The following is a 115,343-nucleotide window of genomic DNA, read 5'->3' as shown; positions in this document are numbered from 1 at the left end:
GAGCAGCTGTCCGGCTTCACCGACAAGGACGTGCTGCTGGACGGGGTGCTCACCCTGCACGGCTCGCTGGGCAAGGGCGACCACGGCGAGACGGAGGGCATACGCACGATCGAGATCAAGGGCGACGACGGGGCGGGCGGCATCCTCGACGTCTCCCTGGAGGACACCCCGGTCCCGATCCGCCTCCAGCGCGCCGGCGGCGCCGGCACGCTTACGTTCACGGAGTGGAACAAGTCGTTCTCCCTCGAGGAGCCGGCCAAGGGCGACATGGTCGACTACGGGCAGCAGCTGCCGACGTCCTGAGCCCGACCGAGGGCGTGTGCGTCGCCCCGGACCGCTGCCGCACGGAGCGTGGACCGCGCAGGGCGCGCGTGCGCCGGCCCGTCAGGGGGTGCGGCGCCTGCGCCGGCCCCGCAGCAGCAGCCGCGGTACCCCGGCGGGCAGCGGCACCCGTGTGGTGGCCGAGGTGGCGGGCGGAGGCGCCGCCAGGGACTCGGCCGGGAAATCCGTCCGCACCGGCTCCGGCAGGGGCTCCAGGCGCACCACACGGCACTCCCGGGCCCATCGCTCCACCATCGCCTCGCCGTCCGGCGCGTTCAGCCGCTTCCCTTTGAGCTCGGCGACCGCGGCCTGCCACGCCGCGGAGCCGGGGGCCAGCTCCACGACCTTCGCGTCCCATTCGACGAGCCGGCCGCCCTTGTCCTTGCTGCGCACGGTGACCGTGGCGCGGCCCTGGTCGGGGAGTCCGGGCAGCGGCTGCTCACCGGGGCCGTCGCCCACCAGGCAGGCGGCGCCCTCGTGCCAGACGTGCCACAGGGCCCGGCAGGGGCCGGTGCCGGTCACCCAGATCAGCGCCGACTTCTTCGTGGCCTCCTCGACGAGGGCGCGGCCGAGCAGCTCAGCGTTCATGTGACCAGGGTAGTGAGGCTGCCCGCACGGGCACTCAGAGCCATCCGTTCCGCTTGAGCGTGCGATGGATCGTGTAGCAGATGGCCACCGTGATCCCCATGACCAGCGGGTAGCCGAACCGCCAGTGCGTCTCGGGCATGTGGTCGAAGTTCATCCCGTACACGCCGCAGACCATCGTCGGCACGGCGATGATCGCCGCCCAGGACGTGATCTTGCGCATGTCCTCGTTCTGTGCGACGGACGCCTGCGCGAGGTTGGCCTGGAGGATGGAGTTCAGCAGGTCGTCGAAGCCCACGACCTGCTCCTGTACGCGGGTGAGGTGGTCGGCCACGTCACGGAAGTACTTCTGGATGTCCGGGTCGACCAGCCGCATCGGCCGCTCGCTGAGCAACTGCATGGGTCGCGCCAGCGGTGCCACCGCCCGCTTGAACTCCAGCACTTCGCGCTTGAGCTGGTAGATCCGGCCGGCGTCCACGCCGCGCGAGGTGCCCCGGCCGTTCTTGCCGGGCGCCGAGAACACCTCGGTCTCGACCTCGTCGATGTCGTCCTGCATGGCGTCGGCGACCGCCAGGTAGCCGTCGACGACATGGTCGGCGATGGCGTGCAGCACCGCGGACGGCCCCTTGGCCAGCAGCTCAGGCTCGTCCTGTAGCCGGTGCCGCAGCGCGCGCAGCGAGCCCTGGCCGCCGTGCCGGACGGTGATGAAGAAGTCCTGGCCCGTGAAGCACATCACTTCGCCGGTCGTGACGATCTCGCTGGTCGCGGTCAGCTCGGCGTGCTCGACGTAGTGGATCGTCTTGAAGACGGTGAACAGGGTGTCGTCGTAACGTTCCAGCTTGGGCCGCTGGTGGGCGTGTACGGCGTCCTCGACGGCCAGCGGGTGCAGGCCGAACTCGGCGGCGATCCCGGCGAACTCGTCCTCGCTGGGCTCGTGCAGCCCGATCCAGGCGAAGCCGCCGTTGCTGCGGACGTCCAGCATCGCCTGGCGGGGCGTGACGGCGCCCAGGGCGGCGACGCGGTGCCCGTCCCGGTAGACGGCGCAGTCCACGATGGCGGACGGCATGGCGGCGGAGGCGTGACTGGTGGCCCCGTACGGGGCGAGGGCGCCGTCCCTGCGGAGCGTGGGACGGACGGCGGAACGCAGGTCGCGAATCATCGACATGGGCAGGCTCCTTCGCGGGCGGGGCCGCCGGCGGCCGGCTGGAACTACCCGGAATGAGGACGTCCGGCGTACTGGGGCCCCACCCGGTCGTTCGGCACCGGGGGGCCTTCCAGGGCGCTTTCGGCACTGGGGGACTGGCACGTCCACAAAGCGGGGAGCACCGCACCGTCACGGTGGGCGGCTGCGCTACTGATGCAGATCAAACCGATCGCTTAAGGACCGGGTGGGCACGAAGCGCTCTTCCGTGGTGCGCCGCATGTTTGTGACGCATGTGCAGGGGGCAGCCGCCGTGTACGGACGGTACGTGACGTACGGGCGTACGTGAGGGTGCGGAGCTGCGCGACTCAGCGGTCGGAAGAGCGGGTGGTACTGCACGGTCGACTTCGATCCATGACAGCCCCACCTCCTCCGGCCGGTCCCCCGTGGGGGAGTCTTGGTGCGCCGGGCCTGCCGGACGCGTTGTCGGGGTTCGCAAGGGAGGGCGTGCACTGCGCCTCTGTCGCGTACTGCCCCGACCAGCGCTCAAGCTTATCAGCCGTCAGAGGTGCCACATCCCGGCTTTGCTGATTTGTATACCGCTCCGGGCCGAGGGCGAGTCCTCGCCGGCGGGCGTGGCGGACCCTGGCGGGAGGCTTTGGCGGCGCCCTCCCCCGGCGGCGTTTCCGTGGTGCTGCATATGCTCGCGTCATGGCGATGGCTGAAGTTCTGGCGCTGGTGGAGGACCGGCTACGGGCCGCTCTGGGCGAGCCGGACGCGCGTGCGTCGGTGACGTTCCTCGGTACGGACCGCATCGAGGTGCTGCGCTTCCACTCCGCCGGGACGGCCTCGGGCGGGGGAGACGCGGGCCCGGGTGACGGCGCGGGCGACGCTTCCGCGTCGGGCATCGTGCGCTACGCCACACTGGGCATGTCCGCGCAGCCGATGACCGATCCCGCGGCGGGGTTCGCCGATCCGGTGCAGGGCCCGCGTGCGGAGCTGCTGCTGTCGGTGCGTGCGGGCGTCGCCGACACCGACGAGGTGCTACGCCCGCTCGCGGTGCTGGCCGCATCGCCCCAGGTCGAGGGTGTTGTGGTGGCCCCGGGCGGCTCGCTCGACCTGGGCGGACCGCTGTGGTCCGGCGCACCGTTCCAGTCGGTCCTGGTCGCGGAGCCCGGCGGGCTCGTTGCCGACCTGGAGCTGCCGGCACCCATGGAGCCGGTCCGGTTCCTGCCGCTGCTGCCCATGACGCCGAACGAGGCCGCCTGGAAACGGGTGCACGGTGCGCAGGCGCTGCACGCCCGGTGGCTCGACCACGAGGTGGACCTGCGCGATCCGCTGCGCCGCTCCGTGCGGCTGGACTGAGCCCCGTCCGACCGGGCGGGGCTCAGCCATCGACATGCGTGGCGGGCCGGGTGCGCCGGCGCCCCGGTCAGGAGCGCACGGCGGGCGCGGGGTGCTGGGCCAGCTCCTCCGCCTCGTGCACGAGGGCCTTGCGGCGCACCACCACGATCACCGCCGCCACCAGCGACGTCGCCGCCGCGACCACGAACGGGATGTGGATGTCGAACCACTCCTCGAACTTCGGCGCCAGGAACGGCGCGGCCGCCGCGGCGAACCACCGCACGAAGTTGTACCCGGCGCTGGCCACCGGCCGCGGCGCGTCGGAGACGCCCAACGCCAGCTCGGTGTACACCGTGTTGTTCACGCCGATGAGCGCACCGGAGACGATGGTGCACACCACCGCCGTGGTGTGGTCCCCGTATCCGAGCACCGCCATGTCGACGGCGAGCAGCACCAGCGACCCGCCGAGCACCGTCAGCGACCCGAACCGGGCCTGCATGCGCGGCGCGACCACTACCGAGAAGACCGCCAGCAGCAGCCCCCACGCGAAGAAGACGGCTCCGGACCGGTACGGGGTCATGTTCAGCACGAACGGCGTGAAGGCCAGTGCGGTGAAGAACGTGTAGTTGTAGAAGAACGCCGAGAACGCGGTCGCGGCGAGGCCACCGTGGCCGAGCGCCTTGATCGGGGCGAGCAACGAGGTCTTGCGCGCAGGTCGTGGCTGGTCCTTCAGGAACGCCGTGATGCAGAGGAAGCCGATCGCCATCAGCACGGCCGTGCCGAAGAACGGGTACCGCCAGCTCATGTTGCCCAGCAGCGCACCCACCAGCGGCCCGCAGGCGATGCCGAGGCCGAGCGCCGACTCGTAGAGCAGGATCGCCGCCGCGCTGCCTCCCGCCCGTCGCCCACCACCACCCTCAACCGACGCGCTGCGCGCGGCACCCATAGGAACTGCCGCACCCACGATGACCGCGAGGGCGGTGGAGACGAAGAGCGCGTTGCCCAGTCCCCAGCCGGCGCGGAAGCCGACGAGCTGTCCCACCGAGTGGGAGGTGCCGGCGAGCGCCGCGAAGACCACCACCAGCGCGAGTCCGACCAGCAGCGTCTTGCGGCCGCCGATCCGGCTGGAGACGAATCCGGTCACCAGCATCGCGACGGCGGTGATCAGGAAGTACGAGGTGAACAGCAGGGAGACCTGGCTGGGGTTGGCCTGGAGCCCCTTGGCGATGGACGGCAGGATCGGGTCGACGAGCCCGATGCCCATGAAGGCGACGACGGAGGCGCCCGCGGTGACCCACACCGCCTTCGGCTGGCGCAGGATGCTGGTCGCTCCCGCGTCGAACGGGTCCTCGTCCTCGGCCGCTGCGACCGCTCCTCCCGGATGCGGGGCCCTCGCGGTGCCTTCGACCCCGGCTGCGGCTTCCGCGTGCGTGGTCCCTCCCGGCCTGTAGCTCATCTTGGGCCCTCCAGAGTCCACCGGACGGGTGACCGGCCGGTCGGGCCGGACGGCGTCCGATGGTCGATCCAAAAATGGTTGGTGTATACACACATTAAGTTAGGTGGGCTAATAGATGCAAATTGCACGTAACGATGTCCGCTGATCCGGCGTACGGACGGGTGTGCATTCGGTTGATCGTCCTTGACGGGAGGACGGCCGGGGAGGACCGTTGGGCCTTATGAGGGGCGAACCCAGTTGCCCGAAGTGCGGTGGCCGGGTCAGGGCTCCCGGACTCTTCGACGACTCCTGGCAGTGCGACGTGCACGGGACGGTGCATCCGCTGCAACCGGTCATCCCACCGAGCGTCGAGGGCCTGAGCGTCGTGGTGCACCGAGCGCGGGTCCCGGTCTGGATGCCCTGGCCCCTGCCCGTCGGCTGGTTGTTCACCGGGGTGGCCTGCGCCGGCGACGACAGAAGCGGCGGGAGGGCCACCGCTGTCGCCTGCTCGGGCCCGGGGCCGCTGGGCGGCGTCGGTGAGCTGGTGCTCGTCGCCGAGGAACTGGGCGTGGGCCTGGGTGCGCGGTACGCCGGCATCCGCGGGCCCGACCCCGGCACGTATCTGAACGTGGAGAAGCCGCCCCAGGCCAAGGTGCTCGCGGCCGGCCGCCCCACCCCGCTGTGGCTGCTCAACGGCACTCCCGAGGACCGCGCCGTCTTCGCGGGCGAGGCGTGCGGCCTGTGGCTGTGGGCGATCGTCTGGCCCGAGCAGTCGGGCCTGCTGATGTACGACGAACTGGTGCTGACCGATCTGCGGGACGCGGGCGCCGAGGTGGACCTGCTGCCGTGCGGCGCGCTGAGCCCGCGGATCCTGTCGCCCGACAGCGACTGACCGGCCGCCTGCGGTCGGCACCGGTGGACCCCGGCGCGCCCGGGGCCCTCCTGGTCGAGCGCAGTCCCGGACCGTGCCGACCGGTCACGGACCCCGGCCCGACCCGTCACTCCGGGCAGCTATTCTTCAGGTACCCATGTCCCCGTCAGAGCCTGGAGCGCCTGTCGTGCTCATCGATCTGCACACTCACTCCGCCGCCTCCGACGGTACGGACAGCCCGGCCGACATCGTGCGCAACGCCGCCGCCGCCGGCCTCGACGTCATGGCGCTCACCGACCACGACACCACCCGCGGCCATGCCGAGGCGATAGCCGCCCTGCCCGGACTCGACCGGGAGCTGACGCTGGTCACCGGGGCCGAGCTGTCCTGCCGGCTGGACGGGGTGAGCATGCACATGCTCGCCTACCTCTTCGACGCCGAGGAGCCCGCGCTGCTGGCCGAACGTGAGCTGGTGCGCGATGACCGCACCCCCCGCGCGCACGCCATCATCGGCAAGATCCAGGCGCTCGGTGTGCCAGTGACCTGGGAGCAGGTGAAGCGGATCGCGGGTGACGGCTCGGTGGGCCGGCCGCACATCGCCGAGGCGCTGGTCGAGCACGGGGTCGTCGCCACCGTCTCGGACGCGTTCACGCAGGACTGGCTGGCGGACGGCGGCCGCGCCCATGTGGAGAAGCACGAAACCGACCCGTTCGAGGCGATCCGCCTGATCAAGGCCGCTGGAGGGGTCGCCGTCTTCGCCCATCCGGGTGCCGCCAAGCGCGGTCAGGTGGTGCCGGAGGAGTCGATCGCCAAGCTCGCGGAGGCGGGTCTGGACGGCCTGGAGGCCGACCACATGGACCATGACGAGGCCACCCGTGACCGTCTGCGCGGCCTGGCCGGGGACCTCGGACTGCTGGTGACCGGGTCCAGCGACTACCACGGCAGCCGGAAGACCTGCGTGCTGGGCGAGCACACCACGGCACCGGAGGCGTACGAGGAGATCGTGCGCCGTGCCACCGGCGCGCGTCCGTTGTCCTCGCGCGCCTAGGCGCGCGGCCCGAGAGTGCCGCAGCCCCGCACCCTTGGTGGGTGCGGGGCTGCGGCAGGTAAGGGCACCGTGTTCCGGGCCGGCGTACCGGGCCCGCCCGTGGGTGCTCGACGTGGGTACTACGAGGCGGTGGCGGGAGATTCGGCGGGGCGGATGTAGAGCCGCTGCCCTGAGGCGGCAGCCTGCTGAACGATCCGGCTGACGGTGTCGGCGTCCACCACCGTGCTGTCCACGGCGGTCCCGTCCACATCGTCCAGGCGCATGATCTCGAAGCGCACAGGCTTCTCCCTTCGTCTGGTCATCCTCCTGAAGGAGAACTGCTGATACGGGATCGAAGTTTTGTCCTGGTATGAAGCCAGGACGTATCCCGTCCGTTACATCCGGATTGCGTGACTTTGTGTACAAGAGTTGTACAGGTCAGTGTGGATCGCGTTTCGTACCTGTACAACGGATTGTCCCACGCAATCATTCCCTGTCCTAAGGAAATTTTTCGAGTATCTAATTACTGATACCGAAACGTGGCCGTGCCCCCACTGCTCTGGCTCCGGGTTGTGCCCGCCGTGCGGCGGCCCGGACAATGACCCCATATGAACGATGAACCGATCGGACCCGAGCCGGCGTACGCGGCGCTCGCGGAGCGCCTCGAGCGTACGAACGCGCTGCTCGAGCGCATGCTTGCCGAGGTGGCGAAGACCCCGTCGACCCATGCGATCTTCGTGGACGCGGGGTACCTCTACGCCGCGGCCGGTCGGCTGGTCGCCGGCACCGAGGACCGCCGCTCCTTCGAGCTCGACACCGAAGGGCTGATCGACGCACTGATCGACAAGGCCCGCACGATCTTCGCGGACTCGAGGCTGTTGCGGGTCTACTGGTACGACGGTGCGCGGCGCCGCATCCACACCGCCGAGCAGCAGTCGATCGCGGAACTGCCGGACGTGAAGGTCCGACTCGGCAACCTCAACGCCAACAACCAGCAGAAGGGCGTCGACTCGCTCATCAGGTCCGATCTGGAGTCGCTGGCCAGGCACCGCGCCATCAGCGACGCAGCCCTGCTCGGCGGCGACGAGGACCTGGTGTCCGCGGTCGAGGCGGCCCAGGGGTACGGCGCCCGCGTCCACCTGTGGGGCGTCGAGGCCCCGGAGGGCCGCAACCAGGCGGAGCCGCTGCTCTGGGAGGTCGACAGCCAGCGCACCTTCGAGCTGGACTTCTTCAAACCGTACGTCACCCGGCGCACCGTGGTGACGCAGGACGGCACGGGCGTCGCACGGCCCAACCGTGAGGACGTGTGGTTCACCGGCGCCCGGATAGCCGCCACCTGGCTCGGATCCCGTGGCCGCGACGCCCTCGCGGAGCTGCTGCCCGGGTACCCGTACCTGCCCGGCTCCGTCGATCAGGACCTGCTGGTGGAAGCGGAAGGCATGCTCCAGTACTCCCTACGCGGCCACGCGGACCTGCGACGGGCCTTGCGCGACGGCTTCTGGGAGCACCTGCGGGCGCAGTACTGATACGGGCCCGGCACTGATACGGGTCCGGCGCGGGCGTCGGGGCCCCGTGCCGTGGGGGTGTCGCCGGACGGACCGGGTGACGCCGTCTCAGTGACGGTCCCAGAACGCGGTCAGCGCCGCGGCGGTCTCCTTGGGGCGGTCGGTGTTGGGGGAGTGCTCGGCTCCCTGGACGACGGTGCGGTGGGCGCCGATGCGCCGGGCCACGGTGTCCATGTCCGGTACCGGCCAGGTGTCGTCGCGCTCGCCGGACAGTACGTGGGTGGGCAGGCGCAGAGCGGCCAGTTCATCCGTGCGGTCCGGTTCGTTGCACAGGTGCCGCCCGGTCGCGATGAGCTGGGCGGGCTGGGTGCCGAGCCAGCGGCGGCGCAGCACGTCCGCCTGGTCGGCCGAGCCGTCGGTGTCCGTTTCCTCCGGCGGTTCGAGACTCCGCATGATCTCCCACACCTCGGCCATGCTGTGCACGGCGAGGGTGTCCCGCAGCAGCTGGACGCGCTGCTGCTGTGCCACGGAGATCCGACCCGGGCCGCACGAGACGAGGGTCAGCGAACGGAACGGCGCCGGATCACGGAGTACGGCGGCCCGGGCGACGAGACCGCCGAGCGAGTGGCCCACCAGATGCACGGGTGCACCGACGGCGGCCACCTGCGCCAGCACGTCCCGCGCCAGTTCGTCCATCGCGTAGGGGGCCTCGTCCGTTGCGGGCCCGTCGGATTCGTACTGGCCGCGTCCGTCCACGGCCACACTGCGGTAGCCGGCCGCGGCGAGGGGCGCGTGCAGCGCGATGAAGTCCTCTTTGCTGCCGGTGTACCCGGGCAGCAGCAGAACGGTCCCCTTGGGCGGGTCCATGCCCGCGGACGCGTCGATGACCGCGAAGTCGCCGCGGTCGGTACGTAGCCGCCGCGGCATGGCACCGGGCGGCGGCACGAAGGTCGGGGGCCTGCTCATGCACCGAGCGTATCGGCACCCGGACCCTCGGGTGAGTCCCGCGGGGACCGCGGGAACGGGTTGCCGGGGCGGTCCGCAGGGCCCCGGTTGAGGGTGGCGGTGGGCTTGGGGGCACCTCCCACGCCTTTAAGGCAGTGTGGGGGCACCTCCCACGCCTTTGAGGCAGTGGGGGAGGGTCACCCGCGATGTGACGGTCGACCGGGGACGACGGGCGTGCCGCCCCCGGTGTGCGGTCAGCTCTCCGCGGAGTCCGGCACGGTCTCCACGACCGCGGGCTTACGGGTCCGCCGCCGACGCGGCCGGCTCTCCTCGGCGACGGGGGCAACGGTTTCCGTGCCTGCGTCGCCGGCGGGCGCACCGGCACGGGTACGACGCCGACGGCGCGGCGTCCGGGGACGGTCGGCGGCGGGCGCCACGGCACCGTCGGAAGCGGCGGCCGCATCGGTCACGGTGGCGGCCTGCTCCGCGCCCTTCTGCGCCCCGTCGCCGGTGCCGGCCTGCTCCGCTGCGCCGGTGGTCTCGGACGCATCCAGCGGTGCGCCGGCGCGCGTGCGGCGACGACGACGCGGAGTGCGCGCTGGGCGTTCACGCTTCTCTGGCTCGCTCGGGGCGGAACGGCCACCGCGGCCACGCGGCCCGCGCCCGGTCTCGCCGAGGTCCTCGACCTCCTCCGCAGCGAGCCCGGCCCGGGTGCGCTCCGAACGCGGCAGCACACCCTTGGTGCCCTCGGGGATGCCCAGGTCCTCGTAGAGGTGCGGAGAGGTGGAGTAGGTCTCGAGCGGGTCGTGGAATCCCAGGTCGAGGGCCTTGTTGATCAGCTGCCAGCGCGGGATGTCATCCCAGTCGACGAGCGTGATCGCGGTACCGGAGGCACCTGCACGACCGGTGCGTCCGATGCGGTGCAGGTAGGTCTTCTCCTCCTCGGGCGACTGGTAGTTGATCACGTGGGTGACGCCCTCGACGTCGATGCCGCGCGCGGCGACGTCGGTGCAGACGAGCACGTCCACCTTGCCGTTGCGGAACGCGCGCAGCGCCTGTTCGCGGGCGCCCTGCCCGAGGTCGCCGTGGACCGCGCCGGCCGCGAAGCCGCGCCGCTGGAGCTGCTCCGCGATGTCCGCAGCCGTCCGCTTGGTGCGGCAGAAGATCATGGCGAGCCCGCGGGTCTCGGCCTGGAGGATGCGCGCGACCATCTCCGGCTTGTCCATGGAGTGGGCGCGGTAGATGAACTGTGCGGTGTTCGCGACGGTCGCACCCGAGTCGTCGGGCGCGGCGGCACGGATGTGGGTGGGCTGGGACATGTAGCGACGGGCCAGCGAGATGACCGCGCCCGGCATGGTGGCCGAGAACAGCATGGTCTGGCGCCGCGTCGGCAGCATGTCGATGATCTTCTCGACGTCGGGCAGGAAGCCCAGGTCGAGCATCTCGTCGGCCTCGTCCAGCACCAGGCACCTGATGTGCCGCAGGCTGAGCTTCTTCTGGCCGGCCAGGTCGAGCAGCCGCCCGGGGGTGCCCACGACCACGTCGACGCCCTTCTTCAGGGCCTCCACCTGGGGTTCGTAGGCGCGTCCGCCGTAGATCGCGGTGACTCGGACGTTCCGTACCTTGCCGGCCGTGAGCAGGTCGTTGGTGACCTGGGTGCACAGCTCGCGGGTGGGGACGACGACGAGGGCCTGCGGGGTGTCGGTGAGCTGCTCGGGCTGGGCGCGACCCGCCTCCACGTCGGCGGGGACGGTGACGCTCTCCAGGACCGGAAGGCCGAAGCCGAGGGTCTTGCCGGTGCCCGTCTTGGCCTGGCCGATGACGTCGGTACCGGACAGGGCGACCGGAAGCGTCATCTCCTGGATCGGAAAGGGATGCGTGATGCCGACGGCCTCCAGGGCCTCGGCGGTCTCGGGCAGGATGCCGAGATCACGGAACGTGACGGTCTGCGTGGGCTCTGTAGACTGTGTACTCAGGGTGATGCCTCTTCTGTGAACGCGGCGCGAGGCGAACGCTGGGGGTCGTGACCGTGCCGGTTTGAATGTCACCGGCCGCATATGAGCCGGTCCGGGTGGCACGGGACCACTGCCGAGGCTCTAGCGCTCGTACCGCTGAGGGCCCCTCCTCTGCCGCACACCGGCATGGCGCGCCGCCCGGAGGGCTGTCTGGTCGGAGCCGATCGGGCCACCGACCGGGCATCCTGTGCATCCTCGTACGCGAACGCGGCAGGACGCTGCGCAGGACGACATGTCCGCGCGCATCCGCGCATCCTCTGACGAGGCGAGCTCCGCCTGATATGTAGCGGGGCTCAATACACCATACCGCGTAATCATGCATTCGCCATGGCCGAATGGCTCACTCTCGTCGTCGGCGGCATGGACACCGGCCCCGGTCAAGCCTCTTCCGGTCCTCCTTGACCAGGGGCCTTCCGCCGTGCAGCGGTCGGGTTATTGTGCGGTCCATGACGACGCCGGAGCACCCTGAGCAGCCTGACAGCAGCGCCGAAGCGGCCGACGCCGCGGACGCCCCTGAAGAATCCACCGCGGTCGCCGCCCAGGGCTGGGACCGTGCCTCGGCCGATCCGCAGTACCGCGCCGCGGTCGTGGATCTGCTCGGTGCGCTCGCCTACGGTGAGCTCGCGGCGTTCGAGCGGCTGGCGGAGGACGCCAAGCTGGCGCCGACGCTCGCCGACAAGGCGGCACTGGCGAAGATGGCGTCCGCCGAGTTCCACCACTTCGAGCAGTTGCGTGACCGACTGGCCGCGATCGGTGAGGAGCCGACCCAGGCCATGGAGCCGTTCGTCGCCGCGCTTGACGGCTTCCACCGCCAGACCGCTCCGTCGGACTGGCTGGAGGGCCTGGTCAAGGCGTATGTCGGTGACTCCATTGCGAGCGACTTCTACCGTGAAGTGGCCGCTCGGCTCGACTCCGACACCCGGTCGCTGGTGCTGGCCGTGCTCGACGACACCGGACACGCCAGCTTCGCCGTGGAGAAGGTACGGGCGGCGATCGAGGCGGAGCCGCGGGTGGGCGGGCGTCTTGCGCTGTGGGCGCGGCGACTGATGGGGGAGGCGCTGTCCCAGTCGCAGCGGGTGGTCGCCGAGCGCGACGCCCTGTCGACCATGCTGGTCGGTGGGGTGGCGGACGGCTTCGACCTGGCCGAGGTCGGCAAGATGTTCTCCCGCATCACGGAGGCGCACACCAAGCGGATGGCCGCGCTGGGGCTGGCGGCATAGTGGCGAATCCGGCGGTGTAGCAGCCGCTGCGGGCCCCGGCCGGATCAGGCCGGGGCCGACGGGCCCAGTCGGTTGCCGGTACGCAGGAGCAACGACAGCAGCGCCGCGGCGATGGCGAGCGCGCCTATGACGGTGACCATCGCATGGCCGGGACCGAGCACGGAGTGCGTCAGGAACGCGCCGAAGAGCCCGCCCGCCGCACCGGTCGACAGCACCAGGGCGCGGGACGGGAGACGGTGTGGCAGGCGCAGGGCCGCAGCCCAGGCAAGTGCCAGACCCAGGACTCCGGAACCGAGCGCTTCCAAGATCATCGACTGTCCTTTCCGTACGGCCAACGGCAGGTGCAAATCGGTCGTAGCCGGTCTACCCAGGCGCCCCGGAAGCCAACCCTGCTCTGTGCGGAAGATGTGGTGCCACTGTGAACGCGGGGCGGTGTGGCGCACGTTGGGGCGCGGGCCGCGCGCAGCGCGCCCGAGGGCACGCCGTCGGAGATGCGGCGCGGTTCGACCCGATCGGGCGCGCAGAAATGGGGAGCGGTCCGGCTGACCAGCCGGACCGCTCCCCATTTCCATGCGTCTGTCCCTGTCTCCCCGCCCGGCCCGCGGCCGGTGCCCGTCACAGGGTGGAGAAGCCCACCTTGCGCACGGTCTGCTCGCCGATCTCGACGTAGGCGAGCCGGGCGGCGGGGACCAGGACCTTGCGACCGTGTTCGTCCACGAGGCTGAGCAGCTGGGCCTTGCCGGACAGCGCCTCGGCCACCGCACTCTCCACGTCCTCGGCGCTCTGGTCGCTCTCCAGAACGATCTCGCGCGGCGCGTGCTGCACGCCGATCTTGACCTCCACGGCTTATGTCCCTCCGACGGTCAGTGTGTGCGCGGCCGTCCGCGCGGTACCAGCACACACTAGCCCGGAGCGGGACCACCGAACCGCGCGCCGGGCACGCCGGTAGCGAACAGCGCGCCCGACGGTGAACGGAGCGGGACCGCTCCCAGTGCGGAGGGGCTCAGCGGTGCTGTTCGTTCCCGTGCAGCGGGAAGCCGGCGATGCCGCGCCAGGCCAGCGACGTCAGCAGCTGGACCGCCGTGTCGCGGGGCACCACGCTCTCGCTGGAGAGCCAGTACCGCGCGACGACCTGCGAGACTCCGCCGAGGCCGACGGCGAGCAGCATGGACTCGTCCTTCGGTAGACCGGTGTCCTCGGCGATCACCTCGGAGATGGCTTCGGCGCACTGCATGCTGACCCGCTCCACGCGCTCGCGCACCGCGGGCTCGTTCGTCAGGTCGGACTCGAAGACCAGCCGGAAGGCGCCGCCCTCGTCCTCCACGTACGCGAAGTAGGCGTCCATGGTGGCGGCCACGCGCTGCTTGTTGTCGGTCGTCGAGCCGAGGGCCGTGCGCACGGAGTCCAGCAGGGCGTCGCAGTGCTGGTCGAGCAGGGCCAGGTACAGGTCGAGCTTGCCGGGGAAGTGCTGGTAGAGCACCGGCTTGCTGACGCCCGCGCGCTCGGCGATGTCATCCATGGCGGCCGCGTGGTAGCCCTGTGCGACGAAGACTTCCTGTGCGGCGCCCAGCAGCTGGTTGCGCCGAGCGCGGCGCGGCAGGCGTGTCCCGCGCGGACGAGCCGCCTCTGTCTGCTCGATGGCTGTCACGCCGCCTCCCAAGTTCATTCCAGCGCTCTATGCGCCGCCCCGTCATCGTACTTTTCGGTAACCGTGATGTGCGTGGTGAGAGTCGAGAATTTCACGTACCGGACAGCACGGAAAGCAGGATAGAGAGGATGAAATGTGGGCAGGTCAGGCCGCTTGTGAACATCGAGTGCTGTTCGGCTGTGCGAACACTGTGACCTGCCTGTGTCCCGATTCCGGCCCTGGTCCCGCTTCGCGTCGCGGTCCCGGTTCCCGTCCCCGTCCACACCGCCTTCGACCTGCGCAGGACCCGCGGGCGCCGGGCCGTCTCCGGCCGGTGCCTCGGGCCGTCGTGCGTCCGTGCGGTCGTGCCCGAACGATCGCCGTCGGTGACCGATCTTCGTGCACTGGCCTGGATCTGGATGGAGGGCATCGGTGATCCGACCCTTCGCGGGCTCCGTACCGCCGGGTCCGGTGCGTCGGGGCCTCAGCGGTAGTCGTCCTCGTCGAGTTCGACGATGCGCGCCTGCTCCGCCAGGTCGGCCTCGTTGGCGTTGTCCGGGTCCGCGGCCTGGAGGTCGTCATGGCGGGGTGCGAGATCCGCGCGCTGCTCGGCGGTGTCCGCCTCGGGGGCCTCCACGGAGACCTCGCCGAGCTGCTCGTTCGCCTCGTTCTCAGGGATGTCGGTCCGGTTCTCGATGTCGATGGTGTCGGGGTCGGTGGGGTCGACCGTCATCAGTCCTCATTCCCTTGCCGAGTGCGTGTGCGTGGCTCCTCGCGTGGCTTTCCGGTGCGCCTGCCGGCTGGTGGGGCTCCCTTGTTCCGTCTTCTTCCTTCTTCCGTCGGCTTCCTTGTGCTCTCGTTCTCCGTGCGCTCGACCGTCCCGATCCGGGGGCGGTCCGTCCGTGGTTCCCGTCCTTCTCGTGCGTGGGTGCCCCGGAACCTCCCGTCTGATGCGTGAACGGCCCGTACTGCTGCGTTCGCCGCGGGCGGCACGCCGTCCAGCTCCGGGAGCCGGACCGTCGCCGTCGCATCGTCACCCTCGCCCTCCGTGCACGGGCCAGGACGGGCCGGGCGGGGCGGGTGGGGGAGGGGCTCCTGCGGGCGACGCCCCGGGGCTTCCGGACCCGCGGGCCTGGGCCTGAAGCCTGCGTACGGAGCTGCCGGCCCGCCGTCGCCGGCCCGTCCGCTCCTCCGAGCCTAGGAGACGCGTCGTCCACATGCCATGTGGTCCTGTGACGCCGAACACATCAGCCGTGGTGTGATCGTCTCGTAACATTGCGGCATGTCTTCGACCGAGCTGCCCGCCGTCGCCTCCGTCACTCCTCTCGTGGGGACCACGAGGGCCGCGGCCGGTGAGCGGATCCGCTCGCTGGAGCTGGCAGGGCTCACCCTCGCGGTGCGCTCCAGGCCGCCCGCGGCGAGCGGACTGCCGCCCGCGCTCTACGTGCACGGCCTCGGCGGCTCCTCGCAGAACTGGTCGGCCCTGATGGCGCTGCTCGACGGGACCGTCGACAGCGAGGCCCTGGACCTGCCCGGATTCGGCGACTCCCCGCCGCCGGACGACGGCAACTATTCGATGACCGGTCACGCACGGGCCGTGATCCGCTATCTCGACGCACAGGGACGCGGCCCCGTCCATCTCTTCGGCAACTCCATGGGCGGCGCGATCACCACCCGGGTCGCCGCACTCCGGCCCGATCTGGTCCGCACGCTCACGTTGGTCTCGCCCGCGCTGCCCGAGTGGCGGGTGCAGCGCGGCGCCGTGCCCACCGCGCTGCTCGCGGTGCCCGGCGTCGCGCGGCTGTTCACCCGGCTCAGCCGGGACTGGACGCCCGAGCAGCGGGTCCGCGGCGTCATGGAACTGTGTTACGGGGACCCCTCGCGGGTCTCACCGGAGGGCTTCAGGGACGCGGTGCGGGAGATGGAGCACCGGCTCACCCTCCCGTACTTCTGGGACGCCATGGCCCGCTCGGCACGCGGCATCGTCGACGCCTACACGCTGGGCGGCCAGCACGGGCTGTGGCGGCAGGCCGAGCGGGTGCTCGCACCGACCCTGCTGGTGTACGGGCGTCGCGACCAGCTCGTGGCGTACCGTATGGCCCACAAGGCAGCGCGGGCGTTCCGTGATTCACGGCTCTTGACCCTGCCGGACGCCGGGCACGTGGCGATGATGGAGTACCCGCACACGGTCGCAAGGGCGGTACGGGAGTTCCTGGCGGATCGCGCGCACACCGACGAAACCGAAGAGCCGGGGCGCACCGGCGTAGGGAGCTGACCGGACGCGTGGGACGCCACAGCCGCCGAGGACCGGCCGACGACGGCGACACGGGGAGAACACCCGTCGACACCGGGAGCACACCAGTCGTCCCCGGCACCCCAGGCACTCCCGCCCCGTCGGAACCCGTGCGGCGCCGGCGGTTCTTCGGCGGGCAGGCGTCCGACGGCGGACCGACCGGGCGCACGACCGCGGGCCTGCCCGGCGCAGGCCCGCGCAGCGGCCCTTCGGACGACCTCACTCCCCAGCACGGCACCCCCCGCGTGCCACGGGACGGCACCCCCGGCCGCGGAACAGCGCGCCTCGCCGGTCCCGTCACCCCGCCCCAGGGCACACCGCAGGCCCGGGGCGGCCATCCGGAGCACCATGAACCGGGCGGCGGCTGGGGCACGGCACCGGGGGCGCCGCCGAGGTCGGGCGGCCGACCCGGGGGTCCGTTCGGCGGTCCCGGCACCATCAGCAGTCCGACGTACGGCATGCGCTCCAGGCCCGGCCCGCACGAGGGCACGCCCGGCGGCCCGCAGGCAGGGCCGGGCTCGCGCTGGACGGACACCGGAGCGCACCCGCTGCCGGGCCCGCGCATCACGGGACCGCAGGTCCCGGGTTCGCGCATACCGGGCCCCCGTCAGGAGTACATCGACGCTTTTGACGATGATGACGCCTACGGCCATGGCATGGATGACGACGTGGATGTCTTCACGCCCCGTCGCACCCCACGGGCCGGAACCACGGTTGGCACCGGCTCGAGCAGGCTCTTCCCCGGCGCCGACGGCCCGGACGGCACCGGTGGCCCGGACGCGTACGGTGCGCCGGGCGCACCCGGCGGTGAGACGCGCGCCGGATCGGCGCGGCTCGCCAGCGCCGGCGTGTCGGGGCGTGGACCCGGCGGTCGTGGGTTCGACGACGACGTGACGGACGACCCGTCGACCGACGGGGACGAGGGCAGGGACGACGCGGCGCGTCGTACCACGGGAGGCAAGGGCCGTACCTTCACCGGGATCGCCGCCGCCGCGGTGACCACGGTGCTCGCCGTCGTCGTCGCGGGACAGGTCACGCACGGGCGATCCGACGACGCCCCGCCGCTGGGCGAGGGCCCCAGTCGGAGCGCGACATCCCCCGACTCCGACGGGCGCCCCGAGGGCCCGGCCCGACACGCCCCGGCGCAGGCCCCGCTGACGTACGCCCAGAAGATGGCGAAGATCTACCCGCTCGATCCGCATCTGAAGGCGTCCGGGAAGTTCACGACCGTCCCCGGGCACGACAAGGCGCCCGGGCACGGCCGGGTCTACCGCTACCGCGTCGACGTGGAGAAGGGCCTCGGCCTGGACGGCGAGCTCTTCGCACAGGCCGTCCAGAAGACCCTGAACGACGACCGGAGCTGGGCGCACGGCGGCGGTCGCACCTTCGAGCGGGTCTCCTCCGGGCAGCCGGACTTCGTCATCACCCTGGCCAGCCCCGGCACCACCGCGGCCTGGTGCGCCAAGTCCGGCCTCGACACCTCCGAAGAGAACGTCTCCTGCGACTCGGCGGCCACCGACCGTGTCGTGATCAACGCCTACCGGTGGGCCAAGGGCGCCAAGACCTACGGTGACGAACGCATCCACGCCTACCGGCAGATGCTGATCAACCACGAGGTCGGCCACCGGCTCGGCTACAACCACGTCGTCTGCACGCAGAACGGCGCACTCGCCCCGATCATGCAGCAGCAGACGAAGTTCCTCACCTACAACGGGATCACCTGCAAGCCCAACGCGTGGCCTTACCCGGAGAAGTGACCGGCGTCGAGCGCACCGTCCGGCCTGCGCCACGGGGCTGCCGCTCGGTGGGCCATGGGGCTCTGCGCCGCCGAGCGTGACCACACGCGCGTGAACCAACGCTGAACGGGCGGGAAGGTTACGCCCGTTCACCCCTTCCGGTGGTGCGATGGACAACCGTCCGTCGCACCACCACCGCGTCCGCATACCGTCGTCGCGCTGCGAGCCGCCGATCCGACGGTGGCTCACCGGACGCGAGGTCGGGGGCGGACGCATGCGCGTGGGATTGATCACCGAGAGTGGGTACCCGCACCTGCTCGGTGACGATCTGCTCTGGTGTGACCGGCTCGTGCGCGGGCTCGGGCAGCACGAGTTCGACATCTACGCCCTGAGCGCCGACGCCCGGCAGGAGCGGGCCGGCTGGGTTCAACTGCCCGGCACCGTCCGCAGGGTGTACACCGCTCCGCTGTGGCCGGCGACCGACGCGTTCCCCGCCGTGCGGCACGGCCGCCGGGCCCGGCGACGCTTCCTCGAGTGCTACGCGGAGCTGGTGGCGGCGGTGTGCGCCGGCGGCTCCATGGGAGGAAGCGGTGCGCGGGACGCGGGGGAAGGCCACCTGCGGGGCGGGGGAGCGTGGTGGGGCGCTCACGAACGCGGTGGCGGCGGTGGGCGCGCGACGGGGCGGAAGGGCGCCGGGGGCGCGGGAGCGAGCGCGGGCACGGGCGCGGGAGACGGTGCGACCGGCGTGGTCGAGGCGGACCGTTTCGCCGCCGCCTTGTACGCGCTGGCCCGCTTCGCGCGCGAGGAGGGCGCACCGTCGGCCCTGCTGCGATCCGAGGCCGCACTGCGCGTCCTGGAGCACGCCTGCCGCGCCCCCGGCGCGCTACGCCCCGCGCACTTCGCCCGGGTCGGCGACCTGCTCGCCGTCGCGGCAGCGATGGAGCGTGCCCTCCGGCCCCTGTCGTTCGACTGGTACGACGCCCCCGCGCTCGCTTCGGCCGACGTCTGCCACGTCACCTCGGGCGGCGCGGCCGCCGTGCCCGGCCTGCTCGCCCGGCACTTCTCGGGCGTTCCCCTGCTGCTCAGCGAATACGGCGGCGCACTCTGCGCCCGGTACTTGGCGCGCCCCGCCGCGAGTGCCCCGGTCCGGGGACTGCTGACCGCCTTCTACGGCCGGCTTGCCGCCGAGACCTACCGCCAGGCCGCCTGCATCGCCTCCCCGGGCGCCCGGGTGCGGCACTGGCAGGAGCGGTGCGGGGCGGCACGCGGGAAGCTGCGCACCGTACACCCCGGCCTGGACGCGACGTGCTTCGCCGAGGTCGGTGAGGGCGGTGCGTTCGGAGGGCGCGGTGGGCCTGGCGAGAGCGGTGCGCGCGGTGAGGGTGGTGCGCCCGGGGTGAAGGGCGGGTCCGAGGAGAGCGGCACGCTCGTCTGGGTCGGCAGCGTCGAGCCCGGCAAGGACCTTGTCCTGCTGTTGCACGCCTTTGCCGAGGTCCACCGGGCGGAGCCGGGCACCCGGCTCCGTATCGTCGGCGTCCCCGCGCCCGGCCCTGAGGCGGCCGACTACGCCGCACGCTGCAAGGCACTCGCTGCCCAGCTCTTCCCGGACGAGGCCGCGGACGCGTACAGCACCGGCGAGAACCCGGTCTCGTTCGAGGTCCCGGACGCGGCGGACGGCGCCGGCGCGCGGATGGGCGCGCGAGCGGCGGGTGAGGTGGAGGGCGCACTGGGCGTCGGGCGGTTCGCCGACGCCTGTGCGGCGGGCAGCGTGGTGGTGCTGTCGAGCACCGTGGAGGGCTTTCCGGTCAGCCTCGTGGCGGCCATGTTCAGCGGTCGGGCCACGGTGTCCACGGATGTCGGTGCGGTCGTCGAGGTCATCGGCGGCACCGGGCTCGTCGTACCGCCACGCAATCCGCGGGCGCTCGCCGACGCATGCCTGACCCTGCTGCGCGACCCCGTCCGACGTGCCCGCCTGGGCGCCGCAGCGCGTGCGCGGGCGCTCGAACTGTTCAGTGTCGAGCAGAACATCAGGGCCTACGAAAGCATGTACGCGGACCTTGCGGCGCACTGCCGCACGCGACGCGGCGAGCCCGAGCGCGCGGGGTCGGCCGGGCGGGGGCAGGCTCAGGCCTTGACGCGGCGTGCGGCGTGGGCGGCGCCCGCGGGGCCGCCCAAGAGGCCGGCGCCGTCCGCGGGGCAGAGGGCTCCCGTGATGCAGGCGGCTTCCGCGCAACACGAGGCTTCCGCGGGGCTGGCGGCTTCCGCGGGGCGCGCGGTCCACGAGGAGCGGGTGGTGCTGGGAGCTGCGCCGGCCGGCGTGGCGGCGCGGGAGGATGCCCGATGAGCGCGGAGCCCTGCCCGCCGGTTCCGAACCTGAACCTGAACCAGACCCCGACCCCGACCCCGGCTTCGGCGCATGGGGCGGTGGCCCGTCCGCCGGGTACTCCCACGGCGGCAGTGCCGGCGGCGGTGGCCGTCGCACGGGAAGGATCCGGAGCCGGCGCGGTGGGCGGCTCCGCATCCACCGTGGTCGCACCACCCTCGCCCCGCGCCCGGGTTGCCGCTGCCCCCCGCCCCGTTCCGCCGGCCCGTCCGCCGGCCTGGCGAGCGGCCTCCGCGCCGGCGCGGAGGGGACCCGCCGACCCGGTGCGGGCGCTGCTGCACCAGCACCGTGAGCTGTGCGAGCGTGCCGTCGATCCGCTGGAGGTCGCCGTGGGGCTCGAAGCGGCCGGGATCACCGATCGCACCGTGGGGCGCTTCCGGCACCGGGACGTGTTCTCGCTTGCGGAGGAGATGTACGCGCGCGTGGCGCACGCCGATGACACGGGGACGGCGTCCATGGCCGGGCGCACGCCGGCGGTGTGGAGCGAGGCGGGTCCGGGGGCGCGCCTGTGCGCCAGGTGGGAGCGCGCATGGTCGGGTATCGCGCGCATCGCGGCCGCCTACAGCGCGCGGCTGCGCACCCTGTGGGCGTACGCCGGCTGGTTCGTCGTGGCGCTGCTGCCCGGTGCCGCCGGCGTCCTGCTCCTGGCCGGGCTACGGCTCAGCACGGGAGGAGTACGGCTCGCCGTCGGATCGGGCGGGATCCTCGCCGCGACGGCCGCGTCCTGCCTCGTCCTGCGGTACGGGCCCCTGCGCGCCCGGCGCCGTACCGGCATCGCCACCCGCGCGTGGACCTGCGTACTTCTCGGTTACGCGCTCGTGGGCGACGGCCTGCTGCGCGCCGCTCTCGCGGACGGCGGCCCCGGAGTGGTCCGTACCCTCCGGCGCATGCTCTCCGCGCTTCGGGCGCCCTCCGACGGTGGCACCGGCACGCCATGGGCGCCGTCCGCGGCGCACGGCGCCGGCGCATCAAGCCCCTGGCCCGCGGGCGCCGCACCCGACACGGACCCGATCCAGCCCTTCATGCATGCGCCGGCCCAGGTCACGGTGCTGGTGCTGGCGTTCGCCGCCGTCCCGGCGGCCTGCTGCGCGCGGCTGTTCGTCGCCGGTGCCCGGCGCCGGTTGGCCCGCAGCCGCTGTCTGACCGAATTCACCGCCACCATGCGGCCGCTGCTGTTCGCCGCGCTGGCCCTGTTCCTCTGGAGCCTCACCGCGCTGCTCACGCTGGCCGCGAGCGTCGTCCACCAGGACACCGGATACGTGGGCGTGGGCGCGCTCGGTGTGCTGCTGATGCTGGCCAGGCTGCTCGCGGTGCACGGCTGCACCCGTGCGCCGGCGCTGCTGCTGGGCGCGGCGGGCGCCACGGAGGCGCTGACCTTCGGCGTCGTCTGCGCCGCCCACCTGCCGGGTTGCGGTCGACCCGCCGCAGCCCTCGAGGCCGCGGTCGGCGCGGTCGGGCCCGGCGCGGTGCCCGGCGTGGTCTGCGGAGCAGCCGCCCTGGCTCTCCTGACGTACGCCACCCACGCACTGACCCGTGCCTCCGCCCATCCCCCGTCGAGCCACCTGGTCCCGGCCCGTCCTCCGTCGGGCCACCCGGCCTCGTGATCCGGCAGGGCGCACTCCCAAGAACCAATGCGAAACAGCAAGAACAAGACGTACCTTCCCGAAGGAGAAACGCCAGATGACCACCACCCTTGTCCGAGCCCGCGCACGGGGGGTCGCCCTGTGAGGGTGTTGCTGATCGGAGCGGGCGGATACCTGGGCCGGTTCGTGGCCGACCGGCTGCTGGCCGACCCCGCCGTCCAGCTCACCGCGCTCGGCCGCGGTGATGACGCGGACGTACGGTTCGACCTCGCCACCGGCAGCCCCGGAGCGCTCACCCGCTTCCTGGACGCCGTCCACCCCGGTGTCGTCATCAACTGCGCGGGGGCGATCCGTGGCGGTGCGCGCGAGCTGATCCGGCACAACACGGTCTCCGTCGCCACCGTGTGCGAGGCGCTGCGCCGGAGCGGCTGCGGGGCGCGGCTGGTGCACCTCGGCTGCGGTGCCGAGTACGGGCCCAGCCAGCCGGGCTCCTCCACGGCGGAGGACGCCGTGCCGCGGCCCGGTGGGCCGTACGGTGTGAGCAAGCTCGCAGCGACGGAGCTGGTGCTCGGCTCCGGCCTGGACGCGGTGGTACTGCGGGTGTTCTCGCCGGCCGGCCCCGGCACCCCGGCCGGCGCGCCACTCGGCCGCCTCGCGGAGGCCATGCGGCGCGCCATCCAGGCCGGCGACGCCGAGCTGAAACTCGGCGGCCTCGGGGTGCAGCGCGACTTCGTCGACGTACGCGACATCGCCCGTGCCGTCCACGCGGCCTCGCTCTCCGCCGCCCAGGGCATCGTGAACATCGGCTCGGGCCGCGCCGTCCGACTGCGCGACGCTGCCGCCGTGCTCGCCCGGGTCGCTGGGTACGGCGGGTCGCTACACGAGCTGGACATGCATCCGGGCGCCGGCTCAGGACCGATGCGTCCCGGCATCGGCCACCCGCGCACCGAGCACGACCACGCCCTGCCCGCCGCCTTCCCGTATCCGGACGGCTGCGGGAGCTGGCAGCAGGCGGACGTGCGCACCGCACGCGACCGGCTCGGCTGGCGGCCGCGCATCACCCTGGAGGAGTCGCTCGCGGACATCTGGATGGAGGCCGCCTGCCGCATCTGACCCGGCGGCCGGTCGAAGCCCGGGCGGTCCCGGGGCGGCGGGGGCGGACCGGTGGCGACGGACAGGCGTCGTCACCGGTGCGCAGGCCCTCCTTCCAGGCGGAAGGGCGCCCGTGATGCTGCCCGCCTGGTGGATCCGGGCGTCTCGGTCAGCGGACAACGTGTCTCGGAATGAAACGGGCCATGGCAGTGTTGAACGACTGACAGCTTCCCCGGCTCCCGCATGCGTAGGGGCGGGGGAGATTCGTACTGAACGCCCGACCAGCCCCCAATCGAGGTCTCCGTGTCGCTGCCACCCTTGGTAGAGCCAGCAGATGAGCTCACCGTAGACGAGGTCCGCAGGTACTCCCGCCACCTGATCATCCCCGATGTCGGGATGGAAGGACAGAAGCGGCTGAAGAACGCGAAGGTGCTCTGTGTCGGCGCCGGCGGCCTCGGCTCGCCGGCCCTGATGTACCTGGCAGCCGCAGGTGTGGGCACGCTCGGCATCGTGGAATTCGACGAGGTCGACGAGTCCAACCTGCAACGCCAGATCATCCACAGCCAGGCCGACATCGGCCGTTCCAAGGCCGAGTCCGCCCGGGACAGCATCAAGGGCATCAACCCGTACACGGAGGTCATCCTTCACGAGGAGCGGCTCGAGGCCGAGAACGTGATGGAGATCTTCAGCCAGTACGACCTGATCGTGGACGGCACGGACAACTTCGCCACCCGCTATCTGGTCAACGACGCCTGCGTGCTGCTGAACAAGCCGTACGTGTGGGGCTCCATCTACCGATTCGACGGCCAGGCCTCGGTCTTCTGGTCCGAGCACGGCCCGTGCTACCGCTGCCTCTACCCGGAGCCCCCGCCCCCCGGCATGGTTCCCTCCTGCGCCGAGGGCGGCGTGCTCGGTGTGCTCTGCGCCTCGATCGGCTCCATCCAGGTCAACGAGGCCATCAAGGTGCTCGCCGGCATCGGCGAGCCGCTGGTCGGCCGGCTGATGATCTACGACGCGCTGGAGATGCAGTACCGCCAGGTCAAGGTCCGCAAGGACCCGAACTGCGCCGTCTGCGGTGAGAACCCCACCGTCACCGAGCTCATCGACTACGAGGCCTTCTGCGGCGTCGTGTCCGAGGAGGCCCAAGAGGCGGCCTCCGGGTCGACGATCACTCCCAAGCAGCTCAAGGAGTGGATCGACGACGGCGAGAACATCGACATCATCGACGTCCGCGAGCCGAACGAGTACGAGATCGTCTCCATCCCCGGCGCCCGGCTCATCCCGAAGAACGAGTTCCTGATGGGCAGCGCCCTGGAGTCGCTGCCGCAGGACAAGAAGATCGTCCTGCACTGCAAGACGGGTGTCCGCAGCGCGGAGGTCCTCGCCGTCCTGAAGTCCGCCGGGTTCCAGGACGCGGTGCACGTCGGCGGTGGCGTCATCGGCTGGGTCAACCAGATCGAGCCGCAGAAGCCGGTGTACTGATCGGCCGGATCTGCCGGCGAGACGCGGTGCACCGAATCGATCGGGCAGGGCCCGGTTCCGCAAGGGACCGGGCCCTTCGCCGTCCGGGCACCTGCCCCGTCTCAGGGACGACAACCCAGGTCGGCCTTCGATGGTGCCCCTTACGAGGCGCACACCTTCCCGTCCTCGGGCACCTTGCCGTCGATCAGGTATGCGTTCACCGTGCCGTCCACGCAGCTGCTTCCGCTGCCGTAGGCGCCGTGGCCCTGGCCCTTCCAGGTCAGCTCGATGCCGACGCCCTTGCCCAGCTCGTCGGCCATCTTCCGGGCGCCCTCGTACGGGGTGGCCGGATCGCCCGTGTTGCCCACGACCAGCACGGGCGGGGCGCCGGGGGCGCTCACGGCGGGAGTGTCCTCGAGGCCGGGCACCGGCCAGTCGTGGCACCAGCCCGCCGAGTCCCATGCCATCAGGTCCCCGAAGACCGGCGATATCGCGCGGAACGCTGAGAGCTCCTGCTTGGCCCGCGCCGGCGTGTCACGCTCCTTGCTGTCGAGGCAGGAGATGGCGCGCTGGGCGTGGCTCTGGGTGCTGTAGTGGCCGGCAGCCGTGCGCTCGTTGTAGGCGTCGGCGAGCCGCAGAAGGGTGGTTCCGTCGCCTTCCTCCGCCAGTCGCAGGGCTTCGGTGAGCTGCTGCCAGGACTGCTTGCTGTAGAGCGACCCGGAGATGCCGAGCACGGCCAGCGACTGGGTCAGCTTCCGGCCGCCGGACGTGGGCAGCGGCTTGGCGTCCAGCCGCTTCAGCAGGTCGGCGATCTTTTCGGTGCCCTTGTCGGCGTTTTGGCCGGTGGACGTGAGGTAGTTGTCGAGCGCGCGCTGGAAACCGCGGGTCTGGTTCTTCTCCTGCGTCATGGAGTCCGCTGTGGGATCGACGACGGCGTCCAGGAGGAGGCGGCCCACGTGCTGCGGGAAGAGGTGGGCGTAGACGCCGCCGAGCTCGGTGCCGTAGGAGATGCCGAAGTAGTGCAGCTTGTCGTCGCCCAGGAGGTGGCGGAGCAGGTCCATGTCGCGGGCCGTCTCGGCGGTGGACAGGTGCGACAGCAGGGGGCCGGCGGCGCGTGCGCAGCCGGCGCCGAAGTCCGCCGCGTCATGGAAGAAGGCCTTCTCCTCCGCTGAGGTGTCCGGGGAGAGGTCCACCGACTCGGCGGCCTGGATCTGCCGGTCGCTGCGGCAGCGCAGGCCCTCGCTGGCGCCGACCCCGCGTGGATCGAAGCTGACCAGGTCGTACCGCTCCTGCAATGCGCCGTACATTCCCGCGAAGGGCGGCAGCAGGGAGACACCGGAGCCGCCGGGGCCACCGAAATTGAAGACCAGGGAGCCGATACGGGAGCCGTGACCGGTGCTCCGGGCGCGGATCAGGGCGATGCCGATCGTCTTGCCGTCCGGCTTGGCGTAGTCCATCGGGGCCTTCATGGTGCTGCACTGCCATCCGCCGCCTGGCGCAGCGCCGCCGTCGCTCGCCTTGCACGGTCCCCAGTGCAACTGCTGCCCGGTCAACGAGGCCGGCAACGCGACCGTCGCCCTGGCCCGGTCGGACGGGCCTTCCGCGGAGTGGCTCGAGGACGCGGAGGGGTGCTCCCGCCGGGTGGGCGAACCGTCATCGTCGGCCGAGCCGCCGCCCGAGCCGCACGCGGCGACCAGCAGCGCCCCGGCGACCGTGATCGCAGCCGCCCGCCCGAATCGCACCATCGGTATGCCCCCCTCGCACTGGATCCCCCACGGATGGCCAGTCACGACATAGTAGGCGGCGGCACTGACAGCGCGTGTCACGCAGAGTGATCCGCTGCCGGGCGAGCGAGGGGACGGGGCGGGGGAGCCGGCCTACGAGCAGACGGTGCCGTCCCGCGGCACCTTCCCGTCGAGCAGGTAGCCGTCCACGGCGTTGCGCACGCACTTGTCGCCGCTGTCGTACGCGCCGTGGCCCTGGCCCTTCCACGTCAACTCGACACCGACGCCCGGGCCCAGTTGGTCGGCCATCCTCCGGGCTCCCCGGTAGGGGGTGGCCGGGTCGCCCGTGTTGCCGACGACGAGGATCGGCGGGGCGCCCGGGGCGCTCACGTCGGGGTGCTGCACGGCGCCGCGCACGGGCCAGCCGGTGCAGCTGAGCATCGACCACGCCAGGTAGTCGCCGAACAGCGGCGCGCCCTTGCGGAAGGCGGGCAGCCGCCGTTCGACGTCCGCTGTCGTGTAACGCGCCTTGTCGTCGGCGCAGTTGATGGCGATGTTGGCGGCTTGGATGTTGCTGTAGTGGCCGTCCTCGTTGCGGCCGTTCATCGCGTCGGACAGCATCATGAGGATGCGGCCGTCACCGCGGTAGGCGTCGTCGAGGCCCTCCGTGAGGTAGGGCCAGAAGTCCTTGGAGTACAGGGACTGGGCGACGCCGTTGATGGCGGCGCTCTGGGTGAGCTTGCGCGCGCCCAGGCCGTTGATCGGCTTGCTGTCCAACTTCTTGAGCAGGCGTGCGATGCGGTTCTCCACGTCCTGCTGGCTGTCGCCGATGGGGCAGCCGCCGGACTGCGCCACGCAGGCCTTGGCGAAGTTGTCGAGCGCCAGCTGAAAGCCCTGGGCCTGGGCGAGCGCGCTCTGCTCCGGCGTCTCGGTGGGGTCGACCACGGCGTCGAACACGGCCCGGCCGACCTTGCGGGGGAACAGGTGGGCGTAGACGCCGCCGAGCTCGGTGCCGTAGGAGATGCCGAAGTAGTACAGCTTGTCGTCGCCGAGCACCTGGCGCATGAGGTTCATGTCGCGGGCTGCGTCCTCGGTGCCGACATGCGGGAGCAGCTTTCCGGAGTTGCGTTCGCAGGCCGCGTTGAAGGACTTGGTGGAGCGTACGAACGCGGTGCGTTCGGCGCTGGTGTCGGGAGTCGAGTCCTGCTGGAAGTAGGCGTCGAGCTGCTTGTCGTTCTTGCACCGCACCCCCGCGCTCCTGCCCACCCCGCGAGGGTCGAAGCTGACCAGGTCATAGCGGGTGCGGAGCTTGTTGTACTCGGTGCCGAAGGCGGGCAGCGTGGTGACCCCGGAGCCGCCGGGGCCGCCGAAGTTGAAGATCAGCGAGCCGATGCGCCGGTTCTTCGGGCCGCTTGCCGTCGCGCGGATGAGCGCGATGCCGATCGTGCTCCCCTTGGGGTGTTGCCAGTCGAGCGGCGCCTTCAGGGTGGCGCACTGCCACTTGGTGCCGCCGGGCAGCGGCGAGGGTGCGCCTCCGCCGCCCTCCGACTCCGATGGCGCGGGGCACTCCTTCCAGCTGAGCTTCTGCGACGTGAGGGAGTCCTCCTGGACGTCCCGGTCGCCCGGACCGTTGCCCCTGGCCTCGCCGCAGCCTGCCACGGAGGCGGACAGCAGGACGGTGGTGGCGGCCAGGGCGGCGCCGCGCAGCTGGATCGGCGTGTGCATGTGCCCATCGTGCGGCGGGCCGGCGCACGGCGCTCGGGACCGGAGGCCGTGCGGGTGACGTCCGCACGCTCGGTCACCCCCGGGTGGCGTGCCGGGCCGCAGGGCCACACGGGTGCCTTATGGGCCGCTTTCCCTGGTCGTCGGTGACCGCTCGGGTGGTCCTGGAAGGGGGCGCGTCGACCCGGGCGAGGAGCCCCGGTCGTTCAGAGCGCGCCCCTGCGCGTCAGGTTGTTGAAGAACAGCCAACCGGGCAGCACCGGCAGCCAGAGCGTCAGCAGCCGGTACAAGAGCACGGCCGGCGCAGCGACCTCCTTGGGCAGGCCGATCGCGATCAAACCCACCGTGAGGGTGGCTTCGACCGCGCCGACGCCACCGGGTGTGGGTGCCGCGGACCCCAGCGCGTTGCCCGCCAGGAACACGACCGCCACGCTGGCCAGGCTCAGGTGGGTGCTGTCGTTGCCGAACGCGCGGATCGAGGCGTCCAGGCACATCACGAAAGCGGCCGTCAGCAGCACGGAGCCGCCGATGCCGGCCAGCAGCTTCTGCGGCCGCTGGAGCACGTCCAGCATGCGCGGTACGACACCCGCGAACAGCGAGCGCACCCGGGTCACCACGAACTTCCGCAGGAACGGGATCGAGGCCACCACCAGAGCCAGTACCGCGACCGTGAGCAGACCGCCGATCACGGTCCTGGACGGCGTCAGGGACGGTGTCTTCTCCGTGCCGGTCAGATAGCCGAAGACCAGCAGCATCACGAAGTGGCTGCCGAGCGCGAACAGCTGGGACGCCCCGACGCTCGCCACCGCAAGCCCCGGGCGTACCCCGGCGCGTTGCAGAAAGCGCGCATTGAGGGCCACGCCGCCCACCGCCGCGGGCGCCACGATCTTCACGAACGACCCTGCGACCTGCGCGGCGACCGTCCGCATGAAGGGCACCCGCTCGGGCACGTAGCCCAGCAGGCTCATCGCCGCCGCCGGGTAGCTCAGCGCGGAGAACAGCACGGCCATGGCGACCCAGCCCCAGTGGGCCTCGCTGAAGAGGCTGCCGAACTCGATGTGCGTCAGCTGCGACAGCAGGAAGTAGGCGCCGAAGGCCCCGGCCATGAAGCTGACCAGGGTGCGCGGCCGGATGCGCTCCAGGCGGGCCGGCTCGACCGGTGCCTGCGGCCGGATGCGCAGCATCTCGTGGCGGATCTGGGTGAGCAGATCCTCCTCGTGCGCCTCCTCGCGTGCCTCCTCCAGCGCTTCGTCGACGGCCCGCTGCTCGGCCGCCCGCTCGGCGCGCTGGGCGCGGTTGCCGAACAGCGGCAGCCGGTCCGTGCGCTGGGTGCTCACGGAGCGCTTGGCGCCCTCCTCGGCGGGGACGGCCCGGCCGGTCTCGCCGGTCTCCTGGCGCTCCCCGGAGGTCTCCTCAGATGTCTCGGCAGGCGCTTGGGAGGCCTCTTCCAGGCGGAGCGCCTTCGCACGCCGGGCGGCGTCCAGTACCGCCTCGCGTTCGCGCTGGGACCGCTCGCGGGCCAGCCTGCGCAGCGTCGCGCGCGTGCTGCGGGTCAGCGCGATCGGCTGGAGCAGCGGTAGGCAGTCGGCGACGGCGTCCGGACCCAGCACGCGCACCGCACAGCCGACGGCGCGCTCGGCGCCCACCCGCAGCCCCACGGTGGTCAGCAACTGGGCGATGTCCATGCGCAGCACCAGGTCGCCGGCCGCGATCTCGCCGCCGCGCACATCGGTCAGCACGACCCGGCCGGAGTGGTCCACCAGGATGGCGTCGCCGGCGAGTCTCCGGTGCGCGATGCGGCGTCCCTGAAGGGCCTTCACCTGGTGCCAGACGTCGTGCAGCAGCGCGTCGGTGATCTCGTCGTCGGGCAGGGTGTCCAGGGTGCGGCCGCCGGTGTGCTCGTAGACCAGCATCACCGCGTCCGGGCCCAGCTCGGAGGTGGCGATCAGCTGCGGCACGTTGGCCCCTGCGGAGGTGGCCGCGTAGGCGAGCAGGGCCTCCTGCTCCAGTGCCTGGCGGAGCGACTGGAGGCTGCTGCGGGTGGTGATGCCACGCAGCGTCAGCCGGCGCCAGGCCCGGTAGAAGAAGCCCTGTGCCTGCTGCTCGCGGTCGACCACCGTCACGTCCAGGGGGGCGCCGTCCTCCAAGGTGACGAAGTACCGCCTGGGGCGGTCGGCGTTCTCGGTGGCCTCCGCGCCGAAGACGGCGCGCAGGCCGCGCAGGCCGCCCGGTCCGCCCGTCTGGGCGCCGTGCGCCGGCTCCTGGCGTGCCGCGCTCACCGGGTGGAACCCCACGCGCCGCAGCCCCGCCAGCAGCGTCCGCCCGGTGGGCCGCACGTTGGGTGCACCGACCGCGTACAGCGTCCCGTACGCCACCGTCAGGCCGATCAGCACCGTCAGGATGATCGAGAACGGTGTCGTGTAGCCCGTGACGAGCATGGCGAACGCGTCGAGCAGCAGCACCACCCACAGGACGACACGCCAGCGGGGGCGGCGGGCCATGCCGACCGCCGTCATATAGGCGATGACGGGTGCGAGATAGCCGTGCACGGGGTCGGTCAGGGCGTGGATGTCGCCGGGCGACGGTTGGGTGAGCGCCTCCTTGATGGAGGCGGGCGCGGCCCTGGCCACCCACAGGTCGGTCGCGAGGGTCACGCCGTGCGCCAGCACCGCGGCGAGCACGCCGTCGGCGATCCGGAGCCCGTCACGCTTGATCAACCGCTCGACGGCGAACGCGACCGGCACCAGGAGCACGGCGATGCTCGATGCCAGACCGGCGAACCTGATGAGCAGGTCAGGAGCCTGTCCGGTGCCCTTGTGAATGTCCTGTTCGAATCCGGAGGTGGTGCCGTGTGCGAACGCGGCGATCGCGAGCAGGACGGCGATCGCGAGGAGACCGAGCAGCAGCCGCATCAGGTCCAGGGGGCGGTGCACGCGCGCGGGCAGCAGGGGTTCGTCACCCTCCACCCGGTCGATGTGGGAGCCGCTCACCGTAGGACCGGTGGGCCTGTCCGCGGGGCGCTCGCTCCCCCCGCGCCCCGCCTCGTGCGCCCCGCCCGCGCCGGCGTCACGGGCCCCGTGGGGACCGTCCGTCCGGCCTTCAGGAAGACGCTTCCGGGTGTCGCCCTCATAGGGGTGTCCCTTGGAGTGCTGTTGACCGTTGCCGTGCCGGGGACCCTCCCCCCGGGACGCGTCCGCGCGTGGACTGTCGGCGTGCGAGCCGGCGGACGCGACGGGAGCCTCCGGGCGCGACGCATCGGCAGAGGTGCCCGCCGCCTTACCGGGGTGCACGCCCTGCTCTTCCGATGTGTCTTCTTGATCTCGTATCACCTGTCACCGCCCGCATGATGGTGGCATGTCCCGCTGACAGCCCGGGGCATCAGGGGGGCGTGCGGGGTCCCACAGTGTGCCCCATGCCCCCCAGGACACGACCCATCCCAGGTCACGGTCCGGTCTCGGTGCCGGATCCCGTTCCGTTGTCGTAGGGGTACGGCAGGATGAGGTGGATGAGCAAGGAGAGCCGTCCAGAGGGCGAAGCGTCCGCCGCTGCTGCGTATCCCGAGTACCCCGAGTACGCGGACCAGGTGCTGGAAGTCACAGAACTGATTCCCCCGGGCCGCGTCATGACCTACGGAGACGTCGCCGAGTGGCTTGAGGAGGGTGGCCCGCGCCAGGTGGGCCGGGTGATGGCGCTCTACGGAGCCGCAGTGCCCTGGTGGCGCGTGGTGCGCGCGGACGGCGTGCTGCTGCCCGGCCATGAACTGGAGGCGCTGGACCACTACCGGGCCGAGGGCACCCCGCTGCGCGACGTGGCGACGCACCCTCGGACCGGGACGGCCGGGAGCGGCGGGAGGACCCGGCAGGGCTCCCAGGGGCACCTGCCGCGTATCGACGTACGCCGGGCGCGCTGGGACGGCGAGCGTCGCGCAGAGAGTCACACCTGAAAGCTTCCGCGATCGAGCGCCCCGCAGCCGCCGATCGCCCGTACGGGGGAAGCCGCTCTGTGCCGGCCGGGTCCGGCGTAGCGTCAAGGGCGCGGTCCCCACTCGCCCCGCGGCGCCCGCGCGGCATCCTGGGCCGCACGACCACCAGCACACCCACCAGAACCGGCGATACACGTGAGCTCCCCTTCCTCCACCCGTCCCCCGTCGCACCCGGGGGTTCGACAGGGGATGCCCGGTGCGTACCGACTCGTGCGCACACCGCCGGCGCAGACCCGCCCGCCCCGTCTGGACGCGGCGCAGCGTGCCGTGGTCGATCACGCCGGTGGCCCCCTGCTCGTCCTGGCCGGGCCCGGCACGGGCAAGACGACGACCCTGGTGGAGGCCGTCGCCGCGCGCATCGCCCAGGGCACGGCCCCGGAGCGCATCCTGGTGCTGACGTTCAGCCGCCGGGCCGCGGTGGACCTGCGTGACCGCATGGCGCTGCGCACCGGGGCCGCTCGGGCGCCCAGGGCGACCACCTTCCACTCGTTCTGCTACGCGCTGGTACGCGCCCACCAGGACGCGGATCTGTTCGCCGACCCGCTGCGGCTGCTGTCCGGGCCCGAGCAGGACGTCACCGTCCGCGAGCTGCTCGCCGGCCAGATCGACCTGGAGCGCGCGGGCCTGGGGCAGGTGCGCTGGCCCGACGAGCTGCGCGCCTGCCTGACGACCCGCGGATTCGCCGACGAGGTCCGCGCCGTCCTCGCCCGCAGCCGCGAGCTGGGCCTCGCCCCCGACACCCTGGGTGCCTTCGCACGCCGCCTCGGCCGGCCCGACTGGGGCGCCGCCGCGGCCTTCCTCGCCGAGTACCTGGACGTGCTCGACATGCAGGGCGTGCTCGACTACGCGGAGCTGGTGCACCGCGCCGTGCTGCTGGCGCACCGCCCGGAGGTCGCCGCACCGCTCGCCGCGCAGTACGACGCGGTGTTCGTCGACGAGTACCAGGACACCGATCCGGCCCAGGTGCGGCTGCTGGACGCGCTCGCCGGAGGCGGACGCACCCTGTATGCGTTCGGCGACCCCGACCAGTCCATCTACGCGTTCCGGGGCGCCGATGTGAACGGCATCCTGGACTTCCCGGACGCCTTTCCCAGAGCGGACGGCAGCCCCGCGCCGGTGCACGTGCTGCGCACGTCCCGGCGCCTTGGGGCGCGCCTGCTCGCCACCACGCGCGAGCTCACCCGACGGATGCCCCTGACGCGGCTGCCGGCCCGGCAGGTGCGTGCACACCGCGAGCCCGACCCGGCACGTGACGGGGGACGGGTCGAGGTCTGCACGTTCCCCACGCCCGGCGCGGAACTGGAGCACATCGCCGATCTGCTGCGCCGTGCACACCTTGAGGACGGTGTCCCCTGGAGCGAGATGGCGGTCCTGGTGCGCGCCGGATCCCGCACCATTCCCGGGGTGCGCCGCGCCCTCACCGCCGCCGGCGTCCCGCTGGACATCGACGGTGACGACCTCCCCCTGCGTCACGAGCCCGCGGTGGCGCCGCTGCTGACCGCCCTCAAGGCGGTGGCCACGGCGGCGGCACGCGACGCGGAGCGGCACGGTGGGCAGCGGGGGCGGCTCCAGGAGGCGGCGGACGATCCGGAGCCTGCCCAGGGGGACACCGAGGAGCACGCTCCCGAAGGGCGGGCTGCGGCGCAGGCCGAGCCCCAGGAGAACGTTCCCCGCCAGCAGGAGGACGTTCTCCATGAGGACGATGCGGAGCCGGAGGCCGCGGCTGGGGAGAGGTCCGGCTCGGGCGGGACGATGGGTGCGTCCTCACCGAAGGGCGATGCGGAAGACGTTCCCGGGGGGCGGGCTGCGGCGCAGGACGGTCTCCAGGAGAGCGCTCGGGAGGCGGTTCCCCAGGACGGGTCCGGATCACCGGGACGGACCGGCGGGGCCTGGCTCGACGCCGAGAGCGCGCTGACCCTGCTGGCCTCGCCGCTGGCCGGCATGGACGCCACCGATCTGCGGCGGCTCGGCCGTGCCCTGCGCGACGAGGAGCGCGCGGCGGGCAATCCGGTGCCCCCGCCCTCCGACGAGCTGCTGGCGCGCGCCCTGACCGAGCCCGAACGCCTCGTCGCGCACGACCCGGCGTACGCGCGCGGCGCCCAGCGCCTGGGCGCGCTGCTGCGGACCGCCCGAGTCCTGCTCGCGGGCGGCGGCAGCGCGGAGGAAGCGCTGTGGGCCCTGTGGGACGGCACCCCCTGGCCGCAGCGCCTGGAGCGTGCGGCCCGCCGCGGCGGGCCCGCCGGGCGCAACGCCGACCGTGACCTCGACGCCGTGTGCGCCCTCTTCGCGACCGCGGCCCGCGCCGAGGAGCGCACCGGGGGACGCGGCGCACTGAACTTCCTGGCCGAGGTGGAGGCACAGGACATCGCCGCCGACACCCTCACCCGGCGCGCCGTGCGCCCCGACGCCGTACGCCTGATGACCGCGCACCGCGCCAAGGGGCTGCAATGGCGCCTGGTCGTGGTGGCGGGGGTCCAGGAGGGCCTGTGGCCCGATCTGCGCCGCCGTGGCTCGCTCCTGGAGGCCGACCGCATCGGCCGCGACGGTCTCGCCGCACCGCTGACGCCCGGCGCGTTGCTCGCCGAGGAGCGGCGGCTGTTCTACGTGGCGGCCACGCGTGCGTCGGACCGGCTCGTCGTCACCGCGGTCAAGGCGGCCGCCGACGACGGTGACCAGCCCTCCCGCTTCCTCACCGAACTCGGCATCACCCCGAAGGACATCACCGGCCGGCCGCGTCGGCCGCTGTCCGTCGCCGCGCTGGTCGCCGAGTTGCGCGCCACCACCGTCGACCCGCAGGCCTCCAGCACGCTCAGGGAGGCCGCTGCGCGCCGCCTCGCCCGGCTCGCAGCGCTCGACGACACCGAGGGGCGCCCCATGGTGCCCGCCGCGCACCCGTACCGCTGGTGGGGCATGGCGGAGCCGACGGAGAGCAAGGTGCCACTGCGGGATCGCGACCGGCCCGTCGTGCTCTCCGGGAGCGCGCTGGACCAACTCGCCAACACCTGCGCCTTGCAGTGGTTCCTGTCCCGTGAGGTCAAGGCCGACAGCCCGGCCACGGCCGCCCAGGGCTTCGGCAACGTGGTGCACGTCCTCGCCGACGAGGTGGCCTCCGGGCGCACCCCGGCCGATCTCGGCGTCCTCATGGAACGGCTCGACTCGGTCTGGGACGCGCTCGCCTTCGACGCGCCCTGGAAGTCCGCTCAGGAGAAGGAGCACGCCCGCGCCGCGCTCGAACGTTTCCTCAAGTGGCATGTCACCGACCGCGGCGGTCGGACCCCGGTGGTGGGCGAGCACGGCTTCGACGTCACCTTGGAGGCGGGCTCCTTCGAGGTGCGCATCAGGGGCGCCATGGACCGCGTGGAGCGGGACACCGAAGGACGCGCCTACGTCGTCGACTTCAAGACCGGCAAGCAGGCACCCACCGCGGCCGAGGTGGCGCGCCATCCACAACTCGCCGTCTACCAGCTCGCCGTGCGCGAGGGCGCCGTGAACGACGTCTTCGACGGGGCGTCCCCCGAACCGGGTGGCGCAGAGCTCGTACAGCTGCGGCAGGGCGCTCCCAAGAAGGGCGGTGGCGACACCTTCCCCAAGGTGCAGTCCCAGGAGCCGCTGTCGGGCGAGTGGGTCGGTGATCTGCTGGCCACGGCCGCCGGCAAGGTCCTCGACGAACGTTTCGTGCCCAGTACGGGTCAGCACTGCACCCATTGCGCCTTCCAGGCGGCGTGCAGCGCCCGACCCGAGGGGCATCACGTGGTGGAATAGGCGCATCGCCACGGTCCTGGGCCGACCCCGGCGACGGTCCTGCGCGCGGGGCGCACGGTGCCGGCGCGTGACCGCCGTCGTCCAGCCGGCGCGTAGCCCTTTCGTGGTGCCGGCGTACGACCGGTTCCGCCGGCGTGTGAGCTTGCCCTGGTGGGCGCCCGGTTCGGCTGTCAGTGGGCCCCGCTAGCCTCTTTCGACGTGAATGCCCGTATCACCGACCCCGAGCAGCTCAAGGAGCTCTTGGGGATCCCCTTCACCCCGGAGCAGACGGCCTGCATCACCGCGCCGCCTGCGCCGCAGGTGATCGTCGCCGGAGCCGGATCCGGCAAGACGACGGTGATGGCGGCCCGGGTCGTCTGGCTGGTGGGCACCGGCCAGGTGGCGCCCGAGCAGGTGCTCGGCCTGACGTTCACGAACAAGGCGGCCGGTGAGCTGGCCGAGCGGGTGCGCGCCGCCCTGGTGAAGGCCGGCGTCACCGACCCCGACGCTCCCGGGCTGCCTCAGCAGCGTGCGGGGGACCCCCCGGCCGCCGGCCTCCCCCCGCCACCTGAAGACGGCCTCCACCCGGGCGAGCCCGTCATCTCCACGTACCACGCCTTCGCCGGGCGGTTGCTGACCGACCACGGCCTGCGCATCGGCCTGGAACCCACCACGCGCCTGCTCGCCGACGCGACCCGGTTCCAGCTGGCCGCCCGCGTCCTGAGGGAGGCCCCGGGCCCGTACCCGGCGCTGACCCGCTCCTTCCCCGACCTCGTCAGCGACCTGCTGACCCTCGACGCGGAGCTGTCCGAACACCTCGTGGACCCCGAGGACCTGCGGGCCCACGACGCCGAGCTGCTGCACACCCTGGAGAACGTCAAGCTCAGCAACGCCGACCTGCGCAAGGTTCCCGAAGCCGCGGCCGCCCGCCGCGACCTCGCCGCACTCGTGGCCCGCTACCGCGCCGTCAAGCGCGAGCGGGACCTGATGGACTTCGGTGACCAGATCGCCCTGTCGGCGACGCTCGCCCGTACCCGCCCCGAGGTCGGCCGCATCCTCAGGGAGGAGTTCCGCGTCGTCCTCCTGGACGAGTACCAGGACACCTCCGTGGCCCAGCGCATCCTCCTGGCGGGCCTCTTCGGGGGCGGCACCGGACATCCCGTCACCGCCGTGGGCGACCCCTGCCAGGCCATCTACGGCTGGCGCGGCGCCTCCGTCGCCAACCTCGACGACTTCCCCCGCCACTTCCCGTACGCCGACGGCGGCCTCGCCACCCGCCACGCGCTCAGCGAGAACCGCCGCAGCGGTGGCCGCCTCCTCGACCTCGCCAACGGCCTCGCCGCGCCCCTGCGCGCCCGGCACGCGGGCGTGCAGGCCCTGCGGCCCGCCCCCGGCGCCGAGCGCGACGGCACGGTCCGTTGCGCGCTGCTGCGTACCCACGCCGAGGAGATCGGCTGGCTCGCCGACTCCCTCGCCCACCTCGTGCGCACCGGCACCCCACCCGGCGAGATCGCCGTCCTGTGCCGCACCGCGACCGACTTCGCCGAGATCCAGAAGGCGCTCGTCGCCCGTGAAGTCCCGGTCGAGGTGGTCGGCCTGTCCGGCCTGCTGCACCTGCCGGAGGTCGCGGACCTCGTCGCGGTCTGCGAAGTGCTTCAGGACCCCGGTGCCAACGCGTCTCTGGTGCGCCTGCTGACCGGCCCGCGCTGGCGTATCGGCCCGCGCGACCTGGCCCTGCTGGGCCGCCGGGCCCGGCTGCTCGTCCGGTACGAGCACACGGCGCCCGGCGACCCCGATGACGCCGACCGGAGGCTCGCCGAGGCCGTCGAGGGGGTCGACCCCGCGGAGGTGGTCTCGCTCGCCGACGCCCTGGACACCTTCCTGGAGACGCCGTTCGGGCCCGACTACCAGGACGACGGTCTGCCGTTCTCCTCCGCGGCGCGGGTGCGGTTCGCGTACCTCGCGGCGGAGCTGCGTGACCTGCGCCGGTCGCTCGCCGACCCGTTGATGGACGTACTGCACCGGGTGCTGGCCGTCACCGGCCTGGAAGTGGAGCTCTCCGCCTCGCCGCACGCCCTGGCCGCGCGCCGTCGTGAGACCCTGTCGAACTTCCTGGACATCGCGGCGTCCTTCGCCGCCCACGACACCGAGGCCACCCTGCTCGCCTTCCTCGGCTTCCTGCACACCGCGGCCCAGTACGAAAAAGGCCTGGACAACGCCCTGCCGGGCGGTGAGAACACCGTCAAGGTGCTCACCGCCCACAAGGCGAAGGGCCTCGAGTGGGACGTCGTGGCCGTCCCAGGACTGGTCAAGGGGACCTTCCCCAGCACCCAGGGACGTGAGAAGTGGACGGCACAGGGCAAGGTGCTGCCGCACTCCCTGCGCGGTGACGCCGCCACCCTGCCCGACGTCGGCGAGGTCTTCGACGCCCCGGCCATGCGCGCGTTCCACGAGGCGATGAAGGACCACCAGCACACTGAGGAACTACGCCTCGGCTACGTCACGTTCACCCGTCCCCGGTCCCTGCTGCTGGGCTCGGGGCACTGGTGGGGGCCGTCGCAGAAGCGGCCACGCGGGCCTTCGGAGTTCCTCCTCGCGCTCTACGAGCACTGCGTCGCCGGACACGGCGAGATCGAGGCCTGGGCCGCCGAACCGGACGAGGACGAGAAGAACCCGGCCCTCGAGGACGTGGCCGCCGACCAGGCCTGGCCGCTGCCGCTCGATCCCACCGCGCTGGCTCACCGCAGGGCCGCCGCGGCGCGGGTGCTGGAGCACGTCGCCGCCCTCACCACCGCGCCGGACGCCGCCGAGGACCCGCCGGACAGCACCGCAGTCCCCGGCGCCCGCAGTGCGCGCGCAGCCGCCTCTGCACGTCCCGACGGCGTCGGCGCTGCAAGCCCCGACGCCTCCGGCGCCGGCGGCGGCCCGCCCTCCTCCGCAGGCCCCGTACCCTCCGAGAGCCGCGTGGACCCGGGCGAACCCACCCCCGAAGAAGCCCGCACCATCGCCTCCTGGGACCGGGACCTCGACGCCCTCACGGAGGAACTGCTCCGCAGCCGGGAAGCGGTGACCGAGATCCCCCTGCCACCGTCGCTGACGGCCACCGAACTGGTACAGCTGGCCGCTGACCCCGACGGGTACGCCCGGGAGCTGGCGCGTCCCATGCCGAGGCCGCCCCGGCCCGCCGCCCGCCGGGGCACCCGGTTCCATGCCTGGGTGGAGTCCCGGTTCGAGGCGTTGCCACTGCCGTTGCTCGACCCCGAAGAGCTCCCAGGGGAGGACGCCGAGATCGCCGACGAGCACGACCTGGAGGTGCTCAAGGAGGCCTTCGAACGCACCCCCTATGCGCATCGCGCGCCGTACCGCGTAGAGGTGCCCTTCCAGATCGACCTCGCGGGCCGTGTCGTACGCGGCCGTATCGACGCGGTCTACAAGGAGGAGAAGGGGGACAAGGAGGGCGACGGCGCCGACGTCACCTACGAGATCGTCGACTGGAAGACCGGCCGCAGCCAGGGGCCCGAGGGCACCGCACCCGCCGACCCGCTCCAGCTCGCCATCTACCGGCTGGCCTGGGCCGAGCGGCACGGCATACCGCTGCGATCCGTACGGGCCGCGTTCGTGCACATACGCACGGGCCGGATCGTCCGCCCCGAGCGGCTACCGGGCCGGGCGGAACTGGAGCGCCTCCTGGTGGACGGACCAGGGGCACCGGACGAAACGGCCTCGTGAACCTTGTCACAGCGAGACGGTGGTCAGCGGCTGAGGCGGCCCACGGGACGGAGGCCCTCTTCCACGGGCCGTTAGGCTCGAAGCCATGAGCAAGCCCGTTGACAGCGCCGTCGACACCACCCATCCACCTCCACGGGAGCGTCGTGCCCGCTTCCGTCCCGCCACCACGCAGCGGCCCCCCACTCCGCCCGCACCCCCCGCGACCCTCCGCCGGGACGGCGTGCACAACGGCACAGACGCCCCATGCCGCGTACCGAGTGGCTCTCACGCCCCGGACCGCGCGCCCGGCGGCGCACGTCACACAGGACGCGCCGTCCCGTCCGCCCACGGCGCACGCCGTCCCGACACGTCCTGCCGCATGCCTCGCCGCACCACGCCACCGAATCGACCTTTGCACCGGGGGAGCTGGAAGCAACCGTGACCACCTGGACCGATCCCATCGACGGCCGCATCGGCGACCGCCCGCTCTCGCTCGCCACCCCGAGCGGCATCGACCGCGCGGCGCACCACCGGATGGACGAGGCATGGCTGGCCGCCGCGTGGAGCCACCCGACGACCCGGGTCTTCGTGGTCTCAGGCGGCCGGGTACTCATCGACGAGACCTCGGACGGCAGCACCGAACTCGTGATGACGCCCTCCTTCGAGGCCCCGCTCACCGAGTCGCACCGCTACTTCCTCGGCACCGACGACGACGGCGTCAGCTACTTCGCATTGCAGAAGGACTCCCTGCCCGGTCGCATGGACCAGTCCGCGCGTCCCGCCGGGCTGCGCGAGGCGGGCCTGCTGCTGTCGCCCCGTGACGCCGGTCTCATGGTGCACGCGGTCGCTCTGGAGAACTGGCAGCGCCTGCACCGCTTCTGCTCACGCTGCGGCGAACGCACCGTCATCGCCGCGGCCGGCCACGTCCGTCGCTGCCCGGCCTGCGGCGCGGAGCACTATCCGCGTACCGACCCCGCGGTGATCATGCTGGTCACGGACGACGAGGACCGTGCGCTGCTGGGCCGCCAGATGCACTGGCCGGAGGGCCGGTTCTCGACCCTGGCGGGTTTCGTCGAGCCCGGTGAGTCCATCGAGCAGTCCGTGCGCCGCGAGGTCCTGGAGGAGGCCGGTGTGGTCGTGGGCGAGGTCGACTACGTCGCCAGCCAGCCGTGGCCGTTCCCGTCGAGTCTGATGCTCGGCTTCATGGCGCGCGCCCTCTCGTCCGAGATCACCGTGGACGGCGAGGAGATCTCCGAGGCCCGCTGGTTCTCCCGGGACGAGCTGGGGGCCGCGTTCGAGTCCGGGGAGGTGCTGCCCCCCTACGGGATCTCGATCGCGGCCCGCCTCATCGAGCTCTGGTACGGCAAGCCCCTCCCGAAGCCGACCACAGCCGCCATATAGCGGCTGCCCGGACGTTCGTCCCGGGCAGCCGGCCCGTACCCGGCCCGGCGCGTTCTCGAGCGAGGGAGCGCTCGGGGTGTGAGCGGCGCGGACGCACCGCGTGGCTCACACCCCTGCGTCGCTCACACGCCCAGCTTCTGCTTGACCTGGGCCAGCGAGGGGTTGGTCAGCGTGCTGCCGTCCGGGAAGAGCACGGTCGGGACCGTCTGGTTGCCGCCGTTCGCCTTCTCCACGAAGGACGCCGACTCCGGGTCCAGCTCGATGTTGATCTCCTCGTAGCCGATGCCTTCGCGGTCCATCTGGCCCTTGAGGCGGCGGCAGTAGCCGCACCACGTGGTGCTGTACATCTTCACCGTGCCCGGCATGTCTCTTACTCCTTCATGGGTGGGGCGCGTCATGCACTGGACGGAACGCTCGGGGACGTCGCGCCATTCCCCATGCTCAGGAGGAGCCTTCCCGGCGGCGCCGCCGGACGGCCAGGAAGGCCAGCCCGCCGAGACCTGCGGCCGTCAGGGCTCCTGCGGCGGCCACGTAGGGGGTGGCGCCCGTGCCGTTGCCGGCGGGGGTGGCGTCGGCGGCGGAGTCCGCGGCGAGTGCCGTGTCCGCGTGATCCCCTGCCTGGTCCCGTCCGCTGCCGGCGGCGGCGGGGGAGTGCGTGCCGGCCGCACCGGCCTTCGCTTCGGGGGTGGGCGTCGGGCTCGCACCGGAGCCGGAGCCCTGCGCGTGCCCGTGACCGTGGCCGTGCACCGAGACGGTGAGTGCGGCCTTGTCGTTGGCCGCGTTGTGGTCGAAGTCCGGGTGGATGCCGTAGACGGACGTCACCTTCGCCTCACCCGAGGTGGTGGGGGTGCCTCGGTTTACCTTCAACTGGAACGTGTACGAGTGGACCGAACCCACCTCGAAGGTGTGGTCGCTCGGGTAGCACACGTACACCGGCTTGCCGGGCTGCGAGGGGCCGCTCGGCCCGTCGATGTCGAACGGCTGGCAGTCCGAAGGCACCCGGACGGCGACCGTGCCCGGCGGGACGGTCACCATGAGCGCGGGCTGGTCGTCGCTGTCGTTGATGCGCACCCAGCCGGGGCCCGCATTGCGCAGCGAGGCCCGGAGGGTCACCGTCCGGCCCGGGTGGGCCCATGCCTGGTCGCCCACGGCGACGAAGTCGGCCGAGTTGTCCGCCTTCAGCAGCGTCTGGTGGTAGCTCTCGGCGGATCCCCCGCCGGAGGCGCCGGGGTCTGCGCCCGTGGCGCCGGTGCCGTACTCCACGGCCTCCATGAGCGCCTTCGACAGCACCTTGATCGGCACGGGCACGGTGGTGCTCGCGCCCGGCTGCAAGGTGACATCGAGCCGGCAGAGGGCCTGATGTTCCTGGTCGGAGGCGGTCGAGTAGGTGCAGCCTGAGTCCGATCCGGGGAAGGCGAGACCGCGGGTGAGGCGGATGCGGAAGAGGAAGCCGTCGGCGGGCGCCGTGCCGTTGTTGGTGACGGTCACCGTGTCGTGGCGGACCTCTCCCGGTTGCAGCGTCACCGCCGGCAGTTCGGACACCACCAGATCGGGCTGGGCGTGGCCGTCCGCCGAATCGCCGGAGGCCTGGACGGCCGGGGCCAACGCGAGAACAGGCACAGCGGCCGCCAGGACTGCGGCCGTGCGCAGGGATGTGGACGGACGACGGGGCTGGCGCTGGCGCTGACGCACGGCGACTCTCCTCGATCGGTGGGGGCGTACGCCGGTCGGGCGACGTACGCGAACGATGGACGACGGCGAAGCAAACTTCCGACGTACGGAAGGTTCTGGCGCTGCCTAGACCGCCGGGATCGTCATGGGGTTGTAGCCCGGTAAGGCAAAGGTTTGATCACGCCCCGTCCTCTCTGGCGTCACGCGAGCACCGCCGGCCACTGCTGCACGCCGGAATTACGGCTTCCGCGCGAACCCAGGGCAACTCGTATGACTATCTCCGCCCCCCTGTGGACAACTGGCTCCCGCGCCACAGCGACCTGGCAGCATGGCGGGGTGACATCAGCGACGCATTCGACCCTCTTCCCGCCCGGCTCAGGCTCTTTCGGCCAGGTCACGGCGCCCCCTCAGGGTGCCGACGCGGTGCTGGACGGGCTCGATCCGGAGCAGCGCGAGGTGGCCACCGCGTTGCACGGGCCGGTATGCGTCCTGGCGGGTGCCGGCACCGGCAAGACCCGCGCCATCACGCACCGCATCGCCTACGGCGTGCATGCGGGCATCCTCCAGCCGGCCACGGTGCTCGCCGTCACGTTCACCAACCGCGCCGCCGGCGAGATGCGCGGCCGGCTCCGCCAGCTCGGTGTCATCGGCGTCCAGGCGCGCACGTTCCACTCCGCTGCGCTGCGCCAGCTCCAGTACTTCTGGCCCCGGGCGGTCGGCGGGGAGATGCCGCGGCTCGTCGACCGCAAGAGCCAGCTCGTCGCCGAGGCCGCGGCCTCCTGCCGGGTCCGCCTGGACCGCACCGAGCTGCGGGACGTCACGTCCGAGATCGAGTGGGCCAAGGTCACCCAGACCGCCCCCACCGACTACACCTCCGCCGCCACCGCGTCCGGCCGCCTGCTGCCCCGATCCGCCGCCGAGATCGCCCAGCTCTACGCCGCCTACGAGGACGTCAAGCGCGACCGCTCCGTCATCGACTTCGAGGACGTACTGCTGCTCACCGTCGGCATCTTGCAGGACCGTGCCGACATCGCCCACCTGGTGCGCGACCAGTACCAGCACTTCGTGGTGGATGAGTACCAGGACGTCAGCCCCCTCCAGCAGCGTCTCCTGGACCTGTGGCTCGGCGAGCGCGACAGCCTCTGTGTCGTCGGGGACGCCAGCCAGACCATCTACTCCTTCACCGGCGCCACCCCCGACCACCTGCTGGACTTCCGGGCCCGGCACCCCGGCGCCACCCTCGTCCGGCTCGTCCGCGACTACCGCTCCACCCCCCAGGTGGTCCACCTGGCCAACGGCCTGCTCGCCCAGGCCCGCGGTCGCGCCGCCGAGCACCGGCTGGAGCTGGTCTCCCAGCGCGACCCGGGCCCCGAGCCCCGTTACGTGGAGTATCCGGATGAGCCGGCCGAGGCCGAGGGCACCGGCCGCCGTATCCGCGATCTGATCGCCTCCGGCGTGCCGGCCGGCGAGATCGCCATCCTGTTCCGCACCAACTCCCAGTCGGAGACCTACGAGCAGGCGCTCGCCGACGCAGGCGTCCCGTACCAGGTGCGTGGCGCCGAGCGGTTCTTCGACCGCCCTGAGGTGCGGGAGGCGGGCGCCGCCCTGCGGGCCGCCGCCCGCTTCGGGCAGAACGATGCGGTGCTCAGCACGGCGGAAGGCCTGTCCGCTCAGGTCAGGGCAGTTTTTCGAACCAAAGGATGGGCGCCGGAGCCGCCGGCCGGATCCGGCGCCGTGCGGGAGAAGTGGGAGTCACTGGCGGCCCTGGTCCGCCTCGCCGACGACTTCGCACGCGCCCGGCCGGACGCGACCCTGGCCGACCTGATGACCGAGCTCGACGAGCGCGCCGGTGCCCAGCACGCCCCCACCGTCGACGGTGTCACCCTCGCCTCGCTGCACGCCGCCAAGGGCCTGGAGTGGGATGCGGTCTTCGTCGTCGGCGTCGTCGACGGCATGATGCCGATCAGCTATGCCAAGACCGCCGAGCAGATCGAGGAGGAGCGCCGCCTTCTCTACGTGGGCGTCACCCGGGCCCGCCGGCACCTCGCCCTCTCGTGGTCGCTGTCCCGCACGCCGGGCGGCCGTGGCGGCCGTATACCGAGTCCGTTTCTGGAGGGTCTGCGTCCCAGGTCAGGAAAGCCCGGTCCGACGGCGGCGCGCGGTACGGGCGCGGCGGGCGGCATCGAGTGGGGCAACACCGCACCCCCGCGGCCCAGGAAGCGCACGCCTGCCCGCTGCCGGGTCTGCGGCCGCACCCTGACCGACGCGGGCGCGATGAAGCTGATGCGCTGTGAGGACTGCCCCTCCGACATGGACGAGGCGTTGTACGAGCGCTTGCACGCCTGGCGTGCCGAGCAGGCCCGGCGGGCCGGACAGCCCGCGTACTGCGTCTTCACGGACAAGACCCTCGTGGCGATCGCCGAGGCCATGCCCGAACAGGAGAGCGATCTGGCCCGCATCCCGGGGGTCGGCATCCGCAAGACGCGCCGGTTCGGAGCCCAGGTGTTGGCCCTTTGTGCAGGTGACGAGCGTGCGGAGGACGGCTCGGACGACTGATGCAAACTCGTCGAAAAAATAGTTTGCGTAGGCGCCATCCATCCCCATAGGTTCTTGCCATCGGAAACGGATGCTTCTCCGAAGCCCCGGTTTCGTGGTGTACTTGACAGTCGTTGGATCGGCTCCGGCCGGTCCCCGAGACGCCGAGAGGAGGCGATTGAAGTGATCAGCATCAACACCGGTTCCATCAGCACGAAACTCGACGATCGTTCGATCGCCGTTTCCTGCCTGCTCGGTACCTCGCCCCTGGGCACCGGCCTGTCCGGCATTCCCGCCGTCCGGTCGGCGTCCTCCATGTCCCTCGCGGGCCTCGGCGTCCGTGAGCGCAATCTGCGACCGACCCTGGCACCGGAAGCAGTAGCAAAGGCAGAGACCACGGTCTATGCCTTTGCGGCAGCCGGTGCCGGATACCCCAAGCAGACGCAGCAGCACCACACGATGTGGGCCTTCCGTGGGCTCGAACCCTGGAGAGATCCAGCCTGATCGATCAGGCCGGCGCCTTCAGGGCCGCGGAACCCACATAAGGGATCCGCGGCCCTTCTGTTTTCCTCACCGGAAGACAGAGCGAGGGGGCCTCGGGACAGGAACAGATCCGGTACCAGCCACCCGGCCCACCGGCCGGAACGACCAGACGAGGAAGACGAACCGTGCAACTCGAAGCGCACGCCCCGTCCGTACCGCCTTCAGACACGATCCCACCGCCCGGCCTGACAGAGGACTCCACCGTGACTCCGCTCACCACGCTCACCGCGCTCGACGACGCCATCGAGAACCTCGGCGTACCCGTCCCCTGCCGCTCCTACGACCCGGAGGTCTTCTTCGCCGAGTCCCCGGCAGACGTCGAGTACGCCAAGTCCCTCTGCCGCACCTGCCCGCTGGTCGAGGCCTGCCTCGCCGGCGCGAAGGAGCGTCGTGAGCCCTGGGGCGTCTGGGGTGGCGAGCTGTTCGTCCAGGGTGTTGTCGTCGCCCGGAAGCGGCCGCGTGGTCGCCCGCGCAAGAACCCGGTGGCGGCATGAGCACCATCGGAACCATCGATCGTCCAGCGACGCACGACCCCATGAAGCAGGCCCCGATGCAGCCGACCCACTCTGAACCCCTGGGTTCCGCGACACCGGACACCCGCACCATCGGCGCGAGCGACTCGCGTCAGAACAGGACCCGCGAAATGCAACTCATCCCAGAAGCCCTGGCTCGTGCGCACTTGCACGACCAGCTGCGCGACGCGGACGGACAGCGTCGGGCCTTGCGCCTGGCAGCCGCCCGCCGTATGCAGCGTCGCGCCGAACGCGCGTCGCTGCGTGCCCGCCGGGCACTGGCCATGGCGGTCATGCAGTAACCGCCGACAGGCCCGTCCAGAATCGCGCGACGGCGTCACGATCGTCACGGCAGTGCCGTCTCCCGGAGTTCCGGGGGGCGGCACTGCCGTGTTGTACGTCCGCTGCGGACGGACTCAGGCCTCCGCTGCCGGCTCCCGGGTGGCGCTGCGCCCGGCGGATCGGCCATCGGCCTCGAACCGGCCATCGTCCGCAACGTCGTCGACAGACTCGTCCCGGGCCGGCTTACCTCCGGGCGCCTCGCTCTCGACCGGTTCCTTCTCGATCGGTTCCTTCTCGGATGGCTCGTCCTCGGCCGCTCCGTCCCCGACCGGCTCGCCCTCCGACAGCCCGTCTTCGGACACCTCGTCTTCGGACAGTTCCTCTTCGAGCAGCTCGTCCTCGTACTCCTCCATGTCCAGGAAGCCCGGCAGCCAGTCCTCCAGCTCCTCCCGCAACCGCACGGTCGCGCCGAGCTGGCAGAGGACGCCGATGGTGCTCAGGGTGACGCGGTGTATCAGGAGGTAGGAGGGCGGGAGGTTGAGCTGCCTGCCCAACTGGTGGGCGGGGGAGCGGGGATCGGCGATGCGGGCCGCCTGGCTGCGCATCCAGCTCCGGGTGAACTCGAAGGACTCCACCTGGGCGGGCTCGATGATGGGCAGCAGGTAGTCCAGCACGGCCGCCGGGTCGAGCTCGATGTCCTCCTTGACGAAGTTCTCCCCGCGGAGCAGGGCGTAGACGGCGTCGGCCTCGCCGTCGAGGGTCATCCGCAGACAGGCGCCGATGGTCGGCGGCAGCCCGCCCGGCAGCCGGTCCACCGTGCCGAAGTCGAGCACGCCCAGCTGCCAGCCGCCGTCGCCGTCGGGCAGCAGCCGGAAGTTGCCCGGGTGGGGATCGGCGTGCAGAAGACCGGTGCGGGCCGGCCCGGAGAACAGGAACCGGGCCAGCAGCTGACCGGCCCTGTCGCGCTGCTCCGGAGTGCCCTGCGTGATCACCTCGGACAGTGGCGTTCCCTCGATCCACTCGGTGACCAGCACTTGCTCGCTCTGGTGCACCACCTCGGGCACCCGCACATCGGGATCGTCGGCGAACTCCTCCGCGTGAGTCTGCTGGGCCTCGGCCTCCAGTGCGTAGTCGAGCTCCTCGGAGACGCGGGCGCGGAGCTCCGCGACGAGCGGCTTCATATCCATGCCGGGGATCAGCGGGCCCAGCAGCCTGACGAACCGGCTGAGCTGGCCGAGGTCGGACAGCAGGGCCTCGCCGGCTCCCGGGTACTGGACCTTCACCGCGACCTCGCGGCCGTCGTGCCACACCGCCCGATGCACCTGCCCTATGGAAGCGGCAGCCGCGGGCCTGTCGTCGAACTCCAGGAACAGCTCGCGCCAGTCGTCACCCATCCGTTCGGCGAGCACGGAGTGCACCGTGCTGGTCGGCATCGGCGGCGCGGCTTCCTGAAGCTTGGTGAGCGCGGCACGGTAGGGGCCCGCGATCTCCTCCGGAAGCGCGGACTCGAAGACGGACAGGGCCTGCCCGAACTTCATCGCACCGCCCTTCAACTCACCGAGCACCCGGAACAGCTGGTCCGCCGTACGCTGCTGTAGCTCTCGGCCGACGAGCTCCGCTGACATGCCGCCGATCCGTTTGCCGATACTCCAGGTCGCGCGTCCGGCGAAGCCGAGCGGTAGCGCGGCCAGCTTCGCGGTACGGGTGACCGCCTTGCGGGGAAGATCGGACATGCACCCCTCCATAACCCAGACAGCCGTGCCGCGTGCGGCGATTACCGAGTCATTGTCTCGTGTCGCTCGCCGACCACGGCGGTGCGTACCCGCTTGATCTGACGACACGCGTCGACATGGGCCGTGGCGTGCGGATCTGTGGTGTGGGAGACCTCCGGAGTGAGCGCCGTGGCCCGATGGTCCCGGTGGTCCGTGGGCGGCCGGCTCGTGGCGCGTCGGCTGCTCGGTGCCGGGCTCGCCGGGCTTGCCGGGCTCAAGCCCGCGTGGCGCTCGCGGGCCGTGGCGTGGTGGGCACCGCAGGGGCAGTGGGGGTGGGGGAGCAGGGGCTCGGCTCGCCACTCCAGACGCGGTGACGACACGGTGCAGCGTGCCTCGGCGCTGGCCGGAGCCTCGCCGTCGAGGAAGGCGAGCGCGTGCGCGGCGGCGAGGGAGGCGACCATGCCGGCCAACGCCGTGTCACCCGCGATCACCTGGCGCTGCCGGCCCGAGCGCCACTGCGCCAACAGCCGGGGCCAGGTGGGGTCCGCGTCCGTGCGCTCCTGCGCGAGACAGCCCGCGCAGGCGGTCCATCCCGGCAGCACGAGCGGACCGACCACACCCGTGGCTTCCATGACTCCCGCGTACAGGTGCGGGATGCCGGCCGTGATCAAGTCGGCCGCGGTGGCCGGATCGGGGGTGTGCGCATAGAGGCCGTCCCGTGGGGCCAGGAGCACCAGCGACAGCTCGGACCGGCTCGGTCCCGGCTCGGCGCGCCCGGCCGAAGCGGGCTGCGCGCGGCCTCCGGAGGCTCGCGGCGGCCGGTCCGGAGCCGCCTTGCGGACCACCCGGCGCGCTGCCTCGGACCTGCGCTCGCCCACCGCCTCGGGCGGCAGCCCGCCCGGCGCGACGTCCCAGGGCTCGACGCGGCCGCCGTCCTGCACGTCGACCATGCCCACGCCCGCTGCCGCCAGCATGGCCGCTGCGACCACCCCGACCCGACCGGCGCCGCGGACCTGGACGCGCAACGCACGGCGCGCGGCCAGTCGCCGCATGGCCCCGCCCGGTGCCGTATCGACGACCGACAGGGAGGCGAGGTCCGGGCGTAGCCGGTCGATCACGTCGCCGCTGCGGCGCAGGGCGTCGGCGGCCGGTCCGCCGCCCGTGGCGTCGTCCAGCAGGCCCGCCTGGACGAGGCGCTCGATGAGCCCGTCCACATGCCCCTCGGGCAGGCCCATGCGGCGGCCCTCCGCACGCAGCAGCGATAGGCCGCGCGTGCCGTCGAGCAAGGTCAGGAAAGCGCCGGTGGCCGTATCGACCGGGCCGAGCACCACCGCGTGCGGCGGTGCCACGCCGAACTGGACCGTGTTCAGATCACGCCAGCCGCGCCGTAGCGCGGGCTTCAAGACCGGATGCATGGTGTCGACCGTGTGCATGGCGTCCCCCGTACCTTCCCGCGGATTCTGGCTCAGTGGCCGGGCACAACGGGTGCCCGGCCGGTCGGCGCCGTCCCCCGTCGCGGCGCCGACCGGGTTCCAGATTGACCGCTGAGCCGCAGGGCCGCAGAAAGTTATCCACAGGCTCCGCGATTAGTCATATGAATACGCCGGTAAAAGTGCCGGACAAAGACGGCGAATCGCTCAGTCGGGGCGTAGATCGCGTGAGGAAGCGCCCATGAGGCGGGACTTCCCGCAGGTGGAGCAGGTAACGTCGAGGCGTGCCCGCCGATCGACCGCACCGCGCCGGAGAACCGCAGCGCAGTACGACACGCCAGCCGCCCGGCGGCTCGCGGGTGAGCGCGGTCGAGGTCCGCAGGAGCAACCGCCGGCGCAGGACGGTCTCCGCGTACCGCGAGGGCGATCGCACCGTCGTGCTCATCCCGGCCCGCATGTCCAAGGCGGAGGAGCAGCGCTGGGTCACCGTCATGCTCGACAAGCTCGCCGCACAGGAGAGCAAGCGGGTCCTCGGCGACGCACAGCTCATCGAACGCGCCGGTCAGCTGTCGGAACAGTACTTCGACGGCCGGGCCAGACCCACCTCGGTCCGCTGGGTCACCAACCAGAACACCCGCTGGGGCTCCTGCACCCCCGCCGAAGGCAGCATCCGCCTCTCGCACCGTCTCCAGGGCATGCCCGAGTACGTCATCGACTACGTACTCGTCCACGAACTGGCTCATCTGCTCGTCCCGGGGCACGGCCCCCGGTTCTGGGGGCTGTTGGAGGCGTATCCGCGTACCGAGCGCGCACGCGGCTATCTCGAGGGCGTGGTGGCCGCTGACCGGCTGCCTCATGTGCCCGCCGCACGCTGAGGACACGCACCCGTCCCGGTGATTGTGTAGCGGCTCTGTACCGGCTTCGTATGTGGCCGGGAATTGCGGTTAGCCTGGCGCGACGCACACACCATCGGGATGGGGGACGGTCGTAAGCGCATGACACGGGAATTCCAACGCGGCCACAAGGCCAGGATCAGCGACCTGACGGCTGGGACCGATCTGTACGTGGGGGTGTACATCTCCGGTCCCGGACTGAGCTTCGACATCAGCTGCTTCGGACTGGACGCGAGCGAACGGCTCTCCGACGACCGTTACTTCGTCTTCTTCAACCAGCCCAAGTCGCCCGAGGAGTCCATCCAGCTCCTCGGGCCGCAGGCCGGCGACACCGAGTCGTTCCGTGTCACGCTCGACCGGATTCCGTCTCAGATCCAGAAGCTGTCGTTCACCGCCACCATCGACGGCGCCGGCCAGATGTCGCAGGTCGGGCCCGGTTATCTGCGGATCGTTGCCGGCGGCGATGAGGTGGCCCGGTACTCCTTCACCGGCGCGGAGTTCTCCACGGAACGCGCCGTGATGCTGGGCGACGTCTATTTGAAGGACGTCTGGCGGTTCGCCGCGGTGGGCCAGGGCTTCGACGGCGGTCTGGACGCGCTGCTCAGGAACTTCGGCGGAGAGGTCGCCGAGGAGCAGCCTGCCGCACAGGCCCCGCAGCCGCAGGCCGGCGTTCCGGGGTTCGCAGCCCCCACGCAGGGCGGTGGCGCCCCGTCGTTCGCCCCGCCGGCCCAGACGACGCAGCCTGCACCCGGCACACCCGGCACACCCGGCACACCCGGCACACCCGGCGCACCCGGCGCACCCGGCGCACCCGGCACACCGACCACTCCAGACCCGCAGCAGGCGCCCGCGCCCGCCCAGCAGGGCGGCTACGCGCCCCCGGCGGGCCCCGGCCAACCCTCTGTGCACGCCGCGCCGACCATCGTCGCGCCCGGCGGTGTCGTACCGCCGCCGTCGGCACCGTCTCCGCACCCCCAGACAGGGCCGCCACCCGTCCCGGGGCAGCCCCAGCCGCCTCCTCCCGGCCAGCCGCAGACGGCACCCCCCGGCCAGCCGCAGCCGCATCCCGGCGCGCAGCCACCGTTCGGCCAAACGCCGGGTCAGGGCGGCCCGATGCCGGGTCAGGGCGGTCAGCTGCCTGGTCAGGGTGCGCCGCCGCCCGGCTACGGCTACCCGCAGGGGGCGCCGCCCGCCGCGCCGCCCGGCTACGGCCAGCCGCAGGGCGCGCCACCGCAGGGGTACCCGCAGGGCGCGCCACCGCAGGGGTACGGTCAGCCGCCCGGTGGCGCCTTCCCCGGGCAGCCCGCGGCGCCCTCCCCGTACGGACAGCCGCCCGGGCAGCCGGGACCGGCCGGAGCGATGCCGCAGCCGGGGTTCGCCGGGGCGATGGCCCAGCAGGGGCCGGCCACCGTGGTGCCGACGGGACCGTCCGCACCAGGGGTCATGGGGGCACTCGAGGCCTACAAGGAGGCCCCCACCGGCCAGCGCTGGACGCTCCAGAACAAGAAGCTGGTCCGGGTGGACCTGGGCGTCTCAGGGCAGTCGGTACTGGCCCGCCAGGGCAGCATGGTGCTGTACCAGGGCAAGGTCGACTTCAGCTACAAGGGCGCCGGGTTCGCCGGCCGGATCGTGGGCAACGCGACCGGCCAGGAGATGCAGCTGATGCGCTGTTCGGGCACCGGGCAGGTCTTCCTCGCGGAGAACGCCGCCCATGTGCACCCCGTGGAGCTCCAGGGCGACGCGATCTGCATTTCGTCGGAGAACGTGCTCGCCTTCGACGAGACCCTCCAGTACGAGGTGCGCCGCATCGAGGGGCACGGCATTCCGGGCGGGGCGCTGTTCACCATGCAGTTCCAGGGCACCGGCACGGTCGTCGTGAAGACGCAGGGCACCCCTGTCGTGCTCCCGGTGACGCCGACGACCTTCGCCGACTGCAACGCGGTCGTCGCCTGGTCGGCCGCCTCCCAGGTGATCGTCTCCAGCCAGGTGCGGATGCGTCGCAACGCCTACCCCGGCGACAGCGGGGAGAGCGTGAACCTCCAGTTCCGGGGCGCGCCCGGGAACTTCATCGTCGTCCAGCCGTACGAGGTCTGAGGTCCGTCATGAATCAGCAGCTCGCGGGCTTCGCCCCGGCACCGGTGGCCGCTCGCATGGAGAACCACGGCAGCCACATGGTCAAGGTCGCCATGCAGAGCGGTCAGGACCTCCTCGCACGCGTAGGGTCGATGGTCGCCTACGAGGGCTTCGTGCAGTACGAGCCCAACCCGCCGGCGGTGCGCCAGATCGCCCGGGACTGGATCACCGGCGAGGGCACTCCGCTCATGAAGTGCACCGGGGACGGCCTGCTCTATCTGGCGGACTACGGCGCCGACGTCGTCATCATCAACCTCAATGGGGACGCCCTCTCCGTGAACGGCACCAATCTGCTCGCCTTCGACGCCCACCTCCAATGGGGGGTGGAGCGGGTCAAGGGACTGGCCAAGTTCGCCGGGCAGGGTCTGTGGAACATCCAGATCTCCGGCCACGGCTCGGTGGCGCTCACCTCCCGGGGCACGCCCATCGTGGTCGACTGCGGTCGGGGCGAGGACGAGACCTACGTGGATCCGGATGCGCTCGTCGCCTGGTCGCCGAACCTGAAGGTGAAGGGCAAGCGCAGCTTCAAGGCCGGCTCGCTCATCGGACGCGGCAGCGGCGAGGCCTACCAGATGGGCTTCTCCGGGCAGGGCATCGTCGTCGTCCAGCCCAGCGAGGACTCCAGCGACCGCCTCCGGATCCGGCACTGAGGGGGAGAAGGACATGCAGAGCTCGCTTTTCGGCTTCACCGAGCAGCAGACCCAGGAACGCTACGCCCTGCAGAACCCGCAGATGTTGCGGGTGACTCTGGAGGGCCACGATGACGTGCTCGCCCGCAAGGGGGCGATGGTCGCCTACCAGGGGCTGCTGGAGTTCGAGGCCGAGTACCAGAACAACAACCAGCAACAGGCGCGCTACTTCACCGGCGAGGGCCTCGACCTCATGCGCTGCCACGGGCAGGGCACCGTCTACTTCGCCAACCTCGGCCAGCACATCCATGTCGTCGACGTCGACCAGGACGGGTTGACCGTGGACAGCACCTACGTCCTGGCCATGGACTCCTCCCTGCACCACGACGTCATCGCCGTGGACAGCCAGTACGGGATCTCCGGCTCGGGCAAGTACCAGCTCGTCATCACGGGGCGCGGCAAGGTCGCCCTGATGACATCGGGCCAGCCCCTGATGCTCCAGGTCACCCCGGACCGCTACGTCAATGCCGACGCCGACGCGATCGTCGCCTGGTCCAACGGCCTCCGGGTGCAGATGCAGGCGCAGACGCACTCCTCTGGCGTGTGGCGGCGGCGTGGCAGCACTGGCGAGGGATGGGAGCTCAGCTTCATGGGGCAGGGCTATGCGCTCGTCCAGCCCAGCGAGCTGCTGCCGCCGCAGCAGGCCATGATCGGCCAGGGGCTGCGTGCCCAGTACGGCATGGGTCAGCAGGGTGCCCACGGCGTGAACCAGGGCAACGTCTGGAACTGACGTCCACCGCGTTCGAGTAAGGGGCATCCGCCATGGCGGACGCCCCTTACCGTTCGGCTGTTTCAGACTCCCAGGCGCTCCCGGGTGGCCTCGACGAGCCGGCTGACGGAGTCGTCGGCGACCTGCGGCACCGCCTCGTAGCGGAACCAACGCAGGTCGAGGGACTCGTCACTGATCGTCTCGACGGCGTCGGGCGGGGCGAGGGCCGCGTACTGCACGTCGAGGTGCCAGGCGCAGGGCGTCTGGTGGCGGTCGAGGCGGACCGGCCCACCCGGCAGCAGGGTCAGACCCTGGATGCCGGACTCCTCGGTGCCCTCCCGCAGGGCGGCGCCCGCCAGGGTGCGGTCGCAGGGCTCGCAGTGGCCACCCATCTGGAGCCACATGCGGAGCTTCTTGTGCAGGGTCAGCAGCACCCGGCCGCGCTCGGGGTCGATCACCAGGGCACTGGCCGTGATGTGGCCGGCCGAGCACGCCTTCCACATGCCGTCCGGGCGGGCGGCGAGATGGTCGAGGTAGGCCTGTCGCAGCTCGTCCTGCGCCGGATACGCCTTCAGGACAAGGACGGCGTCCTCATGGAGGACCGTGTCGTCGGGGAGGACCGTGTCCCCATGGAGGGCCGTGTCGTCAGGGACGTCTGCGTGGTCATGCGGGCTCACCGCTCACCGTCGCCCTCGGGGCCGTCACCGTCGGCGTCCGTGTCCTTTTCGGGGGTCTGGGTGCCGGGCTCGGGGCCGGAGTCCGCGGCGCCGGTGTCCTTGTCCTTCGTGAGGTCGGGCTTGCCGGTGGCGGTGCCGCCGGCCGCCTCGCCCAGCATCTTGTCCAACTCGGAGAAGTCCAGCTGCTCACGGTGCACGAAGCCGTCCGGATCGTCCAGGTCGGACGCGGTGGGCAGCATGTCCGGGTGGGACCACAGGGCGTCCCGGCCGTCGACACCTCGGGCGTCGGTGAGCGAGGCCCACAGCCGGGAGGCGTCCCTCAGGCGGCGTGGGCGCAGCTCCAGGCCGATCAGGGTGGCGAAGGTCTGCTCGGCAGGGCCACCACTGGCCCTGCGGCGGCGCAGCGTCTCGCGCAGCGCACCGGCCGACGACAGGCGCGGGGCGGCGGCCGCGTGCACCACCGCGTCCACCCAGCCTTCGACGAGGGCCAGGGCGGTCTCCAGGCGCGCCAGCGCGTTCTTCTGCTCGGGCGTGTCCTCGGGCTGGAACATGCCCTGCTGGAGTGCCTCCTGGAGCTGCTCGGGATTCTGCGGGTCGAGCTGGCCGACCACGTCCTCCAGCTTCTGGGTGTCGACCTTGATCCCGCGCGCGTACCCCTCGACAGCCCCGAACAGGTGCGAACGCAGCCACGGCACATGGGCGAAAAGCCGCTGGTGAGCGGCTTCGCGTAGGGCCAGATACAGCCGCACCTCCTCCTCGGGCACGCCGAGGTCCTTACCGAAGGCCGCCATGTTCACCGGGAGCAGCGCGGCCTTGCCGGCGGGGCCGAGCGGCAGGCCGATGTCGGACGAGCCGACCACCTCGCCGGCGAGCACGCCCACGGCCTGCCCGATCTGGCTGCCGAACATGGCGCCGCCCATGGAACGCATCATCCCGATGAGCGGGCCCGCCATGGCCTGCATCTCTTCGGGCAGCACATCACCCATCGCCGAGCCGACCCGCTCGGCGACCGGGTCGACCAGCTCCTTCCACACCGGGAGGGTCGCCTCGACCCACTCCGCACGGCTCCAGGCCACGGCCGAGCCGGAGCCGGAGGGCAGCGAGGTGACGTCGTCCAGCCAGAGGTCGGCCAGGCGGACGGCCTCCTGCACGGCGGAGCGCTCGGTGGGACCGACGCTGGAGTCCTTGGTGCCGTCCGCGGTGCCCTGGGCGACCGTCTGGCGGGCGATCTGCTGGGCCATCTCCCAGTTCACCGGACCGCCCTCGTAGGACAGCATCTGGCCGAGCTGCTGGAAGGCGGCACCGAGGTCCGACGGGTTCATCGAGCCGAACATGGCGGCCAGCGGATTGTCCCCGCCCGGGCCGCCGGCCCCTGGGAACCCGAAACCGAAGGGGTTGGCAGGTCCCTGGCCACCCCCGTCCTGCTGGTCCTTCTTCTTGCCCTCGTCGCCGTCGTCCGGCTCCTCCGGCGGAAGGCCGAATCCGAATGGGGTGTCACTCACGGGATTCCTCGGCTCGTCGGGCCGCCGGTACCGTCCGACGGCGGGTGCCCTGCGTCACCGTCCAGCGTAGACACCCCGCGCCCTTCGGGGCTCGGTGCTCCGCCGACTCGCTGGCTGCGGCAGGATGGATGCCACTGCTCGTGTGCTTTCGATGGCGTACGTACCGATGACAACCGCTGGAGACACCTGGTGAGTTCCCCAGATCCACAGGTTCGCGCAGCGCGAAACCCTGGCACGCCGCCCGGGTCGGACGGGCCGGTGGTGGCCGTCACCGGCGCCGCCACCGGCGTCGGCGCCCTGCTCACCGAGCGGCTCGCCGCCAGTGACGCGGTGGCCCAGGTCGTGGCGGTCGACGAGCGGCGCGGGGAGTGTGCGGCGGCGCGCTGGCACGTGCTGGACGTACGCGATCCGGCCATCGCCGGGAAGCTGCGCGGCGTGGACGTGGTGGTGCACCTGGCCGTCGACCTCGACCTGGGCACCGACCCGGTCGCGCGCAGCGCCTACAACGTCCGCGGCACGCAGACCGTGCTGACCGCCGCTGCCGCCGCCGGGGTGCGCAGGGTGGTGCTGTGCACCTCCGCCATGGTCTACGGGGCGCTTGCCGACAACCCTCTGCCGCTCTCCGAGGACGCCGAGCTACGTGCGACGGCAGAGGCCACCGGCGTCGGCGACCTCCTGGAGATCGAACGTCTCGCGCGCCGTGCACCGCGCGCGCACCCCGGCCTCAACGTGACCGTGGTCAGGCCGGCCGTCCTGGTGGGCGGCACGGACACCGCGCTCACCCGCTACTTCGAGTCACCCCGGCTGCTGGTGGTCGCCGGGTCCCGGCCCGCCTGGCAGTTCTGCCACGTGGAGGACCTGTGCTGCGCCCTGGAGTATGCCGTCCTGGAGAAGGTCGACGGGGAGCTGGCGGTCGGTTGTGACGGCTGGCTGGAGCAGGAGGAGGTCGAGGAGCTCAGCGGCATCCGCCGTATGGAGCTGCCCTCCGCGGTCGCCCTGGGCGCCGCCGCCCGGCTGCACCGCATCGGCCTCACGCCCTCGCCCGCGGGCGACCTGGCGTACACGATGTACCCCTGGGTGGTCAGCGTCAGCCGTCTCCACGACGCCGGGTGGCGGCCGCAGTGGACCAACGAGGAGGTGCTCGCGCAGCTCCTCGAGGAGGTCGCCGGACGCCACACGGTCGCCGGGCGGCGGCTCGGCCGCAAGGACGCCACGGCGGCGGGTGCCGCAGGGGCGACCGTGGCGCTGCTGGGCACGGCGGCACTGGTGCGCAGGGCGCGCAAGGCACGACGACGGTAGGCGGGCGGACGGGTTCCCTCGATCGCGTGGTTTCTTAGGATGAGGCCATGCCAATCACCTCTGAGGTCGTCCGGCTGGTAGCCGTACGCGAAGCGCCGCTGTCCATCGACGAGGTCTTCGGCGCCGTGGGTGACGCCGCGGCGGGCGGTACCGCGCTGTTCGTGGGAACGGTGCGCAACCACGACGGCGGAGCCGGTGTCGAGCGACTCGGCTACTCCTGCCACCCCACCGCCGAAGCCGAGATGCGCCGGGTCGCCGAGAAGGTCGCCGCCGAGTATCCGGCGTGCGCCCTGGCCGCGGTCCACCGAGTGGGTGATCTGGAGGTGGGGGACCTGGCCGTGATCGTCGCCGTCTCCTGCCCGCACCGCGCGGAGGCCTTCGCGGCCTGCCGCAAGCTGATCGACGACCTCAAGAAGGAGGTCCCGATCTGGAAACACCAGACATTCACGGACGGCACCGAGGAATGGGTGGGCGCGTAGCGCCTTCTTCTCCGCTCGCCTCGGAGCAGCCCGGCGAGTGTCGGCAGATGATCTAAGAGTGGCCTCGGGAGGATTCCGGTTGCGTAACCGGAGCAGGCCGGTGAGCGTTGACGGTGTAGATCTTTAATCTGCTGATCAGTCAGTTGCGGTTGCTCTTGGGGTTGGGAGGTCGGCATGGCGGCACTTGCTTGGTTGCTGATTCCGCTTGTGTGTGCGGTCGGTGCGGGGCTGTGGGGCAGTTGGGCCGGACGCCACCGCAAGATCGGCGACGGTCCCGAACTCGCGGGTTACGCCCGGTTCCGGGCGGCGATGGAGAGGCCGGCGTTGCAGGAGTCCCAACCGGACCCTGCCGACGCCGTCTGACCACTCGCGCCCGACGTACTGCACCGGGGCCTTCCGTACCTCCACGGGAGGCCCCGGCCGTGCGCTCTCAGCTTGGTCACGTACTGTCGTGCCATGCCACGCCGGACCGCGACGATGCTCGCGTCAACCCTGATCCTGATCGCGCTGATGTGCGCGGGAGTGTTCATCAGCGTGCCGTACTCGGAGATGTCTCCGGGGCCGACGGTGAACACCCTGTCCGATCACGGTGGTGAGCCGGTCCTGCAGATCTCGGGTCACAAGAGCTACCCGGCCAGCGGTCATCTCAATATGACGACGGTCCGCGTGACCAGCGCCGAGTACAACATGAACCTCATAGAGGCGGTCTACGGCTGGCTGGCCGACGACCGGCTCGTCGTTCCGCACCAGGCCCTCTATCCGGACGGCCAGACCGAGGAACAGTCCAATCAGGAGAACGCCGAGGAGTTCAGCCAGTCCCAGGAGAGCGCCAAGGTGGCTGCGCTGCGGGAGCTGAAGATCCCCGTGAAGACCTGGGTGGTCGTCTCCTCGGTGATCAAGGGCGGCGCCGCCCAGGGCAGGCTGCACGCCGGCGACGTCATCAAGAGCGTGGACGGCACCGCGGTGAAGCAGCCGGACGACGTGGCGAAGCTGGTCACCCGGCACAAGCCGGGGCAGGCCGTGGTCTTCACGGTGGTCCCGGCCCAGGCGCAGGCCGACGCGGAGAAGGACGGTCGGACGGCGACCACGACGAAGAACGTCAAGATCACCACCCGCAGTGCGGAGGACGACCACCGGGCGATCGTCGGCATCCAGGCCGGCACCGACCACACGTATCCGTTCGCCATCGACATCAAGCTCGCCGACGTGGGCGGCCCGAGTGCGGGACTGATGTTCTCCCTCGGCCTCATCGACAAGCTGACCCCCGGGGACCTCACCGGCGGCGCCTTCGTGGCCGGCACCGGCACCATCGACGACTCCGGCACGGTGGGCCGGATCGGCGGGATCGGGATGAAGACGATCGGTGCGCACGACAAGGGGGCCAAGTACTTCCTGACCCCGGCGGGGAACTGTGCGGAGGCCGAGAAGAACGCCCCCGGCGGCCTCACGCTAGTCAAGGTGAACACGCTGCACGGGGCGCTGGACGCGCTCGCCGACATCCGCGGCGGGAAGACGGCGGACCTGCCCCTCTGCGCCAAGGGGTGACCCGGTCCGGCTGAGGGAACCCGACGCCCGACACCCGATGCCGGACGCTCGGAACGCCGGGATGCCTTGCCGGAACGCCGGGATGCCTTGCGCCACCCCGCACACACCCGGGGCGCCCCCTGCGACGAGGGGCGCCCCACTGCAATCCGAAGCGCCTCATTGCGCTCCGAGCGCCTGCCGACCTCCCGGCTCGCCGCCCGCTGGCCGCCGGCCGCCAGGCCGCGCTAGTCAGCGAACGTGGCCGCCAGTGCGTCCGCCAGGCCCGGTACCAAGCCTGGGCCCGTGAGGACCTCCGTGGGCGTGTCCTTCTCGCGTAGCCGCAGCGCCGACTCGCGTGCCCCGTCCCGGAGCACTCCGACCGTCATGCGCACCTCCTGGCGCTCCGGGTGCTCGGCGACCCACTGGGCGAGGCGCGGGCCGTCGAGGCCCTCCGGTACCGAGGCCTCCGCCGACGGTGGCAGCATCAGGCGCTCCACGGTCAGGGCGCAGCCGCTCACCGCCTCGGGCCAGGCGATGGTGCCGAGGAACTCGTCCAGCGGCGTGGTGGCCGGGATCTCCTCCTGCTCGACGGGGGTCAGAGCGCTGGTGACGTCGTCGGAGAGGCCGAGGCGGGTGGCGAGTTCCGGCTCCTGGGTGCGTAGCTGGGCGGTGTCGACGAGGGCGAACAGGCGGGCGGGCTGGTCCCAGCCCAGCCCGCCGACGTAGTCGTCGATCTCCAGCACGGCTCGGGTCAGGGGGCGCGCGGCCGGTGGAGGGGTCACGGCGGAATCGTTGGACATGGTCAATATCCTGCCTGGTTCAGGGGCCGGAACGGGAACTGCGTAAAGCCTCAGTAAGTTGCATCAGTGGGCGCTGTGAAAGCAGGGCCCGGACACACGACCAGACAATTCCGGACAATACCAGGCTCTTAGCTGCATTTGGAGGTCGCCGCACCCTGCCGCCATCCCAAAGGCCGCATGATCCGCGCGAGATGTGACCCGCGAGATGTGAACCGCCGCACAGACCGCCACCACCGCCCACCGCTGCTGCCAGCTACTCGCCAGTTGCTCCCAGCTACTCACCGAACTTCGAGGTACACACCTTGGCTTTCCAGATGCCGGACCGCGGCTCAGGCCCGACAGGGCCACGGATCAGAGTGGGCCGACCGTCCCGGCGCGTCCGCACCCTGCTCATGACGCTGGGCGTGCTGGCCGTGCTGGCCATGGCGTTCACGATGTTCGCCGGGTTCTGGACGGATCTGCTCTGGTATCGGACGGTTCACTACTCGTCCGTCTTCACCACCACGCTGTGGACCAAGATCGGTTTGTTCTTCGTCTTCGGACTGCTGATGGCGGCGGCGGTCGGGATCAACGTGTGGCTGGCGCACCGGCTGCGCCCGCCGCTCAGTGCCATGTCGGTGGAGCAGCAGAGCCTGGACCGTTACCGCATGGGCATCGCGCCCTTCAAGAAGTGGATCCTGCTGGGCATCACGGCGTTGGTCGGCCTGGTCGCGGGCGCGTCGGCCACCAGCCAGTGGCGCACCTGGCTGCTGTGGGTCAACGGCGTGCCGTTCGGCCAGAAAGACCCCCAGTTCCACCTCGACGTGTCCTTTTACGCCTTCGACCTGCCCTGGTACCGCTTCCTGCTCGGGTTCGGCTTCGCGGCCGCCGTGCTGTCCGTGATCGCCGCCGCCCTGACGCACTACCTCTACGGGGGCCTGAGGGTCACCAGCCCAGGCGCGCGCGCCACCGCGGCCGCCACGGGACACCTCTCGGTGCTGCTCGGCTTCTTCGTGGCCCTCAAGGCCGTCGCCTACTGGCTCGACCGCTACGGGCTCGCGGTCAAGTCCAGCGACTTCAAGGCGACCAGCAACTGGACCGGCCTGCGCTACGTCGATGCCAACGCCTACCTCCCGGCGAAGACGATCCTCTTCTGCATCGCCGTGATCTGCGCGCTGCTGTTCTTCGCCACGCTGTGGCGGCGCACCTGGCAGCTGCCGCTGCTCGGCTTCGGCCTGATGGTCCTCTCGGCCATCCTCATCGGCGGCCTGTACCCGGCCATCGTCCAGAAGTTCCAGGTCCAGCCGAACGAGCAGGCCAAGGAAGCGCCGTACATCCAGAAGAACATCAACGCCACGCGCATGGCGTACGGCATCGACGGGGTCCACCCCGCGGACTACTCGGGCAAGGGCGCCGTCAAGGACGCCGAGAAGCAGCGCACGGACGCGGACTCCGCAGCCAGCTACCGCCTGAACGACCCGAACATCGTCTCGCCCACCTTCCAGCAGCTGGAGCAGGAGCGTAAGTACTACCAGTTCCCGAAGACGTTGGACGTCGACCGCTACAAGGGTCAGGACACCATCGTCGGGCTGCGCGAGCTCAACCTGTCCGGAGTCGACAAGCGCAACTGGATCAACGATCACTTCACCTACACCCACGGCTTCGGCATGATCGCCGCCAAGGGCACCCAGACGGACGCGAACCGCAAGGGTGCGCCCGACTTCACCGAGTCGAGCCTGCCGGCCAACGGCGACCTCGGCACCTACGAGCAGCGCATCTACTACGGCGAGAAGACCCACCAGTACTCGATCGTCGGCGGTCCGCAGAAGGAGCTGGACTACGAGCAGGACGGCGGCACCCAGAAGACCACCAGTTACCACGGCAAGGGCGGCGTCGACCTGTCGAACCCGCTGAACCGCGCCGCCTACGCGGTTGCCTTCAGCGAGCCGCAGATCTTCTACTCGGGCGCCATCGGCGAGGGTTCGAAGATCCTCTACAACCGCACGCCCAAGGAGCGCGTCGAAGCCGTGGCCCCCTGGCTGACGATCGACGGCGACGCCTACCCGGCCGTCGTCAACGGCCGCATCCAGTGGATCGTCGACGCCTACACGACGTCCAACGGCTACCCGTACGCCTCACGCACCACCCTCGGCGACACCACCACCGACTCGCTGAACGAGGGCGACACCCAGCGTGCCGTCGTCGCCCAGCAGAACCAGGTCAACTACATCCGCAACTCGGTGAAGGCCACCGTCGACGCCTACGACGGCACGGTCAAGCTGTACACGTGGGATGAGAAGGACCCGGTCCTGAAGACCTGGAAGAAGGCGTTCCCGGGCACGGTGCTGCCGAAGAGCGACATTCCCAAGGCTCTCAGCGATCATCTGCGCTACCCCCAGGACATGTTCAAGGTGCAGCGGGAGCTGCTGGCCCTGTACCACGTCACGCAGCCCCAGCAGTTCTACAACGCCAGTGACGCCTGGCAGGTCCCGAACGACCCGACCAAGCGGGACAACAGCGCGGTTCCGCCGTACTACCTGTCCCTGGAGATGCCGGGCCAGGACAACCGGCAGTTCTCGCTGACCTCCACCTTCACGCCGAGCGGCCGACCCAACCTACGGGCCTTCATGGCCGTCGACGCGGACGCCACCAGCAAGGACTACGGCACCATCAAGCTCCTCAGAGTGACCGAGGACGGTGTCGACGGCCCCGAACAGGTGCAGAACAAGCTGAACTCGGTAACCCCGGTGGCGGACTTCATCCGGGATATGAAGGGCGCCGACTCCACCGTGCTTTACGGAAACCTGCTCACGGTGCCGCTCGACGACGGCTTCCTCTATGTGGAGCCGATCTATGCCCAGGGCCGTAATTCGGAGTTTCCGCTGTTGCGCAAGGTCGCCGTCTCCTACGGCAACAGAACCGGCTTTGCCGACACCCTGAGTGCCTCGCTCAACCAGGCCTTCGGGGTGGACGGCACCGGGCCCGCCCAACCAGAGGAACCCGGGCAGCATCAGCAACCCGAGAACCCGACGGTGCGGGACGCTCTCGACGACGCGCAGAAGGCGATGGACGACAGCCAGGAGGCGTTGAACAAGAAGCCCACCGACTGGGACGCCTACGGCAAGGCCCAGGAGCGACTCAAGGACGCCCTGAAGCGTGCCGTGGACGCCGACAAGGCCACGCAGGGCGGCAAGGCCGGCGGGAGCACGGACAAGGGCGGCAAGAACACAGGCGGCAGCAGCGGTTGACCTCGGGTGACCCCGCGTCGTGGTACGGTTGTTCGAAACGACGCGGGGTGGAGCAGCTCGGTAGCTCGCTGGGCTCATAACCCAGAGGTCGCAGGTTCAAATCCTGTCCCCGCTACGGCAGACCAAGGCCCGGATCCGTACTCAGGATCCGGGCCTTGGTCTTGTGTAATGCCCGCCTCCGCTTGTGAAGTGTCGGTTCAGATAGCGGTGTTGCGCGGTGTCGCGGCCTTGGGAGGGGTCCCGTCCGACCAGGGTGAGCATGCGCCTACCCCGTGAGGGTGATGTGTCCGACGGCTACGACTTGAGAATCACGCGTTTGACTTATCTCTCTGTGGGCATGTCGACAAAACGCTGAAGTGACCTGCCCGCCTGCGATATACCAGGTGTACCAAGGTTGCAGGTGGTGCGACGATGGACAGTATGGGGGATAAGGCAACTCTGTTGGAGACAGGGCGTTTTGTGCAGTCGGTCGACCGGGACGAGCCCGGGGTGGCCGCAGAAGAGGCCCGCCGGCGGCTCGCCGCCGAGGCCGGGGACGTCGAGGCCATGAGTGTCCTCGGCGCCACACTGCTGCGCCGTGGCGACCTCGACGGAGCCGAGCCCCTGTTGCGCGCCGCCACCACCGCCGGAGACCGCGCCGCCGCCAACAACCTCGGGGTGCTGCTGCACCAGCGCGGCTGCCAGGACGAGGCCGCCGGGTGGTGGCGCATCGCCGCCGTCGCCGGTTCGGCCGCCGCGGCGCACGCCCTCGGCCGGCACCACCGCGAACGCGGCGACGAGCCGGCCGCCGAGTACTGGCTGCGCCAGTCCGCCGAGCAGGGCCACGTCCTCGGTGCCTACGCGCTCGCCGACCTCCTCGAGCACCGCGGGGAGCCGGGCTCCGAGCACTGGATGCGTGTCGCCGCCGAGCACGGCCACCGCGAGGCCGCCTACCGGCTCGCCCGGCTCCTGGACCAGCAGACCGAGCTCAACGAGCCCGAGGCCACCGGCGCCCGGCCCGGACGGGCCACAGCCGAAGGCGCGCCACCCTCGGGTGACGGCGCGTCCGCGGCCCCGGACGAATCCGGGGCCGCGCGGCTCTCCCCGGCCGAGGAGGCCGAGCAGTGGTACCGGCAGGCCGCAGCGCGTGGCCACCGGCGCGCCGCCCTGCACCTGGGGCGCATCCTGGAGAAGCGGGGAGCGCTCAAGGAGGCCGGACGGTGGTACCTGACGTCCGCCAAGGACGGGGAGGCGCGCGCGGCGTGCGCGCTCGGCTTCCTGCTGCGTGACGCGGGCGACGTGGACAGCGCCGCCGTCTGGTGGCGCAAGGCCGCCGAGGAAGGCGACGGCAACGCCGCCAACGCCCTCGGTGCGCTGCACGCCGAGCGCGGCGAGCCGGAGACCGCCGAGCGCTGGTACCGCACCGCGCTCGACGCCGGCGACATCAACGGCGCGTACAACCTCGCCCTGCTCAGCGTCGGGCGAGGCCGCTCCCGGCAGGCCGAGCAGTGGTACCGGCACGCCGCCTACGCCGGCCACCGCGAGGCCGCCAACGCGCTCGCCGTGCTGCTCCTCCAGAGGGGCGACGCGGCGGGTGCGGAGCCGTGGTTCTCCAAGGCCGCCGAGGCGGGCAGCGTCGACGCCGCGTTCAACCTGGGCATCCTGCACGCCGGTCGGGACGACGACCAGGGCGCCCTGGCCTGGTACGCGCGCGCCGCCGCGGCCGGCCACACCGAGGCCGCCCTCCAGGTCGGCATCGCGCTGCTGCGGGACGGGGACGAGGCCGGCGCCGAGCGGCACCTGCGGTGCGCCGCCGGCGGCGGCAGCCCCGAGGGCGCGTACCGGCTGGCCGCCCTGCTCGACTCCCGACGCCCTCCCCCTGCCGCCCACGAGTTGGGCGAGCCCGTGGTGGAGCGGGCAGAGTGCGAGGAGTGGTACGAACGGGCCGCCGAGCAGGGGCACCGGCGCGCCCAGGTCCGGGTCGGCATGCTGGCCGCTGCGCGCGGTGACGTGGTCGAGGCGGCCGGCTGGTACCGCAGGGCCGCCGAGGCGGGCAGCAGCAACGGCGCTTTCAACCTGGGCCTGTTGCTGGCCCGCGAGGGCAGCGAGCCCGAGGCGGCGCTGTGGTGGCGCCGCGCCGCGGACGCCGGGCACGGTCGGGCCGCGCTCCGGCTTGCGCTGCTGTTCGCGCGGCGCGGGGAGTTGGCGGAGGCGCAGCGCTGGAGTGCGCGCGCCGCGGAGTTGGGCCCCGACGAGGTGACGGCCCGCGCCCAGCGCCTGGGCGATGCGCTGCGTCAGGAACTGACGGCCTAGGAAGGCCGTCCAGGGCGGCTGTACGCGCGCCGGAGCCGAGAGCGCGCCCCCTTGGACCGTACGCGGCGCCGAGGGCGCCCTTCTGCGCCGGGGGATGCCTTGCGGGGGTGGCCTGTTGGGCTGGGACAGAGCCCGGGCGGGAATCGATTTGCGCTGGTCTGAAGCGTCGCGTAGGGTTGATCTCAACGACGCGGGGTGGAGCAGCTCGGTAGCTCGCTGGGCTCATAACCCAGAGGTCGCAGGTTCAAATCCTGTCCCCGCTACTGAAGGTCTGAGGCCGGGTTCCGAGAGATCGGAGCCCGGCCTCAGACGTGTCCGGAAAACACGCTTCCGCAAGGTGCCAAGGCCGGCCAACCGGCATCGACGGCAGGGCGCCGCGTCAGCGATGAGTCAGTTCTGCGGGCCAGTGGTCGGCGCAGTCCGGGCAGATGCCCCGGTAGGTGACCTCGACATCCGATACGGCGAAGCCGAAACGTTCCGACGTGGGAAGATCGGCGAGCGGGTTGCCGCCCGGGTGGACGTCGCGGATCGCCCCGCAGCCCGAGCAGACCAGGTGGTGATGCGGACGGTGAGCGTTCGGGTCGTACCGCTTGGCCCGCCTGTCCGTGGTGACTTCGAGCACCTCACCGAGCGAGACCAGTTCGCCCAGCGTGTTGTACACCGTCGCGCGGGAGATCTCGGGGAGCTTGGCCACGGCGCGAGCGTGCACCTCGTCGGCTGTCAGATGGACATGGTCCCCGTCGAGGACCTCGGCCACGACGCGGCGCTGTGCGGTCATCCGCCATCCGCGTCCGCGTAGTCGCTCCAACAGGTCACTCATAACATCAGCCTAGCAGTAGCGGAGGACTAGTTCCCGAATAGGTGTGAATCTGGAAGTCCCCTTGACTTAGACATTGTCTATCGTAGGATCGTGGTCGGCGCTTCGCCCAGGGACATGACGTGCGGGAATGACGCAGGAGGCGGTTGTGACGGCGAAGGCACCGCTCCTCACGTGCGAAGTCGCCCCGCGCAGCGAGATCCGCACAGGCTCCCCGTCCCCGGTCTCCCGCATGGAGCGTCGCCAGAGAGCGGAACGACAACTTCCGCCTGGCGGACGGTGACTTCGGCAAGCGGCTGGTCGCCGCGGTCCAGGCCCTCCGCGGCTGACGGATCGCTGCTTGCCGAACCATGAGGGCCGGGCCCCCTACGAGGGTCCGGCCCTCTCAGCGTGTGAGGGCCCCGCGTCCGTGGCGTGTGCGCGCCGTCGCGCCGCCGCCCGCAAGGGCCCTCCCGGCCCGCGGCACCGCGGTGTGGCGCTACCGCGGTGCGACGGTACCGCTGATCAGTGGCGCTGGTTTCAGTAGCGCTGGTTGAGGTAGCCGAGCAGTTCGTCGTGGAGTCGGCCGTTCGACGCGGCGGCGTTGCCGCTGTGCGGGCCGGGGCGGCCGTCGAGGCCGGTGAAGCGTCCGCCGGATTCCGTGACGATGATCGCCGGAGCCGCCATGTCCCACAGGGACAGCTCGGGCTCCGCGCAGAGGTCGACCGAGCCCTCGGCGACCATCATGTACGGCCAGAAGTCGCCGTAGCCACGGGTGCGCCAGACCGCGCGCGTGAGGTCCAGGAAGCCGTCCAGCCGGCCCTCCTCCTCCCAGCCGCCGAGGCTGGAGTACGCGAACGAGGCATCGGACAGCCGGGAGACACCCGACACCTTCAGCCGGCTCGCGGAGGACAGGCTGCGCCCCGTGTACGCGCCGTGCCCCTTCGCGGCCCACCAGCGGCGCCCCAGGGCAGGGGCCGACACCACGCCGACCCGGGGCTGGAAGCCCCCTTCGCCGCCGTCCTCGCTCGGGCCGGCCTCCATCAGCGCGATCAGGGTCGCCCAGACCGGCACACCACGGACGTAGTTCTTGGTGCCGTCGATCGGGTCGATCACCCAGCGGCGCGGTCCCGTGCCCTCGATGCCGTACTCCTCGCCGAGGATCGCGTCCCGGGGGCGGGCCCGCTTCAGGTTGCCCCTGATCAGCTCCTCCGCTGCCTTGTCGGCCTCGGTCACCGGCGTCATGTCCGGTTTCGTCTCCACTTTCAGGTCGAGCGACCGGAAGCGGTCCATGGTCGCCGCGTCGGCGGCGTCCGCGAGGACATGGCAGAGGCGCAGATCATCGTGATAGTCGGGCATAAGCGAACAGTAGCGATCTCCCTTGCTCCGGAGCCACCGCGCCCTGCCGTGCAGTGGTGTCGCATCTGCGGCCAAGGGCGCGTGTCGGAGGCCTTGACAGTCAGGACGGCCGCGTCAACTCTGGCGTCAGGTCCGCAACGCCGTCGGCACGTGCGCCCGTACGGCGGTGCCCGCTCGCCGCAAGGCCGGGGAGGCGATGATGCCTGGAGCGCGGGAGTCCTTACTGGACGCGGCCGAGGCCGCGCTGACGCGGATGCCGTGGTCCAGAGTCCGCATGGTGGACGTGGCCGCCAAGGCCGGAGTCTCCCGGCAGACGTTGTACAACGAGTTCGGCAGCAAGGAAGGGCTCGCCCGCGCCCTGGTGCGCCGGCAGACCGACGCCTATCTCGCCGGCGTGGACCGTGCGCTCGCCGTTCCCGCCGAACCCCGTGAACGCCTGGCGGCCTTAGCCGAGTGGACGGTCACGTCGGCCGCCTCGAACGCCCTGGTGCGCGCGGTGCTCACCGGCCTGTGGAACCGTCGGCTGCCCACCCCCACGCTCTCCGCCGTGCCGTCCACCTCTGTGGTGCCCGCCCAGCGCCGTGCCGACGGGCCGCTGCCGGCGCCCGGCGACCTCTTCGGGATGGTGCGCGACCGCGCGGTGCACGCACTCTGCGGGCCCACGGCCGCCCGGACCGAGACGGTGGAGCAGGCCCGCCTGTGTGAGCTGACGCTGCGTCTCGCGCTGTCCTGCCTGCTGGTCCCGCCCGGCCCGGAGGGCGCGGCGCACCTCGTGAGGACGGCCCTACCCCGGCTGCCGCGGCGGACCGTCCCTTGAGCGATACGTCGGCAGCGCCGCAGGGCCGGCGCCCCGCGCGTGCTCAGCGGGCCGAGCCGGAGAGTTGCAGGCCGATCACTCCTATGATCACCAGCGTGATGGACACGACCTTGAGCACGGACACCAGGTCGTCGAGGAACACCATGCCGTAGATCGCGGTGCCGGCCGCGCCGATGCCGGTCCACACCGCGTACGCGGGGCCGACGTCGAGGCGCTTCAGGGAGAGCGTCAGCAGGCCGAAGCTGCCGAGCGCGAAGGCGCAGAAGGCGACCGTCGGCCACAGCCGGGTGAAGCCGTGCGACAGCTTCAGGCAGACCGCGAAGCCGGTCTCCAGCAGCCCGGCCACGATCACCAGCAGCCACGCCATGTCCTGCCTCCCGACTTCCGCCTGCCGTGGCCGCTGCCTCCCGACCGGCCCGCCGTCGCGCGCGAGGTCCGGGCTCGATCGCACGTTCCCGCTCGGTGCGATTATGCCCTTACCTTCCGGGCACCAGCGCAAACCTCGCGGCCCGCCACGGCTGCCCGCGGCGGGGCCGGACAGGCGGTCGGTCAGTCGCCTTCGCGCCGCTCGCGGGTGGCGAGCAGCCGGCGCAGCGAATACAGCCGGGCCGGCTCGGCGTGGCCCTCCGCCACCCAGTCGTCCAGGGCGCAGTCGGGCTCGTCGTGGCTGCACGCACGCGGGCACTCCGCCGTGCCGGGCACCAGGTCGGGGAAGGCGTGGATCACGCGGGACGGGTCGACATGCGCGAGCCCGAACGAACGCACCCCGGGCGTGTCGATCACCCAGCCGCGCGGGCCGTCCTCCCCCGGTTCGGCCAACGGGAGGGCGAGCGCGGACGTGGTGGTGTGCCGGCCGCGCCCGGTCACCGCATTGACCACACCCGTGGTGCGCCGGCGCTCCTTCGGCACCAGCGAGTTGACGAGCGTGGTCTTGCCCACGCCGGAGTGACCGACGAACGCGGTGATCTTGTCGTCCAGCAGGGCGCGCACCTGGTCGGCCGCGTCGCCGGTCTCCAACTCCTCGCGTGAGGTCACGACATACGGCACGCCCAGCGCCTCGTAGGTGGGCAGCAGCTTGTCGGGCGGGGCGAGGTCGGACTTGGTGAGCACCAGCAGCGGGTCGAGGCCGCCGTCGTAGGCGGCGACCAGGCACCGGTCGATCAGCCGCGGACGCGGCTCGGGGTCGGCGAGTGCGGTGACGATGGCGAGCTGGTCGGCGTTGGCGACGACGACCCGTTCGAAAGGATCGTCGTCGTCGGCGGTGCGGCGCAGCACGGAGTCCCGCCGGCCGATCCGCACGACGCGCGCCAGGGTGTCCTTGGCGCCGGACAGATCGCCCACGAGGGCGACCCGGTCGCCTACCACGGCGGCCTTGCGGCCCAGCTCACGGGCCTTCATGGCCATCACGATCCGGTCCTCGACAAGGCAGGTCAGGCGGCCCCGGTCGACGGTGAGCACCATGCCTTCGGCGGCGTCCTCGTGCTTGGGCCTGATGCTGGTGCGCGGCCGGGTGCCCCGGCGGCCGGGGCGGATGCGGATGTCGTCCTCGTCGGTGTGCTTGCCATAGCGGCGCATGATCCGGATCCGCCCGTCACATCCCGAGCATCCCGGTCCACAGTGCGGGGAAGTCGGGCAGGGTCTTCTCCGTCGTCGCCACGTTCTCGACCTGGATGCCGGGCACGGCCAGGCCGATGATCGCGGCGGCGGTGGCCATGCGGTGGTCGTCGTACGTCCGGAAGGTGCCGCCCCGCAGCGGACGGGGGCGGATCTCCAAGCCGTCGGCGGTCTCGTTCACATCGCCGCCGAGCTCGTTGATCTCCTTGGTGAGGGCGGCGAGCCGGTCGGTCTCGTGCAGCCGCAGATGGGCCACGCCGCGCAGTGTGGAGGGGGAGTCGGCCAGCGCGGCCACCGCGGCGATGCCGGGGGTGAGCTCGCCGACCTCGCTCAGGTCGACGTCGATGCCGTGGATACGGCCCGAGCCGGTGAAGACCAGGCCCTGATCGGTCAGCTCGCAGGAACCGCCCATGGCGGTGAAGATGTCCCGCAGCCGGTCGCCGGGCTGGGTGGTGCGTGCCGGCCAGTCGGGGATCACCACGCGCCCCGCGGTGACCAGGGCGGCGGCCAGGAACGGCTGCGCGTTCGACAGGTCGGGCTCCACGGTCAGGTCGGTGCCGAGCAGCGCTCCGGGGGTGACCCGCCAGACGTTCGGCTCGCCGCCCGACTCGGGGCTGTCCACCTGTGCGCCCGCGCGGCGCAGCATGTCGACGGTCATCCGGATGTGCGGCAGGGACGGCAGGGCGGCGCCGATGTGCCGGACCTCCACGCCGTGGTTGAAGCGCGGTGCCGACAGCAGCAGTGCGGAGACGAACTGCGAGGAGGACGAGGCGTCGATCTCGACCGGACCGCCGACCAGTGCCCCGCCACCGTGCACCGTCATCGGAAGCGCGCCGCGATCGTCGTCGATCCGGGCGCCCAGCGCGCGCAGCCCCTGGATGACGCCGCCCAGCGGCCGCTCGTAGGAACGCGGGTCGCCGTCGAACCGCACCGGGCCGTTCACCAACGTGGCGACCGGGGGCAGGAAGCGCATGACCGTGCCCGCGTTGCCGACGTCGACGGTGGCCGGGCCGTGCAGGCCGGACGGGATGATGCGCCAGGCCTCACCGGACGCGCCGGCGGCGGCCTCCGCGGTGGCCTGCGGGGCGAGCGACGAGATCGACGCCATCATGGACGCCGACGACACCGTCTCCTCGATGCCGACCCCCAGCGCACGCAGCCCGGACGCCATCAGCAGGGTGTCGCGGGAACGCAGCGGACGGCGCACCCAGCCCGGTTCGGCGGCGAGCGCGGCCAGGATCAGGGCACGGTTGGTGACCGACTTGGATCCGGGCACGTGAACCGTCGCGTCGACGGCGTCGCCCGCGTGCGGGGCGGGCCAGAGGGCGGGAAGCGCTGGGGTAGCGGTCATGACTCTCACTTTAGTGGCTGCCGCCGATCGCCAATCTTGTTCAAATGCGCCGAAATCCGCAGGAAACCCAGGCATGACAGGAGCGTCACGGGCCGTGCGGCTGGCTCGACGACCGCGTCGCACGGTGCAGCGGACCCGGCTGCTGGGCTGCCCAGGAGTTCGTGATCCGGTCGTGATCGGTACAGCGTGATCAGAACAGGGTGCTTTCCTCCGGTGCCGCCAGCTCCTTGAGCAGCTCGGGCCCGTTGTTGCGCACATTGCTGACCGCGGTCGACACCGGATACGCCCGCATGAGGCCCGGGGGCGGCGGGGCCAGGAGGGGCAGCAGCTCGTCGGGGGTGGTGTGGGACGGGTCGAGCCAGGCGTCCCAGCGGTCCGGGGTGAGCATCAGCGGCATCCGGGGGTGGATGTCGGACAGCGAGCCGGGACCGTCAGCGGGCGCCACCGCGAGCGGCGTGGTCTCGGCCTCCGTGGTGATCACGGAGCAGGTCACCCACCAGGCGTTCGGATGCTCGTCCGGCAGGGTGCGGTCCCGCCAGAACTCGTACAGGCCCGCCATCGCGAAGACCGATCCGTCGGCCGGGGTCACGAAGTACGGCTGCTTGCGCGGCCGCTTCTTCTTGCCCTCGACCTCCAGATCGCGCTCGGCCGTCCCGGTGACCCACTCGTAGTAGCCGTCGGCGGGCAGGATGCAGCGCCGGGCGGCGAAGGCGCGGCGGTACGACGGCTTCTCGTGCACCGTCTCGGCACGGGCGTTGATCATCCGCGCGCCGCCCTCCGGGGTCTTCGCCCAGGACGGCACGAGCCCCCACTTCAACCGGCGCAGCTGGCGAACCGGGGCGGGCTCAGCGGCGTCCTCAGAGTGGGGCGGCCCGGAGGGCCTCTGTTGAGGGTGGTGGCGGGCGACGGGTGGGCGGGACAGGACCGCGTAGACCTGCTTGGTGGGGGCAACGTTCCAGTCCGGAGTGAACGTCTCCTGGGGATCCCTCCCCCAAGCGCTCGACTGCGTTCCAGCAGGGGGGACCCCCACCTCGATCTCAAAGATTCCTGCGAGATCCTCTGGGCTACGACTCGCTGCATACCGTCCGCACATGCATGCCACCCTGCCACGACCGGGGCCTCCAGGGCCCCCGCCACCCCTCCATACGCCGTCTACCACCATCGCAAACGCAGCCGTACCGCCATTTTCGTCCCTCCGAGGAGCGCTTCCATGATCAGCACGGTCAGCCTCGCCGCCCCGGCCGCCGAAGGGGTCCGGGCGGGCCTGGCGTCCGCGTCCGCCGCGTCCCTGTGGGACCGGGTCTTCGGCGACCAGCCGCCCCCCGACACCTGGGTGGTGCTGGCCACCGCCGTGCTCGCGCTGGCCGTGGTCGTGCCGCACGGCGCCTGGCGGCTGGCCCGGAACGCGATCACCATCGCGCACGAGGGCGGCCACGGGCTCGTCGCCCTGCTGACCGGGCGCCGCCTCCAGGGCATACGGCTGCACTCGGACACCTCGGGGCTGACGGTGAGCCGGGGCAAGCCGACCGGTGCCGGCATGATCCTCACCGCGGGGGCCGGCTACACCGCGCCGCCGCTGATCGGCCTCGGCGGTGCGGCGCTGCTCGCAGCCGGGCACATCACCGCCTTCCTGTGGCTGGCGACCGCCCTGCTCATCGCGATGCTCTTCATGATCCGCAACGCCTACGGGGTGCTGACCGTGGTGCTCACCGGCGGCGGGTTCCTGGTGGTGTCATGGCTTGCGGGCCCGCAGGTGCAGGCCGCGTTCGCCTACGCGGTGGTGTGGTTCCTGCTGCTCGGCGGCGTACGGCCGGCCTTCGAACTCCAGGCCAAGCGGCGCCGCGGACAGGCCGGCGACTCCGACGCCGACCAGCTCTCCCGCCTCACCCACGTCCCGCCGGCCCTGTGGCTCTTCCTCTTCCACGTCGTCTCGGTGTGCTCGCTCCTGGGCGGGGGCAGCTGGCTGCTGGGGATGTGAGGAGGAGGTGCGAGCGGCGTGCGAGGGGGAGTGCGGCGCCCGGGGCGGTGAGAGGGCGTGCGCGGTGACGGGGCGGTACGCCCGTAGGTACAACGGCGTGGGAGCGCGGGTGTTCGCGCGTCACGGTGGGAGCGCCCCGTGCGGCACGGCAGGATACGCATGTGACGTCCACCCAAGGCTCCCAGCAGATCCAGCCCGTCCACACCGACGCGGGCGAGGCACGGATCACATGGCACCGGGCCGACCGCCCCCGTCTCGTCCTGGCCCTCGGCCACGGTGCGGGGGGCGGCATCGAGTCCCGCGACCTGGCCGCGTTGGCCGAACGGCTCCCCGCGCACGAGGTGAGCGTGGCGCTGGTCGAGCAGCCCTGGCGGGTGGCGGGCCGCAAGCTGGCACCCGCACCGAAGACGCTGGACACGGCATGGCGGGGGCTGTGGCCCGCGCTCGCCGAGCCCGGCCTGCCGGTGATCGCCGGAGGTCGTAGCGCGGGCGCCCGGGTCGCCTGCCGGACCGCACGCGAGCTGGGCGCTTCGGCCGTGCTCGCGCTCAGCTTTCCGCTGCACCCGCCGGGCAAGCCGGAGCGGTCCCGCGCCGACGAGCTGCTCGGCACCGGCCTGACCACCCTCGTCGTGCAGGGCGGCAACGACCCCTTCGGCAAGCCCGCCGAGTTCCCGGACGGTCCGTACTCCCGGGTCGTGGTGCCGTTCGCCGACCATGGCTTCGCCGTGCCCAAGAAGGCCTCGATCGGGCCGGACGACGTCCTGCGGATCATCACGGACGCCGTCACGGGATGGACCGCCGGATTGATGTGACTCCGCTCACGGCGATCTGCGCCGACCGCTCGACACCCACACCACCAGGACGTTCGTCCGGGGTACGGGCGCACACGGCGCGCCGCGCCGCATCGCCCCGGGGAATTACGGGCCCCCAGGTGCTGTTGTGAGGCACGTGGCACCGGCCGACGGTGCCGTTACGAGAGGAGTCCGCCGCATGGGTTCGATCACCTGCTCGAGCCGCAAGGACACGACCGGGCTGGAGTGGACCGTGCTGCAGGCCGCGAAGCAGTCCGCGGCACCGGCTCCCACCGGAGCTTATGTGCGAACGCCGGGGGGCCAGGGTCGACTATTCTCCGATTCGAGTGGGACCACACTCGGTTCCGCCACGGCATCGGAGGAGGTGGGTCCGGTCACTGGGACCGACGCGGGAACGGATCACGGCGGGGCGGAAGAGCCCGAGGAGACGCCTGCCGAGCGGAATGCCCGCTTCGAGCGGGACGCGCTCGCGTTCCTGGACCAGATGTACTCGGCGGCGCTGCGCATGACGCGCAATCCCGCTGACGCCGAGGATCTGGTGCAGGAGACCTACGCGAAGGCCTACGGTTCGTTCCACCAGTTCCGTGCAGGCACCAACCTCAAGGCCTGGATGTACCGCATCCTCACCAACACGTTCATCAACTCGTACCGCAAGAAGCAGCGTGAGCCGCAGCGCAGCGCCGCCGAGGACATCGAGGACTGGCAGCTCGCCCGTGCGGAGTCCCACATGTCCACCGGGCTGCGCTCCGCCGAGTCGCAGGCGCTCGACCACCTGCCGGACTCCGATGTGAAGGCGGCGTTGCAGGCGATCCCCGAGGAGTTCCGCATCGCGGTCTATCTCGCCGATGTAGAGGGCTTTGCCTACAAGGAGATCGCCGACATCATGGGTACACCCATCGGTACGGTGATGTCCCGGCTGCACCGCGGCCGCCGTCAGCTGCGCGGCATGCTGGAGGACTACGCCCGGGACCGTGGACTGGTCCCGGCCGGCGCCGGAGAGTCGAACGGAACGGAAGGCTCGGGCTCATGAGCTGCGGAGAGCCGCACGAGACGGACTGCAGTGAAGTACTGGATCATCTCTACGAGTTCCTCGACCATGAGATGCCCGACGCCGACTGCACCAAGTTCGAGCACCACTTCGAGGAGTGCTCGCCGTGCCTCGAGAAGTACGGCCTGGAGAAGGCCGTGAAGAAGCTGGTCAAGCGCTGCTGCGGCCATGACGACGTGCCCGCGGACCTGCGGGCCAAGGTGATGGGCCGCATCGACCTGATCCGGTCGGGGCAGGCGGTGCCCGACCGCGACGTCACGGATGCGGATGTGACGGCACCGGCGGAGGGCGGCTGAGCGGGGCCCTGCCCCGCACCGGGTGCCGTCGGCCCTGATGAGCCCCCCCCTGCGGTGACCAGCCGCTTGCGCACCGTGTTTCGTCCCCGTCGTACGCATACGCCGCCCCCGCCGGGGCAACCGGCCACGGGAAGTGGTCCACGCCCCGTGACAGAAGTGGTCCACGCCCCGTGACAGCGGGCCGGAACCACAGGGTCCGGTCGCGTCTGGTGAGCTCGATGCTGGGTAACCCATGGGTAATGAGCGGCTGTCCGGCCGTACGTGGTTGGATGCGAAGGAGAAGGTGTTCCGGGGGTGCGGGCCGTGTCGGCCGCGCGATGCGGGGGACATTCCCCCGAGCCACCGGTCACCGTTCACCGGTCCAGACGGCAGGCGGGAATCGTGAGGATCTTCGGCAAGGGACGGCACCGGCCCTCCGCCTCCTGGCGGCAGGCCACCGACCGTGCGTTCACGTTGATCGGTGACGGCCGTTACGAGGACGCGGGCGCCCTGCTCACGCGCGCCGCCGACTTGGAGCCGGCGCTGTCCGAGTCCTGGTTCAACCTCGCCCTGCTGCACAAGTTCCGGCACGACTGGGAGCAGGCGCGCGCCGCAGGACTGCGCGCCGTCGCCCTCCTGGAGCGTGAAGAAGGCGCCCCCGACTGGTGGAACGTCGGCATCGCAGCCACCGCACTACAGGACTGGCCGCTGGCCCGCCGCTCCTGGCAGGCGTACGGGCTGAAGGTGCCCGGCGGTGCCGCCGGGGCCGGTGAGCCGCTCGGGATGGAGCTGGGCAGCGCCGCCGTCCGGCTCTCTCCGGAGGGCGAGGCGGAGGTCGTCTGGGGCCGCAGGCTCGACCCGGCCCGTATCGAGGTGCTGTCGGTGCCACTGCCGTCGTCCGGGCGCCGCTGGGGCGAGGTGGTGCTGCACGACGGCGTGCCGCACGGCGAGCGGACCACCGCCGCCGGGCACGCCTACCCGGTCTTCGACGAGATCGAGCTGTGGGCGCCCTCCCCGGTGCCGACCTGGGTGGTGCTGCTGGAGGCCGCCAGCGAGGACGACCGGGACGCCCTGGAGCAGCTGGCCGCCGACGCGGGCTTCGCCGCGGAGGACTGGTCGTCGTCGGTGCGGTTGCTGTGCCGGATGTGCTCGGAGAGCCGGATGCCCAGTGACGAGGGCGACGGTGACCATCTCGATCCGCATGACCACAGCGAGCCGGGCCATCCCGGGCCGCTCGGCCACCGCACCGACGGGCAGCTGTGGGTGCCGGAGCGCGAGTGCGGCATCGCGGCGCCCGCGTCCCTGGTCAGCGGGCTGCTGGACGGCTGGGTCGCGGACAGTCCGGACTCCCGCGCCTGGCGGGACCTCGAAGAGGTCTGCTGAGGCCTGCCGACACCGCGCACGCTTTCCCGACGGCCCGGACGGAAGCGGATCCCGACCGGCGAAAGCGGATCCCCGACCGGTGCGTGCCGTGCGCCCCGTAGGCTGTACCGGCACCCCACCAGATGGTTTCGAGGAAGGCGTACGGCGAGAGATGGCGCAGCAGGACACTGAGCAGGAGCGGGCCGGGGCGGGCGCGGACTCGGCGGTGCTCCCCGTCGACGACGAGGGCTTCGTCATCGACACGGAGGACTGCGAAGAGCGCGAGACGGCCTCCCGCGAGCGTGGCACGTCACGGCCCATCACGGTCGTCGGCAACCCGGTGCTGCACAGGGAGTGCAAGGACGTCACCGCCTTCGACGACGAGTTGGCCCGGCTCGTCGACGACATGTTCGCCAGCCAGCACACCGCGGAAGGGGTGGGCCTGGCGGCCAACCAGATCGGCGTCGACCTGAAGGTCTTCGTCTACGACTGCCCGGACGACGACAACACCCGGCACGTCGGCGTGGTCTGCAACCCCGTGCTCCAGTCACTGCCCGCGGAGCAGCGGCGACTCGACGACTCCAACGAAGGGTGCCTGTCGGTGCCCACCGCCTACGCGCCGCTGCCGCGGCCCGACTACGCGGTGGTGCACGGCTTCGACGAGAAGGGCAACCCGATCAAGGTGCGCGGCACCGGGTACTTCGCGCGGTGCCTCCAGCACGAGACGGACCATCTGTACGGGTCGCTGTACATCGACCGGCTCTCCAAGCGGGAGCGGAAGGACGCGCTGCGTCAGATGGCGGAGGGCACGCCGCGGTACCCCGTCGTCCCCAACGACTGAGCCCGCTCCGGCGGGGCCGGTGGTCGGCCAGCGGGCGGGCGCTGCACGGAGGCGAACGCCCCTGGCAGGCCCAGACGTTCACCCTTTCCGGTCGATCGAGTCGAAGAGGTCGGCCAGCGCCTGGTTGAACTCGGCAGGCCGTTCGAGGTTGGGCATGTGACCGGCACCCTCGACGACCGCGAGGGTGGCACCAGGGATGACCTTGTGCATCAGGCGCGCGTCGTCGATCGGGGTGAACTCGTCGTCGCTGCCCACCACGACGGTGGTCGGCACGGCGACCTGCGACAGCGTCTCGACGTAGTCGGGGCGTTCGGCGCGGCCGCGAAGCGCCGCCGCGGCGCCCTGCGGTGAGGTGCCCCGCATCATGCCCAGCACATGCTCGGCGACCGCGGGCAGTCGGCGCACGTTGGCCGGCGCCACCATGGTGGACAGCACCTCGTGCGCGTACGGGGACATGCCCTCGCGCAGCAGCCGGTCGGCCATGGCGTTGCGCGCGCGTCTGCCCTGCGGGGTCTCGGCCTGCGCGGTGGTGTCGGCGAGGAGCAGTCCCCGGATCCGTTCGGGGAAGAGCCGGTGCATCTCCATGACGATCTGGCCGCCCATGGACAGCCCGCCGAGGACCACCTCGCCGACGCCGAGATGGTCGAGGAGGGCAGCGATGTCGGTGGCGAAGACGTCCAGCGGTGTGGTGCCCGCGACGACCGTGCTCTCCCCGTAGCCCCGCAGGTCCGGAACGATCACCCGGCGGCCTGCCCGGGAGAAGTGCTCGCGCTGCGGTGCCCACATCGACCGGTTGAACGGGTGGCCGTGGACCAGGACCAGCGGCAGGGGACCGTCCGGGCCGGCGTCGTCGTACCCGATCGTGAGCCCGTCGACCTCGTCGGCCCCACGGACCCCGTTGCGCCCGCTGAGGGAAACGCTGACCACCTGGCACCCCTTGCTCTCGGAGAGGCTGACCCGATCGATGCTATGAGCAGAACATTTTCGGTGCAATATTTATAATGCACTCGGTGCAATTCAGGAGGGGTGTCATGGACGACTACCGGCGGATCGCCGACACGCTGGCCGAGCAGATCGCCACCGGTCACCTGCGGGCAGGGGACCGGCTACCGCCGCAGCGGCGGTTCGCCCGCAGTCACGGGATCGCCGCGTCGACGGCGGCCCGGGTGTACGGCGAGCTGATCCGCCGGGGTCTGGCCGTCGGCGAGGTCGGGCGGGGCACGTTCATCCGGGCGTCGGCGCCGCACGGCGAACCCGCCCTGTCCGAGCCGGCGCTGGCGCGGGTGGACCTGGAGCTGAACTTCTCCCTGCCGCCGGAGCAGCCGGCGATCCTCGCGGAGAGCCTCGCCGGCATGCAGCGCCCCGACGTGCTGGCGGCGGCGCTCGCCCCGATCGGCGCCGCCGGAACCCCGGCGATCCGGGACGCGGCGGCGGCGCTGCTCTCCAGGGCCGGCTGGTCACCGGACCCCGCCACCTTGCTGATCTGCGGAAACGGTCGACAGGGGATCGCGGCGGCACTGGCGGCAATCGCCCCGGCGGGCGAACGCATCGGCGTGGAGGAGCTGACCTACCCGCTGGTCAAGGGCTTCGCCACGCGCCTCAACCTCACCCTGGTCCCGCTGCCGATGGACCGGTTCGGCCTGATCCCCGAAGCCCTGCGCGCCGCCGGCCCCCTGCGCGCCGTCTACCTCCAGCCGAACCTGCACAACCCGTTGGGCGTGACCATGCCCGAGGGGCGGCGCCATGAGCTGGTCACGCTGCTGCACGGGCTCGACATGTACGCGATCGAGGACGGGATCTACTCGTTCCTGCGGGACGATCTGCCGCCGCTGGCCGCCCTCGCCCCGGAGCGTGTGATCCACGTCGACAGCATGTCCAAGCGGGTGGCTCCGGGCCTGACCGTCGGCATCGTGGTCACTCCGGCGGCGATCACCGATCGGGTCGCCTCCGCGGCGCGCTCGGGCGGCTGGACGGCCTCCCGATTCGCGGCCGACGTCGCCACCCGATGGATGACCGACGGTGCCGCCACCCGACTCCAGAAGATCAAGCGCGAGGACGCCGCCGCGCGTCAGGCCATCGTTCGCGAAAGCCTCGCCGAGTTCGCCGTCCAGGCCGATCCATGCGCGTTTCACTGCTGGTGGCAGCTGCCGGAGCCGTGGCGCGCCGACATGTTCGTCGCCGCCGCGGCCCGCCGGGGCATCGCCGTCACACCGGGCGCCGCCTTCGCCGTCACGCCGAGCCGCGCGCCGAACGCCGTACGACTCGCCCTCTCCGCACCCGCGAAGGAGGTCCTTGCCACGGCCCTGGACACCCTCGCGACGCTCGCCAGGAGCACGCCTGACGACACGGCTGTCGAATAACCCCTCAGGTAACACCTCGGGCGCCCCATGCTGAGGGCTTCCGCAGCCATCCCCGGGCGGCTTGATCTGTCCGAACGGGTATCCTCCCGCCTCTCCGGATCTGTCCGAAACGCCGGACATGCATGGCTTGTTCAACGATGGAACGAGGGGTCTGTCAAGATCCATCGGCATATGCCAGGGGACTCGGCAATCAAAATGAGTCAACTGGCGATTGTTCTCGGCATCTCGACCTGGCAGATGCGCCGAATCTATTCCCTGATGCGTGCCGGTAGTGCTGAATGGAATGCGCGGGGATACGCACCGGCGCGCGCCTGGTATCAGGGGGAGGCGCTCGCGTCGGCAGACGGTGAGAGAGGTTTTGGTGGCTGCTTTCCCAAATGGCCCGTCTCGGACGGCGCGGGCGGCGCCGGCTGCCACGGTGGAGGTTTCCGTGCCGGGCGCGCTACGACTGCCGATGATCGAGGCGGAGTTCCCGCGGCATCGACATGAGTACTGGCCAGAGCTTCAACAGAGAGCTAGGTCCTGGTTGGTGGAAAAGCGGCTCATGTCCGCCGACAAGGTGGCCCGATATGCCGACGCGCTGTGCTACACGGATCTGGTCGCCGGTTATTACGTCGGTGCGGCCGACGAGGTGGTCGCCGCGATCGCGGACTTCAGTACCTGGTTCTTCGTCTGGGACGACCGGCACGACCGGCAGGCCGTGCACGGCCGGGTGGCCTCCTGGCGGGTGCTGCGGAACCGGCTGCACGCCGCCCTGGACGCCCCCGAGTCGGCATTGCGGCACGAGGATCCGCTGGTCGCAGCCTTCTCCGAGTGCGTGATGCGGCTCTTCTCCCATCTCGGCCCGGCCTGGAACGCCCGCTTCGCCGAGCACTTCCACGCCGTGATCGAGGCGTACGACCGGGAGTTCGCCAACCGCCGCACGGGCACGGTGCCCGGCGTCGACGCCTACATAGCTCTCCGGCGGCACACCTTCGCCCACTGGGTATGGCTCGATCTCCTGGAACTCGCCGCCGGCCGGGAGCTCCCGGATTCCATACGCCGCCGACCCGAATACCGGAAGGCCGCACTGGCGTCGCAGGACTTCTCGGCCTGGTATAACGACCTCTGCTCACTGCCCAAGGAAATTGCGGGGGACGAGGTCCACAATTTGGGGATCAGCCTTATTCACCACGAGGGCCTTTCACTCGAGGCAGCCGTCACGGAAGTGCGGCGCCGGACGATATCGCGTATCACGGAATTCCTGGCCGCCGAACGTGACGTTCTGAAAATGGCCGACGATGCCGAGGACGGGACCGAAGCGGGACATGCGCTCGGTGCCGGATTACGCGGCTGCCTGTTCAACATGCGGAACTGGTTCTCCTCGGTGTACTGGTTCCACCACGAGTCGGGGCGCTACCGCGTGGACACCTGGGACGACCGCTCCACCCCTCCGTACATCAGCGACCCGGCAGGTGAGAGATGAGCGCCGACACCGCAGCCCAGGCCCCGGCCACCGAACGGGAGCGGCTGCTGACGCCGCCGTACGCCGGCGGCGGCGTTCCCCTGCTCGGGCATGCGTGGAAGCTGGTGCGCGATCCGCTGGCCTTCCTCGCCCGGCTGCGTGACGACGGTGACCTCGTCCGCCTGCGACTCGGCCCGAAGACGGCTTACGCGGTGTGCGACCCGGAGCTGGTCGGACAGCTGCTGAAGAGCCCCGACTACGAGGTCGGCGGCCCGCTCTGGGAGACCCTGGAGGTGCTGCTCGGCAAGGGGGTGGCGACCAGCAACGGCGCACCGCACCGCCGTCAGCGCCGCATGATGCAGCCGGCCTTCCGTGCGGAGCGGATCGCCGACTACGCGGCCGTGATGGAGGAGGAGGCGCGCGCCACCGTGGCGCGTTGGGAGCACGGCGACACCGTCGACATCGGCGCCGAGATGTTCCGCACGTCGGTGCGCATCATCTCCCGCTCCCTGCTCGAGGTCGACTCGATCGCCCAGAAGGCCGATGCCGTCAGCGATGCGCTGCACACCGTCTTCGAGGGCCTCTACCGCCGTATGGTGCTCTCCGTCGGACCGTTCTACCGGCTGCCCACCCCGGCCAACCGGCGTTTCGCCAAGGCGCTCGCCCATCTGCACGCGCTCGTCGACGAGATCCTCGCCGAGCGGCACGCCTCGGGCGCGAAGCCGCAGGACCTGATCAGCATGTTGCTGGAGGCGACGGACGAGACCGGGGCACCGCTGAGCGATCGGGAGATCCACGACCACCTGGTCTCCCTGGTCGTCGCGGGCGCCGAGAACGTCTCGTCCAGCCTCACCTGGACGCTCTGCCTGCTGGCCGAACACCGCGACCAGGAAAGCCGGCTGGTCGAGGAGGTGGCGGTGGCGACCGGCGGCCGGCCGGTCGGTTTCGCCGACATCGGCGGGCTCGCGCACACCCGCAATGTCATCACCGAGGCGTTGCGTATACGTCCCGCGCCGTGGATTCTCACCCGCCGCTCGGTGACCGAAACCGAGCTGGGCGGGTATGCCATTCCGGCCAACGCCGACATCGTGTACTCCACGTATGCAATGCAGCGCGATCAGCGGTCGTTCGCGCACCCTCTCGAGTTCGATCCGGATCGCTGGCTTCCGGAAAGGGCGGGGGAACTCTCGGCGGCGGCGATGATTCCGTTTGGCACCGGCAATCGGAAATGCCCCGGTGATCATTTCAGTATGGCCGAATTCGCCATCATCCTCGGCACGATCATGCCCCGCTGGCGACTGACTCCGGTCACCGGCACGGACACCTCGGCGAAGATCGGCATCACGCTGCACCCCAAGCGGCCGTTGATGCGAGTCGAACGGCGCTGAGCCACCACCGGCCCGCGTCCACGACAAACGGCGGGTCACCGGGAGGAACCCCGGCGACCCGCCGTCGTCATGTGCGGCGATCGCGTGGACTTCAGTGACTGGCACCCGCCGTGGCCGGCGGCAACTCGGGCTCGACACCCGGGTCGTCGACGTCCGCCGTGTAGTCGGAGGGCGAGGTCTCGTCGACGCCCGCGGGGGCCTTCACGGCCCGCAGGATCACCGTGAGCACCACCGACACCAGGACGTTCAGCACGAAGGCGGTGAAGCCGATGTAGCCGATCTCGCCGATGCCGGGGATCTCGTCGGAGCTGCCGCCGAAGTGCTTCTGGGTCGGGCTGGCCACACCGTAGGCCGCCAGCGTGCCGTAGACCATGCCGACCGCCCAGCCGGCGATCAGCGCCCAGCGGTGCATCCACCGCGTGAACAGGCCGCCGACCAGCGCGGGGAACGTCTGGAGGATCCAGATGCCGCCGAGCAGCTGGAAGTTGATCGCCACGGTCTTGTCCATGGTGAGCACGAAGACCAGCGCACCCACCTTCACCAGCAGCGAGACCAGCTTGGAGACCTTGGTCTCCTGCGCCGGGGTCGCGTCCGGCTTGAGGAAGTCCTTGTAGATGTTGCGGGTGAACAGGTTCGCCGCGGCGATGGACATGATCGCGGCGGGCACCAGCGCGCCGATGCCGATCGCGGCGAACGCGACACCCGTGAACCAGTCGGGGAAGACGTTCTCGAACAGCTGCGGGATCGCCAGCTGGCCGTTCTTGACGTTGACGCCGTCGGCGATCGCCATGAAGCCGAGCAGCGCCAGCAGGCCCAGCATCAGCGAGTACAGCGGCAGGATCGCGGTGTTGCGGCGGATCACGTTGCGGCTGCGCGAGGAGAGCGTGGCGGTGATCGAGTGCGGATACATGAACAGCGCCATCGCCGAGCCCAGTGCGAGCGTCGCATAGCCCCAGGTCCCGGCGGAGTTCGGGGCCAGCGCACCCTTCGGCTTGCCGGGCACCGGGCCGGGCTGGGACAGGGCGTGGCCGGCCTTGGCGAAGATGTCGTCGAAGCCGCCCAGCTTGATCGGGATGTAGATGATCGCCACCGCGATGACGAGGTAGATCAGCGCGTCCTTGACGAACGCGATCAGCGCGGGCGCCCGCAGGCCGGAGGAGTACGTGTAGGCGGCCAGCACCGCGAACGCGATGAACAGCGGCAGGTCCTTCACGAACCAGTTCCCGCTGCCGCCCACGCCCATCACGTCCAGCACCGCCTGGATGCCGACGAGCTGGAGTGCGATGTACGGCATCGTGGCCAGGATGCCGGTGACCGCGACCGCCAGCGAAAGACCCTTGGAGCCGAACCGGCCCCGCACGAAGTCCGAGGTGGTGACGTATCCGTGCCGGTGCGAGACCGACCACAGACGGGGCAGGAAGGTGAAGATCAACGGGTAGACGATGATCGTGTACGGCACCGCGAAGAAGCCCGCCGCACCGGTCGCGTAGATCGCCGCCGGCACGGCCACGAAGGTGTACGCGGTGTACAGGTCACCGCCGAGCAGGAACCAGGTGACCCAGGTGCCGAAGGAGCGGCCGCCGAGCCCCCACTCGTCGAGGCTCTGGGCGTTGTCGGCCTTGCGCCAGCGCGCCGCCCAGAAGCCCATCACCGTCACGGCCAGGAAAAAGAAGATGCAGACGCCGAGCGCCACACCGTTCACGCCACCCATCAGGCGTCACCCCCGTCGGAGCCCGCAGTGCCCTTGGTGCCCTCGGCGCGCGCCGCGCCCGCGCCGGCCGCGCTACGGCGGGCCTTCTGATCCCGCTGCCACAGCTTGTACGCGGTGCCGGTCAGCGCCGTGGAGATCAGCACCCACAGCATCTGGTACCAGTAGAAGAAGGGGATGCCGATGAAGGTCGGGTCCACCTTCGCGTAGGAGCTGACCCAGAGCATCGCCACGAACGGGGCGATCAGACACAGGGCAATGACCACGCGGGCCGGCGTCACGACCGGCCTGCTCACTTCGGGTACGTCTGGACCTGGCATACGGGGCTCCGTCGGCTCGTCGACCATCGGGGGACATGGTTGATCGCATGTGATGCGCAGGAAATCTAAGCGACGGTCCTGCACGAGGGAACCCCAGTCCGCATAACGGACATGTTGCGTTCTGTGTACGGTGCCCGCACCGAAACGGTCATAGCGGGCGCCCCGTGTCCGGCGTCACGCACTCCTGCCCCGCTCCTCGTGAACGGCGACCCCGGCGACGACCAGAAGCACGCCCGTGGCCTCCGGCCACCCGGGGACCTGGGCCAGGACCAGGACGCCGATGACGGCCGCGGTGGCGGGGAGCAGGGCGAGCATCAGGGCGAAGGTCGCCCGGGGGATGCGCGCCATGGCCAGTTGATCGCAGACGTACGGGATGACGGACGAGCAGACGCCCACGCCGAAGGCGGCCGCCAGCAGGGCGGGGGCGGTCAGCGCGTCGGCGGCGTCGGCGACTCCCACCGGGGCCACGACGAGCATCGCGATCAGCATGGCGGCGCCGAGCCGGTCGATGCCCTCGGCGCCGCCGTCCGCCGCGAGACGGTGCCCGAGGACCACGTAGAGCAGGAACAGCACGCAGTTGCCGAAGGCGAGGACGAGCCCGAGCGGCTCGCCGACCAGGTGCACGTCGGCCAGCAGGGCGACCCCGGCGACCGTGAGCACCAGTGCGGCACCGTTGCGCCGCGACCGTACCCCGAGCGCCGCCAGCAGCACCGGACCGACGAACTCGATGGCGCCGACGGTGCCCAGCGGCAGCCGGTCCAGGGCCAGGTAGAACACCGTGTTCATCACCCCCAGCACCGAGCCCAGGGCCAGCAGCAGCCGGCGCTGACGCCTGGTGGCGGCACGCCACACCCGCCACGGGCGGCGCCACAGGGCGAAGACGACCGCGGCGGAGGCGATGCGCAGCCAGGCCACCCCGAGGACGTCGATACGGGCGAAGAGCAGGACCGCGAAGGCGGGCCCGAGGTAGTGGAAGACCGCGCTGGTCAAGAAGAAGGCGGGGGACGGCACGCGCTCGGCCACGGTCATGAATCGCGAGGGCGGGGCACCGGCGGTGGCGTCCGCAGGGGCGGTGGCATCCGTAGGGTCGGCGGAGTGTTCGGCAGAGTTGACCACGCGAGGTATGGTCGCAACCGGACAACGCCGGAAACCATGCCGGAACGGCAAGCACGACGGCCGATTGCTTGGCGCATGATGCCGCGACGGCGCCTTCGATCTTGCGATGGTGAAAAGTGGACGCTGTGGACCGGGCCATCCTGGCCGAGCTCGACGCCGACCCCAGGCTGTCGACGGCGGAGCTCTCCCGGCGGGTCCAGGTCTCGGTGCCCACCGCGCGCGAGCGGGTGCGGCGGCTGCACGAGCAGCAGGTGATCCGCGGCTACCGCCTCGACGTGGACCCGGCCGCGCTGGGCCTTCCGGTGGCGGCCTTCGTCCGCGTGCGGCCGGGCCCGAGCCAGCTACCGAAGATCATCGAGCTGGTGCAGAGCCTTCCGCAGGTCAGCGAGTGCCACCGCATCACCGGGGAGGACTGCTTCCTGATCAAGGTGCATGCGCGCGACATCACGGCCTTCGAGGAGGTCCTGGACCGGTTCCTGCGGTACGGGCAGACCACCACCTCGATCGTCCAGTCCACGCCCGTGCCGCCGCGCACACCCGGGCTCGGCACGTCTGGGCTCGGCACGCCCGGGCTCGGGTAGCTCGGTGCGATCAGCTCGACCGCCTCAGTCGGCCGGCCGCTTCAGCCGGGCCACGAACTTGTACCGGTCGCCCCGGTAGACCGAGCGGACCCACTCCACCGGCTTGCCCTCGCCGTCCAGCGAGTGCCGTGAGAGCAGCAGCATCGGCAGGCCCACGTCGGTGCCGAGCAGGCCCGCCTCGCGCGGCGTGGCCAGGGAGGTCTCGATGGTCTCCTCGGCCTCGGCGAGCCGGACGTCGTACACCTCGGCGAGCGCCGCGTAGAGGGAGGTGTACTTCACCAGGCTGCGCCGCAGGGCGGGGAAGCGCTTGGCCGACAGGTGTGTCGTCTCGATCGCCATCGGCTCGCCGCTGGCCAGCCGTAGCCGCTCGATGCGCAGCACGCGCGTGCCGGCGGCGATGTCGAGCAGCCCGGCGAGCGGCTCGTCGGCGTTCACGTATCCGATGTCCAGCAGCTGCGAGGTGGGTTCGAGGCCCTGGGCGCGCATGTCCTCGGTGTACGAGGTGAGTTGGAGCGCCTGGGCGACCTTCGGCTTGGCCACGAAGGTGCCCTTGCCCTGGATCCGCTCGAGACGTCCCTCGACGACCAGTTCCTGCAACGCCTGCCGCACGGTCGTGCGCGAGGTGTCGAACTCGGCGGCCAGGGCGCGCTCCGGGGGTACGGCGGTGCCGGGCGCCAGCGTCTCCGTCATGTCCAGCAAGTGCCGCTTGAGGCGGTAGTACTTGGGCACGCGCGCGGTGCGGACCGTGCTGCCGGCCTCGGTCTCCGCGCTGGTGGCGTCGGTGCTCATGCTCCGCCTTCCGGGCTCCCTGCGGATGGCCGGCGCTGGTGCCGGCCGCAGCTCACATCGTGGCACGGCCGATTCCGCGTACCTGCGGGAGCCGTTGCTCTTCCTTATACACCGTGGGGACCAGGCGTGGTCTAGTCCACCCCTGGTCGGGGGCTGGTGCACGTGCCCAACAGGTATGTGCGGTACGGCCCGGCGCCGGCGCGGCGTGCAGATGTCGGTCAGGTAAAGGAGGGTACGGGCGGCATGTGCCATGCTTGACACTCCAATAGGTCTAGGCCAAGCTGCATAGCGGTCGTAATGGTCTACACCAATGCTCCGCACCAGTGCACTACACCGAACCCAGGACCCAGGCGCGCCCTCGGCTCACGCCTGATGCCTCGCTGCGGGTGGGGGGTTGCGGGCATCCCTGAGGAGGATGACGTGAAGCGCAGGCTCATCGCGGCGATAGGTGTCGCGGGCATGATGGTCTCCGTCGCGGCGTGCGGAGGCGACAGCGACAAGGCCGGCAGCTCCGACAAGCTCACGGTCTGGCTCGCCGTCGACGCCCAGAACAACTGGCCCGGACTCATCAAGGCCGCCGACGCGGCCTTCAAGAAGAAGCACCCGGGCGTGACCATCGAGCACGAGTACTACGGCTGGCCCGACAAGAACTCCAAGCTTGACGCCGTCCTCGCCACCGAGAAGGTCCCCGACGTGGTCGAGATGGGCAACACCGAGATGCTCAGCTACATGGTCAAGGGCGCCTTCGCCGAGGTCGACCCGACCAGGTTCGACCACGCGGACGGCTGGCTCGACGGCCTCAGGCAGTCCGTCACCTACGACGGCAAGGTCTACGGGGTGCCGTACTACGCGGGCGGCCGGGTCGCCAACTGGCGCAAGGACATCGCCGCCGCGTCCGGCATCAGGACCACCCCCAAGAGCTACGACGAACTGACCTCGGACCTGGACCGCATCCAGAAGAAGCAGGGTTCCGGGTTCAGCGCCTGGTACCAGCCCACCCGCGACTGGTACGCCGGCATGTCCTTCGTCTACGACGCGGGCGGCGCCATCGCGACGAAGCAGGGCGACACCTGGAAGGCCACCCTCTCCTCGCCCGAGTCCCTCAAGGGCCTCAAGGAGTACAAGAAGGTCATCGACGCCTACATGCACGGCGACAAGACCAAGGACGAGTCGGACCGTTACATCGTCTACGGCCAGGGCAAGTCCGGCATGATCTTCGCCGCGGCCTGGGAGGGCGGCACCGCCGCCGACCCGAAGAACGACAAGACCGGCAAGCTCAAGGAGAACGCCGTCAACTTCGTGATGCCGGGTCCCTCGGGCAAGAACATGCCGGTCTTCCTGGGCGGCAGCGACCTGGCCATCCCGGTGAAGTCCGACGCGCAGGACCTCGCCACCGAGTGGATCAACGACTTCACCGGCGCCAAGGGCCAGAAGGGCCTGATGGCCAAGGGCAACCTGCCCAACAACAAGGCCGACCTGGCCGTGCAGAAGAAGGACCCGGCGACCGCGGTGCCCGCCATCGCCGCCGAGAGCAGCTGGTTCGTACCGATGGCACCCGGCTGGGGCCAGGTCGAGAAGGCGCAGGTCCTCCAGACCATGCTCCAGTCCATCGGCACCGGTAAGCAGTCGGTGGAGGCCGCGGCGAAGACGGCTGACGCCGCGATCGACAAGGTGATCAACGTCAAGTGACCGTTGACGTCCGTCTTGTGCCTTACGGGCGCCACGTCGTGCCTGGCAGGGGCGCGGGGCTGTATCGATCAGCGGCTCCGCCGCGGGGCGCGCCCGGCCACATACGACCCTGCGGGTCGCCACCGGCCCGGAGGGGCAGTTCGGTTCGTTCCGGACCAGCTGCCCGTGGTGGGTTGCCCGCGCAGTTCCCCGCGCCCCTGAAAGGCGCCTTCGGCGCCCCCGCCGGAACGAAGACCGCTGAGGAGCGCGCATGAGTGCCGCAGAGACCACCACCGCGGGGGCACCGCCGACGGCCCCCGCAACCGCGCGCCCCCCGGGGCCCCGCGGCAGCCGTGGGCCGGCAGGCCGGACCCGCGGGGGGCGCCGCCTCCCGGGGCACGGCGGCGGTACCGCCGTGCCCTGGGCGTTGCTGGCGCCCTGCCTGCTGATCCTGCTGCTGGTCCTGGGGTATCCGCTGGTGCGGCTGTTCACGCTGTCGTTCCAGAGCTACGGGCAGTCCCAGCTGTGGGGCTTCAAGCCGGCCGAGTCCGTCGGCTTCGCCAACTTCTCCAAGGTGCTCGGCGACGGCGAGTTCTGGGCGGTCGTCGTGCGCACCGTCGTCTTCGCGCTGGGTTCGGTCCTGCTCACGATGGTGCCGGGCATGCTGATCGCCCTGCTGTTGCAGCGCGTGTCCGGCTGGGTGCGGACGCTCGTCAACATCGCGCTGGTGGCGAGCTGGGGCATGCCCGTGATCGTCGCGACCACCATTTACAAGTGGATGTTCGACTCCGACTACGGCGTACTCAACTACCTGCTCAGCAAGCTCCCGGGCGTCGATCTCGTCGGTCACAACTGGTTCGCCAGCGGCACCCAGGGCCTTGCGGTGATCATGCTGCTGGTGGTGTGGGGCGCGGTGCCGTTCGTGGTGATCACGCTGACCGCCGGCCTCACCCAGGTACCCAGGGAGCTCGAAGAGGCGGCCCGGCTCGACGGCGCCGGTTCCTGGGGGGTCTTCCGGCATGTCACGGTGCCGATCCTCAAACCGATCCTGGTCATGCTCACCACCCTCTCGGTCATCTGGGACATCGGCGTCTTCCCGCAGGTGTTCGTGATGCGCGGGGGTCATCCGGAGGCGGAGTTCCAGCTGCTGACGACCTATTCCTACGACAAGGCGTTCGTGGTCAACGACTACTCGGGCGGTTCGGCGATCGCCCTGCTCACCGTCCTGCTGATGCTGGGCGTGGTCGCGGTGTACATGCGCCAGATGCTGAAGATCGGAAACGTCGAATGAGCGGGGTGAGCAGGGTGAGCGGTGTGCGTACCGGGACGGGGGCGGCCCGGCCCGCGGTGCCGGCCAGGCGGCGGCGCGGCCGCACCAAGGCCGGTTGGAACCTGCTCGGGCTCGGTGTCTTCGTCGCCATCGGATTCCCCGTCTACTGGATGCTCGACACCGCCTTCAAGCCGGCCCGGGACGCCATCGACCCGACCCCGCACCTGCTGCCCACCGCCCTCACCCTGGACAACTTCCGCCGGGCACTGGACATCGCGGACTTCTGGGGGCCCGTCACCCGCAGCCTGATCGTGTCGTTCGCGGTCGTGCTGATCGGCATGGTGGTCGGCCTGCTGGCGGCGATCGCCATCTCCCGCTTCGCCTTCCGCGGGCGCAAGATCGTGATCGTCGGCATCCTCACGGTCCAGACGGTGCCGCTGGTGGCGATGATCATCCCGATCTTCCTGCTGCTGAACGACCTCGGGCAGTACGACAAGCTGAGCGGGCTGATCATCACGTATCTGACCTTCGTCCTGCCCTTCACGGTGTGGACGCTGCGCGGCTTCATCGCGGGCATCCCGCGGGAACTCGAGGAGGCCGCCATGGTCGACGGCTGCGGCCGCACCGCCGCCTTCCTGCGCGTGGTCTTTCCGCTGCTCGCGCCCGGTATGGTCGCCACCTCGGTCTATGCCTTCATCCAGGCCTGGAACGAGTACCTCTACGCGCTGATGCTGTTGAGCCAACGGCATCAGACGGCCACCGTCTGGCTCGGCAACTTCACCACCAAGCACGGCACCGAGTACGCCCCCATGATGGCGGGTGCCACGCTGATGGCCGTGCCGATGGTGGTGCTCTTCCTGCTCGTCCAACGCAAGATGGCGGCGGGCCTGACCGCGGGCGCGGTGAAGGGCTGATGACCCGGCCCACCACCCCGCCGGCACCGGCGCCGCCCCGGCCGATGCCGGGGGCACCGCCCGCGCCGACACTGATTCCGGCACCGTCCCCCACGTTCTCGACCTCTCCCCCACTCCCGACCTCGTTCGAGCGGGGGGACCCCCGGGAACAGGGGGCGTCTCCACTCGCCGCACCGGCCGACGGTGGGTCGCCGTCCCGCGCCGCGGTCATCCGTCCAAGGAGCTCTCGATGACGACACTCGCCGGCCACACGGACACCCTGACCCGTGACGCGCTGACGGTCCTGCAACCCGGCTTCACCGGCACCCGTGCCCCCGACTGGCTGCTGCGCCGGATCGGCCAGGGCCTCGCTTCGGTGGCCCTCTTCGGGCGCAACGTGGCCTCGCCCGACCAGCTGGCCGCGCTCACCGCCGAGCTGCGCGCCGAACGCGACGACGTGCTGGTCACCATCGACGAGGAAGGCGGCGACGTCACCCGTCTGGAGGTGCGCAGCGGCTCCTCTTTCCCGGGCAACCACGCGCTCGGCGCTGTCGACGACACCGCGCTCACCCGCGACGTGGCGTACGCGCTGGGCCGCCGTCTCGCCGAGTGCGGCGTCAACTTCAACTGGGCGCCGTCCGCCGACGTCAACTCCAACCCCGCCAACCCCGTCATCGGCGTGCGCTCCTTCGGCGCCGACACCGACTTGGTCGCCCGGCACACCGCCGCTTACGTGACGGGCATCCAGGCGGCGGGCGTCGCCGCGTGCACCAAGCACTTCCCCGGCCACGGCGACACCGCGGTCGACTCGCACCACGCCATGCCGCGCATCGACGCGGACCTGGACACCCTGCACGCCCGTGAGCTGGTGCCGTTCCGGGCGGCCATCGCGGCGGGCACCCGTGCGGTGATGACCGCCCACATCCTCGTACCGGCGCTCGATCCCGAGCGGCCCGCGACGCTCTCCCCCCGCATCCTCACCGGCCTGCTCCGCGAGGAGCTCGGCCACCAGGGCCTGATCGTCACCGACGGCATGGAGATGCAGGCCATCACCGCGGCCTACGGGATCGAGCGGGGCAGCGTCCTCGCGATCGCCGCCGGGGCCGACGCGATCTGCGTGGGCGGTGGGCTCGCGGACGACGAGACCGTGCGCCGGTTGCGCGACGCGCTGATCGCCGCGGTGCGCACCGGTGAGCTGCCCGAGGAGCGTCTCGCGGACGCCGCGGCCCGGGTACGGGAGCTGGCGCGCTGGACGGCCGCGCAGGCGGGCGTGCGGGCCGCGCACGGCGCAAGCGCATGGGAGGCGCATGACGGTGACGTGGGGCTTGTGGCGGCGCGGCGTGCGCTCCGGGTGACGCCGGGCGCGGGTCCTGCCGGGCCGCTCACCGAGGCGCCGTTCGTCGCCGCCTTCACCCCGGTGGCGAACATCGCGGTCGGTGACGAGACCCCGTGGGGCGTGGCGGCGGAACTCCAGCGCCTGCTGCCCGGCACCCTGACCGCCGGTTTCAGCGGTCCCGAAGCCGCCGAGCGTGCGCTCGACGCCGCGAACGGCCGCCGCATCGTGGCCGTCGTCCGCGACGAGCACCGCCACCCGTGGATGTCCGCGGCCCTGGACGCGCTGCTCGCGGCCCGCCCGGACACCGTCATCGTCGAGATGGGTGTTCCCCAGGCCCCCGCACGCGGTGCCCTGCACATCGCGACGCACGGTGCGGCCCGGGTGTGCGGGATCGCGGCGGCGGAGGTACTGGTGGGCCGGGGCGCGTAGCGGCGCGGGGGCGCTATGGCCTGGCGGCACCCTCGCGATGGCTCTGATAGCTGATGGGGCGCGCTGGCAAAGCCCGCGCGCCCCATCAGAGCGTCGTGCCCGCGGTCAGGCGGCCGGGAGGCGGGTCAGAGCCCCTGCCAGGCCGGCTTGTCGGCGTAGGTCTGCCGGAAGTAGTCGGCGAAGTTCAGACCGGCCGCGGCCGCCTCGTCGACCACCACCGTGGCGTGCGGATGCAGCTGGAGCGCCGACGCCGGGCAGACCGCCGCCACCGGCCCCTCCACGCTGGCCGCCACCGCCGCCGCCTTCGCCGCCCCGGTGGCCAGCAGCACCAGGTGCCTGGCCCGGAGGATCGTGCCGATGCCCTGGGTGATCACATGGTGCGGCACCTGCGCGATGTCGCCGTCGAAGAAGCGGGCGTTGTCGATGCGGGTCTGCTCGGTCAGCGTCTTGATCCGGGTCCGGGAGGCCAGCGACGAGCAGGGCTCGTTGAAGCCGATGTGCCCGTCCGAACCGATGCCGAGCAGTTGCAGGTCCACCCCGCCCGCCGCCTCCAGGGCCGCCTCGTACGCCTCGCACGCGGCCGGCACGTCCGAGGCGCTGCCGTCCGGGCCCAGGAAGGCCTTCTTGTCGAGCCCGAGGGGTTCGAGCACCTCGCGCCCGAGCACCGAGCGGTACGACTCGGGGTGGTCGGCGGGCAGCCCCACGTACTCGTCGAGCTGGGCGACCCGTGCCCGGGAGACGTCCACGGCACCGGAGCGGACCATGGCGGCCAGCGCCTGGTAGACGGGCAACGGCGTCGAGCCGGTGGCGACGCCGAGCACGGCGGCGGGGTTGCGGCGCAGCAGCCGGGCGATGGCCTCGGCTATCAGCTCACCGCCGGTCTTGGCGTCCGGGACGATGACAACTTCCACGCTGATCCTGCCGATCTGAAGGGTTCACGACTCATGGTGCATGCCGGCGCGACCGGTCCGACAGGCAGGTCACGGCGCATGCCAAAGCGACACCATGTGGACTAGACCAATCTACCAGAGTGGCTCCCGGCTGCGTGGTCCGGTCTGAGGGAGTGCAATGGAAGGGAGTGCGAGGGACTGGGAGGAGTGCGAGGGACGGGAGCCGGACGGAGCCCAAGCGTCTGGAGCAGGAAGGAGTGCAGGACCGGGGGAGGGAGGAGGAGCGAGGAGGAGCACGGGCGCGCCGTGTGAGCGCGGCCGAGCATGGCTGCCGGAGCCACCACGGGGACCGGCGCCGTGGCGCCGCAGGAGAACCGGAGAACCGGGAGGTCCGCATGAGCGCCGGCACAGCGGCCGCGGCCGAGGAGCAGCCGGGCCACCTGATGCGCCGCGAGATGGCCGAGCAGCCCGCGGTCCTGGAACGGATCCTCACCCGCGGTGCCGGCCGCATCCGCGAGGTGGCCCGGCGGATCGCCGCGCGGCAACCGCGCTTCGTGCTGCTCACCGCCCGCGGCAGCTCCGACAACGCCGCCCTGTACGCCAAGTACCTCCTCGAGATCCGGCTCGGCATGCCGTGCGGGCTGGTCTCCATGTCCACGATCACGGCCTATGGGGCGCGGCCCGACCTGCGGGACGTGCTGCTCATCACCGTCAGCCAGTCCGGTGGCTCACCCGACCTGGTGGCCGCCACGAAGGCGGCGGGTGCGGCGGGGGCCATCACTTTGGCGGTCACCAACAATCCGGATTCCCCGCTGGCCGCCGTCTCCGAGCAGCACCTCGACATCATGGCGGGCGCCGAGCAGGCGCTGCCCGCCACCAAGTCGTACACCGCGACGCTGCTCGCGCTCCATCTCTTCGTGGCGGGCCTGGGCGGCGATGCGGACGGTGTCGCCGTCGCGCGCGAGCTGCCCGGGCTGGCCGAGCACCTGGTGGACCGGCATGGCGAGATCCGGGCGCTGGCGGCCCGCTACCGGTTCGCCGAGCGCATGGTGTTCACGTCGCGTGGCTACGGCTACGCGACGGCGAACGAGGCCGCCTTGAAGCTCATGGAGACGGCGTACATCCCTGCGCTGTCGTACTCCGGCGCGGATCTGATGCACGGCCCGCTCGCGATGGTCGACAACATCTCCCCGGTCATCGCCGTGGTCAGCGACGGCAAGGGTGGCCAGGCCCTGCAACCCGTGCTCGACCGGCTCCGCGGGCGCGGCGCCGATCTCGTGGTGGTCGGGCCACGGGCCGAGGTCGAGCGGGCCTCCGCGGGCTTCGCGCTGCCCACCCGGGGGGTGGCGGAGGAGGTCCAGCCGATCCTGGAGATCATCCCGCTGCAACGTCTCGCGTACGAGGTCACGCTGGCGCGCGGGTTCGACCCGGACGCGCCCCGGGCGCTGGCGAAGGTGACGAAGACGCACTGAGCGCCCGTCAGCCGTGCCCGGCGTGCGCCAGGGTGCCTCCTCGCTTCGCTCGTGCCCGGCGCGCGCGACGGTGCCTCCTCGCGCGGTGCCGTGACGGCGGTCCAGGGGCGTGCACGCGCGCGGTCGCGGCCCGCGGCGCAGCAGGCATCCGCCGGTTGCGACACTGAAGACCCGGCGTCCCGCGGCTCGCTCAGGCCGCCACGCCCCCGTCCCGCAGTTCCCGCAGTTCCCGCAGTTCCCGCAGTCCCGCCGACGCCGGGGCAAGATCCCGTCCGACCTGGGAGAACCCGTGCCGCACCCCCGGAAACCCCGCCCGTCGCGGCGTGCCGCACCCCGCCCCGGAGCGGCCCCGGAAGGACCGCGGCACGGCACCGTCGCGGACACGGCATCGACGGCCCGCGCCTCGGAAACGGCTCCGGACGCCCGGCCCTCAGAGGGGCACCCCCCGTACCTCGCCCGTCCCGACCTGCACGCGGACTGCGGCAACTGCTTCGCGTTGTGCTGCGTGGCCCTGCCGTTCGCCGGCTCGGCGGACTTCGCGTACGACAAGAGCGCGGGCACGCCCTGCCGCCATCTCCGGACCGACTTCCGGTGCGGAATCCACGACGAGCTCCGGCCGAGCGGCTTCAAGGGGTGCACCGTCTTCGACTGCTTCGGTGCCGGTCAGAAGGTCTCCCAAGGCACCTTCGCAGGCCGCGACTGGCGCACCGGTGGCCCGGCCGTGGCCCGGCGGATGTTCGCGGTGTTCCCCGTCATGCGTCGGCTGCACGAACTGCTGTGGTACCTCGCAGAGGCGCTCGCCGCACCCCGCGCCCGCCCCTTCCACGGCGAGCTGCGCCCCCTGCTGGAGCGCACCGAACGCCTCACCCACGGCGGCCCCGAAGACCTCGTGAACCTCGACGTCGAAGCGCACTGGGACACCGTCGCCACCCTCCTGCTGCGCGTCAGCGAGCACATCCGGGCCACCGTGCCGGGTCCGCGGCATGACCACCGGGGCGCCGACCTGATAGGCGCCCGTCTGAAGGGCGCCGATCTGCGCGGCGCCAGTCTGCGCGGCGCCCGCCTCATCGCGGCCGACCTGAGCGGTGCCGACCTGACCTGCGCCGATCTCATCGGAGCGGATCTACGCGACACCGATCTGCGCGGCGCCGACCTCACCGGCAGCCTCTTCCTCACCCAGGCCCAGCTGAACGCCGCCCGCGGTGACGCGACCACCCGGATCCCACCCGCCCTCGCCCGCCCCGCCCACTGGTGACCGGGGTCGCGACCGCGCAGCGGACACGACCAGCCGAGCGTCTCTCAACACATCTGAGCACTTCTGTGGAATCTGAGACGCAAAATAACGAGAACGAACATCTGTGAACGCATAGACAACGGAGAATGGTCTAGTCCACAATCGGTTCGGGCTTCCGTCCTTCCCGCACAGAAGGACGGACCGAGGAGCCGGTGCTCTCTGCCCTGACCGCGCCGGTCCTCGCCATCGGCGGTCGGGCCCGCACACCCGGCGGCCGATTCTGCTCGGGGCTGCGGTGCCATGGGCGTTCCCGCTCGTCAAGAGCTCGGGACAGGGTTGAGGGTCCCTCCCAGGCGCCGCGGCCCGCGGGTGACCGGCGCGCGGCCCGGGGGGTGCGCGGCGCGGAGCCGCCCGGCCGGCACGGGTACGCTCGCACATGTGCCCTCCATGAACGACCTCGTACGCCAGCACACCGCACTCTCGGACACCGACCTGGAGTGGCTGCACCTGCTGGTCTCGGAGTGGCAGCTGCTCTCCGACCTCTCCTTCGCCGATCTCGTCCTGTGGGTACCCACCCGGGACGGCACGCGCTACGTCTCCGTCGCGCAGATGCGCCCCAACACCGGCCCGACCTCCTACCAGGACGACATGGTCGGCCATCTCGTGCCGCGCGGGCGACGTCCCATGCTGGACGCCGCGCTCGACGAGGGCCGCATCGTGCGCGAAGGGGACCCCGAGTGGCGCGAGGAGGTGCCGGTGCGGGTCGAGTCGATCCCGGTGCGCCGGGAGGGCCGGGTGCTCGGCGTCATCGCCCGCAACACCAACCTGCTCACCGTGCGCACCCCGTCCCGGCTCGAACTCACCTATGTGCAGAGCGCGTCGGACCTCGCCCAGATGATCGCGGCAGGGGCGTTCCCGTTCCCTGACCAGCAGGTCGACATGGACGCCTCACCGCGCGTCGGCGACGGTCTGATCCGCCTGGACGCGGACGGCTTCGTGCAGTACGCCTCGCCGAACGCGCTCTCCGCCTACCACCGCCTGGGTCTCGCCTCCGACCTCGTCGGCCACCACCTCGGCACCACCACCGCGAAACTCGCCCTGTCGCAGGGACCGGTGGACGAGGCGCTGGTCAAGGTGGCCAGCGGATGGGCGCCGCGTGAGTTCGAGGTGGAGGGTGAGGAGTGTGTGATCCAGGTCCGTGCGATCCCGCTCAAGCCCAAGGGTCCCAGGATCGGCTCCCTCGTACTGCTCCGCGACGTCACCGAACTGCGCCGCCGCGAACGTGAGCTGATCACCAAGGACGCCACCATCCGGGAGATCCACCACCGGGTCAAGAACAACCTCCAGACGGTGGCCGCGCTTCTCCGGTTGCAGGCCCGGCGCATCGACTCGCAGCGCGGACGTGAGGCGCTCGAAGAGGCGGTGCGGCGCGTCGGCTCCATCGCCATCGTGCACGAGACGCTTTCTCAGACCCTCGACGAGCGCGTGGAGTTCGATGAGATAGCCGACCGGGTGCTGTCCATGGTCGCCGAGATCGCGTCAGGCAAGATCACGGGCCGCCGCACGGGCCGCTTCGGCGTACTGGACGCCGAGGTCGCCACCCCGCTCTCCATGGTCCTCACCGAGTTGTTGCAGAACGCCATCGAGCACGGGTTCGGCACCGGCGACCACGGCACCGTCGAGGTCGCCGCGGTCCGCGGTGGCAGCGCCAAGGAGGCCCGGCTGCTGGTCACCGTCCAGGACGACGGTGTGGGTCTGCCGGCAGGATTCGACCCCAGCGTGGCCGGGAACCTCGGCCTACAGATCGTGCGCACCTTGGTGGAGGGGGAGTTGAACGGCACGTTCGACCTGGTCCCCGCATCGGAGCGCGGTACGCAGGCGCTGCTGGACATTCCGGTGCGCGCGGAGAAGTAGCGCGCGGGTGTGGAGGGTCCGTACGGTCCCTATGGTCTGTACGGTCATATGGACCGTAGACAGTCAAAGCCCCGGACCACCCGGTCCGGGGCTGACTGACCATCTCTTCATCACACTTGTGTGTACTACGCGCTGCTGCTCGGGGGCGGGGGATGCGTACCTCGCTGAACGCGAGTCGTGCCGTTGCTGGCACACGCGCCGCCGGGCTCAGGCTCGTGCGGGGGCTTGGGTGTCAGGCGCTCGCCTGGCGCGCCCGGTTGCGAGCGGCACGGCGCTTCATCGCGCGGCGCTCGTCCTCGCTGAGGCCACCCCAGACGCCAGAGTCCTGACCGGACTCAAGCGCCCACTGCAAGCACTGCTCCACCACGGGGCAGCGCCGGCACACGGCCTTGGCTTCCTCGATCTGCAGCAGCGCGGGACCGGTGTTGCCGATGGGGAAGAACAGCTCGGGGTCTTCCTCGCGGCAAACGGCGTTGTGACGCCAGTCCATGGCTGCTACCTCTCTTGGTCTTCATACTCGTGCGGGGCTTGTGAATGTGAACGCTTTCACGAATCCCTCGTCAAGGGAAGGGCCAGCTACCGGGCGACCGGCGTTGGTCCTGGGATGTGAGGAGGGATCCTGCGCTCCGTGCTGCCGGTGAGGCGGCTTCCTGAGCGCCACGTAGAGATTCGCAAACCTCGGCTGCGGATACAACCCCTTCCGGAAAGTTTTTTTTGATTCCTCGGTGTCGACTCGGTCACAGCCGTACTTCCATCGGGTGGAGTGTGGGCTAAACGTTCGAGTGAAAGGACTTTAGGGCCTTCCACTCACACAATCACACGCAGTGCACGGTGTACGCCTGTGAACGTCACGCTCTTTCGCAGCCCCAGGTGGTCACCGTCGACCTGAAGGGGGAGTGGCACCTTCGAATGCAAGGTGAACTCCGTCAGGTCGTGCAGCGACACCGCGTGCTTGCCACGCGGCCCCCGCTCCGGCGACGAGGTCAGCAGCTGCGTGCCGTACCGCGTCACCGCCGCCGTCGAAAGCCGGCTCAATCCCAGCAGGTCAAGGCCGGTGTCGAAGGACGCGCGCGGAGTCGCGTACACGGGTCGGTTACCCAGGTAGGTCCACGGGGATGTGTTGCAAACTATGGAAAGAACGAGGTTTTTGACAGGTGACTCGCCGGGCCGCTCCATCGTGATGCTGCCCGTCCTGCGGTGCGGATCGTCCAGGAAGTGGCGGAGCACCTGCCGGATGTAAAGGGCGTGTGTGGACCGCTTTCCACGCTCCCGCTGCTGTTCGACGCGGCCGATCACGCCGGCGTCGAATCCGAGCCCTGCACAGAACGTGAACCACCGGCTGGGCACCGTCTCGTCCGCCGTGCCGGGTGCGCCGCCACCGGCGATGCCGAGGCCCACAGTGCGTTCGCTCCCGCGGCGCAGTGCGTCCAACAGCGCACCGGTCGCTTCCACGGCGTCGTTGGGCAGGCCGAGGGCGCGGGCGAAGACGTTGGTGGAGCCGCCGGGGACGACGGCCACCCGGGGCAGTCGGTCCGGGTCGGGGCCGTGGTGCAGCAGACCGTTGACGACCTCGTTGACGGTGCCGTCGCCGCCGAGTGCGACGACCAGGTCGACATCGTTGCGCTCCGCGGCCTGCCGGGCGAGGTCACGGGCGTGGCCGCGGTACTCGGTGGTGATGGCGTCGAGCTTCATCTCGCTCGCCAGTGCGTGGATGAGGACATCACGGGTGCGGGCACTCGTGGTGGTTGCTGCCGGATTGACCACGAGAAGAGCGCGCATGCGCAGCAGGGTACATACCGGCCGGCGCGGAGAACCACCGGCCGGTGGTCTCCGACTCGACGTGCACGCCGTCTCCTCGGGGTCGCGGACCGTTCTCCCACCTCCTGACGGGGCGCGAACGGTGTCTGTCGGAGCCGCCCGTACCGTCCCCAGGACCGGGCACCGTGCGGCCCGGGGGATACCCTGCTGAGGTGAGCTCGAAGCAGAATTCCGCACCGGCACCCGAGGACGACCCCCGCCCCGGGCGGCTGACCCTGGCCGCCGCGCTGGCCGGGCTCGAAGGTCTCGCGCTGGTGGCGGGGGGCGGGTACCTGCTGGTGATGACGGTCGCCGGGAACCCGGACGACAACCAGCAGGCGGTGACCGCCGGAGTCACCCTGCTGGTGCTCGCTGCGCTGCCGCTGCTCGCGGCGCGCGGGTTGCTGCTGCGTCGCCGCTGGAGCCGTGGCCCCGCGGTGATCACGCAGATCCTGGCGCTGCCGGTGGCATGGAACCTGCTTCAGGCCGACAGCCTGCTGATTCCCGGCGGCATCGTGCTCGCCGTGGTCGCGGTGACGGCGCTCGTGCTGCTGGTGAACCCGGCCACCACGGAGGCCCTGGGCATCCGCGGGCCGGGCGAGTCCGCGTAGCCGCGAGAGGCGGGCGCCCCTCGCGGCCCACGGTGGCACGGTGCCGTCACGGGCACGTGCGGGCCGTTACTCCTCCACCAGGAGCTTCTCGCGGAGCTGGGCCAGGGTTCTGGCCAGCAGCCGGGAGACGTGCATCTGCGAGATGCCGACCTCCTGGGCGATCTGCGACTGCGTCATGTTGCCGAAGAAACGCAGCAGCAGGATGCGTTTCTCGCGCGGTGGCAGGTCCTCAAGGAGCGGCTTGAGCGACTCGCGGTACTCGACCCCCTCCAGAGCCTCGTCCTCGGCGCCGAGGGTGTCGGCGACGGCCGGGGACTCGTCGTCGGTGTCGGGGACGTCCAGCGAGAGCGTGGAGTAGGCGTTCGCCGACTCCAGGCCTTCCAGGACCTCTTCCTCGGAGATGTTCAGCTTCTGGGCGAGTTCGTGCACGGTGGGGGAGCGGCCGTGCAGCTGGGAGAGCTCCGCGGTCGCCGTGGTCAGCGCGAGACGCAGCTCCTGGAGCCGGCGCGGCACCCGGACCGCCCAGCCCTTGTCACGGAAGTGCCGTTTGATCTCGCCGACGACGGTCGGGGTGGCGTACGTGGAGAACTCGACGCCGCGCTCCGGGTCGAAGCGGTCCACCGACTTGATCAGTCCGATGGTGGCCACCTGCGTGAGGTCGTCCAGCGGCTCGCCGCGGTTGCGGAAGCGGCGTGCCAGGTGCTCGACGAGCGGCAGGTGCATGCGGACCAGCTGGTTGCGCAGCTCCGCGTACTCGGGCGTGCCCGCCGGCAAGGTGCGCAGCCGGATGAACATCGCCCGTGCGCCGCTGCGGTCGTGCACGTCGTGCTGTGTGGGCTTGGCGTGCTCCTCCGCCGGCGCAGCGGGGGCCTGGGCGGCCTCCTGCCGTCGGGGGGCGGGACGCGCCTGCCCTGCGGCGTGCCGCTCGTCGGCTTCGGGGGTCTGGTGGGCCCGCCGGGCGTCACGCGCGGTGCCCGCGTCCTGCTGGGTGCCCTGCCCGTGCTCGCTCATGTGTCCCGCCCTCCCCCGGCTGCCTTCTCCAGCATGGCGCTGGGGGGCACCTCCCAGAGGTGTCCCGAGGTCGCCGCCTTGTCCGGCCGGTACATCGCGCTCTTCCTTGTCGCTCGGCCCCGGCTGCCCACCGGGCCCGAAGGCGCCGGCCGGGGCAGGGGAGACGTCCTGCGGGTGCGGCCGGGCCTGTTGCTCGGGGATGCCGTTCGGTGTGCCCTCCGCCGCGTGGTCACCGGTCGGGGCAGCGCCCGCGGAGCGGCTCGCCCCGGTGCGATCCTGCGCTCCGGGGGTGTCGCCGCTGCCGCCGGTGTTGCCCGTGCCGTCCGTGTCATCGGTGGGAAGGCTCTGTGTGATGTGCTTGCCGCGCTCCTCGTTCCGCACCGGCCCGTCCCCGTTCCTCACGCCGGCCCGGGTCCCGCGCCGCGCTGTTTGTAGAGGCTGATCGAGACGGTGTTGTCCTCGGCGACCGAGGAGTCGACCTTGCCCGCGAGGGCGGACAGCACCGTCCAGGCGAAGGTTTCGCGCTCCGGGGCGCGACCGTCGGTCGTGGGCGCCGAGACCGTCACCTCCAGGGAGTCGTCGATGAGGCGGAAGACGCAGCTGAGCACGGAGCCGGCCACGGCCTGCTGCAGCAGGATCGCGCAGGCCTCGTCCACTGCGATGCGTAGGTCCTCGATCTCGTCGAGAGTGAAGTCCAAACGCGCCGCGAGTCCGGCCGTGGCCGTCCGCAGCACCGACAGGTAGGCACCCGCAGCGGGGAGCCGGACTTCCACGAAGTCCTGGGTCCCGGGCTCGCCTGCGATTTCGGACACCCTCACCTCCAAGGTGGTACAAGCTCTTTCGGGCCCGAGGTCGGTCCTCGGGCAACGCAACACATGGTCAGCGGTGACGGTATCGCGCGCGCGAGCCCCGTGTCCTGGAACCCCGAAGCCATGCTGTAACTCATAGTAAGTCAATGGGTACGCTCAGTGGCTAGGGGTGTGCGGGAGTCAATTCTCAAGAGCGCACGCCGGGTTGACGTACCCATGCGCCGGGCTTTCGAATCGTCACCACGCGCCCCCTGGTGTCCCGTATCCAACATCGTCATACCAGGACGTAGTCCACGAAGCACCAGCGCCAGGACTCGCCGGGCTCGAAGCTGCGCATCACCGGGTGGCCGGTCTGCTTGAAGTGTTCGGTGCCGTGCTGCAAGGGCGAGGAGTCGCAGCAGCCGACGTGGCCGCACTCCAGGCAGAGCCGCAGCTGCACCGGGTGGGTTCCGGCGGCCAGGCACTCGAGACATGTCTCGCTCTGCGGCGTCGGCTCGGTCACGGGCAGCGCCGCCAGGTGCGTGCACTCTCTCATCGTCTTCTCCGTCGCGCATTCCCAGGCACTTCCAAGAACCTGTGAATAGCCAGGTTACGATGCCTGACCTGGGCTTGCCGCGGCCACGGAGCCGCACCCCGTCGGGCGCGGTGTGGAGTACCCGCTCCGCCGGGCTGCCGGCGCGCGGCGCAACCGAGGAAGACGGGCGTAGTCGATGGACGCATTGCCTCTGTTGTTGCTGGTCGCGGGCGGTTCCGCGGTGGCGGGCGCGACTCGGCGCTTGGCCGTCCCGGCTCCGTTGCTGCTGGTCGCCGTGGGCCTCGCCGTCTCGTATCTGCCGGGCATTCCCACGTACTCCCTCGAGCCACGGGTCGTGCTGCCGCTGCTGCTCCCCCCGCTGCTGTACACGGCGGCGACCGACAGTTCGTACCTGGACCTGCGCGCCCAGGTGCGGCCCGTGCTGCTGCTGTCGGTGGGGTGCGTGCTGTTCACGGCCGTAGTGGTGGGCTGGGTCGCGTACCTCGTGGTGCCCGGGTTGCCGCTGACCTCGGCCCTGGTGCTGGGGGCGGTGGTGGCGCCGCCGGATGCGGTGGCGGCGACCGCGGTGGCCCGCAGGATCGGGCTGCCCTCCCGGATCACGACGATCCTTCAGGGCGAGTCCCTGATGAACGACGCGACCGCGATCACCGCCTACCGGGTGGCCGTCGGCGCGGCCGTCGGGGCGGGCGCGAGCTGGGGCGCCGCCATCGAGCAGTTCGTGCTGGCCACGCTCGGCGGTATCGGGATCGGGCTGCTGCTGATGGTGCCGCTGCACTGGCTGCGTACGCATCTCAAAGAGGCATTGCTCCAGAACACCCTGTCGCTGCTGATCCCGTTCTTCGCCTACGGGGTGGCCGAGCAGCTGCACGCCTCGGGGGTCCTCGCCGTGGTCGTCGTCGCGCTCTATCTGGGCCACCGCGCCTGGCAGGTCGACTTCGCGACCCGGCTCCAGGAGGAGGCGGTCTGGAAGATGGTCGCCTTCATCCTGGAGACGGCCGTCTTCGCGCTGATCGGGCTCCAGCTTCCGGTCGTGATGCGCGGTCTGGGCCGGTACGCGGGTGTGACCGCGCTGTGGTACGCGGTGGCGCTGTTCCTGGTGGCCGTCGTGAGCCGCCTGGCGTGGGTGTATCCCGCCACGTTCCTGCCGCGTGCGCTGTCGGAGCGCATCCGGGAGCGGGAGGCCGACCCCACGTGGCGCGGTCCGCTGGTGATCGGCTGGGCGGGCATGCGCGGGGTGGTGTCGCTGGCGATCGCCTTCTCGATCCCGGTCACCCGGCATGACGGCAGCCCGTTCCCGGCCCGCAACCTGGTGCTGTTCCTGACCTTCACCACCGTCATCGGCACCCTCGTCTTCCAGGGCCTGACGCTGCCGAAGCTGATCCGGACCCTGCGGCTGACGGGCCGCGACGTACACGAGCAGACGCTGGCCGAGGCGCAGGCACAGGCGCAGGCGTCCCGGGCGGCCGAGCGGAAGCTCGACGAACTGCTCAGCGACGAGCGCAACGCCCTGCCCGGCCCCCTGGCCGACCGTCTGCGCACCGTCCTGGAGCGTCGCCGCAACGCCGTCTGGGAGCGGCTCGGCGCGATCAATCCGGAGACGGGGGAGACCGCCGACGACACGTACCGGCGACTGGCCCGGAAGATGATCGAGACCGAGCGGTCGGTCTTCGTCCGGCTGCGGGACGCCCGGTACATCGACGACGAGATGCTGCGGACGCTGCTGCGCAGGCTGGACCTGGAGGAGGCGGCGGCCTACCGGGAGGCGACCTGAGCCTGGGCCGGAGCCCGGTCCTCGTCCGGGAAGGGGCGGCCGGTGATGACCGCGGCGACGGTGGTTCCCGGCGCGAAAGCGTCCTCCTCGGTGAGGGTGACGAGTCCATAGAGCAATTTGGCGACATAGAGACGCTCTATGCGCAGCTCGGGGCTGGGGCTGGGGCTGGGGCTGGAGCTGGGGCAGAGGGCGTCGGGTACGTCGTGCTGGCGGTGGCGGTTCTCGAAGTCCTCTGCGAAGTCCTCCAGGGTGGCGTCCGTACGGGCGTAGCCGCCGAAGTGGAAGCGCTCGTCGAGCCACCAGGTGCCGCGTGGGCCGCCGAAAGCGGCCTCTTGGAGGGTGCGTATCTCCGCGTTCAGGAAATCGCCCTTGAGTACCGGCACACCCAGGGCGCGCTGGCTGCTGTCGAGGCCTGCGGCGAGCCCGGCGAGGGTGCCGCCGGTGCCGCAGGCCACGGCTACCACGTCGGCCTGGCCGCGCAGCTCCTGGCCGAGCGCGACGCAGCCGCGCACCGCCTGGGCGTTGCTGCCGCCCTCGGGTATGACGCAGGCGTCCGCGACGTCGAGCTCCCGCAGCAGTGTGGCCAGGACGTCGGGGTGTGTCTTGCGGCGGTAGGTCGTCCGGTCGACGAAGTGCAGTCGCATGCCGTCGGCGGCGCAGCGGGTCAGCGAGGCGTTGAGCGGGCGCTCGGCCAGTTCGTGGCCGCGGACCACGCCTATGGTGGGCAGGCCGAGCAGGCGGCCCGCGGCCGCGGTGGCCCGCAGGTGGTTGGAGTAGGCGCCACCGAAGGTGACCAGGGCCCGTCCGCGTGCCGCGGCGAGGTTCGGCAGCAGCTTGCGCCACTTGTTGCCGACCAGGTCCGGGTGGATCAGGTCGTCGCGCTTGAGGAGCAGCCGGACGCCACGGCGGGCGAATCGCTCGTCGTCGACGGGGGTGAGCGGGGAGGGTATCCGGGGGTGGGCGGTCACTCCCGGCCGCGCAGGAAGCCGTCGCCGTTGGTCGCGATGTGGCTTTCCAGCGCTTGGAGGGCCTGCTGGGTGTCCTCGGCGGAGCCGCTGCCGCGGCGCTCGGAGTAGTAGGCGGCGCCGAGCTTGCGCAGCAGGTCGTTGCCCGCGCGCTGGGCCTGTACCTCGTCGATCCGCTGCTTGCCCTGATTGATGCCGCGCTGGGCCTGTTCCTTCGCGCGGTCCAGGAAGCCTGCCATGGGTCTCTCCTGTCGGTGGGTGCGTGGTCGGAATGTCGGACGGCGGGCTGGGGGGTCGGGCCCCGGGGGTGGGCCGGGGTGCGTACGGGAGTGCCGGCGGTGGCCATGGTCGGTGTCGATCGACCGATCGGTGGCCCGCCGGGCCGGTGGCCGCCGATCTGCGGACTCGACGTCTCCTGCATTCCCGCTTCGCGGAATCCGCACCATCACCTCATCGGGAATGCCGGATCGAAACTCCGGAAAACAGCTATGGACGGACTGTACGACTTCCCATTTGACCAACGCTCGAACATTTTCCTGGGTTCCCTCGGGTGCACCCGATCGGGTGACTGCGAACGGGGGCGCGGGAGTGCGGAGCGGATAACTGCCGCTCAGGGACGTCGAGAAGGTGGTGCGGCGGATCAGTGGGGCGCACGGGAATGAGGCGAGCGCCGGGTAACCCGCAGGTAACGGGCGCCTCTGCCCCATCTCCTTCCCGGCAATCCCGCTCTTTTGTGTAATGGCCTCGGCACGCTCCGTACTGGAAGGCTTGCCCGTGCAGATCACTGCATGATCGGGAGGGCATTTTTATGTCGGTAGGGAAAGAGGCCCGCGCCGGGCAAGCGAAGCCGCAGCAGAGTCTCGGCACGGCCGCCGCGCGGAGTCCGGCCACCACCACCAAGCCGGCACCGCGGATGCAGGCGATCAGCTCCCACCCGGTGACGGCGTACTGCTCGGCGGCCGTGCTCGTACCGGACGTGCCGGGCGTCCCGGGGAACGTCGAGATCGGCCGTCGGCCGTGACCGCCCCGGCGCCCGACTCCTCGTCCCCGCCCCGACCGGCAGGGACCCCGACGGGCCGTACCCGCCCGGCGGCCACCGACGCCATCCCCGGCCGGGTTCCAGGCCCGGCGCGCAGGGAGCCCGCCCCGGAGCACCGGGCACCGTCCGCTGAGCAGGCCGTGCCCGCCGACCGGCATGACGCGGCGCTGATCCTCGCCGCGGCCCGCGCCACCGTCGACCCCGAACTGCACCGGGCCATCGGCACCTTGCCCGCCGCGATGCGCCGGGTCGCGCTGCACCACTTCGGCTGGTCGGACGGTCCTGCTGACGGCCGGGGCGTGCCCTCCGGCGGCGGTGCGGGCAAGGCGATCCGGCCCGCGCTGGTGTTCGCGGCGACCCGGGCCCTCGGCGGGAGGACCGAATCCGTGGCCCGAGCCGCGGCGGCCGTGGAGCTGGTCCACAACTTCACGCTGCTGCACGACGACGTCATGGACCGCGACACCACGCGGCGGCACCGCCCCACCGCATGGACGGTCTTCGGCGTGCCGGACGCCATCCTCGCCGGAGACGCGTTACAAGCTCTGGCGCAGCGGCTGCTCGTCGAGGATCCGCACCCCGCGGCGGCCGCAGCGGCGGCCCGGATCGCCCTCTGCGTCATCGAGCTCTGCGAGGGCCAGCAGGTCGACACGGCGCTGGAGCAGCGCGCTCCCGACCAGGTCACCCTTGACGAGTGCCTCGTCGTGGCCGAGGCCAAGACGGGCGCCCTGATCGGCTGCGCATGCGCCGTGGGCGCCCTGTACGCGGGTGCCGAGGAGGAGACCGTGGCCGCGCTGGACGCCTTCGGCCGGGAGGCCGGGCTCGCCTTCCAACTGATCGACGATGTGATCGGCATATGGGGGGACCCGCGGCGCACCGGCAAGCCCGCCGGAGCCGACCTGCTGGCCCGCAAGAAGTCGCTGCCGGTCGTGGCCGCCCTGGAGTCGAGGACACCGGCGGCGGCCGAACTCGTCAGGCTGTACTCGGCCGAGGCCGCCCCGACCGTCGAGGACCTGGAGCGTACGGCGCTCGCCGTGGAGGAGGCCGGCGGTCGCGACTGGGCACAGTCGCATGCGGCCGACCGCATGGCACGGGCGGTGCAGCAGCTCTCCCGTGCGATACCCGACCCGGTGGCGGCCGGCGGTCTGCTCTCCCTCGCCGAGTTCGTGACCAGGCGCAGCGCGTGAGGCCGGACCGGGTGCGACCGAGAAGACCTGGTTTGCGGAGCCCGCCGTATGTGTCCGCATAAGATCCCCTAGGCTTCTCCGGCCGGACACGGGGCGACCCACTCCAGGAGTCCGGTGCGACAAGGCCGTTGGGGACGAGAGGCGGGCAGGGAATGGGCGTGGCGATCCGCAGGGCCCGGCAGGAAGACCGGGAGATCGTCGCCCGGCTGTTGGACGAGGCCTTCCTGGAGGATCCGGTGACCCTCTGGCTCTTCCCGGACGAGGCCGACCGCCGCGCCAAGAACGCCACCATGATGGTCGCGTTCCTCGACCAGACCCTCCATGACGGCCGCGTCGACATGACGGAGGACGGTGCCGCGGCCGCGCTGTGGATCTGGGTGCCCACCGGTCACCCCTGCGACGAGGACGGCCCCGCGCTGATCCGCCAGGCCGTCGACCCGGGCAACGAACGCATCGAACTGGTGGGCCGCCTGGTCGACGCCGCGCACCCCAGGAGGCGGGCGCACGAGTACCTCCAGTTGGTGGCCGTGGCCCCGGACCGCCAGGGCGAGGGGCTGGGCGGTGCGCTCATCCGGGCCACCCTCGATCGCTGCGACCGCGAGCGCCAGCCGGTCTACCTGGAGGCGAGCACGGAGCGCAGCCGGGGCCTGTACGAGCGGCTCGGGTTCATGGACATGGGATACACACTCGTCCTGCCGGACGGGCCCGCCATGTGGCCCATGTGGCGGGACCCGCAATAGGGACGGCCTCAGGCGGCCTCCGTCAGGCGACCTTGGTGCAGATCATCGTTCCGCCGTCGTAGACATTCCAGGAGTAGGTGTAGTGGCGGCCGTCCCCGGGGCAGGCGTTGGTGCCGGCCGAGGAGGCCATGATGGCCGTGATCTGCATGATGTAGTTGAAGCCCTGCGGCACCTTGTCGGCGCTGCAACTCCACAGGGTGAGCAGGTCGGCGCCGCCCGGCTGGTCGCCGTTGGCCTTGGCGAGGAAGCACTGGCCGGTGCGGAACTGCCGCTCAAGGCACAGCGTGGTCGACGAGAAGTCCGTGTTGGTGTGCTCCCAGCTGCCACGTCCCCCGCCGGATGAGCAGGTCGTCGCACCGTCGCCGGTCTGGGTGACCCGCAGATAGGCGTCGGCTGATCCGCAGGAGACCTGCTCCGGGGACGTACGACTCCACTGACCGTAGCCGTTCTGGTAGACGTCGAGGCAGTCGCCGCTGCTCACGGCGCCGAAGGCGGTGTCGACCGGGTCGGGCGGCGGGGAGCTCGTCTCGGACGCACCGTCATCCGCATCCGACCCCGAGCCGGAGTCGGTGCCCGAGTCGTCATCGTCGTCCAGGCCGCTCGACGACCCCGAGGTGTCACCGGCCGTCAGGGAATCGGTGCCGCCGCTGCTGGCCGTGTCGTCCGACGAGCCGCCCGACAGATCCCCCGACGTGCTGCTGGAGTAACCATCGGACGATCCGGACGACCCGGAGTCCGACGAGTCGTCCTTCCACGGCTGCCAGATGAGAAGGACGATGGCGACGATCACGGCCACGATCCAGAAGCAACCGCTCTCGGACGAGGACGAGGACGACGAACCGGAACCGGAACCGGTCGAGGGCGGCTTGGGCTTGGCCGTGCCGCCCTGAGAACCGGCACCTTTCGCCGCCGCTCCCTTCGGCGTGGTTGCCTTCGCCTTGGCTCCCGAGGACTTCCCGGCGGTCGCGGCACTGCTCCGCGATGCCGAGCCCGAGGGCTTCCCGGCAGCCGTGCCGCCGCTCCGGGCCGCACCCTTGGGCTTTCCCGAGTCACCGGAGCCCTTCTTCCCCGACGCGTCGGAGGACTTCTTCCCCGGCGCCTGCGCGCTCTTCTTCCCTTGGGCGGCGGAGCCCTGCTGCTTCGCAGAGCGGGCGTCGGACGGGCGCGCGGTGCCGCCGGCCGCGGCGCCGGGGCGCTTCTGGTCCGCCTTGGGTGCGCGTCCCTGCTCCGTGCGTTCCCGGCGCGCCTCCGCCGCCTTCAGCGCGTCCGCCATGCGCTGCGCGGCGTCCTCATGGGCGCCCCCCGAGGCCGCGTTGCCCGTGCCCGCCTTGCCCGTGCCCGCGTTGCCCGCGCCCTCCTTGCCCGCGCCCTCCTTGCCCGCGCCCTCCTTGCCCGTGCCCGCCGCGGAGGAGGCCCCCGCAGCGCCGCCGGACGCGCTGTCGCCCGGCTGACCGCGCAGCTCCTGCTCCCGGCGCCGCCTGGCCTCGCGTGCCTGCCGCTCCCGGGACTCGCGCGCCTCGCGCTCCCACTCCGCACGGGCCCGCTCCTGCTGCTCCCTGCGTATCTCCTCGGCCCGGTCCGCCGCGGCCCGGTCGGCGCCTCCCGAGGCGTCGCCGCGCTCCCCGTCGCCGGGGGCCGAGCGCCACAGATCGGTGTAGACCCGGGTGGGCGTGGGCGGCGGCACCTGGCGGGTGCGCTGGTCGATCGTGAGCGCCTCGGGGTCCACGGGCCGAGCGCCCGGCTGGTTCGCGGCGGGGGCACCGCTCGCCCCGGCCGCCCGCAGGGCGCGCCCCTGTGCCTCGTACTCCTGGATCAGGGACGTCCAGCGAGGGGGCAGCCAGCGGTCGCCGCGCCGGGAGGTGGCGAAGCGGTCCAGGTCGTCCAGGAAGTTCTGGAGAACGTCGCCCGGTGCCGGACGTGCGGTCGGGTCGGCGGCCAGGCACGGGCGGATCAGCGGGGCCAGCTCCTTGGGCAGGCCCGTCAGGTCCAACTCCCCGCGCTGGACGAGGGTCAGCAGCCGGATGGTGTCGCCGGTGTCCGCGTAGGGCGGGCGGCCCACCGCGACGTGGAAGAGCGTCGCGCCCAGCGAGTAGACGTCCGACGCCGGTCCTGACGGCTCCGCCCGTGCCTGCTCCGGCGAGGTGAAGGCGATGGTGCCGAGGGTCAGCGTGGTGCGTGTGATGTCACTGGCGTGCGAGATGCCGAAGTCGATCAGGCGCGGGCCGTCCTGCGGCAACAGGATGTTCTGGGGTTTGACGTCCCGGTGCACGATGCCCGCGTCGTGCAGGGTCACCAGGGCCCGCGCGGTGCCCGCCGCGATCCAGCGCACCGCCGAGCCGGGCAGCCGTCCCGCGGTGCCGACCAGCTCGGACAGCGCGGGCGCGGCGATGTACTCGATGGCCATCCAGGGCCGCTCGGCGTCCGGGTCGGCATCGAGCACCCGGGCGGTGTAGGCGCTGTCGATCCGCCGGGCCAGGGTCACCTCACGGGCGAACCGACGCCGGTCGGTCTCGCTCACCACGCCCTCGTCGAGCAGTGTCTTGACGGCGACCAGGGGACCGTCGGCCGCGGGGCGCGCCAGGTAGATCCGGCCCATACCGCCGGAGGCGATCCGACCCAGCAGCCGGTAGGCACCCAGGCGCACCGGGTCGTCGCCGCTGAGCGGTCTGATTCTCCGGCCGGTCGGAGCGTTGTCGCCCATGCCGCGTCACCCTCCCCCTGAGTCCCCCGTGCCGTGACCCTGCTTCAAACCCTGCCATGACCGGGAGGGTTGAGGAACCGCGCGGTCCGGTGTCGGGGCGTCGAAGCGCCACCCTGTGACGTGATCCTGACACCCGTGACAGGACGCTGACCTCTGTGACCGGACATCGATACGTGCGGGCGACACGAAACGGGGCGGCCACGCGGCGGGCGGGCCGACGCCCGAAAACACCGCACCCGGTCCAGTGACGCGCCCTGCTGGGCGCCCGCTGGACCGGGTGCGGAAGGAAACGACCAGGCGATGACAGTGAAGGGCACCGCAGGGTCAGAAGGCTTGATACGGGATCAGGCCTTCTTGGTCTCCTAGTAATGGGCCAGGTCGGTGACCTGTGGGGATGTTTCCTGTGGGGCACTGACCTGGTCTTTTGGTGATTGGTGGCGATGGGGTGCGACGGTCTTGACTGGGTGTCTTGCGGACTGTGTGCGGACCGCTGGAACTTGGGTTGCCGATCGTTGGGCACCTGAAGTCGCCATGCGAGTGGCCGGTCCGCGGGGCTCCGTCGGGAGCGTGCTCCGCAGGCCTCGGAAGCCGGATACGGCCTCCTATGTGTATCCCTTCTGGGAGCAACTAGTTTGAGGCGGTGCTGCGCCCGCAACAGTGCTTGAACTTGCGTCCGGTGCGCATCATGCATGGGCAGGTGCGGTTCCTGCCGGGCCGAACCACGGTGAGCGGAACGGCGCCGCCAACCGCATTTCCCGAGGCCATGGCGCGCACCAGGTAGGAGGGATCATCGGCTGCCATCCCCTGTAGGTTCCTGCCCACCACAACGATCAGCGACCCCTCTGCCGCTCTCCGGTACCAGCGGGGGAGGAAGTTCAACGGCATTCGGTGCAGGAGCTGGCCATCCGGGCCGGTGATCGCGAGGTTATTGTCTTCGAGTCGAGCCTGAACGCCACCATCGACACCGGGGAGGTCACGCAGGTCCAGCGGCTTACTTTCCTCCATCTGGAACAGGGTCTGAAGGTCGGTGAATCCGTCCTTGCGGTAGCTCGCGAGAACAAGATCTCGGAATTGCCCGTCACTATGCGAGCCCCAACCGCCGTAGCAGTCAACGATGATCCCGGCCCGGTCCCCGCCGAATAGAATGCATTCCACTTCGAAGATGACCTTGGGTTCCTTCGGCGCTTTACCCTTCAGCCGGACCACTTTGGAGGCTACGCAGTGGGGGTGTGCCAGCCGCAGCATGAGGTGGTCCATCCCCGGGTGGTCCATCAGGAGTAGTTCGGCTTCTCCTGTCTCGTCGATCAGGAGATTGCAAGCCGCGCATGTCTGCCGGGAGTTCCCAAGGTGGGCTGTGAGCTGTTCGATGCTGATCCCAGCTAGTGCCCGTCGTACGGCATCCGAGACGTTGATCTTCCTTCCGACAGCGATGGCGGCAGTGGAACGGCTGACCTCGTGATTGGCCTTCACGACAGATCCGTTGCTGACAGCCTGGAGACGAGAGCCGATGGCCTCCAGGACACGGTCGTCGACTTTCTGCCCGGTGCCAACTAGCTCGTTGATCATTGGCTCTTTGGGGTCGTCCGACGTTGTGTCCAAGTGCAGCCCTCTGAGCAAGACGAGCGCCTCGCCGGCCTCTGACCAGCTGCCGAGTTCGTGATGGACAGCGAAGGCTCTGCGTGCGTGCACGCGCGATCGCTCACTGTCACCGAGCGCTCGGTAGGAGCGAGCCAGGTTCAGCAAACAGGGGGCGCGCAGGGTGTCGTCATTGAGCTGCTCGATGAGGTCCAACGCCTTGCAGAATTCAGCGACCGCCTTCTCGTGATCTCGGGAGTATGCGTGGTGTGTTCCGACGTTGACGTGCAGGGCGGCCTTGAGTGACTGCATTCCCAACTGCTCGGTGATTGGTACGAGCTTGGCGATCTCGGCGATAGCCTGCTCCTTCTCCTCGCCATGCAGTTGGCACACCGCGGCCATACCGCGGGCGGTGAGGAGCACATGAAGGTCCTTCTGTTCCCTAGCGAGATCGGTGGCTTTGTCGTACTGATCGAGTGCTTCGCTCCACTCGTCGTTCCGGGCGTGCGCATTGGCCAGGGCCATCCTGCAGTGCAGGACGGCCGATTTGTCGCCAGCCCGCTCGCACTGGTCGAGTGCCTTGGTGATCGTCGACATAGCCTCCCTGTGGAGACCCCGGCGCGAATAGAGGACGGCGAGCGCACGAGATGCCTGAGCTCTGGTGGCGGGAGATGCATCGTCCGACATCACAGAGACCACCGACTCCAGGGCCTGAGCACCCTCCTGCCATCGACCCGCGACGAGAAGGGCTTCCCCCAGCGCAGTCCTGGCTTGGGCCAAACCGCTTTTCTCCTCGGTCCCTTCCAGTAGTCGAACCGCCTCTGTCAGATAGGTGACTGCCTCACCGATTCGGCCTCGGTGCCACAGATATTCGGCGTTCTTCTGCAGAGTCTGGGCGACAACAATGGGATTGCCGAGGTGGTTGGCCATGTCCCGGGCTTCGGCAAAATACGTCTCCGCCTCGTCGAGATGACCCACGCCGCCGTGGTAAGAAGCCAGGTATGCCAGTGCCCGAGCTGCATGTTCGTAGTCGCCGATCCCGGCAGCGAGATCGGCGCATTCGCGGAGGTATTGGGCTGCCTCGTGGATATCTGCTTGCTTCGCAGACCGAGCACCGAGTCGAAACAGCGCCCGAACCTGTCCCTGAACGTCGCCGGTGTCCCGGTAGATGGCAAGTGCGGTCTCAAGGGGTTGACAGGGCGCAGAGTCCGGCCGTTCGTCCAGGGGGGTTTCGGCGAGCTCCATGAGCGCCTTTGCCTCCCAATCCCGGCTCCCGACAGCTCGTGCCCGCTCGATGTCCAAGGATGCTTCCTGGGCAGCCTCAGAGAACCGGCCCGTCCTGCGTAGCAGTGCCGCGAGTGCTCCGCGATTCCACAGGTCCGCACGATCGTCGGTACGGGACAGGTTCGTGCTGTTCTGCAGGTATTGCTCGGCTCGCCGCAGCTGACCGATGGCCAGGTGGGCCTGACCCAGGTTCCCCAGAGCATGGGCTAGCACCTGGTTGTCCTTGATGACCCGCCAGAATGGCAATCCGTTACGCAGGTACGGAATCGCATCGCGGGCCCGTCCGAGGTTGATGAGCAATGATCCCAGCGCGAGCTGCGCCATATGCATCTGGTACGGGTGGTCGGCCTTGTGAGCGGTCTCGGCGCTGCGCTGATACAGGTCAGCGGCGCGCTGTGTGTCGCCAAGGTGACTGGCAACCATGCCCAGGTTGTACAGAGCCGATGCCGTCCACTCAGGGTTGTCGGACTGAGCGCCAGCTTCAA

Annotated in this window: 94 protein-coding genes and 2 tRNA genes (2 of these 96 only partly in view); 55 read left to right on the top strand and 41 right to left on the bottom strand. The window is 71.2% G+C overall.

Features of this window, described 5'->3' with window-relative positions; genetic code table 11:
* Positions 1-303: the 3' end of a hypothetical protein gene (locus NQO67_RS24230; protein ID WP_255952317.1), read on the top strand. The gene continues 369 nt to the left of window position 1, outside the view; the window shows 303 of its 672 coding nt (coding positions 370-672); its start codon lies off the left edge, out of view; its stop codon occupies positions 301-303.
* Positions 304-384: 81 nt separating this feature from the next.
* On the opposite strand, the gene NQO67_RS24225 is transcribed toward NQO67_RS24230, so the two are convergent.
* Together NQO67_RS24225 and NQO67_RS24220 are read right to left on the bottom strand one after the other, a co-directional pair.
* Positions 385-909, bottom strand: a complete 525-nt coding sequence (locus NQO67_RS24225) for a hypothetical protein (protein ID WP_255952316.1) — start codon at positions 907-909, stop codon at positions 385-387.
* 34 nt (positions 910-943) lie between these two features.
* Positions 944-2,071, bottom strand: a complete 1,128-nt coding sequence (locus NQO67_RS24220) for a magnesium and cobalt transport protein CorA (RefSeq protein ID WP_255952315.1) — start codon at positions 2,069-2,071, stop codon at positions 944-946.
* A 693-nt stretch (positions 2,072-2,764) separates the two neighbouring features.
* Here NQO67_RS24220 and NQO67_RS24215 point away from each other — a divergent pair.
* Positions 2,765-3,412, top strand: coding sequence for a suppressor of fused domain protein (locus NQO67_RS24215; RefSeq protein WP_255952438.1), 648 nt, complete (start codon positions 2,765-2,767; stop codon positions 3,410-3,412).
* Positions 3,413-3,479: 67 nt separating this feature from the next.
* On the opposite strand, the gene NQO67_RS24210 is transcribed toward NQO67_RS24215, so the two are convergent.
* Entirely contained in the window at positions 3,480-4,847 is a 1,368-nt protein-coding gene (locus NQO67_RS24210) for an MFS transporter (protein WP_255952314.1), read from the bottom strand.
* 220 nt (positions 4,848-5,067) lie between these two features.
* On the opposite strand from NQO67_RS24210, the gene NQO67_RS24205 reads away from it, so the two are divergent.
* A complete protein-coding gene (locus NQO67_RS24205; protein WP_255952313.1) occupies positions 5,068-5,718 on the top strand; it encodes a DUF6758 family protein in 651 nt (216 codons plus the stop codon).
* Between the two features lie 166 nt (positions 5,719-5,884).
* Positions 5,885-6,745 (top strand): PHP domain-containing protein, encoded by an 861-nt coding sequence (locus NQO67_RS24200; RefSeq protein ID WP_255952312.1) that lies wholly within the window; start codon positions 5,885-5,887, stop codon positions 6,743-6,745.
* 119 nt (positions 6,746-6,864) lie between these two features.
* Here the strand turns inward: NQO67_RS24200 and NQO67_RS24195 are convergent, their stop codons facing one another.
* Positions 6,865-7,023: a DUF8834 family protein gene (locus NQO67_RS24195; protein ID WP_508493662.1), complete on the bottom strand. Its 159-nt coding sequence runs from the start codon at positions 7,021-7,023 to the stop codon at positions 6,865-6,867.
* A gap of 309 nt (positions 7,024-7,332) precedes the next feature.
* Here NQO67_RS24195 and NQO67_RS24190 point away from each other — a divergent pair, with 309 nt between their 5' ends.
* Positions 7,333-8,250, top strand: coding sequence for an NYN domain-containing protein (locus tag NQO67_RS24190; RefSeq protein ID WP_255952311.1), 918 nt, complete (start codon positions 7,333-7,335; stop codon positions 8,248-8,250).
* An 87-nt stretch (positions 8,251-8,337) separates the two neighbouring features.
* On the opposite strand, the gene NQO67_RS24185 is transcribed toward NQO67_RS24190, so the two are convergent.
* Positions 8,338-9,195 (bottom strand): alpha/beta fold hydrolase, encoded by an 858-nt coding sequence (locus NQO67_RS24185; RefSeq protein WP_255952310.1) that lies wholly within the window; start codon positions 9,193-9,195, stop codon positions 8,338-8,340.
* 233 nt (positions 9,196-9,428) lie between these two features.
* Positions 9,429-11,231, bottom strand: coding sequence for a DEAD/DEAH box helicase (locus NQO67_RS24180; protein WP_255952309.1), 1,803 nt, complete (start codon positions 11,229-11,231; stop codon positions 9,429-9,431).
* A gap of 395 nt (positions 11,232-11,626) precedes the next feature.
* On the opposite strand from NQO67_RS24180, the gene NQO67_RS24175 reads away from it, so the two are divergent.
* Entirely contained in the window at positions 11,627-12,409 is a 783-nt protein-coding gene (locus NQO67_RS24175) for a ferritin-like fold-containing protein (protein ID WP_374119080.1), read from the top strand.
* Positions 12,410-12,453: 44 nt separating this feature from the next.
* On the opposite strand, the gene NQO67_RS24170 is transcribed toward NQO67_RS24175, so the two are convergent.
* The 4 genes from NQO67_RS24170 to NQO67_RS24155 form a co-directional block, all read right to left on the bottom strand.
* Positions 12,454-12,720, bottom strand: coding sequence for a hypothetical protein (locus NQO67_RS24170; protein ID WP_255952307.1), 267 nt, complete (start codon positions 12,718-12,720; stop codon positions 12,454-12,456).
* A 304-nt stretch (positions 12,721-13,024) separates the two neighbouring features.
* Positions 13,025-13,252, bottom strand: a complete 228-nt coding sequence (locus tag NQO67_RS24165) for a DUF3107 domain-containing protein (RefSeq protein ID WP_255952306.1) — start codon at positions 13,250-13,252, stop codon at positions 13,025-13,027.
* A gap of 160 nt (positions 13,253-13,412) precedes the next feature.
* Positions 13,413-14,057, bottom strand: a complete 645-nt coding sequence (locus tag NQO67_RS24160) for a TetR/AcrR family transcriptional regulator (protein WP_255952304.1) — start codon at positions 14,055-14,057, stop codon at positions 13,413-13,415.
* A gap of 463 nt (positions 14,058-14,520) precedes the next feature.
* Positions 14,521-14,769 (bottom strand): hypothetical protein, encoded by a 249-nt coding sequence (locus NQO67_RS24155; RefSeq protein ID WP_255952303.1) that lies wholly within the window; start codon positions 14,767-14,769, stop codon positions 14,521-14,523.
* Between the two features lie 549 nt (positions 14,770-15,318).
* On the opposite strand from NQO67_RS24155, the gene NQO67_RS24150 reads away from it, so the two are divergent.
* The 6 genes from NQO67_RS24150 to moeZ all read left to right on the top strand — a co-directional run bounded on the left by NQO67_RS24150 (position 15,319) and on the right by moeZ (position 24,605).
* Positions 15,319-16,311 carry an alpha/beta fold hydrolase gene (locus NQO67_RS24150; protein WP_255952302.1) on the top strand — a complete coding sequence of 331 codons (993 nt, stop codon included), beginning with the start codon at positions 15,319-15,321 and terminating at the stop codon, positions 16,309-16,311.
* Positions 16,312-16,319: 8 nt separating this feature from the next.
* Positions 16,320-18,086, top strand: coding sequence for a DUF3152 domain-containing protein (locus NQO67_RS24145; protein WP_255952301.1), 1,767 nt, complete (start codon positions 16,320-16,322; stop codon positions 18,084-18,086).
* A gap of 253 nt (positions 18,087-18,339) precedes the next feature.
* On the top strand, positions 18,340-20,409 hold the full coding sequence (locus tag NQO67_RS24140) for a DUF3492 domain-containing protein (protein WP_255952300.1): 2,070 nt from the start codon (positions 18,340-18,342) through the stop codon (positions 20,407-20,409).
* A 302-nt stretch (positions 20,410-20,711) separates the two neighbouring features.
* On the top strand, positions 20,712-22,052 hold the full coding sequence (locus NQO67_RS24135) for a hypothetical protein (RefSeq protein WP_255952299.1): 1,341 nt from the start codon (positions 20,712-20,714) through the stop codon (positions 22,050-22,052).
* A 120-nt stretch (positions 22,053-22,172) separates the two neighbouring features.
* Entirely contained in the window at positions 22,173-23,144 is a 972-nt protein-coding gene (locus NQO67_RS24130) for an NAD-dependent epimerase/dehydratase family protein (RefSeq protein ID WP_255952298.1), read from the top strand.
* 282 nt (positions 23,145-23,426) lie between these two features.
* A complete protein-coding gene (moeZ, locus tag NQO67_RS24125) occupies positions 23,427-24,605 on the top strand; it encodes an adenylyltransferase/sulfurtransferase MoeZ (RefSeq protein ID WP_255952297.1) in 1,179 nt (392 codons plus the stop codon).
* A gap of 140 nt (positions 24,606-24,745) precedes the next feature.
* Here the strand turns inward: moeZ and NQO67_RS24120 are convergent, their stop codons facing one another.
* The 3 genes from NQO67_RS24120 to NQO67_RS24110 form a co-directional block, all read right to left on the bottom strand.
* Positions 24,746-26,329, bottom strand: a complete 1,584-nt coding sequence (locus NQO67_RS24120; protein WP_255952296.1) for an alpha/beta hydrolase — start codon at positions 26,327-26,329, stop codon at positions 24,746-24,748.
* A gap of 132 nt (positions 26,330-26,461) precedes the next feature.
* Positions 26,462-28,033: an alpha/beta hydrolase gene (locus NQO67_RS24115; protein WP_255952295.1), complete on the bottom strand. Its 1,572-nt coding sequence runs from the start codon at positions 28,031-28,033 to the stop codon at positions 26,462-26,464.
* A 203-nt stretch (positions 28,034-28,236) separates the two neighbouring features.
* On the bottom strand, positions 28,237-31,359 hold the full coding sequence (locus NQO67_RS24110; RefSeq protein ID WP_374119078.1) for a lysylphosphatidylglycerol synthase domain-containing protein: 3,123 nt from the start codon (positions 31,357-31,359) through the stop codon (positions 28,237-28,239).
* 176 nt (positions 31,360-31,535) lie between these two features.
* Between NQO67_RS24110 and NQO67_RS24105 the strand changes: the two genes are divergently transcribed.
* The 4 genes from NQO67_RS24105 (at position 31,536) to nudC (ending at position 40,862) form a co-directional block, all read left to right on the top strand.
* The gene (locus NQO67_RS24105) at positions 31,536-31,973 is read left to right on the top strand and encodes an MGMT family protein (RefSeq protein ID WP_255952293.1); all 438 of its coding nucleotides are present in this window, start codon (positions 31,536-31,538) and stop codon (positions 31,971-31,973) included.
* 174 nt (positions 31,974-32,147) lie between these two features.
* Complete coding sequence (locus NQO67_RS24100) at positions 32,148-35,774, top strand: ATP-dependent helicase (protein ID WP_374119077.1); 3,627 nt, start codon at positions 32,148-32,150, stop codon at positions 35,772-35,774.
* A gap of 198 nt (positions 35,775-35,972) precedes the next feature.
* Positions 35,973-39,482, top strand: coding sequence for an ATP-dependent helicase (locus NQO67_RS24095; protein ID WP_255952291.1), 3,510 nt, complete (start codon positions 35,973-35,975; stop codon positions 39,480-39,482).
* Positions 39,483-39,899: 417 nt separating this feature from the next.
* Complete coding sequence (nudC, locus tag NQO67_RS24090) at positions 39,900-40,862, top strand: NAD(+) diphosphatase (protein ID WP_255952290.1); 963 nt, start codon at positions 39,900-39,902, stop codon at positions 40,860-40,862.
* Between the two features lie 122 nt (positions 40,863-40,984).
* On the opposite strand, the gene NQO67_RS24085 is transcribed toward nudC, so the two are convergent.
* Both NQO67_RS24085 and NQO67_RS24080 read right to left on the bottom strand, forming a co-directional pair.
* Positions 40,985-41,227 (bottom strand): mycoredoxin, encoded by a 243-nt coding sequence (locus tag NQO67_RS24085; RefSeq protein ID WP_255952289.1) that lies wholly within the window; start codon positions 41,225-41,227, stop codon positions 40,985-40,987.
* A 76-nt stretch (positions 41,228-41,303) separates the two neighbouring features.
* Complete coding sequence (locus tag NQO67_RS24080) at positions 41,304-42,554, bottom strand: COG1361 family protein (protein ID WP_255952288.1); 1,251 nt, start codon at positions 42,552-42,554, stop codon at positions 41,304-41,306.
* Positions 42,555-42,803: 249 nt separating this feature from the next.
* On the opposite strand from NQO67_RS24080, the gene NQO67_RS24075 reads away from it, so the two are divergent.
* The 4 genes from NQO67_RS24075 to NQO67_RS24060 all read left to right on the top strand — a co-directional run bounded on the left by NQO67_RS24075 (position 42,804) and on the right by NQO67_RS24060 (position 46,425).
* Positions 42,804-45,089 (top strand): ATP-dependent DNA helicase UvrD2, encoded by a 2,286-nt coding sequence (locus NQO67_RS24075; RefSeq protein WP_255952287.1) that lies wholly within the window; start codon positions 42,804-42,806, stop codon positions 45,087-45,089.
* Between the two features lie 162 nt (positions 45,090-45,251).
* Positions 45,252-45,572, top strand: a complete 321-nt coding sequence (locus tag NQO67_RS24070; protein ID WP_255952286.1) for a hypothetical protein — start codon at positions 45,252-45,254, stop codon at positions 45,570-45,572.
* 164 nt (positions 45,573-45,736) lie between these two features.
* Positions 45,737-46,105: a WhiB family transcriptional regulator gene (locus NQO67_RS24065; RefSeq protein ID WP_255952285.1), complete on the top strand. Its 369-nt coding sequence runs from the start codon at positions 45,737-45,739 to the stop codon at positions 46,103-46,105.
* Positions 46,102-46,425, top strand: a complete 324-nt coding sequence (locus NQO67_RS24060; protein ID WP_255952284.1) for a putative WhiB-interacting protein — start codon at positions 46,102-46,104, stop codon at positions 46,423-46,425. The genes NQO67_RS24065 and NQO67_RS24060 overlap by 4 nt, the downstream gene beginning before the upstream one ends.
* 114 nt (positions 46,426-46,539) lie before the next feature.
* Here the strand turns inward: NQO67_RS24060 and NQO67_RS24055 are convergent, their stop codons facing one another.
* Both NQO67_RS24055 and NQO67_RS24050 read right to left on the bottom strand, forming a co-directional pair.
* Positions 46,540-48,138 (bottom strand): ABC1 kinase family protein, encoded by a 1,599-nt coding sequence (locus NQO67_RS24055; RefSeq protein WP_255952283.1) that lies wholly within the window; start codon positions 48,136-48,138, stop codon positions 46,540-46,542.
* Between the two features lie 41 nt (positions 48,139-48,179).
* Positions 48,180-49,532 (bottom strand): TOMM precursor leader peptide-binding protein, encoded by a 1,353-nt coding sequence (locus NQO67_RS24050; protein ID WP_255952282.1) that lies wholly within the window; start codon positions 49,530-49,532, stop codon positions 48,180-48,182.
* A gap of 299 nt (positions 49,533-49,831) precedes the next feature.
* Here NQO67_RS24050 and NQO67_RS24045 point away from each other — a divergent pair, with 299 nt between their 5' ends.
* From NQO67_RS24045 to NQO67_RS24030, 4 genes are all read left to right on the top strand, one after another.
* Entirely contained in the window at positions 49,832-50,422 is a 591-nt protein-coding gene (locus NQO67_RS24045; RefSeq protein ID WP_255952279.1) for a M48 metallopeptidase family protein, read from the top strand.
* 120 nt (positions 50,423-50,542) lie between these two features.
* Positions 50,543-52,534, top strand: a complete 1,992-nt coding sequence (locus tag NQO67_RS24040; protein WP_255952278.1) for a TerD family protein — start codon at positions 50,543-50,545, stop codon at positions 52,532-52,534.
* An 8-nt stretch (positions 52,535-52,542) separates the two neighbouring features.
* Positions 52,543-53,223, top strand: a complete 681-nt coding sequence (locus tag NQO67_RS24035) for an AIM24 family protein (protein ID WP_255952277.1) — start codon at positions 52,543-52,545, stop codon at positions 53,221-53,223.
* Positions 53,224-53,236: 13 nt separating this feature from the next.
* On the top strand, positions 53,237-53,992 hold the full coding sequence (locus NQO67_RS24030; protein WP_255952276.1) for an AIM24 family protein: 756 nt from the start codon (positions 53,237-53,239) through the stop codon (positions 53,990-53,992).
* Positions 53,993-54,054: 62 nt separating this feature from the next.
* Here the strand turns inward: NQO67_RS24030 and NQO67_RS24025 are convergent, their stop codons facing one another.
* Both NQO67_RS24025 and NQO67_RS24020 read right to left on the bottom strand, forming a co-directional pair.
* Positions 54,055-54,546 carry an NUDIX hydrolase gene (locus tag NQO67_RS24025; protein WP_255952437.1) on the bottom strand — a complete coding sequence of 164 codons (492 nt, stop codon included), beginning with the start codon at positions 54,544-54,546 and terminating at the stop codon, positions 54,055-54,057.
* A 98-nt stretch (positions 54,547-54,644) separates the two neighbouring features.
* On the bottom strand, positions 54,645-56,150 hold the full coding sequence (locus tag NQO67_RS24020) for a zinc-dependent metalloprotease (RefSeq protein ID WP_255952275.1): 1,506 nt from the start codon (positions 56,148-56,150) through the stop codon (positions 54,645-54,647).
* 189 nt (positions 56,151-56,339) lie between these two features.
* Here NQO67_RS24020 and NQO67_RS24015 point away from each other — a divergent pair, with 189 nt between their 5' ends.
* From NQO67_RS24015 to NQO67_RS24000, 4 genes are all read left to right on the top strand, one after another.
* Complete coding sequence (locus NQO67_RS24015) at positions 56,340-57,449, top strand: SDR family oxidoreductase (protein WP_255952274.1); 1,110 nt, start codon at positions 56,340-56,342, stop codon at positions 57,447-57,449.
* Between the two features lie 47 nt (positions 57,450-57,496).
* The gene (locus NQO67_RS24010; protein WP_255952273.1) at positions 57,497-57,928 is read left to right on the top strand and encodes a molybdenum cofactor biosynthesis protein MoaE; all 432 of its coding nucleotides are present in this window, start codon (positions 57,497-57,499) and stop codon (positions 57,926-57,928) included.
* Positions 57,929-58,102: 174 nt separating this feature from the next.
* Positions 58,103-58,291, top strand: coding sequence for a hypothetical protein (locus NQO67_RS24005; RefSeq protein WP_255952272.1), 189 nt, complete (start codon positions 58,103-58,105; stop codon positions 58,289-58,291).
* A gap of 93 nt (positions 58,292-58,384) precedes the next feature.
* Positions 58,385-59,473: a YlbL family protein gene (locus NQO67_RS24000; RefSeq protein WP_255952271.1), complete on the top strand. Its 1,089-nt coding sequence runs from the start codon at positions 58,385-58,387 to the stop codon at positions 59,471-59,473.
* A gap of 224 nt (positions 59,474-59,697) precedes the next feature.
* On the opposite strand, the gene NQO67_RS23995 is transcribed toward NQO67_RS24000, so the two are convergent.
* Positions 59,698-60,252 carry a PPA1309 family protein gene (locus tag NQO67_RS23995; RefSeq protein ID WP_255952270.1) on the bottom strand — a complete coding sequence of 185 codons (555 nt, stop codon included), beginning with the start codon at positions 60,250-60,252 and terminating at the stop codon, positions 59,698-59,700.
* Positions 60,253-60,566: 314 nt separating this feature from the next.
* On the opposite strand from NQO67_RS23995, the gene NQO67_RS23990 reads away from it, so the two are divergent.
* From NQO67_RS23990 to NQO67_RS23975, 4 genes are all read left to right on the top strand, one after another.
* Entirely contained in the window at positions 60,567-63,479 is a 2,913-nt protein-coding gene (locus NQO67_RS23990) for a UPF0182 family membrane protein (protein WP_255952436.1), read from the top strand.
* Between the two features lie 41 nt (positions 63,480-63,520).
* Positions 63,521-63,594, top strand: a tRNA-Met gene (locus NQO67_RS23985).
* 296 nt (positions 63,595-63,890) lie between these two features.
* The gene (locus NQO67_RS23980) at positions 63,891-65,771 is read left to right on the top strand and encodes a tetratricopeptide repeat protein (protein ID WP_255952269.1); all 1,881 of its coding nucleotides are present in this window, start codon (positions 63,891-63,893) and stop codon (positions 65,769-65,771) included.
* A gap of 189 nt (positions 65,772-65,960) precedes the next feature.
* Positions 65,961-66,034 (top strand) — tRNA-Met (locus NQO67_RS23975).
* A 116-nt stretch (positions 66,035-66,150) separates the two neighbouring features.
* Here the strand turns inward: NQO67_RS23975 and NQO67_RS23970 are convergent.
* The gene (locus tag NQO67_RS23970) at positions 66,151-66,591 is read right to left on the bottom strand and encodes a Fur family transcriptional regulator (RefSeq protein ID WP_255952268.1); all 441 of its coding nucleotides are present in this window, start codon (positions 66,589-66,591) and stop codon (positions 66,151-66,153) included.
* 516 nt (positions 66,592-67,107) lie between these two features.
* Entirely contained in the window at positions 67,108-67,926 is an 819-nt protein-coding gene (gene hisN, locus NQO67_RS23965) for a histidinol-phosphatase (protein ID WP_255952267.1), read from the bottom strand.
* 196 nt (positions 67,927-68,122) lie between these two features.
* Here hisN and NQO67_RS23960 point away from each other — a divergent pair, with 196 nt between their 5' ends.
* Complete coding sequence (locus NQO67_RS23960) at positions 68,123-68,743, top strand: TetR/AcrR family transcriptional regulator (RefSeq protein WP_255952435.1); 621 nt, start codon at positions 68,123-68,125, stop codon at positions 68,741-68,743.
* A 43-nt stretch (positions 68,744-68,786) separates the two neighbouring features.
* Here the strand turns inward: NQO67_RS23960 and NQO67_RS23955 are convergent, their stop codons facing one another.
* The 4 genes from NQO67_RS23955 to NQO67_RS23940 form a co-directional block, all read right to left on the bottom strand.
* Entirely contained in the window at positions 68,787-69,110 is a 324-nt protein-coding gene (locus tag NQO67_RS23955) for a DMT family transporter (RefSeq protein ID WP_255952266.1), read from the bottom strand.
* A 182-nt stretch (positions 69,111-69,292) separates the two neighbouring features.
* Positions 69,293-70,318 (bottom strand): ribosome small subunit-dependent GTPase A, encoded by a 1,026-nt coding sequence (rsgA, locus tag NQO67_RS23950; RefSeq protein ID WP_255952265.1) that lies wholly within the window; start codon positions 70,316-70,318, stop codon positions 69,293-69,295.
* A 16-nt stretch (positions 70,319-70,334) separates the two neighbouring features.
* Complete coding sequence (gene aroA / locus NQO67_RS23945; RefSeq protein WP_255952264.1) at positions 70,335-71,708, bottom strand: 3-phosphoshikimate 1-carboxyvinyltransferase; 1,374 nt, start codon at positions 71,706-71,708, stop codon at positions 70,335-70,337.
* 190 nt (positions 71,709-71,898) lie between these two features.
* Positions 71,899-72,801: an SOS response-associated peptidase gene (locus tag NQO67_RS23940; RefSeq protein ID WP_255952263.1), complete on the bottom strand. Its 903-nt coding sequence runs from the start codon at positions 72,799-72,801 to the stop codon at positions 71,899-71,901.
* Between the two features lie 117 nt (positions 72,802-72,918).
* Between NQO67_RS23940 and NQO67_RS23935 the strand changes: the two genes are divergently transcribed.
* From NQO67_RS23935 to def, 6 genes are all read left to right on the top strand, one after another.
* The gene (locus NQO67_RS23935) at positions 72,919-73,686 is read left to right on the top strand and encodes a M50 family metallopeptidase (RefSeq protein WP_255952262.1); all 768 of its coding nucleotides are present in this window, start codon (positions 72,919-72,921) and stop codon (positions 73,684-73,686) included.
* Positions 73,687-73,847: 161 nt separating this feature from the next.
* Entirely contained in the window at positions 73,848-74,498 is a 651-nt protein-coding gene (locus NQO67_RS23930) for an alpha/beta hydrolase family protein (protein WP_255952261.1), read from the top strand.
* 364 nt (positions 74,499-74,862) lie between these two features.
* Positions 74,863-75,528 (top strand): sigma-70 family RNA polymerase sigma factor, encoded by a 666-nt coding sequence (locus NQO67_RS23925; RefSeq protein ID WP_255952260.1) that lies wholly within the window; start codon positions 74,863-74,865, stop codon positions 75,526-75,528.
* Positions 75,525-75,842 carry a mycothiol system anti-sigma-R factor gene (gene rsrA, locus NQO67_RS23920; RefSeq protein ID WP_255952259.1) on the top strand — a complete coding sequence of 106 codons (318 nt, stop codon included), beginning with the start codon at positions 75,525-75,527 and terminating at the stop codon, positions 75,840-75,842. The genes NQO67_RS23925 and rsrA overlap by 4 nt, the downstream gene beginning before the upstream one ends.
* A 381-nt stretch (positions 75,843-76,223) precedes the next feature.
* Positions 76,224-77,204: a tetratricopeptide repeat protein gene (locus NQO67_RS23915; RefSeq protein ID WP_255952258.1), complete on the top strand. Its 981-nt coding sequence runs from the start codon at positions 76,224-76,226 to the stop codon at positions 77,202-77,204.
* A gap of 151 nt (positions 77,205-77,355) precedes the next feature.
* Entirely contained in the window at positions 77,356-78,024 is a 669-nt protein-coding gene (gene def / locus NQO67_RS23910) for a peptide deformylase (RefSeq protein ID WP_255952257.1), read from the top strand.
* A 78-nt stretch (positions 78,025-78,102) separates the two neighbouring features.
* Here def and NQO67_RS23905 read toward each other — a convergent pair whose 3' ends face one another.
* Positions 78,103-78,885, bottom strand: coding sequence for an alpha/beta fold hydrolase (locus NQO67_RS23905; RefSeq protein WP_255952434.1), 783 nt, complete (start codon positions 78,883-78,885; stop codon positions 78,103-78,105).
* Positions 78,886-79,055: 170 nt separating this feature from the next.
* On the opposite strand from NQO67_RS23905, the gene NQO67_RS23900 reads away from it, so the two are divergent.
* From NQO67_RS23900 to NQO67_RS23890, 3 genes are all read left to right on the top strand, one after another.
* On the top strand, positions 79,056-80,384 hold the full coding sequence (locus NQO67_RS23900) for an aminotransferase-like domain-containing protein (protein WP_255952433.1): 1,329 nt from the start codon (positions 79,056-79,058) through the stop codon (positions 80,382-80,384).
* A gap of 454 nt (positions 80,385-80,838) precedes the next feature.
* Entirely contained in the window at positions 80,839-81,849 is a 1,011-nt protein-coding gene (locus NQO67_RS23895) for a terpene synthase family protein (RefSeq protein WP_255952432.1), read from the top strand.
* Positions 81,846-83,216, top strand: coding sequence for a bifunctional albaflavenone monooxygenase/terpene synthase (locus NQO67_RS23890; protein ID WP_255952256.1), 1,371 nt, complete (start codon positions 81,846-81,848; stop codon positions 83,214-83,216). The genes NQO67_RS23895 and NQO67_RS23890 overlap by 4 nt, the downstream gene beginning before the upstream one ends.
* A gap of 91 nt (positions 83,217-83,307) precedes the next feature.
* Here NQO67_RS23890 and mctP read toward each other — a convergent pair whose 3' ends face one another.
* The 3 genes from mctP to NQO67_RS23875 form a co-directional block, all read right to left on the bottom strand.
* On the bottom strand, positions 83,308-84,930 hold the full coding sequence (gene mctP / locus NQO67_RS23885; RefSeq protein ID WP_255952431.1) for a monocarboxylate uptake permease MctP: 1,623 nt from the start codon (positions 84,928-84,930) through the stop codon (positions 83,308-83,310).
* Entirely contained in the window at positions 84,927-85,244 is a 318-nt protein-coding gene (locus tag NQO67_RS23880; protein WP_255952255.1) for a DUF3311 domain-containing protein, read from the bottom strand. The genes mctP and NQO67_RS23880 overlap by 4 nt, the downstream gene beginning before the upstream one ends.
* 174 nt (positions 85,245-85,418) lie before the next feature.
* Entirely contained in the window at positions 85,419-86,360 is a 942-nt protein-coding gene (locus tag NQO67_RS23875) for an EamA family transporter (RefSeq protein WP_255952254.1), read from the bottom strand.
* A 116-nt stretch (positions 86,361-86,476) separates the two neighbouring features.
* Here NQO67_RS23875 and NQO67_RS44330 point away from each other — a divergent pair, with 116 nt between their 5' ends.
* A complete protein-coding gene (locus tag NQO67_RS44330; protein WP_255952253.1) occupies positions 86,477-86,941 on the top strand; it encodes an Lrp/AsnC family transcriptional regulator in 465 nt (154 codons plus the stop codon).
* Between the two features lie 24 nt (positions 86,942-86,965).
* Here NQO67_RS44330 and NQO67_RS23865 read toward each other — a convergent pair whose 3' ends face one another.
* Positions 86,966-87,730: a GntR family transcriptional regulator gene (locus tag NQO67_RS23865; protein ID WP_255952252.1), complete on the bottom strand. Its 765-nt coding sequence runs from the start codon at positions 87,728-87,730 to the stop codon at positions 86,966-86,968.
* Between the two features lie 420 nt (positions 87,731-88,150).
* Here NQO67_RS23865 and NQO67_RS23860 point away from each other — a divergent pair, with 420 nt between their 5' ends.
* The 4 genes from NQO67_RS23860 to NQO67_RS23845 all read left to right on the top strand — a co-directional run bounded on the left by NQO67_RS23860 (position 88,151) and on the right by NQO67_RS23845 (position 93,326).
* The gene (locus NQO67_RS23860; protein WP_255952251.1) at positions 88,151-89,419 is read left to right on the top strand and encodes an extracellular solute-binding protein; all 1,269 of its coding nucleotides are present in this window, start codon (positions 88,151-88,153) and stop codon (positions 89,417-89,419) included.
* A 250-nt stretch (positions 89,420-89,669) separates the two neighbouring features.
* Positions 89,670-90,689, top strand: coding sequence for a carbohydrate ABC transporter permease (locus tag NQO67_RS23855; protein ID WP_255952250.1), 1,020 nt, complete (start codon positions 89,670-89,672; stop codon positions 90,687-90,689).
* A complete protein-coding gene (locus NQO67_RS23850; RefSeq protein ID WP_374119076.1) occupies positions 90,686-91,582 on the top strand; it encodes a carbohydrate ABC transporter permease in 897 nt (298 codons plus the stop codon). Before NQO67_RS23855 ends, NQO67_RS23850 begins: the two co-directional genes overlap by 4 nt.
* 229 nt (positions 91,583-91,811) lie before the next feature.
* The gene (locus tag NQO67_RS23845) at positions 91,812-93,326 is read left to right on the top strand and encodes a glycoside hydrolase family 3 protein (RefSeq protein ID WP_255952249.1); all 1,515 of its coding nucleotides are present in this window, start codon (positions 91,812-91,814) and stop codon (positions 93,324-93,326) included.
* A 125-nt stretch (positions 93,327-93,451) separates the two neighbouring features.
* Here NQO67_RS23845 and nagB read toward each other — a convergent pair whose 3' ends face one another.
* Complete coding sequence (gene nagB / locus NQO67_RS23840) at positions 93,452-94,237, bottom strand: glucosamine-6-phosphate deaminase (RefSeq protein WP_255952248.1); 786 nt, start codon at positions 94,235-94,237, stop codon at positions 93,452-93,454.
* Between the two features lie 374 nt (positions 94,238-94,611).
* Between nagB and NQO67_RS23835 the strand changes: the two genes are divergently transcribed.
* The 3 genes from NQO67_RS23835 (at position 94,612) to NQO67_RS23825 (ending at position 98,836) form a co-directional block, all read left to right on the top strand.
* Positions 94,612-95,688 carry an SIS domain-containing protein gene (locus NQO67_RS23835; protein ID WP_255952247.1) on the top strand — a complete coding sequence of 359 codons (1,077 nt, stop codon included), beginning with the start codon at positions 94,612-94,614 and terminating at the stop codon, positions 95,686-95,688.
* A 466-nt stretch (positions 95,689-96,154) separates the two neighbouring features.
* Complete coding sequence (locus tag NQO67_RS23830; RefSeq protein WP_255952429.1) at positions 96,155-96,943, top strand: pentapeptide repeat-containing protein; 789 nt, start codon at positions 96,155-96,157, stop codon at positions 96,941-96,943.
* 426 nt (positions 96,944-97,369) lie between these two features.
* Positions 97,370-98,836, top strand: a complete 1,467-nt coding sequence (locus NQO67_RS23825; protein ID WP_255952428.1) for a sensor histidine kinase — start codon at positions 97,370-97,372, stop codon at positions 98,834-98,836.
* Positions 98,837-99,068: 232 nt separating this feature from the next.
* Here NQO67_RS23825 and NQO67_RS23820 read toward each other — a convergent pair whose 3' ends face one another.
* Entirely contained in the window at positions 99,069-99,326 is a 258-nt protein-coding gene (locus NQO67_RS23820) for a WhiB family transcriptional regulator (protein ID WP_040248489.1), read from the bottom strand.
* Between the two features lie 317 nt (positions 99,327-99,643).
* Positions 99,644-100,615 (bottom strand): diacylglycerol/lipid kinase family protein, encoded by a 972-nt coding sequence (locus NQO67_RS23815; protein ID WP_255952246.1) that lies wholly within the window; start codon positions 100,613-100,615, stop codon positions 99,644-99,646.
* 191 nt (positions 100,616-100,806) lie between these two features.
* On the opposite strand from NQO67_RS23815, the gene NQO67_RS23810 reads away from it, so the two are divergent.
* Positions 100,807-101,244 (top strand): hypothetical protein, encoded by a 438-nt coding sequence (locus tag NQO67_RS23810; RefSeq protein ID WP_255952245.1) that lies wholly within the window; start codon positions 100,807-100,809, stop codon positions 101,242-101,244.
* A gap of 66 nt (positions 101,245-101,310) precedes the next feature.
* On the opposite strand, the gene NQO67_RS23805 is transcribed toward NQO67_RS23810, so the two are convergent.
* The 3 genes from NQO67_RS23805 to NQO67_RS23795 form a co-directional block, all read right to left on the bottom strand.
* Positions 101,311-102,657: a SigB/SigF/SigG family RNA polymerase sigma factor gene (locus NQO67_RS23805; protein ID WP_255952244.1), complete on the bottom strand. Its 1,347-nt coding sequence runs from the start codon at positions 102,655-102,657 to the stop codon at positions 101,311-101,313.
* Complete coding sequence (locus NQO67_RS23800) at positions 102,654-103,067, bottom strand: ATP-binding protein (RefSeq protein ID WP_255952243.1); 414 nt, start codon at positions 103,065-103,067, stop codon at positions 102,654-102,656. Before NQO67_RS23800 ends, NQO67_RS23805 begins: the two co-directional genes overlap by 4 nt.
* A gap of 271 nt (positions 103,068-103,338) precedes the next feature.
* Positions 103,339-103,599, bottom strand: a complete 261-nt coding sequence (locus NQO67_RS23795) for a UBP-type zinc finger domain-containing protein (protein WP_255952242.1) — start codon at positions 103,597-103,599, stop codon at positions 103,339-103,341.
* A 175-nt stretch (positions 103,600-103,774) separates the two neighbouring features.
* Between NQO67_RS23795 and NQO67_RS23790 the strand changes: the two genes are divergently transcribed.
* Positions 103,775-105,370 carry a Na+/H+ antiporter gene (locus NQO67_RS23790; protein WP_255952241.1) on the top strand — a complete coding sequence of 532 codons (1,596 nt, stop codon included), beginning with the start codon at positions 103,775-103,777 and terminating at the stop codon, positions 105,368-105,370.
* On the opposite strand, the gene NQO67_RS23785 is transcribed toward NQO67_RS23790, so the two are convergent.
* Positions 105,352-106,338 (bottom strand): 1-aminocyclopropane-1-carboxylate deaminase/D-cysteine desulfhydrase, encoded by a 987-nt coding sequence (locus tag NQO67_RS23785; protein ID WP_255952240.1) that lies wholly within the window; start codon positions 106,336-106,338, stop codon positions 105,352-105,354. The genes NQO67_RS23790 and NQO67_RS23785 overlap by 19 nt on opposite strands.
* Positions 106,335-106,574: a hypothetical protein gene (locus NQO67_RS23780; protein ID WP_255952239.1), complete on the bottom strand. Its 240-nt coding sequence runs from the start codon at positions 106,572-106,574 to the stop codon at positions 106,335-106,337. Before NQO67_RS23780 ends, NQO67_RS23785 begins: the two co-directional genes overlap by 4 nt.
* A gap of 569 nt (positions 106,575-107,143) precedes the next feature.
* On the opposite strand from NQO67_RS23780, the gene NQO67_RS23775 reads away from it, so the two are divergent.
* From NQO67_RS23775 to NQO67_RS23765, 3 genes are all read left to right on the top strand, one after another.
* The gene (locus tag NQO67_RS23775; protein WP_255952450.1) at positions 107,144-107,356 is read left to right on the top strand and encodes a hypothetical protein; all 213 of its coding nucleotides are present in this window, start codon (positions 107,144-107,146) and stop codon (positions 107,354-107,356) included.
* Entirely contained in the window at positions 107,353-108,558 is a 1,206-nt protein-coding gene (locus NQO67_RS23770) for a family 2 encapsulin nanocompartment cargo protein polyprenyl transferase (RefSeq protein WP_255952238.1), read from the top strand. Before NQO67_RS23775 ends, NQO67_RS23770 begins: the two co-directional genes overlap by 4 nt.
* 152 nt (positions 108,559-108,710) lie before the next feature.
* A complete protein-coding gene (locus NQO67_RS23765; RefSeq protein ID WP_255952237.1) occupies positions 108,711-109,298 on the top strand; it encodes a GNAT family N-acetyltransferase in 588 nt (195 codons plus the stop codon).
* Between the two features lie 22 nt (positions 109,299-109,320).
* Here the strand turns inward: NQO67_RS23765 and NQO67_RS23760 are convergent, their stop codons facing one another.
* A complete protein-coding gene (locus NQO67_RS23760) occupies positions 109,321-111,999 on the bottom strand; it encodes a protein kinase domain-containing protein (protein ID WP_255952236.1) in 2,679 nt (892 codons plus the stop codon).
* A 627-nt stretch (positions 112,000-112,626) separates the two neighbouring features.
* Positions 112,627-115,343: the 3' portion of a tetratricopeptide repeat protein gene (locus NQO67_RS23755; RefSeq protein WP_255952235.1), read on the bottom strand. 1,891 nt of this gene lie beyond the right edge of the window; 2,717 of the gene's 4,608 nt are visible here — the last part of the coding sequence; its start codon lies off the right edge, out of view; its stop codon occupies positions 112,627-112,629.

Source organism: Streptomyces odontomachi (genome assembly GCF_024435355.1).
Taxonomy (GTDB): domain Bacteria; phylum Actinomycetota; class Actinomycetes; order Streptomycetales; family Streptomycetaceae; genus Streptomyces; species Streptomyces odontomachi.
The sequence above is the reverse complement of the archived record's forward strand: the minus strand, read 5'-3'. Positions and strand labels throughout refer to the sequence as shown.

Excerpts from the sequence above, each read along its gene's own strand:
- NQO67_RS24225 (WP_255952316.1), bottom strand. The coding sequence starts at position 909 with ATGAACGCTGAGCTGCTCGGCCGCGCCCTCGTCGAGGAGGCCACGAAG.
- NQO67_RS24220 (WP_255952315.1), bottom strand. The coding sequence starts at position 2,071 with ATGTCGATGATTCGCGACCTGCGTTCCGCCGTCCGTCCCACGCTCCGC.
- NQO67_RS24215 (WP_255952438.1), top strand. The coding sequence starts at position 2,765 with ATGGCTGAAGTTCTGGCGCTGGTGGAGGACCGGCTACGGGCCGCTCTG.
- NQO67_RS24210 (WP_255952314.1), bottom strand. The coding sequence starts at position 4,847 with ATGAGCTACAGGCCGGGAGGGACCACGCACGCGGAAGCCGCAGCCGGG.
- NQO67_RS24205 (WP_255952313.1), top strand. The coding sequence starts at position 5,068 with ATGAGGGGCGAACCCAGTTGCCCGAAGTGCGGTGGCCGGGTCAGGGCT.
- NQO67_RS24190 (WP_255952311.1), top strand. The coding sequence starts at position 7,333 with ATGAACGATGAACCGATCGGACCCGAGCCGGCGTACGCGGCGCTCGCG.
- NQO67_RS24185 (WP_255952310.1), bottom strand. The coding sequence starts at position 9,195 with ATGAGCAGGCCCCCGACCTTCGTGCCGCCGCCCGGTGCCATGCCGCGG.
- NQO67_RS24180 (WP_255952309.1), bottom strand. The coding sequence starts at position 11,231 with ATGCGGCCGGTGACATTCAAACCGGCACGGTCACGACCCCCAGCGTTC.
- NQO67_RS24170 (WP_255952307.1), bottom strand. The coding sequence starts at position 12,720 with ATGATCTTGGAAGCGCTCGGTTCCGGAGTCCTGGGTCTGGCACTTGCC.
- NQO67_RS24155 (WP_255952303.1), bottom strand. The coding sequence starts at position 14,769 with ATGACGGTCGACCCCACCGACCCCGACACCATCGACATCGAGAACCGG.
- NQO67_RS24150 (WP_255952302.1), top strand. The coding sequence starts at position 15,319 with ATGTCTTCGACCGAGCTGCCCGCCGTCGCCTCCGTCACTCCTCTCGTG.
- NQO67_RS24140 (WP_255952300.1), top strand. The coding sequence starts at position 18,340 with ATGCGCGTGGGATTGATCACCGAGAGTGGGTACCCGCACCTGCTCGGT.
- NQO67_RS24120 (WP_255952296.1), bottom strand. The coding sequence starts at position 26,329 with ATGGTGCGATTCGGGCGGGCGGCTGCGATCACGGTCGCCGGGGCGCTG.
- NQO67_RS24115 (WP_255952295.1), bottom strand. The coding sequence starts at position 28,033 with ATGCACACGCCGATCCAGCTGCGCGGCGCCGCCCTGGCCGCCACCACC.
- NQO67_RS24105 (WP_255952293.1), top strand. The coding sequence starts at position 31,536 with ATGAGCAAGGAGAGCCGTCCAGAGGGCGAAGCGTCCGCCGCTGCTGCG.
- NQO67_RS24085 (WP_255952289.1), bottom strand. The coding sequence starts at position 41,227 with ATGCCGGGCACGGTGAAGATGTACAGCACCACGTGGTGCGGCTACTGC.
- NQO67_RS24075 (WP_255952287.1), top strand. The coding sequence starts at position 42,804 with ATGACTATCTCCGCCCCCCTGTGGACAACTGGCTCCCGCGCCACAGCG.
- NQO67_RS24060 (WP_255952284.1), top strand. The coding sequence starts at position 46,102 with ATGAGCACCATCGGAACCATCGATCGTCCAGCGACGCACGACCCCATG.
- NQO67_RS24055 (WP_255952283.1), bottom strand. The coding sequence starts at position 48,138 with ATGTCCGATCTTCCCCGCAAGGCGGTCACCCGTACCGCGAAGCTGGCC.
- NQO67_RS24050 (WP_255952282.1), bottom strand. The coding sequence starts at position 49,532 with ATGCATCCGGTCTTGAAGCCCGCGCTACGGCGCGGCTGGCGTGATCTG.
- NQO67_RS24040 (WP_255952278.1), top strand. The coding sequence starts at position 50,543 with ATGACACGGGAATTCCAACGCGGCCACAAGGCCAGGATCAGCGACCTG.
- NQO67_RS24035 (WP_255952277.1), top strand. The coding sequence starts at position 52,543 with ATGAATCAGCAGCTCGCGGGCTTCGCCCCGGCACCGGTGGCCGCTCGC.
- NQO67_RS24030 (WP_255952276.1), top strand. The coding sequence starts at position 53,237 with ATGCAGAGCTCGCTTTTCGGCTTCACCGAGCAGCAGACCCAGGAACGC.
- NQO67_RS24010 (WP_255952273.1), top strand. The coding sequence starts at position 57,497 with ATGCCAATCACCTCTGAGGTCGTCCGGCTGGTAGCCGTACGCGAAGCG.
- NQO67_RS24005 (WP_255952272.1), top strand. The coding sequence starts at position 58,103 with ATGGCGGCACTTGCTTGGTTGCTGATTCCGCTTGTGTGTGCGGTCGGT.
- NQO67_RS24000 (WP_255952271.1), top strand. The coding sequence starts at position 58,385 with ATGCCACGCCGGACCGCGACGATGCTCGCGTCAACCCTGATCCTGATC.
- NQO67_RS23995 (WP_255952270.1), bottom strand. The coding sequence starts at position 60,252 with ATGTCCAACGATTCCGCCGTGACCCCTCCACCGGCCGCGCGCCCCCTG.
- NQO67_RS23990 (WP_255952436.1), top strand. The coding sequence starts at position 60,567 with ATGCCGGACCGCGGCTCAGGCCCGACAGGGCCACGGATCAGAGTGGGC.
- NQO67_RS23980 (WP_255952269.1), top strand. The coding sequence starts at position 63,891 with ATGGACAGTATGGGGGATAAGGCAACTCTGTTGGAGACAGGGCGTTTT.
- NQO67_RS23970 (WP_255952268.1), bottom strand. The coding sequence starts at position 66,591 with ATGAGTGACCTGTTGGAGCGACTACGCGGACGCGGATGGCGGATGACC.
- hisN (WP_255952267.1), bottom strand. The coding sequence starts at position 67,926 with ATGCCCGACTATCACGATGATCTGCGCCTCTGCCATGTCCTCGCGGAC.
- NQO67_RS23960 (WP_255952435.1), top strand. The coding sequence starts at position 68,123 with ATGATGCCTGGAGCGCGGGAGTCCTTACTGGACGCGGCCGAGGCCGCG.
- NQO67_RS23955 (WP_255952266.1), bottom strand. The coding sequence starts at position 69,110 with ATGGCGTGGCTGCTGGTGATCGTGGCCGGGCTGCTGGAGACCGGCTTC.
- rsgA (WP_255952265.1), bottom strand. The coding sequence starts at position 70,318 with ATGCGCCGCTATGGCAAGCACACCGACGAGGACGACATCCGCATCCGC.
- aroA (WP_255952264.1), bottom strand. The coding sequence starts at position 71,708 with ATGACCGCTACCCCAGCGCTTCCCGCCCTCTGGCCCGCCCCGCACGCG.
- NQO67_RS23940 (WP_255952263.1), bottom strand. The coding sequence starts at position 72,801 with ATGTGCGGACGGTATGCAGCGAGTCGTAGCCCAGAGGATCTCGCAGGA.
- NQO67_RS23935 (WP_255952262.1), top strand. The coding sequence starts at position 72,919 with ATGATCAGCACGGTCAGCCTCGCCGCCCCGGCCGCCGAAGGGGTCCGG.
- rsrA (WP_255952259.1), top strand. The coding sequence starts at position 75,525 with ATGAGCTGCGGAGAGCCGCACGAGACGGACTGCAGTGAAGTACTGGAT.
- def (WP_255952257.1), top strand. The coding sequence starts at position 77,356 with ATGGCGCAGCAGGACACTGAGCAGGAGCGGGCCGGGGCGGGCGCGGAC.
- NQO67_RS23900 (WP_255952433.1), top strand. The coding sequence starts at position 79,056 with ATGGACGACTACCGGCGGATCGCCGACACGCTGGCCGAGCAGATCGCC.
- NQO67_RS23895 (WP_255952432.1), top strand. The coding sequence starts at position 80,839 with ATGATCGAGGCGGAGTTCCCGCGGCATCGACATGAGTACTGGCCAGAG.
- NQO67_RS23890 (WP_255952256.1), top strand. The coding sequence starts at position 81,846 with ATGAGCGCCGACACCGCAGCCCAGGCCCCGGCCACCGAACGGGAGCGG.
- NQO67_RS23880 (WP_255952255.1), bottom strand. The coding sequence starts at position 85,244 with ATGCCAGGTCCAGACGTACCCGAAGTGAGCAGGCCGGTCGTGACGCCG.
- NQO67_RS23865 (WP_255952252.1), bottom strand. The coding sequence starts at position 87,730 with ATGAGCACCGACGCCACCAGCGCGGAGACCGAGGCCGGCAGCACGGTC.
- NQO67_RS23855 (WP_255952250.1), top strand. The coding sequence starts at position 89,670 with ATGAGTGCCGCAGAGACCACCACCGCGGGGGCACCGCCGACGGCCCCC.
- NQO67_RS23850 (WP_374119076.1), top strand. The coding sequence starts at position 90,686 with ATGAGCGGGGTGAGCAGGGTGAGCGGTGTGCGTACCGGGACGGGGGCG.
- NQO67_RS23845 (WP_255952249.1), top strand. The coding sequence starts at position 91,812 with ATGACGACACTCGCCGGCCACACGGACACCCTGACCCGTGACGCGCTG.
- NQO67_RS23835 (WP_255952247.1), top strand. The coding sequence starts at position 94,612 with ATGAGCGCCGGCACAGCGGCCGCGGCCGAGGAGCAGCCGGGCCACCTG.
- NQO67_RS23825 (WP_255952428.1), top strand. The coding sequence starts at position 97,370 with ATGAACGACCTCGTACGCCAGCACACCGCACTCTCGGACACCGACCTG.
- NQO67_RS23820 (WP_040248489.1), bottom strand. The coding sequence starts at position 99,326 with ATGGACTGGCGTCACAACGCCGTTTGCCGCGAGGAAGACCCCGAGCTG.
- NQO67_RS23815 (WP_255952246.1), bottom strand. The coding sequence starts at position 100,615 with ATGCGCGCTCTTCTCGTGGTCAATCCGGCAGCAACCACCACGAGTGCC.
- NQO67_RS23795 (WP_255952242.1), bottom strand. The coding sequence starts at position 103,599 with ATGAGAGAGTGCACGCACCTGGCGGCGCTGCCCGTGACCGAGCCGACG.
- NQO67_RS23790 (WP_255952241.1), top strand. The coding sequence starts at position 103,775 with ATGGACGCATTGCCTCTGTTGTTGCTGGTCGCGGGCGGTTCCGCGGTG.
- NQO67_RS23780 (WP_255952239.1), bottom strand. The coding sequence starts at position 106,574 with ATGGCAGGCTTCCTGGACCGCGCGAAGGAACAGGCCCAGCGCGGCATC.
- NQO67_RS23775 (WP_255952450.1), top strand. The coding sequence starts at position 107,144 with ATGTCGGTAGGGAAAGAGGCCCGCGCCGGGCAAGCGAAGCCGCAGCAG.
- NQO67_RS23765 (WP_255952237.1), top strand. The coding sequence starts at position 108,711 with ATGGGCGTGGCGATCCGCAGGGCCCGGCAGGAAGACCGGGAGATCGTC.
- NQO67_RS23760 (WP_255952236.1), bottom strand. The coding sequence starts at position 111,999 with ATGGGCGACAACGCTCCGACCGGCCGGAGAATCAGACCGCTCAGCGGC.